Origin of the sequence: Serratia sp. S4 (assembly GCF_000347995.1) — a bacterium.
Lineage (GTDB): Bacteria > Pseudomonadota > Gammaproteobacteria > Enterobacterales > Enterobacteriaceae > Serratia > Serratia quinivorans.
The window spans coordinates 4,426,051-4,541,393 of sequence record NZ_KB661120.1 but is presented as its reverse complement, the minus strand read 5'-3'; the positions used below and the strand labels follow the sequence as shown (position 1 = coordinate 4,541,393).

Annotated in this window: 107 protein-coding genes and 1 tRNA gene (2 of these 108 only partly in view); 64 read left to right on the top strand and 44 right to left on the bottom strand. The window is 55.3% G+C overall.

The window, feature by feature from the left end; genetic code table 11:
- On the top strand, positions 1–1,350 hold the 3' portion of the coding sequence (gene parE, locus SERS4_RS0121835; protein WP_012146962.1) for a DNA topoisomerase IV subunit B. It extends 546 nt beyond the left edge of the window; 1,350 of the gene's 1,896 nt are visible here — the last part of the coding sequence; its start codon lies beyond the left edge, outside the window; its stop codon occupies positions 1,348–1,350.
- Positions 1,351–1,446: 96 nt separating this feature from the next.
- Entirely contained in the window at positions 1,447–2,343 is an 897-nt protein-coding gene (locus SERS4_RS0121830) for a LysR substrate-binding domain-containing protein (protein ID WP_017894043.1), read from the top strand.
- Between the two features lie 26 nt (positions 2,344–2,369).
- Here SERS4_RS0121830 and SERS4_RS0121825 read toward each other — a convergent pair whose 3' ends face one another.
- Both SERS4_RS0121825 and SERS4_RS0121820 read right to left on the bottom strand, forming a co-directional pair.
- Positions 2,370–2,678, bottom strand: coding sequence for a putative quinol monooxygenase (locus SERS4_RS0121825; protein WP_017894042.1), 309 nt, complete (start codon positions 2,676–2,678; stop codon positions 2,370–2,372).
- 33 nt (positions 2,679–2,711) lie between these two features.
- Positions 2,712–3,293, bottom strand: coding sequence for an NAD(P)H-dependent oxidoreductase (locus SERS4_RS0121820; RefSeq protein ID WP_012146959.1), 582 nt, complete (start codon positions 3,291–3,293; stop codon positions 2,712–2,714).
- A 316-nt stretch (positions 3,294–3,609) separates the two neighbouring features.
- Here SERS4_RS0121820 and parC point away from each other — a divergent pair, with 316 nt between their 5' ends.
- The 3 genes from parC to ftsP all read left to right on the top strand — a co-directional run bounded on the left by parC (position 3,610) and on the right by ftsP (position 8,409).
- Complete coding sequence (gene parC / locus SERS4_RS0121815; RefSeq protein WP_012146958.1) at positions 3,610–5,883, top strand: DNA topoisomerase IV subunit A; 2,274 nt, start codon at positions 3,610–3,612, stop codon at positions 5,881–5,883.
- 240 nt (positions 5,884–6,123) lie between these two features.
- Positions 6,124–6,861 (top strand): 1-acylglycerol-3-phosphate O-acyltransferase, encoded by a 738-nt coding sequence (locus SERS4_RS0121810; RefSeq protein WP_017894041.1) that lies wholly within the window; start codon positions 6,124–6,126, stop codon positions 6,859–6,861.
- A gap of 132 nt (positions 6,862–6,993) precedes the next feature.
- The gene (ftsP, locus tag SERS4_RS0121805) at positions 6,994–8,409 is read left to right on the top strand and encodes a cell division protein FtsP (protein ID WP_026142541.1); all 1,416 of its coding nucleotides are present in this window, start codon (positions 6,994–6,996) and stop codon (positions 8,407–8,409) included.
- Here the strand turns inward: ftsP and SERS4_RS0121800 are convergent.
- Positions 8,406–9,344, bottom strand: a complete 939-nt coding sequence (locus SERS4_RS0121800; protein WP_156816664.1) for a LysR family transcriptional regulator — start codon at positions 9,342–9,344, stop codon at positions 8,406–8,408. The two genes, ftsP and SERS4_RS0121800, sit on opposite strands and share 4 nt — an antisense overlap.
- 132 nt (positions 9,345–9,476) lie before the next feature.
- On the opposite strand from SERS4_RS0121800, the gene xapA reads away from it, so the two are divergent.
- The 15 genes from xapA (at position 9,477) to SERS4_RS0121725 (ending at position 23,045) form a co-directional block, all read left to right on the top strand.
- Complete coding sequence (xapA, locus tag SERS4_RS0121795) at positions 9,477–10,298, top strand: xanthosine phosphorylase (protein ID WP_017894038.1); 822 nt, start codon at positions 9,477–9,479, stop codon at positions 10,296–10,298.
- Positions 10,299–10,379: 81 nt separating this feature from the next.
- Entirely contained in the window at positions 10,380–11,639 is a 1,260-nt protein-coding gene (locus SERS4_RS0121790) for a nucleoside permease (RefSeq protein ID WP_026142539.1), read from the top strand.
- A 338-nt stretch (positions 11,640–11,977) separates the two neighbouring features.
- Entirely contained in the window at positions 11,978–12,454 is a 477-nt protein-coding gene (locus SERS4_RS0121785; RefSeq protein ID WP_017894036.1) for a helix-turn-helix domain-containing protein, read from the top strand.
- Positions 12,455–12,502: 48 nt separating this feature from the next.
- Complete coding sequence (locus SERS4_RS0121780; RefSeq protein ID WP_017894035.1) at positions 12,503–13,036, top strand: type II secretion system protein N; 534 nt, start codon at positions 12,503–12,505, stop codon at positions 13,034–13,036.
- A gap of 108 nt (positions 13,037–13,144) precedes the next feature.
- Positions 13,145–15,067, top strand: a complete 1,923-nt coding sequence (gene gspD, locus SERS4_RS0121775) for a type II secretion system secretin GspD (RefSeq protein WP_037410793.1) — start codon at positions 13,145–13,147, stop codon at positions 15,065–15,067.
- On the top strand, positions 15,043–16,548 hold the full coding sequence (gene gspE, locus SERS4_RS0121770; protein WP_026142538.1) for a type II secretion system ATPase GspE: 1,506 nt from the start codon (positions 15,043–15,045) through the stop codon (positions 16,546–16,548). The genes gspD and gspE overlap by 25 nt, the downstream gene beginning before the upstream one ends.
- Entirely contained in the window at positions 16,538–17,749 is a 1,212-nt protein-coding gene (gene gspF, locus SERS4_RS0121765; RefSeq protein ID WP_026142537.1) for a type II secretion system inner membrane protein GspF, read from the top strand. Before gspE ends, gspF begins: the two co-directional genes overlap by 11 nt.
- A 16-nt stretch (positions 17,750–17,765) precedes the next feature.
- Positions 17,766–18,200 carry a type II secretion system major pseudopilin GspG gene (gene gspG, locus SERS4_RS0121760; RefSeq protein ID WP_026142536.1) on the top strand — a complete coding sequence of 145 codons (435 nt, stop codon included), beginning with the start codon at positions 17,766–17,768 and terminating at the stop codon, positions 18,198–18,200.
- Positions 18,157–18,723, top strand: a complete 567-nt coding sequence (gene gspH / locus SERS4_RS0121755; RefSeq protein ID WP_369523059.1) for a type II secretion system minor pseudopilin GspH — start codon at positions 18,157–18,159, stop codon at positions 18,721–18,723. Before gspG ends, gspH begins: the two co-directional genes overlap by 44 nt.
- On the top strand, positions 18,704–19,084 hold the full coding sequence (gene gspI / locus SERS4_RS0121750; RefSeq protein WP_017894029.1) for a type II secretion system minor pseudopilin GspI: 381 nt from the start codon (positions 18,704–18,706) through the stop codon (positions 19,082–19,084). Before gspH ends, gspI begins: the two co-directional genes overlap by 20 nt.
- Positions 19,071–19,664: a type II secretion system minor pseudopilin GspJ gene (gene gspJ, locus SERS4_RS0121745; protein ID WP_017894028.1), complete on the top strand. Its 594-nt coding sequence runs from the start codon at positions 19,071–19,073 to the stop codon at positions 19,662–19,664. Before gspI ends, gspJ begins: the two co-directional genes overlap by 14 nt.
- Positions 19,661–20,617, top strand: a complete 957-nt coding sequence (gspK, locus tag SERS4_RS0121740; RefSeq protein ID WP_017894027.1) for a type II secretion system minor pseudopilin GspK — start codon at positions 19,661–19,663, stop codon at positions 20,615–20,617. The genes gspJ and gspK overlap by 4 nt, the downstream gene beginning before the upstream one ends.
- Positions 20,614–21,717 (top strand): type II secretion system protein GspL, encoded by a 1,104-nt coding sequence (gene gspL, locus SERS4_RS0121735; RefSeq protein WP_017894026.1) that lies wholly within the window; start codon positions 20,614–20,616, stop codon positions 21,715–21,717. The genes gspK and gspL overlap by 4 nt, the downstream gene beginning before the upstream one ends.
- Positions 21,714–22,166 carry a type II secretion system protein GspM gene (gene gspM, locus SERS4_RS0121730; RefSeq protein WP_037410527.1) on the top strand — a complete coding sequence of 151 codons (453 nt, stop codon included), beginning with the start codon at positions 21,714–21,716 and terminating at the stop codon, positions 22,164–22,166. The genes gspL and gspM overlap by 4 nt, the downstream gene beginning before the upstream one ends.
- A gap of 15 nt (positions 22,167–22,181) precedes the next feature.
- Positions 22,182–23,045, top strand: coding sequence for an A24 family peptidase (locus SERS4_RS0121725; RefSeq protein WP_017894024.1), 864 nt, complete (start codon positions 22,182–22,184; stop codon positions 23,043–23,045).
- A gap of 2 nt (positions 23,046–23,047) precedes the next feature.
- On the opposite strand, the gene gspS is transcribed toward SERS4_RS0121725, so the two are convergent.
- On the bottom strand, positions 23,048–23,431 hold the full coding sequence (gspS, locus tag SERS4_RS0121720) for a type II secretion system pilot lipoprotein GspS (protein WP_017894023.1): 384 nt from the start codon (positions 23,429–23,431) through the stop codon (positions 23,048–23,050).
- 254 nt (positions 23,432–23,685) lie between these two features.
- On the opposite strand from gspS, the gene gbpA reads away from it, so the two are divergent.
- The 3 genes from gbpA to SERS4_RS0121705 all read left to right on the top strand — a co-directional run bounded on the left by gbpA (position 23,686) and on the right by SERS4_RS0121705 (position 27,202).
- Complete coding sequence (gbpA, locus tag SERS4_RS0121715) at positions 23,686–25,101, top strand: N-acetylglucosamine-binding protein GbpA (protein WP_017894022.1); 1,416 nt, start codon at positions 23,686–23,688, stop codon at positions 25,099–25,101.
- Between the two features lie 71 nt (positions 25,102–25,172).
- Positions 25,173–25,697 carry a cytochrome b gene (locus tag SERS4_RS0121710; RefSeq protein ID WP_253275399.1) on the top strand — a complete coding sequence of 175 codons (525 nt, stop codon included), beginning with the start codon at positions 25,173–25,175 and terminating at the stop codon, positions 25,695–25,697.
- 74 nt (positions 25,698–25,771) lie between these two features.
- Entirely contained in the window at positions 25,772–27,202 is a 1,431-nt protein-coding gene (locus SERS4_RS0121705) for a DUF1996 domain-containing protein (RefSeq protein WP_017894020.1), read from the top strand.
- Positions 27,203–27,215: 13 nt separating this feature from the next.
- On the opposite strand, the gene SERS4_RS0121700 is transcribed toward SERS4_RS0121705, so the two are convergent.
- Together SERS4_RS0121700 and SERS4_RS0121695 are read right to left on the bottom strand one after the other, a co-directional pair.
- Entirely contained in the window at positions 27,216–28,073 is an 858-nt protein-coding gene (locus SERS4_RS0121700; protein ID WP_017894019.1) for an AraC family transcriptional regulator, read from the bottom strand.
- 222 nt (positions 28,074–28,295) lie between these two features.
- The gene (locus SERS4_RS0121695) at positions 28,296–28,853 is read right to left on the bottom strand and encodes a tyrosine-type DNA invertase (RefSeq protein WP_017894018.1); all 558 of its coding nucleotides are present in this window, start codon (positions 28,851–28,853) and stop codon (positions 28,296–28,298) included.
- A gap of 578 nt (positions 28,854–29,431) precedes the next feature.
- Between SERS4_RS0121695 and SERS4_RS0121690 the strand changes: the two genes are divergently transcribed.
- Positions 29,432–31,597: a YgiQ family radical SAM protein gene (locus tag SERS4_RS0121690; RefSeq protein WP_017894017.1), complete on the top strand. Its 2,166-nt coding sequence runs from the start codon at positions 29,432–29,434 to the stop codon at positions 31,595–31,597.
- Positions 31,598–31,658: 61 nt separating this feature from the next.
- On the opposite strand, the gene SERS4_RS0121685 is transcribed toward SERS4_RS0121690, so the two are convergent.
- Positions 31,659–32,264, bottom strand: coding sequence for a transglycosylase SLT domain-containing protein (locus SERS4_RS0121685; protein WP_026142535.1), 606 nt, complete (start codon positions 32,262–32,264; stop codon positions 31,659–31,661).
- A gap of 38 nt (positions 32,265–32,302) precedes the next feature.
- Positions 32,303–33,505, bottom strand: a complete 1,203-nt coding sequence (locus tag SERS4_RS0121680) for an ROK family protein (RefSeq protein ID WP_017894015.1) — start codon at positions 33,503–33,505, stop codon at positions 32,303–32,305.
- Positions 33,506–33,612: 107 nt separating this feature from the next.
- Here SERS4_RS0121680 and SERS4_RS0121675 point away from each other — a divergent pair, with 107 nt between their 5' ends.
- From SERS4_RS0121675 to SERS4_RS0121625, 11 genes are all read left to right on the top strand, one after another.
- Positions 33,613–36,903, top strand: a complete 3,291-nt coding sequence (locus SERS4_RS0121675) for a DUF5107 domain-containing protein (protein ID WP_017894014.1) — start codon at positions 33,613–33,615, stop codon at positions 36,901–36,903.
- Between the two features lie 18 nt (positions 36,904–36,921).
- Entirely contained in the window at positions 36,922–38,343 is a 1,422-nt protein-coding gene (locus SERS4_RS0121670) for a sugar porter family MFS transporter (RefSeq protein ID WP_017894013.1), read from the top strand.
- A 157-nt stretch (positions 38,344–38,500) separates the two neighbouring features.
- Entirely contained in the window at positions 38,501–39,490 is a 990-nt protein-coding gene (locus tag SERS4_RS0121665) for a substrate-binding domain-containing protein (RefSeq protein WP_253275417.1), read from the top strand.
- Positions 39,490–41,028: a sugar ABC transporter ATP-binding protein gene (locus SERS4_RS0121660; RefSeq protein ID WP_017894011.1), complete on the top strand. Its 1,539-nt coding sequence runs from the start codon at positions 39,490–39,492 to the stop codon at positions 41,026–41,028. Before SERS4_RS0121665 ends, SERS4_RS0121660 begins: the two co-directional genes overlap by 1 nt.
- A 30-nt stretch (positions 41,029–41,058) precedes the next feature.
- Positions 41,059–42,045: an ABC transporter permease gene (locus SERS4_RS0121655; protein WP_026142532.1), complete on the top strand. Its 987-nt coding sequence runs from the start codon at positions 41,059–41,061 to the stop codon at positions 42,043–42,045.
- A gap of 47 nt (positions 42,046–42,092) precedes the next feature.
- Positions 42,093–43,151 carry a zinc-binding dehydrogenase gene (locus tag SERS4_RS0121650; RefSeq protein ID WP_017894009.1) on the top strand — a complete coding sequence of 353 codons (1,059 nt, stop codon included), beginning with the start codon at positions 42,093–42,095 and terminating at the stop codon, positions 43,149–43,151.
- 14 nt (positions 43,152–43,165) lie between these two features.
- On the top strand, positions 43,166–44,053 hold the full coding sequence (locus SERS4_RS0121645; RefSeq protein WP_017894008.1) for an aldose 1-epimerase: 888 nt from the start codon (positions 43,166–43,168) through the stop codon (positions 44,051–44,053).
- A gap of 144 nt (positions 44,054–44,197) precedes the next feature.
- Entirely contained in the window at positions 44,198–44,509 is a 312-nt protein-coding gene (locus SERS4_RS0121640; protein WP_017894007.1) for a PTS sugar transporter subunit IIB, read from the top strand.
- 85 nt (positions 44,510–44,594) lie between these two features.
- The gene (locus tag SERS4_RS0121635; protein WP_017894006.1) at positions 44,595–45,914 is read left to right on the top strand and encodes a PTS cellobiose transporter subunit IIC; all 1,320 of its coding nucleotides are present in this window, start codon (positions 44,595–44,597) and stop codon (positions 45,912–45,914) included.
- Complete coding sequence (locus SERS4_RS0121630; protein ID WP_012146921.1) at positions 45,911–46,240, top strand: PTS lactose/cellobiose transporter subunit IIA; 330 nt, start codon at positions 45,911–45,913, stop codon at positions 46,238–46,240. The genes SERS4_RS0121635 and SERS4_RS0121630 overlap by 4 nt, the downstream gene beginning before the upstream one ends.
- Positions 46,237–47,640 (top strand): GH1 family beta-glucosidase, encoded by a 1,404-nt coding sequence (locus SERS4_RS0121625; RefSeq protein ID WP_017894005.1) that lies wholly within the window; start codon positions 46,237–46,239, stop codon positions 47,638–47,640. Before SERS4_RS0121630 ends, SERS4_RS0121625 begins: the two co-directional genes overlap by 4 nt.
- A 150-nt stretch (positions 47,641–47,790) precedes the next feature.
- On the opposite strand, the gene dkgA is transcribed toward SERS4_RS0121625, so the two are convergent.
- Together dkgA and yqhD are read right to left on the bottom strand one after the other, a co-directional pair.
- Entirely contained in the window at positions 47,791–48,615 is an 825-nt protein-coding gene (gene dkgA, locus SERS4_RS0121620; protein ID WP_017894004.1) for a 2,5-didehydrogluconate reductase DkgA, read from the bottom strand.
- A gap of 202 nt (positions 48,616–48,817) precedes the next feature.
- Positions 48,818–49,981, bottom strand: a complete 1,164-nt coding sequence (gene yqhD, locus SERS4_RS0121615) for an alcohol dehydrogenase (RefSeq protein ID WP_012146914.1) — start codon at positions 49,979–49,981, stop codon at positions 48,818–48,820.
- A 223-nt stretch (positions 49,982–50,204) separates the two neighbouring features.
- Here yqhD and SERS4_RS0121610 point away from each other — a divergent pair, with 223 nt between their 5' ends.
- A complete protein-coding gene (locus SERS4_RS0121610; RefSeq protein ID WP_256137947.1) occupies positions 50,205–51,092 on the top strand; it encodes an AraC family transcriptional regulator in 888 nt (295 codons plus the stop codon).
- Between the two features lie 21 nt (positions 51,093–51,113).
- Here SERS4_RS0121610 and SERS4_RS0121605 read toward each other — a convergent pair whose 3' ends face one another.
- Positions 51,114–52,142, bottom strand: a complete 1,029-nt coding sequence (locus SERS4_RS0121605; RefSeq protein WP_017894003.1) for an NAD(P)-dependent alcohol dehydrogenase — start codon at positions 52,140–52,142, stop codon at positions 51,114–51,116.
- Positions 52,143–52,250: 108 nt separating this feature from the next.
- Between SERS4_RS0121605 and SERS4_RS0121600 the strand changes: the two genes are divergently transcribed.
- Positions 52,251–53,171: a LysR family transcriptional regulator gene (locus SERS4_RS0121600; RefSeq protein ID WP_017894002.1), complete on the top strand. Its 921-nt coding sequence runs from the start codon at positions 52,251–52,253 to the stop codon at positions 53,169–53,171.
- A 27-nt stretch (positions 53,172–53,198) separates the two neighbouring features.
- Here SERS4_RS0121600 and SERS4_RS0121595 read toward each other — a convergent pair whose 3' ends face one another.
- A complete protein-coding gene (locus tag SERS4_RS0121595; RefSeq protein WP_012146912.1) occupies positions 53,199–53,861 on the bottom strand; it encodes a DedA family protein in 663 nt (220 codons plus the stop codon).
- 153 nt (positions 53,862–54,014) lie between these two features.
- Positions 54,015–55,211: a cystathionine beta-lyase gene (metC, locus tag SERS4_RS0121590; protein WP_017894001.1), complete on the bottom strand. Its 1,197-nt coding sequence runs from the start codon at positions 55,209–55,211 to the stop codon at positions 54,015–54,017.
- Positions 55,212–55,466: 255 nt separating this feature from the next.
- Here metC and exbB point away from each other — a divergent pair, with 255 nt between their 5' ends.
- Positions 55,467–56,438: a tol-pal system-associated acyl-CoA thioesterase gene (exbB, locus tag SERS4_RS0121585; RefSeq protein WP_017894000.1), complete on the top strand. Its 972-nt coding sequence runs from the start codon at positions 55,467–55,469 to the stop codon at positions 56,436–56,438.
- A gap of 3 nt (positions 56,439–56,441) precedes the next feature.
- Entirely contained in the window at positions 56,442–56,870 is a 429-nt protein-coding gene (exbD, locus tag SERS4_RS0121580) for a TonB system transport protein ExbD (RefSeq protein WP_012146909.1), read from the top strand.
- Positions 56,871–56,937: 67 nt separating this feature from the next.
- On the opposite strand, the gene SERS4_RS0121575 is transcribed toward exbD, so the two are convergent.
- From SERS4_RS0121575 to SERS4_RS0121540, 8 genes are all read right to left on the bottom strand, one after another.
- A complete protein-coding gene (locus SERS4_RS0121575; protein WP_012146906.1) occupies positions 56,938–57,981 on the bottom strand; it encodes a substrate-binding domain-containing protein in 1,044 nt (347 codons plus the stop codon).
- A 21-nt stretch (positions 57,982–58,002) separates the two neighbouring features.
- Positions 58,003–59,412: a sucrose-6-phosphate hydrolase gene (locus SERS4_RS0121570; protein ID WP_017893999.1), complete on the bottom strand. Its 1,410-nt coding sequence runs from the start codon at positions 59,410–59,412 to the stop codon at positions 58,003–58,005.
- Entirely contained in the window at positions 59,412–60,782 is a 1,371-nt protein-coding gene (locus tag SERS4_RS0121565; protein ID WP_017893998.1) for a sucrose-specific PTS transporter subunit IIBC, read from the bottom strand. Before SERS4_RS0121565 ends, SERS4_RS0121570 begins: the two co-directional genes overlap by 1 nt.
- Positions 60,783–60,847: 65 nt before the next feature.
- Positions 60,848–62,257, bottom strand: a complete 1,410-nt coding sequence (locus SERS4_RS0121560; RefSeq protein WP_017893997.1) for a carbohydrate porin — start codon at positions 62,255–62,257, stop codon at positions 60,848–60,850.
- A gap of 214 nt (positions 62,258–62,471) precedes the next feature.
- Positions 62,472–63,401, bottom strand: coding sequence for an aminoimidazole riboside kinase (locus SERS4_RS0121555; RefSeq protein ID WP_017893996.1), 930 nt, complete (start codon positions 63,399–63,401; stop codon positions 62,472–62,474).
- Between the two features lie 176 nt (positions 63,402–63,577).
- Positions 63,578–65,104 (bottom strand): p-aminobenzoyl-glutamate transporter, encoded by a 1,527-nt coding sequence (abgT, locus tag SERS4_RS0121550; protein ID WP_017893995.1) that lies wholly within the window; start codon positions 65,102–65,104, stop codon positions 63,578–63,580.
- Positions 65,105–65,208: 104 nt separating this feature from the next.
- Positions 65,209–66,660 (bottom strand): M20 family metallopeptidase, encoded by a 1,452-nt coding sequence (locus SERS4_RS0121545; protein ID WP_017893994.1) that lies wholly within the window; start codon positions 66,658–66,660, stop codon positions 65,209–65,211.
- The gene (locus tag SERS4_RS0121540; RefSeq protein ID WP_017893993.1) at positions 66,657–67,973 is read right to left on the bottom strand and encodes a M20 family metallo-hydrolase; all 1,317 of its coding nucleotides are present in this window, start codon (positions 67,971–67,973) and stop codon (positions 66,657–66,659) included. The genes SERS4_RS0121545 and SERS4_RS0121540 overlap by 4 nt, the downstream gene beginning before the upstream one ends.
- 271 nt (positions 67,974–68,244) lie before the next feature.
- Between SERS4_RS0121540 and SERS4_RS0121535 the strand changes: the two genes are divergently transcribed.
- The gene (locus SERS4_RS0121535) at positions 68,245–69,141 is read left to right on the top strand and encodes a LysR family transcriptional regulator (RefSeq protein ID WP_012146898.1); all 897 of its coding nucleotides are present in this window, start codon (positions 68,245–68,247) and stop codon (positions 69,139–69,141) included.
- A gap of 36 nt (positions 69,142–69,177) precedes the next feature.
- Here the strand turns inward: SERS4_RS0121535 and SERS4_RS0121530 are convergent, their stop codons facing one another.
- From SERS4_RS0121530 to SERS4_RS0121500, 7 genes are all read right to left on the bottom strand, one after another.
- On the bottom strand, positions 69,178–71,325 hold the full coding sequence (locus tag SERS4_RS0121530; RefSeq protein WP_017893991.1) for a phosphocholine-specific phospholipase C: 2,148 nt from the start codon (positions 71,323–71,325) through the stop codon (positions 69,178–69,180).
- A gap of 124 nt (positions 71,326–71,449) precedes the next feature.
- Complete coding sequence (gene queF, locus SERS4_RS0121525; protein WP_012146896.1) at positions 71,450–72,292, bottom strand: NADPH-dependent 7-cyano-7-deazaguanine reductase QueF; 843 nt, start codon at positions 72,290–72,292, stop codon at positions 71,450–71,452.
- Entirely contained in the window at positions 72,270–73,166 is an 897-nt protein-coding gene (locus SERS4_RS0121520) for a queuosine precursor transporter (protein WP_012146895.1), read from the bottom strand. The genes queF and SERS4_RS0121520 overlap by 23 nt, the downstream gene beginning before the upstream one ends.
- Complete coding sequence (locus SERS4_RS0121515) at positions 73,167–73,781, bottom strand: helix-turn-helix transcriptional regulator (RefSeq protein ID WP_017893990.1); 615 nt, start codon at positions 73,779–73,781, stop codon at positions 73,167–73,169. It lies immediately after the preceding gene.
- A gap of 547 nt (positions 73,782–74,328) precedes the next feature.
- Entirely contained in the window at positions 74,329–75,624 is a 1,296-nt protein-coding gene (locus tag SERS4_RS0121510; protein ID WP_012146893.1) for a cytosine permease, read from the bottom strand.
- A 19-nt stretch (positions 75,625–75,643) separates the two neighbouring features.
- Positions 75,644–76,333, bottom strand: coding sequence for a PAS and helix-turn-helix domain-containing protein (locus SERS4_RS0121505; protein ID WP_012146892.1), 690 nt, complete (start codon positions 76,331–76,333; stop codon positions 75,644–75,646).
- Positions 76,334–76,358: 25 nt separating this feature from the next.
- The gene (locus SERS4_RS0121500) at positions 76,359–76,769 is read right to left on the bottom strand and encodes a GNAT family N-acetyltransferase (protein ID WP_012146891.1); all 411 of its coding nucleotides are present in this window, start codon (positions 76,767–76,769) and stop codon (positions 76,359–76,361) included.
- A gap of 947 nt (positions 76,770–77,716) precedes the next feature.
- On the opposite strand from SERS4_RS0121500, the gene SERS4_RS0121495 reads away from it, so the two are divergent.
- Genes SERS4_RS0121495 through SERS4_RS0121470 form a run of 6 tightly spaced genes read left to right on the top strand, consistent with a single transcriptional unit; the run spans position 77,717 to position 85,027 of the window.
- Positions 77,717–80,251, top strand: a complete 2,535-nt coding sequence (locus SERS4_RS0121495) for a DUF2169 domain-containing protein (RefSeq protein WP_017893989.1) — start codon at positions 77,717–77,719, stop codon at positions 80,249–80,251.
- The gene (locus tag SERS4_RS0121490; RefSeq protein WP_017893988.1) at positions 80,248–81,318 is read left to right on the top strand and encodes a pentapeptide repeat-containing protein; all 1,071 of its coding nucleotides are present in this window, start codon (positions 80,248–80,250) and stop codon (positions 81,316–81,318) included. Before SERS4_RS0121495 ends, SERS4_RS0121490 begins: the two co-directional genes overlap by 4 nt.
- 9 nt (positions 81,319–81,327) lie before the next feature.
- On the top strand, positions 81,328–81,933 hold the full coding sequence (locus SERS4_RS0121485; RefSeq protein ID WP_017893987.1) for a DUF3540 domain-containing protein: 606 nt from the start codon (positions 81,328–81,330) through the stop codon (positions 81,931–81,933).
- A 10-nt stretch (positions 81,934–81,943) separates the two neighbouring features.
- A complete protein-coding gene (locus SERS4_RS0121480) occupies positions 81,944–82,336 on the top strand; it encodes a DUF4150 domain-containing protein (protein WP_012146887.1) in 393 nt (130 codons plus the stop codon).
- 46 nt (positions 82,337–82,382) lie between these two features.
- Complete coding sequence (locus SERS4_RS0121475; protein ID WP_017893986.1) at positions 82,383–84,692, top strand: type VI secretion system Vgr family protein; 2,310 nt, start codon at positions 82,383–82,385, stop codon at positions 84,690–84,692.
- Positions 84,693–84,703: 11 nt separating this feature from the next.
- Positions 84,704–85,027 (top strand): hypothetical protein, encoded by a 324-nt coding sequence (locus SERS4_RS0121470; RefSeq protein ID WP_017893985.1) that lies wholly within the window; start codon positions 84,704–84,706, stop codon positions 85,025–85,027.
- A gap of 63 nt (positions 85,028–85,090) precedes the next feature.
- On the opposite strand, the gene SERS4_RS0121465 is transcribed toward SERS4_RS0121470, so the two are convergent.
- The 4 genes from SERS4_RS0121465 to SERS4_RS0121450 all read right to left on the bottom strand — a co-directional run bounded on the left by SERS4_RS0121465 (position 85,091) and on the right by SERS4_RS0121450 (position 88,031).
- Positions 85,091–85,972: an alpha/beta hydrolase gene (locus SERS4_RS0121465; protein ID WP_017893984.1), complete on the bottom strand. Its 882-nt coding sequence runs from the start codon at positions 85,970–85,972 to the stop codon at positions 85,091–85,093.
- A 151-nt stretch (positions 85,973–86,123) separates the two neighbouring features.
- A complete protein-coding gene (locus tag SERS4_RS0121460; RefSeq protein ID WP_017893983.1) occupies positions 86,124–86,624 on the bottom strand; it encodes a fimbrial protein in 501 nt (166 codons plus the stop codon).
- A gap of 13 nt (positions 86,625–86,637) precedes the next feature.
- The gene (locus tag SERS4_RS0121455; protein WP_253275398.1) at positions 86,638–87,609 is read right to left on the bottom strand and encodes a fimbrial protein; all 972 of its coding nucleotides are present in this window, start codon (positions 87,607–87,609) and stop codon (positions 86,638–86,640) included.
- Positions 87,610–87,737: 128 nt separating this feature from the next.
- Complete coding sequence (locus SERS4_RS0121450) at positions 87,738–88,031, bottom strand: hypothetical protein (RefSeq protein WP_017893981.1); 294 nt, start codon at positions 88,029–88,031, stop codon at positions 87,738–87,740.
- Positions 88,032–88,692: 661 nt separating this feature from the next.
- Here SERS4_RS0121450 and SERS4_RS0121445 point away from each other — a divergent pair.
- The 10 genes from SERS4_RS0121445 to SERS4_RS0121400 all read left to right on the top strand — a co-directional run bounded on the left by SERS4_RS0121445 (position 88,693) and on the right by SERS4_RS0121400 (position 98,853).
- Positions 88,693–89,214 carry a fimbrial protein gene (locus tag SERS4_RS0121445; protein ID WP_017893980.1) on the top strand — a complete coding sequence of 174 codons (522 nt, stop codon included), beginning with the start codon at positions 88,693–88,695 and terminating at the stop codon, positions 89,212–89,214.
- A gap of 78 nt (positions 89,215–89,292) precedes the next feature.
- Entirely contained in the window at positions 89,293–89,838 is a 546-nt protein-coding gene (locus SERS4_RS0121440; protein ID WP_017893979.1) for a fimbrial protein, read from the top strand.
- Between the two features lie 46 nt (positions 89,839–89,884).
- Positions 89,885–92,461, top strand: coding sequence for an outer membrane usher protein (locus SERS4_RS0121435; RefSeq protein ID WP_017893978.1), 2,577 nt, complete (start codon positions 89,885–89,887; stop codon positions 92,459–92,461).
- A gap of 82 nt (positions 92,462–92,543) precedes the next feature.
- Complete coding sequence (locus SERS4_RS0121430; RefSeq protein WP_026142528.1) at positions 92,544–93,314, top strand: fimbria/pilus periplasmic chaperone; 771 nt, start codon at positions 92,544–92,546, stop codon at positions 93,312–93,314.
- A gap of 87 nt (positions 93,315–93,401) precedes the next feature.
- Positions 93,402–94,040, top strand: coding sequence for a fimbrial protein (locus tag SERS4_RS0121425; protein WP_017893976.1), 639 nt, complete (start codon positions 93,402–93,404; stop codon positions 94,038–94,040).
- A 59-nt stretch (positions 94,041–94,099) separates the two neighbouring features.
- On the top strand, positions 94,100–94,654 hold the full coding sequence (locus tag SERS4_RS0121420) for a fimbrial protein (protein ID WP_017893975.1): 555 nt from the start codon (positions 94,100–94,102) through the stop codon (positions 94,652–94,654).
- A gap of 42 nt (positions 94,655–94,696) precedes the next feature.
- A complete protein-coding gene (locus tag SERS4_RS0121415) occupies positions 94,697–96,424 on the top strand; it encodes a PglL family O-oligosaccharyltransferase (protein WP_253275396.1) in 1,728 nt (575 codons plus the stop codon).
- Between the two features lie 58 nt (positions 96,425–96,482).
- On the top strand, positions 96,483–96,905 hold the full coding sequence (locus SERS4_RS0121410; RefSeq protein WP_017893973.1) for a hypothetical protein: 423 nt from the start codon (positions 96,483–96,485) through the stop codon (positions 96,903–96,905).
- Positions 96,905–98,197, top strand: a complete 1,293-nt coding sequence (locus SERS4_RS0121405) for an FKBP-type peptidyl-prolyl cis-trans isomerase N-terminal domain-containing protein (protein ID WP_017893972.1) — start codon at positions 96,905–96,907, stop codon at positions 98,195–98,197. Before SERS4_RS0121410 ends, SERS4_RS0121405 begins: the two co-directional genes overlap by 1 nt.
- Before the next feature lie 47 nt (positions 98,198–98,244).
- Positions 98,245–98,853, top strand: a complete 609-nt coding sequence (locus tag SERS4_RS0121400; RefSeq protein ID WP_017893971.1) for a helix-turn-helix transcriptional regulator — start codon at positions 98,245–98,247, stop codon at positions 98,851–98,853.
- Positions 98,854–99,130: 277 nt separating this feature from the next.
- Here SERS4_RS0121400 and SERS4_RS0121395 read toward each other — a convergent pair.
- Positions 99,131–99,206 (bottom strand) — tRNA-Phe (locus SERS4_RS0121395).
- 703 nt (positions 99,207–99,909) lie between these two features.
- Here SERS4_RS0121395 and speF point away from each other — a divergent pair.
- Positions 99,910–102,072, top strand: coding sequence for an ornithine decarboxylase SpeF (gene speF, locus SERS4_RS0121390; RefSeq protein WP_012146749.1), 2,163 nt, complete (start codon positions 99,910–99,912; stop codon positions 102,070–102,072).
- 104 nt (positions 102,073–102,176) lie between these two features.
- Entirely contained in the window at positions 102,177–103,289 is a 1,113-nt protein-coding gene (locus SERS4_RS0121385) for a GGDEF domain-containing protein (RefSeq protein ID WP_026142525.1), read from the top strand.
- 47 nt (positions 103,290–103,336) lie between these two features.
- Here the strand turns inward: SERS4_RS0121385 and mltC are convergent, their stop codons facing one another.
- The 3 genes from mltC to mutY are packed head-to-tail and all read right to left on the bottom strand — an operon-like array spanning position 103,337 to position 105,838.
- Complete coding sequence (gene mltC, locus SERS4_RS0121380; RefSeq protein ID WP_017893969.1) at positions 103,337–104,413, bottom strand: membrane-bound lytic murein transglycosylase MltC; 1,077 nt, start codon at positions 104,411–104,413, stop codon at positions 103,337–103,339.
- Between the two features lie 55 nt (positions 104,414–104,468).
- Entirely contained in the window at positions 104,469–104,741 is a 273-nt protein-coding gene (locus tag SERS4_RS0121375) for an oxidative damage protection protein (RefSeq protein ID WP_012146746.1), read from the bottom strand.
- A complete protein-coding gene (mutY, locus tag SERS4_RS0121370; RefSeq protein WP_371257915.1) occupies positions 104,738–105,838 on the bottom strand; it encodes an A/G-specific adenine glycosylase in 1,101 nt (366 codons plus the stop codon). Before mutY ends, SERS4_RS0121375 begins: the two co-directional genes overlap by 4 nt.
- A 177-nt stretch (positions 105,839–106,015) precedes the next feature.
- Between mutY and trmB the strand changes: the two genes are divergently transcribed.
- From trmB to SERS4_RS0121345, 5 genes are all read left to right on the top strand, one after another.
- A complete protein-coding gene (gene trmB, locus SERS4_RS0121365; RefSeq protein ID WP_012146744.1) occupies positions 106,016–106,735 on the top strand; it encodes a tRNA (guanosine(46)-N7)-methyltransferase TrmB in 720 nt (239 codons plus the stop codon).
- Positions 106,735–107,061, top strand: coding sequence for a YggL family protein (locus SERS4_RS0121360; RefSeq protein WP_017893967.1), 327 nt, complete (start codon positions 106,735–106,737; stop codon positions 107,059–107,061). Before trmB ends, SERS4_RS0121360 begins: the two co-directional genes overlap by 1 nt.
- Positions 107,062–107,144: 83 nt before the next feature.
- Positions 107,145–108,068 (top strand): glutaminase B, encoded by a 924-nt coding sequence (gene glsB, locus SERS4_RS0121355; RefSeq protein ID WP_026142524.1) that lies wholly within the window; start codon positions 107,145–107,147, stop codon positions 108,066–108,068.
- Between the two features lie 30 nt (positions 108,069–108,098).
- Complete coding sequence (locus tag SERS4_RS0121350) at positions 108,099–108,815, top strand: DUF2884 domain-containing protein (protein ID WP_012146741.1); 717 nt, start codon at positions 108,099–108,101, stop codon at positions 108,813–108,815.
- A 100-nt stretch (positions 108,816–108,915) separates the two neighbouring features.
- Positions 108,916–109,350 carry a DUF29 domain-containing protein gene (locus SERS4_RS0121345; RefSeq protein WP_012146738.1) on the top strand — a complete coding sequence of 145 codons (435 nt, stop codon included), beginning with the start codon at positions 108,916–108,918 and terminating at the stop codon, positions 109,348–109,350.
- A gap of 35 nt (positions 109,351–109,385) precedes the next feature.
- On the opposite strand, the gene hemW is transcribed toward SERS4_RS0121345, so the two are convergent.
- Genes hemW through SERS4_RS0121315 form a run of 6 tightly spaced genes read right to left on the bottom strand, consistent with a single transcriptional unit; the run spans position 109,386 to position 113,551 of the window.
- Positions 109,386–110,525, bottom strand: a complete 1,140-nt coding sequence (hemW, locus tag SERS4_RS0121340) for a radical SAM family heme chaperone HemW (RefSeq protein ID WP_012146737.1) — start codon at positions 110,523–110,525, stop codon at positions 109,386–109,388.
- Complete coding sequence (locus SERS4_RS0121335; RefSeq protein ID WP_017893965.1) at positions 110,518–111,111, bottom strand: XTP/dITP diphosphatase; 594 nt, start codon at positions 111,109–111,111, stop codon at positions 110,518–110,520. Before SERS4_RS0121335 ends, hemW begins: the two co-directional genes overlap by 8 nt.
- Positions 111,112–111,128: 17 nt before the next feature.
- On the bottom strand, positions 111,129–111,419 hold the full coding sequence (yggU, locus tag SERS4_RS0121330) for a DUF167 family protein YggU (protein ID WP_012146735.1): 291 nt from the start codon (positions 111,417–111,419) through the stop codon (positions 111,129–111,131).
- Positions 111,416–111,970 (bottom strand): YggT family protein, encoded by a 555-nt coding sequence (locus SERS4_RS0121325; RefSeq protein ID WP_012146734.1) that lies wholly within the window; start codon positions 111,968–111,970, stop codon positions 111,416–111,418. The genes yggU and SERS4_RS0121325 overlap by 4 nt, the downstream gene beginning before the upstream one ends.
- A 31-nt stretch (positions 111,971–112,001) precedes the next feature.
- Positions 112,002–112,823, bottom strand: a complete 822-nt coding sequence (gene proC / locus SERS4_RS0121320) for a pyrroline-5-carboxylate reductase (protein WP_017893964.1) — start codon at positions 112,821–112,823, stop codon at positions 112,002–112,004.
- Positions 112,824–112,843: 20 nt separating this feature from the next.
- A complete protein-coding gene (locus SERS4_RS0121315; RefSeq protein ID WP_017893963.1) occupies positions 112,844–113,551 on the bottom strand; it encodes a YggS family pyridoxal phosphate-dependent enzyme in 708 nt (235 codons plus the stop codon).
- A gap of 20 nt (positions 113,552–113,571) precedes the next feature.
- Here SERS4_RS0121315 and SERS4_RS0121310 point away from each other — a divergent pair, with 20 nt between their 5' ends.
- On the top strand, positions 113,572–114,594 hold the full coding sequence (locus SERS4_RS0121310; protein WP_017893962.1) for a type IV pilus twitching motility protein PilT: 1,023 nt from the start codon (positions 113,572–113,574) through the stop codon (positions 114,592–114,594).
- Here the strand turns inward: SERS4_RS0121310 and ruvX are convergent.
- Both ruvX and SERS4_RS0121300 read right to left on the bottom strand, forming a co-directional pair.
- Positions 114,591–115,013, bottom strand: a complete 423-nt coding sequence (gene ruvX / locus SERS4_RS0121305; RefSeq protein WP_017893961.1) for a Holliday junction resolvase RuvX — start codon at positions 115,011–115,013, stop codon at positions 114,591–114,593. The two genes, SERS4_RS0121310 and ruvX, sit on opposite strands and share 4 nt — an antisense overlap.
- Positions 115,013–115,343, bottom strand: the 3' portion of a protein-coding gene (locus SERS4_RS0121300; RefSeq protein WP_026142523.1) for a YqgE/AlgH family protein. Its footprint extends 233 nt past the window's final position; 331 of the gene's 564 nt are visible here — the last part of the coding sequence; its start codon lies off the right edge, out of view — the gene reads right to left on this strand; its stop codon occupies positions 115,013–115,015. The genes ruvX and SERS4_RS0121300 overlap by 1 nt, the downstream gene beginning before the upstream one ends.

Genomic DNA, 115,343 nt, shown 5'->3' with positions numbered 1-115,343 from the left:
TCGCGTCTCAGCCACCTGCTGAAAGCCAAAGCGGTGCTGTGTCCTGGAGTAGAAATCTACTTCATCGACAAGCTGAACAATACCGAGCAACGCTGGTGCTATCAGGACGGCCTGACCGATTACCTGATGGAAGCGGTTAACGGCCTGATTACCCTGCCGGAAGCGGCGTTTGTCGGCAACTTTGCCGGTGATACCGAAGCGGTAGACTGGGCACTGCTGTGGTTGCCGGAAGGCGGTGAACTGCTGACCGAAAGCTACGTGAACCTGATCCCGACCATGCAGGGCGGCACCCATGTTAACGGCCTGCGTCAGGGGTTGCTGGATGCGATGCGCGAGTTCTGCGAATTCCGCAATATTCTGCCGCGCGGCGTGAAGCTTTCCGCTGAGGATATCTGGGACCGTTGCGCCTACGTGCTGTCAGTGAAGATGCAGGATCCGCAGTTCGCCGGACAGACCAAAGAGCGTCTGTCGTCGCGTCAGTGTGCGGCCTTCGTCTCCGGCGTGGTGAAAGACGCCTTCAGCCTGTGGCTGAACCAGAACATACAGGCGGCGGAACAGCTGGCCGAGCTGGCTATTTCCAGCGCCCAGCGCCGTCTGCGTGCCGCCAAAAAAGTGGTGCGCAAGAAGCTGACCAGCGGTCCGGCGCTGCCGGGTAAACTGGCCGACTGCACCTCGCAGGACCTGAACATGACCGAGTTGTTCCTGGTGGAAGGGGACTCGGCAGGCGGTTCAGCCAAGCAGGCGCGCGATCGTGAATATCAGGCGATCATGCCGCTGAAAGGTAAAATCCTCAATACCTGGGAAGTGTCTTCGGACGAAGTGTTGGCTTCGCAGGAAGTGCACGACATCTCGGTGGCGATCGGTATTGATCCGGACAGCGAAGATCTCAGCCAATTGCGCTACGGAAAAATTTGTATCCTGGCGGATGCGGACTCAGACGGCCTGCACATTGCCACGCTGCTGTGCGCGCTGTTTGTGCGCCACTTCCGTTCGCTGGTGAAGGGTGGCCACGTGTATGTGGCGATGCCGCCTCTGTACCGTATCGACCTCGGCAAAGAGGTGTTCTATGCGCTGGATGAAGAAGAAAAGGCCGGCGTACTGGAACAGTTGAAGCGCAAAAAGGGCAAGCCTAACGTTCAGCGCTTTAAAGGGCTGGGTGAGATGAACCCGCCACAGCTGCGTGAAACCACGCTCGACCCCAATACCCGTCGTCTGGTGCAGTTGACGGTGAGCGATGAAGACGTGGATCAGACGCTGGCGATGATGGACATGTTGCTGGCCAAGAAGCGTTCGGAAGATCGCCGCAACTGGCTGCAGGACAAAGGCGATATGGCCGAGCTGTCTGCCTGACAGACCAGGCGAAAGACTGACAGACCCGGCTTCCCCGCCGGGTCTTCTTCCCGCAGGGGGACCGCGTGCGGCACCCGACCACACTGGGCGGAATCCATGAAAATCACCCTCGAAGAGTTACTGGCGTTTACCACCGTTGTTGATAGCGGCTCCATTACTGCCGCCGCCGAACAGCTTGGCCAGACCACCTCCGGCATTAGCCGCGCCCTCAGTCGGTTGGAAAAAAAGCTCGATACGACCCTGATGCGCCGCACCACGCGCCGGTTGGAGCTGACCGAAGAAGGCCAAAGTTTTCTCGGCCATGCGCGTGAAATTATCAACTCGGTGGAGAATGCTGAAGAGCAGATGGCGCTACGCAGGCTGATCCCGGCCGGCAGGTTGCGGGTCAATGCCGCCGCCCCCTTTATGGAACACGTGATCGTGCCGCTGGTGGCGGGCTTTCGCCAAAGCTACCCGCAAATTGAGCTGGAACTGAATACCGACAACCTGATCATCGATCTACTGGAGAAACGCACCGATATTGCCATTCGCATCGGCGCGCTGCGGGATTCGACCATTCATGCACGCCTACTGGGTGCCAGCCGTTTACGTATTCTCGCCAGCCCGGATTACCTCGCACGTTACGGTACACCGGCCAGCGTCGAAGCGCTGCGAGATCACAGCCTGCTGGGCTTCACCCAACCGGAGTCACTCAATCTGTGGCCGCTGCGTTATCAGCAGGCACAGCATTTTGCTATCACGCCGACTATTTCGGCATCCAGCGGCGAAACGTTGCGGCAGTTGGCGTTGCGGGGTGAAGGGATTGTGCAACTGGCTGATTTTATGACCCGTGACGATCAGCGTAGCGGGCGGCTGGTACCGTTGCTGGAGCAGGAGACGTTGGATGTGCGCCAGCCGATTAATGCGGTCTATTACCGCAATACCCAGCTGGCGGCGCGTATTACCTGTTTTCTGGACTACGTCAGCGCGCATATTGATGAGCAGACGCTTTAGGGACCATAGGGCGGCCCCTCGGGGGATTACAGTGCGTTACCCAGTACGTGAATGGTCACGCCCAGTACGCTGTCCTTGATGGTGTCACGATGCCGATGCATGTGAGCGATATCCAGATGTTTTTCCAGGTGCTCCTGGCTGGCCCATTTTTCCAGCATAAACACCGAGTCCGGCGACAGTTTTTGCCAGGGTGCCTGGGTGTGGCTGTCGATCATCGGCGTATATTCACTACAGCCGTCTTCTGCCAGCACCAGCGGGATCAGTTTCTCAATCGCCTTCAGGACCGTTTCACGGTGACCCGGTTTGGTTTTGATTTCTGCAATTACGGTGATCATCACTACCTCATTGATTGACGTGCATAGTGCCAGTTAAGCAAAAATTTCGGCCAGATGCTCGCGATAACGTGCGATGTCGCTGTCGATATCCGGTTGTTTAATCACGTCATTACAGATAAAGGTCGGCAGCGCTTCCATGCCCAGGAACTCATTGGCCTTGTGGAAGTGCAGATACACGCCGTCAACGCCGACGCCGTGGAAGAACTGTTCCGGGTCGGTAAAGGCTTCCAGCGGGGCGTTCCAGGTCAGGCTCAGCATGTACTTTTTACCCTGGATCAGGCCACCGGAACCGTATTTCTTGCCTGCGTCCGAGCGGGTGCGGCCATCGCTGGCATACAGGCTGCCGTGCCCGGCGGTGAACACTTCATCGATGTATTTTTTCAGGATCCACGGCTCGCCCATCCACCAGCCTGGCATCTGATAAACCACCACGTCGGCCCACAGATATTTTTGCACTTCGGCTTCGATGTCGTAACCGTCATCGACCACGGTAACCTGTACCTGGTGTTGCACATCGCGCAGATAGGTTTCCGCCACGTCGCTCATGGTTTGGTTGAGTTCGCCGTTGGAATGGCCGAACTGCTTTTTAGCATTGATAATCAGGATATTGCTCATCTTTCGCGGCTCCTGTCAGAGTTAAAGTCTATGATGTCTTCTGCACCAGAGGGTGGAAAACATTTCGCTGACAGGGAGTGTAATGCTTGGCAATGTAAGTAAAAATGGGATCCAGCGCACAACAGTGTTGACTGTGAGTCAATAAATGCGCCGTGGGATAGCGAAATTTTGCATAAAATCGGCCGATGAACCCGCGACTCCGGACGATTGCTGCGCCATCTGTGACAGCCACCCCGCTGATGAGTTACTATCGCGGACAGAATCAACCCTTTGTCGTCCAGGGATTGCCAAGCCACGGTCTGAGGATAATTGAGTAATGAGTGATCTGACTCATGACGGTGTAGAGCGTTTACCGCTGCACACATTCACTGAAAACGCCTATCTGAACTATTCCATGTACGTCATCATGGATCGGGCGTTGCCGTACATTGGTGACGGTTTGAAGCCGGTACAACGCCGCATCATCTACGCCATGTCTGAGCTGGGGCTGAATAACAGCGCCAAATTCAAAAAATCTGCCCGTACCGTGGGTGACGTGCTGGGTAAATATCATCCGCACGGCGACAGTGCCTGCTATGAAGCCATGGTGTTGATGGCGCAGCCATTCTCTTATCGCTATCCGCTGGTAGACGGCCAGGGGAACTGGGGGGCGCCGGATGACCCGAAATCCTTCGCCGCGATGCGTTATACCGAATCCCGCCTGTCCAAATATGCGGAAGTGCTGCTGGCCGAATTGGGCCAGGGCACGGTTGACTGGGTGCCGAACTTTGACGGCACCATGCAGGAGCCGAAGATGTTGCCGGCCCGCCTGCCCAACATCCTGCTGAACGGTACCACCGGTATTGCCGTGGGTATGGCGACCGATATTCCACCCCACAACGTGCGTGAAGTGGCCGCTGCTGCGGTGGCGTTGATCGACAAGCCTGGCGCTTCGCTGGAAGAGTTACTCGAGTTCGTACAGGGCCCGGATTACCCGACTGAAGCCGAGATCATTACCCCGCGTGAAGAGATCCGCAAAATTTATCAGAACGGTCGTGGCTCGGTCCGCATGCGCGCCGTCTGGAGTAAAGAAGACGGCAGCGCGGTGATCACCGCCTTGCCGCACCAGGTTTCCGGTGCCAAGGTGCTGGAGCAGATTGCCAGCCAGATGCGTGCCAAAAAGCTGCCGATGGTCGAAGATCTGCGCGATGAATCCGATCACGAGAACCCAACGCGGCTGGTGATTGTGCCACGCTCCAATCGAATCGATCTCGATCAGGTGATGAATCACCTGTTTGCCACGACCGATCTGGAACGCAGCTACCGTATCAACATGAACATGATTGGTCTGGACAACCGCCCGCAGGTGAAAGGGCTGGTGGAAATCCTCACCGAGTGGCTGGCATTCCGTCGCGATACGGTGCGTCGCCGCCTGAACTACCGTCTGGAAAAAGTACTGAAACGCCTGCACATCCTGGAAGGTTTGCTGGTGGCGTTCCTCAATATCGATGAAGTGATCCACATCATCCGTAGCGAGGACGAACCCAAGCCGGTGCTGATGCAGCGCTTTGGTATTTCCGATACCCAGGCCGAAGCGATCCTCGAACTGAAACTGCGCCATTTGGCGAAGCTGGAAGAGTTCAAGATCCGCGGTGAGCAGGATGAGTTAGCCAAAGAGCGCGATCAACTGCAGGCGCTGTTGGCCTCCGAGCGCAAGCTGAACACCCTGATCAAAAAAGAGATCCAGGCCGATGCGCAGGCCTACGGCGACGATCGCCGCTCGCCAATTACCGAGCGTGCAGAAGCCAAGGCGATGAGCGAGCATGACTTTGTGCCGTCGGAGCCGGTGACTATCGTGCTGTCTGAAATGGGCTGGGTGCGCAGCGCCAAGGGCCACGATATCGATCCAAGTGGCCTGAGCTACAAGGCCGGTGACAGCTTCCGCAGTGCGGCACGTGGCAAGACCAACCAGCCGGTGGTGTTTATCGACTCCACCGGGCGCAGCTACGCACTGGATCCGCTGACGCTGCCTTCGGCGCGTGGGCAGGGCGAGCCGTTGACCGGCAAGCTGACGCCACCGCCGGGCGCGACCATTGAACAGGTGCTGATGGCTGCGGACGACCAGAAGTTGCTGATGGCTTCCGATGCCGGTTATGGCTTTGTCTGTACCTTCAACGATCTGGTGGCGCGTAACCGTGCCGGTAAGGTGATGATTACTCTGCCGGATAACGCCAAAGCGCTGGCGCCGATGGAAATCCACGGTGAAGATGACATGCTGCTGTCGATCACTGCTGCCGGGCGCATGTTGTTCTTCCCGGTTGCCGACCTGCCGCAACTGTCGAAAGGCAAGGGCAACAAGATTGTCTCCATCCCGTCGGCACAGGCCGCATCCGGTGAAGACAAGCTGGCATGGCTGTTCGTGCTGCCGCCGCAAACCTCGGTGACCCTGCACGTGGGTAAACGCAAGCTGACGCTGCGTCCGGAAGATTTGCAGAAGTTCCGTGCGGAACGTGGCCGTAAAGGTACCTCACTGCCACGTGGCCTGCAGCGAATCGATCGCGTAGAGGTTGATGCCCCGGCACGTGCGCCTGGCGGTGACAGCGAAGAATAAGCCTGTGAAGGCTGGATAACCCCACGGGCGCAGCATACTGCGCCCGCTTTATTTCCCACCACCGGCAATTATTTTCAAATAGTTAACATTTCCCGGCATAAAATTATTGTGCGTTTCGTCGGCTGGCGGGAAAATAGCAAAAAAAGGCAGGGCAGGTTTTCGAACCCTGCAAGCAAAGAATGAGTAAAGGGATCTGCGCAGCGTTTCAGGCTGCGCCGGCAGTGTGCTAATGAGGTTGTTATGTTATTAATTTTACGTGCCGTGCTCGCCACTCTGTATTGTCTTCTGGTGTGCATTTTCGGTTCTATTTACTGTTTGGTATTCCGCCCCCGCGATCCCCGCCATGTGGCGACGTTCGGTCATTTGTTTGGTCGCCTGTCCGGGTTATTTGGTCTGAAAGTGGAAGTCCGGGTACCGGCCGATGCGGCCAAAAACGGCAACTGCATTTATATTGCCAACCACCAGAATAACTACGATATGGTGACGGCCGCCAAAGCGGTGCAGCCGCGCACCGTGACCGTGGGTAAAAAAAGCCTGCTGTGGGTTCCGTTCTTCGGCCCACTGTATTGGGTGACCGGTAACTTGCTGATTGACCGGGATAATCGGGCCAAGGCGCACGGCACCATTGCCCAGGTGGCTGAACAGTTTAAAAAACGTGATATTTCGGTCTGGATGTTTCCAGAAGGTACGCGCAGCCGCGGGCGTGGGTTGATGCCGTTTAAAACCGGTGCATTTCACGCGGCAATCGCTGCCGGGGTGCCGATTGTGCCGATCTGCGTTTCCACCACCAGCGGTAAAATTAATCTTAACCGTTGGGATAACGGTCATGCGATCGTAGAAGTGATGGAACCGATCGATATCAGTAATTACGGTAGAGAAAATGTGCGTGAGCTGGCAGCCCATTGCCATGAGCTGATGCTGGCGAAAATTGCCGAGCTGGACGCAGAAGTTGCCCAGCGCAATACAGCCGGAAAATAATATTCCTACCGGCTTCAAAGAATGAACTTTTAAACGGCGTAAAACGCCGTTAACGCCTGGGCTCCTGCTAATCTGATTAACAGGAGCCTGGTCTTTGCACACGGTTTAGTCATTGCTTTTCATGGAGAAAATATGTCACTCAGTCGACGTCAGTTTATTCAGGCATCGGGCTTGGCGCTGTGCGCAGGAGCCGTGCCGCTGAGGGCTGAGGCGAGCGGAATGCAGACCCCATTACCTATTCCCCCGCTGCTGGAGTCCCGCCGCGGCCAGCCGCTGTTTTTAACCTTGCAGCGCGCCCATTGGGCATTTATGGATAACCGCAAGACGTCGGTGTGGGGCATTAACGGCATGTACCTTGGGCCGACGGTGCGGGTTTACAACGGTGATGACGTCAAGCTGATCTACAGCAACCGCCTGCCGGAGCCAGTGGCGATGACCATCAGCGGTCTGCAGGTGCCGGGAACCTTGATGGGTGGCGCACCGCGCATGATGTCTCCTAACGTTGACTGGTCGCCGGTGCTGCCAATCCGTCAGAGTGCCGCCACCTGCTGGTATCACGCCAACACGCCCAACCGCATGGCACCGCATGTTTACAACGGCCTGGCCGGGCTGTGGCTGGTCGAAGACGAAGTCAGCAAGGCATTGCCGCTGCCCAACCACTATGGCGTCGATGATTTCCCGTTGATCATTCAGGACAAGCGACTGGATAACTTCGGTACACCGGAATACGCTCCCCCGTCGCAGGGCGGCTTTATCGGCGATACGCTGTTGGTTAACGGCGTGCAAAATCCTTATGTCGAAGTGTCACGCGGTTGGGTGCGCCTGCGCCTGCTCAATGCCTCCAACTCACGCCGCTACATGCTGCAACTGAGTGACGGTCGGCCGTTAAATGTGATCGCCAGCGATCAGGGTTTCCTGCCGGCTCCGGTAGCGGTACAACAGCTGTCACTGGCTCCGGGTGAGCGCCGTGAAGTACTGATCGATATGTCAAAAGGCGATGAAGTGACGATCAGCGCCGGTGAGGCTGCGGGCATTATGGATCGCCTGCGTGGCCTGATTGAGCCTTCGAGCATCCTGGTTTCTACCCAGGTTCTGACGCTGAAACCGACCGGGTTGTTGCCGTTGGTGACCGATAACCTGCCGATGCGCCTGCTGGCGGATGAACTGCTGGACGGCAGCGTCAGCCGCACCCGTGAGTTCCGTCTGGGCGATAGCCAGGCCGGGATCAACGGTGCTCTCTGGGACATGAACCGTATCGATGTGCAAACCCAGCAGGGCAGTTGGGAGCGCTGGAATATCCATGCGGATACGCCGCAGGCGTTCCATATTCAGGGCGTACGTTTCCTGGTGAAACGGGTCAACGGTGCGCAGCCGATGGCGGAAGATCGCGGCTGGAAGGACACGGTATGGGTCGACGGCGACGTCGAACTGCTGGTTTACTTCAATCAGTCCACTTCGGAACATTTCCCGTTCCTGTTCTACAGCCAGACGCTGGAGATGGCGGATCGCGGCAGCGCCGGCCAGTTTATGGTGCAGTCTGCGCTTTAAATCGGTTGTATGGGTTTCCCCAGGGAGGCCGAACGCAGCATCTCCAGAAATGCCAGTACCACCGGCGTTGCGCTGTCGGCATGATAAATGGCGTAAAGATCCGCTGACGGCGCCTGCTGCAGCGGGCAAAAACGCACGCCGGGCCAGGGAATACGGCCGTAACTGTCCGGCAGTAGCGTGATGCCATAGCCTTCGGCCACCAGTGCCATCAGCGTTTGCGGCTCGTTGACCTGATAGGCGATATCCGGCTTGAAACCCTGCTGCAGACACAAATTGTGCAGATAGAGACCCAAACTGGCTTCGTGCGACGGCAGTACAATGAATTTTTCATGTCGCAGCGCGGCGAGCGGCAGGCTTTCCGCCTGAGCCAGTGGGTGGTCCTGCGGTAGCACCAGCGCAATATTCTCCCGTGCCAACAGCTGACTCGCCAGCCCCGGCAATATCTGCTCCTTTGCCTCGCGCCAGACACCAATATCGATATGACGCTTTTGCAGCGCAGTTATCTGCTGGCTGGGTGTCAGTTCGTTTAACGCCCAGGTGACGTTGGCCGTTTGCCCGGCAAAGCGTTTCAATGCCGGGATTAGCCCACCCCAAACCGAAGTGCCGACCATGCCGATCACCATATGCCCGGCCTCGCCGCGGCCCAACTGCTGCACCTGATTGAGCGCATGCCCGGCCTGATCGAGCAGCATTTCTACATTGTGAAACAGCGTGCGACCGGCCAGCGTCAATGCCATCGATCGGGTGGTACGCTTGAAAAGCTCCACGCCCAGTTGGCTCTCCAGCTCTTTAATATGTTTGCTCAGCGGCGGCTGTGAAATATTCAGTCGCAATGCCGCCTGAGTGAAGTTCATCTCCTCCGCCACCACGCGGAAGTAGTGAAGCAGGCGGAAGTTTATCCGGCTGGGATCGGGCAGTTGTTGGGGCTGTTTGATGCTGATGATGGCCTCCTGGGGCTACCGATTTATAGGTAAATGGAATAAATCGGCCGCCAATAATGTATTGGTCGCCGCTGCACCTCGCTCTCTACTATGGGGATAACCTCCCCCCTCATAGAAGAGAATACAATGTTTAATCAAGAAGATGCTTTTTCCTGTGCTGAAGTGATCCGCACCAGACTGCCGGACTTCCAGCCGCGCGCTGCTTTGATACTGGGCTCCGGGCTGGGTGCGCTGGCGGAGGTGATGACCGACACCTTGACTATCGACTACGCAGAGCTGCCGGGCTTCCCGGTCAGTGGCGTGGCTGGCCATGCCGGGCAACTGGTTGCCGGCTGGCTGGAGGGCGTGCCGGTACTGTGCATGAAAGGGCGTGGCCACTACTACGAAGGGCGCGGCATGCAGGTGATGACCACCGCCGTGCGCACCTTCAAACTGTTGGGCTGCGAGTTCCTGCTGGCCACCAATGCTGCCGGCTCGCTGCGTCAGTCGGTGGCACCGGGTAGCCTGGTGGCACTCACCGATCACATCAATTTTATGCCCGAGTCGCCGCTGGTTGGCGATAACGACGAGCGTTTTGGCCCGCGTTTCTTCAGCCTGGCCAACGCCTACGATCGCGAGCTGCGCGGCCAGTTGGCACAGGTGGCGCAAAACGTGGGCATTCCGCTGGCCGAAGGGGTATTTGCCGCTTACACCGGGCCAAACTTCGAAACGCCGGCGGAAATTCGCATGATGCAAACCTTGGGCTGTGACGTAGTCGGTATGTCGATCGTACCGGAAGTGCTCTCGGCGCGTCATTGTGGACTGAAGGTGTTGGTGGTGTCTGCGATGACCAACTACGCCGAAGGGTTGTCCGATACGCCGCTCTCTCATGAACAAACGCTGAGCTGTGCGGCACTGGCGGCAGAGGACTTTATGCGCCTGATCCGTGAGTTCTTCAAAACGCTGTAATGCTGTAAAACCCCTCGCGGCAGGAGGCAGGGACCCTGTCGCGCGAATCATCGTTTTAATCAGAATAATAAGGTGATGGTGATGGCAATAAAAACACGACTTAAGGTGATGCTCTTTCTGCAGTTCTTTATTTGGGGGGCCTGGCTGGTCACGCTGGGATCTTACATGATTAACACCCTGCATTTTACCGGCCTGCAGGTGGGTATGGTGTACAGCGCCAAAGGTATCGCCGCGCTGATTATGCCGGGGCTGGCGGGCATTCTTGCCGATCGCTGGATCAAGGCCAATTACCTCTATGCGCTGTGTCACCTGTTCGGCGCAGGAGCGCTGTACTGTGCCGCCCAGGTTGAGCAACCTATGGTGATGTTCTGGGTGATGCTGTTCAATGCCATGGTGTATATGCCGACCATTTCGCTCTCCAACGCCATATCCTATTTTTGTCTGGAAAAGCACGGTTACGATACGGTGAAAGATTTCCCGCCGGTACGGGTGTACGGCACCGTCGGCTTTATCGTAGCGATGTGGTTGATCGGTTTTAGCAGAATTGAACTCAGCAATTTGCAACTCTATCTGGCCTCCGGGGTGTCGTTGTTGTTGGCGGGTTATTCGCTGACGCTGCCGAATTGCCCGACCAGCAAAGTGGAACAATCGAAAAGCTGGTTCAGCGTGCTGGGGCTGGACGCGCTGGTGCTATTCCGCCAGCGGCGTATGGCGCTGTTTTTCCTGTTTGCCATGTTGTTGGGTGCCGCATTGCAGATAACCAACACCTTCGGCAATCCCTTCCTGCACGATTTCGCCAATAACCCTTTGTATCAGGACAGCATAAGCGTCAGGTATCCTGCGGTGCTGTTGTCGCTGTCACAAATCTCCGAGGTGTTCTTTATCCTCACCATTCCGTTCTTCCTGCGTCGATATGGCATCAAACAGGTGATGTTGATCAGCATGGCGGCCTGGACCCTGCGTTTCCTGTTCCTGGCCTACGGCACCCCGGCGGGTTTCGGCTTTGTGCTGCTGTTGCTTTCGATGATCGTCTACGGTTGCGCCTTTGATTTCTTTAATATCTCCGGGGCTATTTTCGTTGAGAAAGAGGCCGATCACCGCATTCGTGCCAGTGCACAAGGGTTGTTTATGACCATGGTGAACGGTATCGGCGCTTATCTGGGGGCGATTGCCAGCGGTGAAGTGGTGGACTTCTTCACCCACAACGGCGTCAAGGACTGGCAAAGTATCTGGCTGATCTTCGCGTTATATACGCTGGTATTGGGCGTGATTTTCGCACTGACCTTCAACTACCAGCATCGGCCGGAGGAGCTGCCTGGCGCAGCGCAACGGGCACATTAAAACCCTATGGGCGCAACTCGGTTTGCGCCCATTTTACTTCAGGACCTCCCGCCTTGCCGCTGCGCTATTTCCAGTTTCACCCCAGCGGGTGATATTTCTATAAATTGCTCTGGTTTATTATTATTGCTTTTAATGACGTAGATATTAAATAATGCACAACAAGATAAAACATCGATACAACAAAGTTGGTGAGGATTGTTTTATATAATGAACTTTAAGCGTCGACAGCTTATTGCTCACTGCGTTTTTAGTCGCTAACCCTTGACTGCTACCGGGCTATGTGGTCTCTTATTCATAACGAGGAATAATGGATTATTGCTGAAGGGTATATTTTAGTTATGACACTCGCAGAGAAAAAATTGTCTTTGGTTGAAAACGATTTTCTCGTTCTGAACAGTAAGAGTAGCACCCTAATTATCAAGCCGAAAAATATAACCATTCATCTTACTGAACTGCAGAGACGACTTTTTTGTATTTTGCTCAGTGGCGTAACCAAGAAGCAAGAAGTGATAGAGTCAGTATGGGAAAATAACCACGTTACTATCACTGATAACAACTATCATCAATTAATATATCAATGCAGAACGCTGCTTTCCCGCCATGGTATACCTCCTGAAGTCATCAAAACCATCCCCCGATATGGCGTGAGATTCAACTACTCGCCACTGGAAGAAGCCCTGAGCCAGCGCACCGTCAAGTTGCCTAAATGGCATAAAAAATTTGTCGGAATGCTCAGTGAACGGCAAAGGTTGTTTCGCAATATTCTACTTTTAGTCGTTATTAATTATATAGTTATTGCCAGTGTCGTGGTTTGAATTCGATAGGCATGTCTACATTCCATTACGACGTGTGAGAGACGTTGCATGAGGTTTGGTATTGTTCACGGCGACCTGCCAATCATCGGCCGTATTGACAAAGAAGCGTGGCCGAGAGTGCTGGGGTATTTATTTTTGCTGTTCGGGGTGCTGTCGGTATTTTGGGTAGGTTACGAAATTCCGAGTGCAAAGAAAATTCCTGAAGCCAATATTAAAGAATTATCCCAGATTATAGTCAAAAAACCCATGGAATTGGAGGCTAACCCATTACTGACTCTGTTATATTCAAATGCTCACGCCAACATGCCGATAGAGCAAACTCGTTTCCGTATTACCGAAAAAAAACTGAGTAATACCCTATTAATGACGGTACCCATAGCAAAGTTAGCGGTAAAAGTGGTGGGGTTGCTGTGCGATAAGGATGACCATGTCGGCATGGTGATTATAGAACGCTCAGGTCGGCAGCAGAGTTATGTATCAGGCGAAAAAATAAATGACACTTATCCGATAGTGAAAATATTGGTAGACCGGATCATTATCAATGAAAACGGATTTTATGCCGCATTAATGCTCGAAAATTGAGTGCAATCACAGCGGTTACATTACAGCAAGCCGCAATCGGATACAGATATGTGCAACCTCGACTTATTTCCAGGCAGGCATTGGTACATGCGCGCAAAAATGACAAATATGCTCTTCTCGAAAATGATCGCATTAATGGCAGTGCTCGTCATGCTGCTGTGGGGGACCGTGCCCGTTCAGGCCGAGGCGTTATCCGCCAATTTTAAAGGAACGGACATACACGAATTTATCAGTACAGCCAGTAAGGCGCTGGGGAAAACCATCATTATTGACGATGCGGTAAAAGGCAAAGTTACCGTGCGCAGCTATGAGCCGCTGGATGCCGGGCAATATTACCAATTTTTCCTCAACGTGCTTGATGTCTATGGTTATGCGGTGATCGGCATGCCCAACAACGTTCTGAAGGTGATCCCGGCGAAAGACGGCAAAAGGGCGGCGCTCAGCGCCCTTAATACCCCAGCCGAAGGCGATGAGCTGATCATGCGGATTGTGCCCCTGAACAATATCGCGGCGAAAGAGGTGGCGCCGTTGATGCGCCAGTTTAACGACAGCATTGGTATCGGGAACGTGGTGTTCCTGGAAAGTGGCAACGCGTTGTTGATCACCGGCCGTGCCGATGTGGTCAATAGTCTGGTTGAACTGGCCCATGAAATGGATCGTACCGAACAGGCCGGCGTGGTCTCTGTCGCCTTGCAACATGCCTCCGCCACCGATGTGGTCAGCATTGTCACGACGTTATTTCGGGATGAAAACCGCACGAAAAAGGGAGCGCTTCCCGGCATGAAAGTGGTTGCCGATGAGCGGACCAACACCGTGCTGATTGCCGGTGAACCGAGCCTGCAGGCGCGCATCGAAGGGATTATCCAACAGTTGGATCAAGAAAAAGCCAGCCAGGGGAATACCAAGGTGATCCGGCTGAAATATGCCAAAGCGCAAGGCCTGCTTGAAGTGTTGTCCGGCGTCAGCGCCAATCTGCAAGACGAGAAAAAAACGGTCGGCAACAACGTTTCCGTCATGAAGAACATGGTGATCAAGGCTGATGAACAGACCAATGCGCTGATCATCAACGCCACCCCGGACGTGATGAGCAACCTGGAAAAAGTCATTGAGCAGCTTGATATTCGCCGGGCCCAGGTACTGGTTGAAGCGGTGATTGTTGAAATGCAAAACGCAGACGGTCTGAACCTGGGGATCCAATGGGCCAACCGTTATGCCGGCGGTACACAGTTCGGCAATGCTCAGGCGCAGATAGCACCCGGATTTAAAGGAGGGATGAGCGAAGTCTTTAAAAACGCCAACGGTCTGGTCACGGGATTTTACAGTGGCAATTGGGCCGGCTTGCTCACCGCCATCAGTAACCAGAGCCAGAACAATATTCTCGCCACTCCGAGCATCATGACGCTGGACAACGAAGATGCCGAGTTTAGCGTGGGTCAGGATGTACCTATTCTGACCGGCTCGCAAACCACCAACAGTGACAACGTGTTTAATACGGTTTCGCGTAAAACCGTCGGCATCAAGCTCAAGGTCAAGCCGCAAATCAACAAGGGGCAGTCGGTACTGCTGCAGATCGAACAGGAAGTATCCAGCGTAGCGGAAAACAGCTCGGTGGATAAGGATAACCTGGGCGCGACTTTTAATATCCGGACGGTGAATAACACGGTGCTGGTTGAAAGTGGTGAGACCGTGGTAGTCGGCGGTTTGCTGGACAAGTCGCAATCTGACAGCAAAAGTGCGGTGCCGTTTTTGGAACGCATACCGTTGCTTGGAGCCTTGTTCCGCTCTACCTCTCATAAAGAGAGCAAACGGAACCTAATCTTGTTTATTCGGCCGACGGTCATACGCTCTACCGAGGAATACGCGCAAGAGAGTATGCGCAAAGCGGCCCGTTTCCGCTCACTCGACGCTCAGCCCCTCCCGTTAAAAACCCATGCGGAGGCGCAGCTTGATAGGGTCGGTTCCACCGCGAACGGCACCTTCCAGCGAGTCCAACGGCAAATTGATGCATTTTACCCGCGGGGGGAGCCGTGAATACACCCTGCTTGTCTTATGCCTGGGCCCGTCAGCATCACGCAGTACTCACCAGCGAAGAAAACCAATACACCCTATGGTGTCGACAGGACGTGGGCCTGGCTACGTTGGCCGAGCTTGCGCGTCTGCTGGAGGCCGACATTCCGCTGTGTCTACTGGACGAAAATGCCTTTGAGCAGAAATTGCTGGAACATTACCAACAGGGCAACAGCAATACGCAAAAGACCATGGACGACCTGGGCAAGGAGCTGGATTTCTACAGCCTGGCGCAGGCGCTGCCGGCTACACAGGATCTGCTTGATGAACAAGACGATGCGCCGATTATCCGTTTGCTTAATGCGATGCTCAGTGAAGCCATTAAAGAGCGGGCCTCAGATATTCATATTGAGACCTATGACAGCGAACTGGTGATCCGTTTTCGTATTGATGGGGTGCTGAAAACCATTCTGACTCCTCAGCATCAACTGGCGGCCTTGCTGACCTCTCGCATTAAGGTGATGTCCAAACTGGACATTGCCGAGAAGCGCATCCCGCAGGATGGCCGTATCACGTTGAAGATTGGCGGCCGGGCCGTCGATGTGCGGGTGTCCGTGCTTCCGACCAATCACGGCGAGCGGGTGGTGATGCGTTTGCTGGATAAAAGCAGCGTCAGTCTGGATCTCGCCAGGATGGGCATACGCTCGGTGGAGTTCGCGGCGCTGACGCGACTGGTTCATCAGCCCCATGGGGTGATCCTGGTGACCGGCCCGACCGGCTCGGGCAAAAGCACCACGCTTTATGCGTTACTGATGCAGATTAATGACGGCAATCGCAACATCATGACCATAGAAGACCCGGTGGAGTTTGAATTAAAGGGCATTTCGCAAACCCAGGTCAACACGCGGGTTGATATGACGTTTGCCCGTGGATTACGCGCCCTGCTGCGGCAAGATCCGGATGTAGTGTTGCTGGGCGAAATACGCGATACCGAAACCGCACATATCGCCGTACAGGCTTCACTGACCGGGCACCTGGTGTTGTCCACGCTGCATACCAATACCGCCATCGGCGCCATCACCCGTCTGCGTGACATGGGGATCGAACCCTTCCTGCTGGCCAGTTCGCTGACGGGCATTCTCGCTCAGCGGCTGGTACGAAAATTGTGCCCGCATTGCCGCCAGGCCTATGTGCTTTCTGCAGAGCAAGCGCTCTCGCTACAGCTCTCTGTCGAGATTGAGCAGGTCGCGTGGCGTCCGATCGGCTGTGAAAAATGCAATGGCCTGGGCTACCGCGGACGGATGGGGATCCACGAACTGCTACTGATTGATGACGCCATCCGCAAAGCCATTCATTTGGGCAGCAGTGAGCAGGAGATAGAGCAACTCTGCGGCCATGCGCGACGCACCCTGCGGCAAGACGGCGTAAGCAAACTGCTGACCGGTGAAACCAGTATTGAAGAGGTGCTGCGGGTCACCGGTGGGGACCATTGCGGTGAAGTTTAACTATCAGGCATACGATGCCTCCGGCAAAGCGGTCAAAGGGGTGCTGGAGACGGATTCTTTGCGTAGTGCCCGGCAGCGGCTCCGTGAGCAAAACCTGACGCCCTCGCATATTATCCCGCAGAAGAAAAGCGTGGTGGCATCGCTGCTGGCGGCACGGCAGCGTCCTCGTTTAAGCAGCAGCGAACTGGCTCTGGTGACCCGGCAGCTCGCGACCCTGATTGCAGCCTCCTTACCACTGGAAGAGGCACTGTTAACCGTCGCATGTCAGTCAGAAAAAAAAACCGTTATCCAGTTAATCACCCGCATACGCAGCCATGTGCTGGAAGGCTTGTCGTTGTCGCAGGCATTGATGCAATTCCCCTCGGTTTTTGACCGTCTGTTTTGCGCCATGGTGGCCGCCGGAGAGAGCAGCGGCCAGTTGCCGTTGATCTTCACCGAGTTGGCGGACTATGTCGAACAGCGGCAGAAAATAAAAAATAAAATGACTCAGGCCATGACTTACCCCGTGATATTGACGCTGGTCGCCATTGCGGTGATCGGCGTGCTGTTGGTGGCGGTGGTACCGAAGGTGATTGAACAGTTTGTGCATATGAAACAAACGCTGCCGTTAACCACGCAGATCCTCCTGCTGTGCAGTGAAGGCGTCGGTCGGTGGGGACCTTCTGGCCTGGCGCTGGTCGTGCTGAGCTTGCTGGGTTTTCGCTGGCAGTTGAAAAAACGGCGGTTTCGCCTGGCGTGGCACCGTTATCTGTTGCGCATGCCGTACCTGGGAAGCCTGTTCCTGAATCTGGATACGGCCCGTTATGCACACACCCTCAGCATCCTGACGCTCAGCGCGGTGCCTTTACTGGACAGCATGAATATCAGTGCTGCGGTGTTGAATAACGAGGAGGCCCGGCGTCGGTTGCTCGAGGCGATGACGCAGGTACAGGAGGGGGGATCTTTGCATCAGGCGCTGGCAGACAGCGATCTTTTTTCCCCGATGATGCGCCACATGATCGCGGCGGGTGAACGTAGCAGTGAACTTGGCGGCATGTTGAAACGGGCCGCCGCTATGCAACAGGACGCCCTTAATCAGCGCATCGCGTTGGTCCTGAGCCTGTTTGAACCGGCGCTGGTGATCAGTATGGCCGGCATTGTCCTGTTCATTATCCTGGCGATCCTGCAGCCGATTTTACAGCTCAACAACATGATGGGTTAACTCAATGGAGAACCGTATGCGAACCCCAACAATGGCAAGGAACACCCGGCAGTCGGGATTTACACTGATGGAAATCATGGTGGTGATTGTGATCCTGGGTCTGCTGGCCAGCTTTATCATCCCCAATCTGATGGGCAATAAGGACAAGGCGGATCGGCAAAAAGCCGTCAGCGACATTGTCGCGCTGGAGAATGGGCTGGACATGTACCGTCTCGACAATGGCCGCTACCCCAACACCGAACAGGGGCTGGCGGCGTTGATTGCCAAACCGGTGACGCCACCGCTGCCTCGTAATTATCCGGAAGATGGCTACCTGCGCCGCCTGCCGCAGGATCCCTGGGGGAGCGATTACCGTTTGCTTAATCCGGGGAAGCACAATCGGATAGACATTTCGTCAGCCGGGCCTGATGGCCAATGGGATAGCGAAGACGATATCACCAATGGCACCTAACGGCAGGCCGTATCAGCGTGGGTTTACCCTACTGGAAATTATGTTGGTTCTGGTGCTGATTGGCCTCACCGGTGCGGTGTTAGTTCCCCATGGGCGTTCAGATAGGTCGCTTTTTTCCACGACCATGAGCACGTTGATTCTGGCGCTGGATGCCGCTCAGCAGCGCGCCGAGCAAACGGGTTTGCCCGTGGGAATTGCCGTTTCCGAGCAAGGATGGCAACGGATGATCTACCGTCTGAGGGACCGGCCAGAAGCAACCGAAGGTTGGCGAGCCGATGGCGTTCATACCGTCATTTTGCCTGAAACCCTCAGCCTTTCATTACGCCTTGAGTTGCAGGAGATCGCCTTACCGTCTTCCCTGGCCGCCGACATGACACCGCAGCTTTGGTTCTATCCCGGTGGTGAAATGTCGGTTTTTACCCTGAGGCTACGACAAGGGTTATGCGAGCGGGTCCTGGAGACGAGCGGTTATATGAGCTTTAGCTCGGGAGATGAAAGTTGTGATGATGCGCAAGCACCATAGCGGCATGACTTTGCTGGAAGTTCTGCTGGCGATGGTGATTTTATCCGTCGGTTGCATGGCGGTGATCCGCACTACCGGGCTACAGGTGCGCAATCTTGGCACGCTGGAGGAAAAAATGGTGGCCGGCTGGGTGGCGGATAACCAACTGACGCAGTTCTATCTGGGGGATATGACCTTGTCTCCGTTATGGCAGCAGGGGAATAGCATGATGGCTAATCGACAATGGTTCTGGCGTTGTCGCAGTCGGCAGACCACCGACAGCCATCTGCAGGTTGTTGATATTGAAGTGGATAGTGAACCTGAGTTCAGGTCCCCGATCTTGCGCCTGCGAACCTGGAGGATAAGCGATGCCAAACCCTGAGCAAAAGGGGTTCACCTTAATCGAAATGATGCTGGCGATCGCGATTTTTTCCTTGATGTCGCTGATGGCGTCACAGTTGCTGAGCAGCATCGTTAAGAACAATGCCATAGTGCAAACTCAGGCCAACGCGTTGACCCAGATACAACAGGCACTGGCTCTGATGGAGCGGGATGTCCGCCAGACCCTGATGTTCCTGCCTGATCATCCGCTCAGGACCAATCTGGGGACTGCCCAAGTGGGGGAAGCCTCGCCGACGCTGGCGTTACTGCGTAGCAACTGGCTCAACCCTGGGGGCTTATTGCCTCGTTCCTCCCTGGAGCGCGTCACTTACCGTCTGCATGACGGGCAGTTGCAGCGCCTGAGCTATCCGACCCCCGATGCCCCGGAAGACAAAGCCAGAGTCGTCACTTTGTTACAGGGCGTAGAACGTTTCCAACTGCGTCACCGGCTTACCGGACGTTGGCAAGAGGGGGCGTTTAACGGTGCCGGTTTGCCTCAGGCGATAGAGGTGTCCGTGACCTTGTTCGACCGGGGGGAACTACAGCGTATTTTCTTGACGGCCGATGGAGAGGCGGCATGAACAAATCACGGGGAATGGCGCTGCTGATCGTCCTGTTATTGTTGGCGCTGATGGCCACTTTGTCGATGGGCATTCATCAGTTTTGGCAGCTTGCCTTCACCCGAACATTGCACGCGCAAACGGCCTTTCAGGCTAAATGGGATCTGTTGGCGGGGGAGCAATTTGTTCGGCAGTTATTGGTGGAAAGTTTGCATGAACAGACGTCCGTCAATCTGGGGCAGCGATGGGCGACGCCTGGGATGATACACATGGAAGACAGGGGGATTTCTTATGTGATCAAGGATGCCCAGGCCTGTTTTAACATCAATACGTTACGCTACCATTACTTGCCGGATAAGCAAAAATCGCCCCCGCAAGACCCGCCGCCGGCCCCAGCGGCCGAGGTTAAAATCGACAGAGATATTGCCCGTCAGGTGTTCGGCGCTCTGTTATCGAATCTGGCGTTCACCGATGATGAAATCAAAGGCATCGGCAGTGCGATAGAACAGCGGCTGATGCCGGAGAATTCGCTTTTTACTGACGTTTCCGAATTGCGCACATTTCCCTTCATTGGCCGCCAGCAGTATCTGCGTTTACTGCCCTGGCTATGTGCATTGCCGGAACGTAAGCCGGCAATCAATATCAACACGCTGGATGAGGCTCACTTACCTCTGCTGCGCGCCTTGTTTTTGAACCAGGCCAGCGACACTCAATTGAAGAAATGGCTCAATGCCCGTCCCGAGGCCGGTTGGCGCGCGCTGGACGATCAGAATTGGCAAAAAGCACTGGCCGGGTTGCGCCTGTCCTCGCCGGCGGGGGAGAAACTGTTGGTGACGGAGAGCCGTTATTTTAACGTCCTGCTGCTGGCTCAGGGTGCAGACGCCGGTTATTACCTGCGCAGCAAATTGCATTATGAAAAAGGAAGGGTGACGGTGAAAGGTCGTCAAACCGGGCAGGGAGAGAAGGTTCAATGACGTGTTCAAAATCCTTGTTGGTGCTGGCATTGGGGGAGGCCGGAGCGCCAATCCTATGGTGTCAGGGGGATCCGAGTGAATCGCAATGGCGGCATGCGGGGGCAGGGGATCCAGATACCTTGCCGGCGGCGCTGCCGATAAAGGCATCGCAATGCAGAGTCGTGGTCTGCGTGCCGGGCCAGTCGGTGACATTGCAGAGGGTGACATTCTCTGGCCCCAGCCGCGCGGCAACCCCCCTGGCCCTGGCTTATCAGTGTGAGGATAGCCTGCTGGAGGAGGTTGAGCAGTTGTATTGGGTAATCCTGGGTCGGCAGGACGACCAATATGCTCTCGCCGGTTATCGTCATGCGGATATGCAACGCTGGCTGTCGCAATTGAAACTCTGGGGCGTTGTTCCCGACAGCTTATTGCCAGACACGCTTTGCGGACCGGTCAACGACCGTCATTTCTACCGTTGGCGGGGAAGGTTGTTGCGCAGGACGTCGCGATGGTCAGGCTATTCGCTGCCGTCACAGTGGCTTTTGGCTCCGTCCGACGTCGTCGACGCCGTTCCCCTGTCTCCTTGCGATGTGTTGTGGGACCGGGTTCGGGGAGAGGCCGAAACGGCAGTTTCACTCCTGCAGGGCAAATATAAGGCGCCGCCACGCTGGCAACGAAACCCGTTCTGGCGCCACTGGCCCAGCATCGTCGGGGCGGCGTTAACGCTATGCGCTCTGGCGATCGGCGGGGCGCATTATCATCATCAGGCTAAGCAGGCCAACCAGCAACGTGACGCTTTATATCAGCGGCTTTTCGTTGGCCAGCCGATACCGGCGGAACCTGTGAGTGAGAGCGCGCGTTATATCCGAGCGCTACAAGAAGCAAAATCTCCGCGTCAATTTTTCGAGCTTGCCGCGCAGGCGCAACGGGCCCTGCAGGGGATCCCGAAACACCGGGTCATTGGCCTAACTTTCGACGCCGATAGGTCAATGCTGGCCATCAGATTACAGGCGCCTGAATTGCAGCCCTCCACGCAAATAAATGATGAAGGTAACACCCTGGAGCTGCAGGTTAACCCGGCCAAACAGCAGGGGACGCTTACCCTGAAGGAAACTCAATGATGTCTCCAACAATGCGGCAGCGTGCGGGCAAAAAGAGCACGGCGCTTATCTTTTGCGGCATTCTCGTCGCGGTCAGCATTTTAGCATTTTATCTTCAGCAAAAAGGCCAGGCTCAGCAGGCGAACGCTGAACTGGCTCAAATGCAACGCAATGCGCAGCGTATTGCCATGCTGCGGCACCCTTTACCCCCGCCGCCGCCTGAAGGCACATCGCTCCAGACCCTGCTTAAGACCCGCGCTGAAAAACTCGGGGTGCGATTGGGGACCGTCCGCTCAGACAAAAATAACCTGGATGTTGCATTGCCCCCGCAACCCGTCAAACCACTGCTGTTGTGGCTGGAGAACCTGCAACAGGCATATGGCATGGGGGTCAATTCGATTGATCTCAGCCTGCATGGGGATGAGGTCAGGGTGCAGGCATTGAGTCTTCAAGTCATCTCAGTTCATTAATCAATAGGAATGACCATGGCGTTTTACACTGATACCTTTCTTTGGCTGGCGTTCTCGGGGCTGGTGGGATTGTGCATCGGCAGTTTGCTTAATGTGGTGATCTATCGCTTGCCGCTGATGATGCAGCGGGAAGAAACAACCTTCGTGATGGATTATTTAACCCGACATCCCAGCGCCGCGCCAACGCCCGTCAGAAAGAGCATTTTCCCCGATAAAAACCGTGCAGTCCTGAACCTGTTTCTGCCGCGTTCTCATTGCCCCAATTGCAAGCATACCGTTGCCTGTTACGATAATATTCCGCTGCTCGGTTGGTTGTTTTTGGCCGGGCGCTGTCGCTATTGCCGGCAGGCTATCGGTTGGGCGTACCCGGCAGTCGAGCTGGCGATGGCGGTTATCGCCACCCTGTTGGCCTGCTATCTGTCCCCGGGAGCGGACTGGGTGATGATGATGGTTTTTAGCGCCTTGCTGCTCTCGCTGGCCATCATCGATTTTCGCCATCAAATATTGCCGGATATCCTGACTTTGACGTTGTTGTGGTGCGGCCTGTTTTGGCACTGGCTGGAGCAGCGTGATTTTCTGGGTGATGCGGTACTCGGTGCTATCGCCGGTTACCTGGTGTTGTGGTTGCTCTATTGGAGTCTGCGGCTGATGACCAGGAAGGAAGGGCTGGGGTATGGCGATTTCAAGCTGCTGGCGGCGCTCGGTGCCTGGCTTGGCTGGCAGAAGTTGCCGGAAATCCTGCTGATAGCCTCGACGGCAACGCTGTTTGTTATCCTGTTGTTCGCGAAAAAGCGAGCAGATAGCTGGAGCCAGCCCCAACCTTTCGGTCCGGGGCTGTGTGTTGCAGGGGCGATTTGCCTGATCTTACAGCTGAAATAGCGTTATTGTCGGCGAGAGGCTTCAATAAAAGCGGCCAAGGATGAGTTAAAATAGGCACACTTCTGGGCAACCGGCGTGGGGTCTTGGTTCAGCTTGTTAATAATTTCGCGGGCATTCAGCGGTAATGCGTCAGACAGGCTTTCATTGACCGGCCATTTTTTATTTTTCGCTTCTAATATCGCCGTTTTTGTTAATGCCGAAATAGCAGGAATGTCATTGCGTTGGCAATTTTCTTTTAGATACTGACTTCCGGCAATTAATGCCGCCAACTGTTGTTGATGTTCTACATCCAGCTTGGTGGTGGGGTTATTGTCAGAGGTTGTCGAACAACCCGTTAATAATGTGTTGCACAAAATAAAAGATAATAAAAACTGTTTTTTTACCACTGATAGGCTCCATGAAATTTCAGAATTTCTGCGTCTCTTATGTCGAAAGATACGGGGGTAACAGGTGTTTTTTTCTGGGGGTATTATGGGCCGTCAAAGGCGTCATGTCACTTATACTCCCTTATATTCAGCCTTTTTAAGGTGCCCGTGGCAGAAGAATAACTATGATGTCGGCAGAGTAAATGAGCGGTTATCGGTGTATGGGATATACACCGTTTAACCAGTTAAATTTAAATGATAACTCTGGTGATAAAATGGAATTGAAAAAAATCGCGTTGGCAATAGCCACACTAACACTCTCCAGTGGTGTTTTGGCGCATGGTTATGTTGAATCGCCGCAAAGCCGGGCCTATAAATGTAATTTGCAGCAAAATACCGATTGCGGCCCCGTGCAATACGAGCCGCAAAGCGTTGAGAAAATTTCCGGCTTCCCGACCGGGCCTTTACCGCGCGATGGCGAACTGGCCAGTGCCAGCATTCCTAATTATTCTCCGCTTGATAAGCAAAGTATGAATATGTGGGCAAAAAATCCCATCAAGGCGGGAGTCAACACGTTTACCTGGTTCCATACTGCCATGCACAAAACCAATAACTGGCGGTATTACATGACCAAACAGAATTGGGATGCCAATCAGCCGTTGACTCGTGCGGCATTCGAAGCGACGCCTTTCTGCCAATCTGAGGGCCATGGGCAGATGCCGGCCCAGCGGGCCGTTCATGAATGTAACGTGCCGCAGCGCAGTGGTTATCAGGTGATTTACGGCGTCTGGGAAATTGCCGATACCGAAAACAGTTTCTATCAGGTCATTGACGTCGATTTTGGCGAAGGTGAAGGCGTAACGTCACCGTGGAGTAAGCAGATTTCAGGTCAGGTATCTGGTAAGGACCTAAAAAAGGGCGATAAAGTTATTACTCGATTTTTTGACGATCAGGGAGAGGTGACGTCTCTGCGCACTGAAATGGCCATTGATAATCAGGAGCAGACCGATAAAAACCGCTGGTCGCACGATCTGGCGGTATTGATTAATGCGAAACATGATGATGTACGTATTGGCGTAAAGGACACACAAGGAAGTGTGAATCCGGTTTACGGCAACAACAGTGCTTTCGTCAAGGATGACAGCCGCTTGAGCAAGGTGGTTGTCTCCTATGAAGAGCTGGCGCCAGGCATTGAGGAAGAAGTGGAAATCTCCGGCGTTCAGGTGGATAAAATCCAGGATGGCCGCGCCAATGTGAGTTTCAATGTTAACGTCAAGGGTGAGGTCACCTTTGAAGCCAGGGTGTTCGATCACCACGGCAGCGAAAAAGGCTACCTGAAGCAAAGCGTAACCGATGACCGCCTATTGATGACTCTGCCGCTGAGCAACGTTACTGCCGGGCACCATATGCTGAAATACTTCGCAACCAATAAAGAAGGCCAACTGGTTAAACAGGATGTGATTAACCTGCAAGTAGAGGATGCTTCTTCCGGCAACTATCAATACATCTTCCCCGAAGGTCTCGATAGCTACACGGCAGGGACGGTGGTGTTACAACCTAAAGATGGCAAAACCTATCAGTGCAAACCTTTCCCTTACAGCGGCTATTGCACGCAATGGACTAGCAGTAAGGCGCAATTTGAACCTGGTATCGGTGAACACTGGCAACAAGCCTGGATAATTAAAAACTAACAGCAACATTATTTTTTGTCGGCCTGCCCCGGGCCGACTTTTTTTCATCAATAATAAGGATGTTAATGAACATGAAAAGTAATGCACCACGTTCTCGCTACGATCGTTTTTCTCGCATATTGCATTGGGTCCTGGCCGTCGGGATTATTTATGCCTCGATGGTGGGTTATGGGTTGCATTTCATTTCTGACCCCAAAATTTTCTCCTTCTTCTCAGAGCTTAATATGTCATTGGCAACGGTGATGACACTGCTGATGATTGTGCGTTTTACCTGGCGTTTTTTCAGACCCTCGGTTCCCTACGGCGAGCATATTCAGGGAAATAAAAAAGGTTTGGTTATTTTACTTCATGAAATTTTCTACCTGATCATCTTTGTTGTTTTGATCAGTGGCTTCTTGATGCTGAAAGATGGCTATCTCTTCTTTGGCCTGCTACCTGTCCCTCAGCCGCTCAATAACCTTGAAGTGAACCTCTTCTTTTTCAACGTTCATCGTTACAGTTGCATCGCTTTGGGGCTGATGTTGCTAATGCATGTCGCTGCGGTGATAAAACATCAGTTATTTGATAAGAAAAATATTCTCTCAAGAATGGTCTGACTGACCTCTGGTTATTATTTATTCAAACTGTTTACAGCAGGCAATATTGCTTTTTCATTTCAAAAGGAAAAAACATGTTTAGCAATAAACTCACCTGTATTATTCCTCTGACTTTATTTCTCCCCTGCTTGTCTCTGGCTTCACCTCTGGCCCCCGAATACACCCCTACCGAAGTGATTGAAGGTGGCGATGTTGGCATCTTTAACGTGGTGTGCGGTTACTCCCACACCTTGGCCGATGATGCCATTGTTATGCCGGGCTTACCGGGGTTCTCGATGATTCATGATTTTTTTGGCAATACTGAGGCGGATGCGATGAGCACGGCCGAGTCGTTGCAAAAATCCCCGACGACGACCTGTACCTCGCCCTATGACAACTCCTCGTATTGGGCGCCACAGTTAAAACGAGCCGATGGCAGCGTTGTTGCTCCCAGCTATATCAAGGTGTATTACCGCAACGAGATCCCGGAACAGGCCGCTGCACCTCTCCCTCTGGGGCTGCAGCTTCTGGCCGGCAATCACCATCGTCCGGCAGGCCAGTATGACCCTAGTATCTGGTTTTACTGCCGTACAACGCTCGAAGGTGGGGAACATTCAAACGTTCCACCAGAAAGCTGTCCGCAGATAGCCGGGTTTGATGAGGGGGCCGAATTCAATATTTCACTGAGTTTCCCAGACTGTTGGGATGGTAAAAGCCTGACCACCAACCCGAAAAAACGTAATGCGAGTTACAGTGATCTGGCAAGCGGCCTGTGTCCTGCGGCATATCCGGTGAAAATCCCACGGTTGAATATGCGTATTCATTATGCGCTGGGGGATAATGGCAACCTGAAAGGGGCCATGTTGTCCATGAACCCCGTTCTGCAGGCCGATGGCAGTCTGCTTCCGACCTGGGGCAACCTTTACAGCGCGCATGCGGATTTCTTTGCCGCCTGGAACCCACGCGCTACGCGCTACAGCGTGGAAGAGTGCCTCAATCGCAAGGTTGTCTGTGATAAGGATATCCCGGGCGATTTCGAGCGTAGCAGCGATGATGCCTGGGTTTCAGTGAGCGATGGGCGTCTTCATGGTGAGGAGGCGGTGATTAAGGTCGGGGGCGAGCAAAAAATTGGCTTAATCAAGTTTGAGCTGCCGGAACGTCTCGACAACCTGAATATAACCCAAGCCGACCTGCGCCTCTATGGTCGCCAGGTCAGCGGCGAGACCGGGCAGGTGAGGTTATATGCAATGCCGGAGCTGAATTGGGATGAAAATCAGGGGCAACACGCCATCAAGGAGTGTCCATCGACCCCATTGGATCACGCGCAGATGTGGACCGATTCGGTGCAGAAAACCTTTGATGTCACTGCCGCCGTCACGCAAGCCTTACAGGCCGGCCAGCGTGAGGTGAGTTTTTGTCTGAGCGGCAGTCAAGACGCGGATGCCGAATTCAGCAGCAAAGAGGGGCCTTGCGGGCCGGTGTTGCGTTTCTATTTTACCCCCGAAAATAGCCATCAAAACCCTTAACCTTCTGCCGTCGCTAGGGACGCAGGGACGAAGGAGACCGGCCGAACTGGCGACGGAAGTGGGTACTGAATTGCGCCGGGGCGCTGAAACCGCATTGGGCGGAGATCTCGGTCAGAGACAACCGGCTGGTGATGACCAGTTGATAGGCTCGTTCCAGCCGTCGATGCAGAACATATTGATAGGGCGGCAGACCAAAAACCTGTTTAAAAACGCGGGAAAAATGGAACAGGCTCAACTCGGTGAGTTGAGCCAGGGCCTGAAGAGTGATGGTATCACCCAGATTATCTTCGATGTAGCAAGTCAGTTGCTCCATCTGCGTTTTGGTGAGCGCCTGGTGCGCGAGCGACGGCGAGGACAACACCCGCAGGTGATGTGACGTTTCAGTCAGCATTGCCAACATCAAGGACGTAGCATGCAATTCATCCGTACTGGTTTTCAGGCTGGCACACAGTTGCCTGATTAGCGGGCTGCGAATATTGGCGTTAGGCTCAATATTCAGCCCGGTGGAGCCACCCGGAAGTGACGCGATGAGCTCGGGGGAAACGGAAATAGCGGTGTATTTGAGCGTGCCGTCGATATAAGTCACCGCCTCAAAACCACAGCCGCAGGGGATGATGTCCGCGACCTGGCTGATCGTGCGTCTGCAGGGAACCCGTTTTTCGTCAAACCAAATGTCGCCATGGATGGTGCTACCGCCGTCAGCAGCGTGAAAACTGTCATAGATAATCAGCGTGTGGCTGGGGCGGAAAAGTTGAGCTTGATGAGCCCCGCTGACCGCAACGTTATCCACCTGGCCGTATTCCCAGTGGGTAGAGCTAACGGTTAATTCTGTCTGGTGACGGTAAATAAGCCCATCATTATCTTTAGTCATTGTATTTGAGGCCTTGAAGATTTTATAAATTCTGGGGTTAATGGTAAATGATCTTGCATGGGGTAAACCAGTCGGTTTGTTTATTTGTCGGATTTGTTACTCCTGGTTTTGGTGTTCAGGATAGTAATGTTATCGTGATTATTTGAATTATATATAATTTAAATTATAAATATATTTTATTTTTATTTGTGAAGCGTTGTTATTATTTCCAAGGGAAATGAATCAGAATTCAATAGCCTGAAATCGCATGGCATTACTGGCGGTATAGAGTACGGTATGTTGAATGTTTCGATGCCCAAGGTAGTCCTGAATCAAGCGGGTGTCCATCCCCAGATTTGCCAGAAAGTAGCCACAGGCATGGCGTAACATATGAGGATGTGTCGAAACCTGGATGTTGGCATTTTTACCGTAATCACGGATCAGACGGTAAATTTGCTGGCGGGATATTGGCCCGCCTTTTCGTGAAAGAAACAGCCAGGGCTGATCGGCATAGTGCCAGCTTTTCCTTATTTCCAACCAATGATTCAGCATGACTATCTCATTTTCATGTAAAGGGTGTTGTACGGAAAGACCATTCTTCAAACGAGGGATGTAGATCCTCTTCGCATCCAGCTCGATATTATCCAATGTCAACCCCCGCAACTCACTGGCGCGTAAGCCGTGAATAAAGCACATGCTGATCATGCATCTGTCGCGCCAGGCATTCAGGCCTTTTTTAATATTCTCGATCATGCTGTTTATTTCTGACTCATCCAGATATTTTCTGATGTTCGGTTTCACACTGACCTCCGTTGTACTTATGTGTGGTGAGATTAAATGATCGAGTAATCATAAAATGTTTCTTAATGACCATAACAACTTAAGATAAATCTTACATGGTTATGTTTGCATAAATAGTCTTCCGTCTTCTACTTGATTGTTGCTGTGACATTTTGATTATTGCCGCGCCACATCGAGATCTATATATGTACTTATAAAACAATTAGTTATGATTGTTTTATTTTTATATAATTTGTTTTTACATTATTAATATTGCTTATGTTGAGTTTTTGTTTGATAAAAACATTTTTTGTTAAGTGCAGTTACTTATTTAAATGTCAGTATTGTTCAGTGTTTTTTATTAAAATTGAGTAATGCGTTACGAGAATGAAGCACGGTGTGAGGTCCATTGCGCTCATCAGCAGCCTTAAAGGCCACGCTGCCAAACTAGAACCGTCGTCCCTGTTTGCCCCGGTGTGCCCTCCACCGGCGTAGCCCGCCCCGTGATGTGACCGATGTGTGAAATAACCATGCTCTTTTTGCCACTAGTGCGTATAATCGCCGCCCGGCGATTAATTAACCTGTGAAAGAGCACCAGAATGAGCACGACCAGCCTGATCCAACCCGACCGTGAATTGTTTTCCTATAAGCCTTATTGGGCCGAATGTTATGGCACCGCGCCGTTTTTACCGATGTCGCGCGAAGAGATGGATCAACTGGGCTGGGACAGCTGCGATGTGATCATTATCAGTGGTGACGCCTATGTCGATCACCCAAGTTTTGGTATGGCGATCATCGGCCGCATGTTGGAAGCGCAGGGCTTCCGCGTCGGTATCATTGCGCAGCCGGACTGGAGCAATAAAGAAGATTTCATGCGTTTGGGCAAACCGAACCTGTTTTTCGGCATCACCGCCGGCAACATGGATTCGATGATCAACCGCTATACCGCCGACCGCAAGCTGCGCCACGATGATGCCTATACCGCCGGTAACGTGGGCGGCAAACGCCCGGATCGCGCGACACTGGTTTACAGCCAACGCTGTAAAGAAGCCTATAAAGACGTGCCGATCGTACTGGGCGGCATTGAAGCCAGCCTGCGCCGTATTGCTCACTATGATTACTGGTCGGATACCGTGCGTCGTTCGGTGCTGGTGGACTCCAAAGCCGATATGCTGATCTACGGCAACGGCGAACGTCCGTTGGTGGAAGTGGCGCACCGTCTGGCCGCCGGGGAAAAAATCAGTGAGATCCATGATATCCGCAATACGGCGGTGATGCGCAAGGGCGCGTTACCAGGCTGGACTGGCGTAGATTCAACCCGTCTGGATAAGCCGGGCCGCATTGAACCCATTCCAAACCCTTACGGCGACGATCTGCCCTGCGCCGACGGCGGCAAGCCGGAACCGGAAGCCAAGCCGGTGACCGTACGCGCTGCCAAGCCGAAGCCGTGGGAAAAAACCTACGTGCTGCTGCCGTCCTTTGAGAAGGTGAAGGCCGACAAGGTCTTGTATGCGCATACCTCGCGTATTCTGCACCATGAAACCAACCCGGGCTGTGCCCGTGCGCTGATGCAGTCACATGGCGATCGCTATGTGTGGATCAACCCGCCGGCCATCCCGTTGACTACGCCGGAAATGGACAGCGTGTTTGCCCTGCCGTACCAGCGTATTCCGCACCCGTCCTACGGCAAGGAAACCATTCCGGCCTATGACATGATCCGCTTCTCGGTCAACATCATGCGTGGCTGCTACGGCGGTTGTTCATTCTGTTCGATCACCGAGCATGAAGGGCGCATCATCCAGAGCCGTTCGGAAGACTCCATCATTCGTGAAATCGAAGAGATCCGTGACAAGGTGCCGGGCTTTACCGGTGTGATCTCCGATTTGGGTGGCCCGACGGCCAACATGTACATGCTGCGCTGCACCAACCCGCGCGCAGAGCAGACCTGCCGCCGCGCCTCGTGCGTGTATCCGGAAATCTGCACCTACATGGACACCAACCACGAGCCGACCATCAAGCTGTATCGCCGTGCGCGTTCACTGGAGGGCATCAAGAAGATCCTGATCGCCTCAGGCGTACGTTACGATCTGGCGGTGGAAGATCCGCGCTATATCAAAGAGCTGGCTACCCATCACGTTGGCGGCTACCTGAAAATTGCCCCGGAACACACCGAGGAAGGCCCGCTGTCGAAAATGATGAAGCCGGGTATGGGCAGCTACGATCGGTTTAAACAACTGTTCGACCATTACTCCAAACTGGCGGGCAAAGAGCAGTATCTGATCCCGTATTTCATTTCCTCGCATCCGGGCACCCGCGATGAAGATATGGTGAACCTGGCGCTGTGGTTGAAGAAAAACCGTTTCCGCCTCGACCAGGTGCAGAACTTCTACCCGTCACCGATGGCTAACTCCACCACCATGTACTACAGCGGTAAAAACCCACTGAGCCGGGTCGGTTATAAGAGTGAAGATGTGGTGATACCGAAGGGCGATCGTCAGCGTCGTCTGCACAAGGCGCTGCTGCGTTATCACGATCCGGCCAACTGGGCGATGATCCGCACCGCGCTGGAAGAGATGGGCATGAAGCACCTGATCGGCAGCCGTCGCGAGTGTCTGGTTCCGGCGCCAAGCATTGACGAGCAACGTGAGGCCAAGCGTTTGCAGCGCCATACCCGCCCGGCGTTGACCAAGCATACTGACATCACCCGTCAGCGTACGCCGTCCAATAAGCCGCCGCGTAAGCCTATCCGCAACAGCAAGCCCTAACGGTTAAGTCAGCGTTAAACGAAAAGGAGAACCCCCGGGTTCTCCTTTTTGCTGTTGAAAATCAAAGTTGCTCGTAGGCCGCTTCTACTTTCATCAAGTGGCGTGGTGCCTGCGGGGCGGGATGATATTTACGGATATGCCAGTTAAAGGCTTCCGGTGACAGATTGTTAATCATCGAGATAGCTTGCTGGCGGTTGCTGGAGAAGGTCCGCAGCAGCGCACCCGTGCCGTTGACGTAGGCGATAATGGTGGCGTAACGCAGCGTGACGGGATCGTCGATCCCCTTAAGCTGCTGTTTTTGCAATACGGCAATATAGGCGGCGCCGAGATCGATATTGGTATCAGGATCCAGCAGATCGTCTTCGTCCGGGCAGCCGCGTTTGCCTTTGTAGCGATAGGCGTCGCAACCTGCGGTATCAGCTTTCAGCTGCATTAACCCTATGGCATTTGACCGGCTGATTGCTGCCGGGTTAAAGCCGGACTCCACCTTAATCATCGCGGCGATCAGCTTTTGATCGACATCGTATTTATCCGCAGCATCTTCAATTGCATCATCAAAAGCGTGAGCATCATAGCTGGTACGCGGTTTTTTGCTGGAACAACCGGCCAGGATCAGCATCAGGCAGACAATGCCTGCGCGTGACCAGAGTCGTAGAGTGGGGTTCATGGTGCTCCGTATTGTTTTTGCTGGGATAAAGTCGGGCATCATAGCATCTCAGCCAGTGCCTGTTCGACATACAGATAACCTATCCCCGTCACCTGTTGCGCGCGCGTCAGTTGGCCAAAGCCGATATGCGTGGCCTGGGCCTGGATCTGGTCGTGCCGGTCGAAAGGGTTAAAACCGGTCTGACTGATGATGCTGTCCAGCCAGGCCTGACCAAATCCACAGCTGCGCCCGTACAGATAGATACGGTTGATATTGAGGATATTAAGGAAGTTATACAGGCTCAGGCCAATCGCCTGGGCGGCGCGTTGCACCAGCACCTGCAACGCAGCATCGCCCTGATGATAACGAGCGATCAGTTCGGCGGTGGTGGGGGTTTTAATCCGTTCACCTTCCTGTTGCGCCCAGGGAGCGACCTTGAGCTGAATGCGGGCCTTTTTCTTCAGCGCCGACAGCGAAGCGATGGTTTCCAGACAGCCGTAACGGCCACAGGAGCAAAGGCCACCATCGGGATCGACAATGGTATGGCCGATTTGACCGCTGCCAAACAGGCTGCCCCGGTAAATCTGCTGGTTAATCACAAATGATGAACCTATGCCGTAATCGACGTTAATCACGCAAAAGTCCTGCAGATTGGCGTTATTTTGCCACTTTTCCGCCAGCCCCAGCATCACGCAGTCGTTATCGATCAAAACCTCGGTCTTCAGACGCTCTTCCAGCAGGTATTTTATCTCTATCGGGCCTTCCCACGGGGCCTGCGGCATACGTTGAGACACCCCGGTCAGCGGATTGACCTGGCCGTGGATCGACAGCGCAATCTTCAGTGGCATGCCCTGCTGGCGGCTGTGCAGATGATAGATTTGCACCATTTCCTGCAGCATCGCCTGCGGCGTAGTGGCGACGATCGGCTGCGGGGTGAAGGCGCTGCAAGGCGTCATCAGGCCATCTACCACGATGCTTTCAATCAGATAAGGGGAGACATTCAGGCACAGGATGCGTTGCCCGGCGGCGGCGATGCGGTAACTGCCGCCACCCAAACCGCGGCTGTGCAGGTTGTGCGGGTCGTGTTCTACCCGCTGCTCTTCCTGCAGTTCTTCGAGAATTTTGCCGACCGCAGGAATAGACAGCTGTGAAAGCCGTGCCAACGTCGACTTACTGGCGACCTTTTCCCGGTACAGCAGTGCACATAACACCCGTTTATTAAAATTACGCACCCGCTGGTTATTCAAACCTTGCAATGCCATTTATTAAACCCCGTTTAGTGTATTGCGTGATGGTAGCGCATAAAGTCATCAATTCCGTCATCTAGACTGCCTGAAACGTAATGTTCAGTATTTTTAGAGAGGAAAGCATGCACGGGACAGTCAAGGTTTGGCAAGAACAGGTTGAATTACCCACCTACGGTACCGGTGAGCAGGACTCGCACCCGATGTTCCTGGAAAACCGCGTCTATCAGGGATCTTCCGGCGCGGTTTACCCTTATGGCGTGATTGATACCCTAAGCGGTGAGAAAACCTTGCGCCTTTATCAGGTTGTCTATCTGGAAAACGACTACCTGCGCGTGATGCTGTTACCGGAGCTGGGTGGGCGCATTCATCGGGCCTACGACAAAGTGCAGCAGCGTGATTTTGTCTACCACAACGAGGTGGTCAAGCCGGCGTTGGTGGGGCTGCTGGGGCCGTGGATCTCCGGGGGCATTGAGTTTAACTGGCCACAGCACCACCGGCCGACCACTTATATGCCGGTGGACTGCCAGATTCAACAGCATGCTAACGGAGCACAGACCGTCTGGCTGGGGGAAGTGGAACCGATGCGCGGCCTGCAGGTGATGGCCGGTTTCACTCTGTATCCCGACCGCGCGCTGATTGAAATCAGCGCCAGGATCTTTAACGCCAACCCGACGCCGCGCCATTTCCTCTGGTGGGCCAACCCGGCAGTGAAGGGCGGGGACGATCACCAGAGCGTGTTCCCACCGGATGTGACCGCCGTTTTTGACCACGGCAAGCGCGATGTCTCCTCGTTCCCCATTGCTACCGGCACCTACTACAAGGTGGATTACTCGGCCAGGGTGGATATTTCACGCTACAAGAATATCCCGGTGCCGACGTCTTATATGGCGCATAAGTCGGACTATGACTTCGTCGGGGCCTACAGCCACGATGAACAGGGCGGTTTGCTGCATATCGCCGATCATCATGTATCACCCGGCAAGAAACAATGGAGCTGGGGCCACGGCGAATTTGGACAGGCCTGGGATCGCAATCTGACCGACAACAATGGCCCGTACATTGAGCTGATGACCGGGGTCTACACCGATAACCAGCCGGATTTCACCTGGCTCGATGCTTATGAAGAAAAATGCTTCGTGCAGAATTTCCTGCCTTACAACACCTTGGGCATGGTGCAGAACGCCAACACCCGGGCGGCGCTAAAGTTGGAAAGCGACGGACGACAGCTGGTGTGGGGGCTGTATGCGGTCGCGCCGCTGGCGCAGCATCGGCTGGTGGTCCGCAGCGATAGCGACCAACAGCTATTGCTCGATCGTCGTATCGATCTCGGCCCCGGAGCGGCCTTGATGGAGACCATGACCGGTGATTTCTCTGGTCGTCTGACGATTGAATTGTTGGACTCGCAGGGGCGCTGCGTACTCAGCTATCGTCAGCATCAGGCCGATCCGGCGGCAGAGCTGCCGCAGCCGGCCAAAGCACCGCCGCTGGCCGGGCAAATTGACAGTGCCGATGAGGCCTGGTTTATCGGCCAGCATCTGGAGCAATACCATCACGCCAGCCGTTCGGCGTTCGATTACTACCAGAGGGGTTTGGCGCTGGATCCGCTCGATTACCGCTGCAATTTGGCCCTGGCGACGCTGGAATATAACCGCGCCAATTTTGCACGCGCCATTGCCTATGCTGACGATGCGCTGGCACGAGCTCACCACCTTAACCGTAACCCACAGTGTGGCTTGGCCAGTCTGATCCGCGGCTGTGCGCATGAACAATTGGGTGACGACAGCGCGGCCTATGAAGATTTCTACCGCGCCATCTGGAGCGGCAATGGCAAACCGGGCGGCTTCTACGGGCTGGCTCGGGTCGCGGCGCGGCGCGGGGATCATTCGCAGGCGCTGGAATTTTGCGAAAGCAGCCTGAGCGTTAATGCCAGCCATTATCCGTTGATCGCTCTCAAGGCATGGTTGTTGCAATGCCTGGGGCAAGGGGAACAGAGCCTGGCCTATATTGCGCAGCAACTGGCTGCCCTCCCGTTGCATTACAGCCTGTATTACCTGCGTTATGCGCAAACCCGTGAGGCTGCCGATTTACAACGCTTGCGTGCGGTGACCGGTTGCCGTGGCATTAATGCGCTGACCATGGCCAACCAACTCTGTGAATGGGGTGCCAAATCGCAGGCGATTGAACTGCTGACGCTGCTGGATAGCCAGGAAAGCCTGCCGCTTTATCTGTTGGCCAGCTTGCGCAAGGGCGAGGCGGGCGATAGCGAATACCAGCAGTTGCTGGCGCAGGCGCGTGAAAGCTTTAGCCGACAGGTACGCTTCCCCAATACCCTGAACGAAGTACAGATGCTGAGCCAATTGCCGGAGTGCGATTTTGCGCAGTACCTGCTGGGGTGTTTTCATTACAGCAAACGCAACTACTCGCAGGCGGTGGCACTGTGGCAGCGCTGCGTCGAGCGGCAACCGGGGTTTGCCGATGCCTGGCGCAACCTGGGGATCTACAGCTTCAACAAGCTCCAGCAGCATGACGTTGCGCTGGAATATCTGCAACGAGCGTTCAGGCTACAGCCCGACGATGCCCGGTTATTGTTCGAGCTGGATCAACTGAATAAGCATCTGCGAGCGGCTCCTGAACAACGGCTGGCCTTGTTGGAACAACATTTGGCGGTGGTGGCCAGGCGTGATGACCTCACCGCCGAACTGCTGAGCCTGTACAACCAGTGTGGCCGCTTGAGTGAGGCGCAACAGACTCTGCAACAGCGGCAGTTCCACCCGTGGGAAGGCGGTGAAGGCAAGGTCACCGGCCAGTACCTGATCAACCTGCAGCGCTTGGCGTTTCAGGCGCTACAGCAGGGCGAGCCGCAGCAGGCGCATGCCTGGCTACAGTCAGCCTTACACTACCCGCACAATCTGGGAGAAGGCCGGCTGGCCGGGCAAAGTGACAACGATCTCTACTATTGGCTCGGCATCAGTGCCGCCCGGCAAGGTGATCTTGACGCTGCCGCCGGCTACTGGCAGCAGGCCTGTGCCGGGCAGGGTGACCTGACGCAAAGCCGCTACTACAACGACCAACCGGTGGACTATCTGTTCTATCGCGGTATGGCACTCAAACAACTGGGGCAGTCGGCACAGGCCGAACAACAGTTCATGCAAATGCAGCAATGGGTGCGGCAACAGTCAGAGCTGGCGCCGGGTGCCGATTTCTTTGCCGTTTCGCTGCCGGATTTGATGGCGTTGGACAACGACCTGAACCAGGCGCATCAACAGCACTGCCTGCTGGTGACTGCTTTGGCGCTGCTGGGGTTAGGGCAGTTAACGGCGGCGCAGCAGACGTTGAGCGAGTTGCTGGCGATAAATCCTGCGCATGACAAAGCGCGTTTATTCAGCCTGTTGGCCGAAGCTTTGGCCAACTGATGCCGCAAGGGGACGAATGTGACGAATAAACTGAACATGCCCTATGTCTGGACTATCTGCCTGGTCGCCGCTTGCGGTGGCCTGTTATTCGGCTATGACTGGGTAGTGATCGGCGGGGCCAAGCCGTTTTACGAGGCTTACTTCGGCATTACCGACCCTGCGCAGTCCGGCTGGGCGATGAGCTCAGCGCTGGTAGGCTGTATTTTTGGCGCCCTGATCTCGGGCCTGTTGTCGGACCGTTTTGGCCGCAAGTTGCCGTTGGCGATCGCCGCGCTAACCTTCGTGATCTCCGCCTGGGGCACCGCCATGGCCACCAGTTTCGATGCCTTTATTGTGTATCGCATTGTTGGTGGTGTCGGTATTGGCCTGGCCTCGGCGCTGTCGCCGATGTATATCGCCGAAGTCAGCCCGGCAGCCCAGCGTGGCCGCTTCGTGGCGGTGAACCAATTGACCATTGTGATTGGGGTGCTGGCGGCGCAGTTGATCAACCTGTTGATCGCCGATCCGGTGGTGGCCAATGCCAGCCAGGCCGATCTGTTAGCCAGCTGGAATGGACAAATTGGCTGGCGTTATATGTTCGGCGCCGAACTGGTTCCGGCACTGGCTTTCCTGCTGTTGATGCTGGTGGTGCCGGAATCCCCGCGCTGGCTGGCAAAAGCCGGGCGTCATGAAAAGGCGCAGCGGGTATTGCGGCGTATTGGCAACGAGCAATACGCACAGCAAACGCTGGCGGAGATCCGTCAGACTCTGGGCAAGGACAGTGGCAAGGTGCCGTTCCGTGCGCTATTGCGCAGCGACGTACGACCGGTGCTGGTGATTGGCATTGTGCTGGCAGTCTTCCAGCAGTGGTGTGGTATCAACGTGATCTTCAACTATGCGCAGGAGATCTTCGCGTCGGCAGGGTTTGATATTAACGACACCCTGAAATCGATCGTCGCCACCGGGTTGATCAACCTGATCTTCACCTTGCTGGCCCTGCCACTGGTGGATCGTATTGGTCGTCGCCGCTTGATGCTGATCGGTGCCTGTGGATTAACGGCGATCTACCTGCTGATGGCGGCGGCTTACGCCTATGGGCTGCTGGGTTTGCCGGTCCTGCTGCTGGTGTTGGTCGCCATCGCTATCTATGCCGTCACTCTCGCACCGGTCACTTGGGTACTGCTGTCTGAAATCTTCCCCAACCGCATTCGCGGCGCGGCAATGGCCGCGGGCACCTTTGCCCTGTGGGTGGCCTGCTTTGTGCTGACCTACAGCTTCCCACTGCTGAATGCGGCACTGGGTGCGGCGGGCAGTTTCCTGCTGTATGGCGGCATTTGTCTGGCCGGTGCGGTGTTTATCTACGCCCGGGTCCCGGAAACCAAAGGCATTACCCTGGAGGCGTTGGAAGAGCGGCTCAGCGCAGCAGGCGCTAGCGTCGCCAAGGCGAAAGAGTTTACTTAACGCCGTTTAGTTTAATGCGTGATCCTGTGGCGGTAAGTAATCAGCTTGATCATTTAGTGTAATGAGTCTGTGCCCCGTTGGATGGCAAACTGCGGTAAAGCCCTCCGACGGGATAATAAAAATAGGCAGCAAGAGGTTAATGAACATTAACTGGAGAATAACGATGTTGCTAAAAAATATAAAACACATGCTGTTAGCCATTACCGGGGGCCTGATTATTTTCAGTGCAGGCGCACAGGCTAAAAACGATAAAACCACCATCGGCGCGATTTATCTCGATACCCAGGGGTATTACGCCGGGGTCCGCTGGGGTGTGCAGGATGGTGCCGCCAAGGGCGGAGGGAAAATCGAAATCATAGAAACCAATGCGCAGGGGGATGTTTCTAAAGAGAGTTCGTTTATCGATACCATGATCGCACGCGACGTAAATGCCGTGGTGCTTTCCGCCGTTTCGGTCAATGGCAGCGTGCGGGCCATCAAGCGTGCCAACGAAGCGAATATTCCGGTGATTTGTTACAACACCTGTATTAACGAGAAGGGCGTAGATAACTATGTTTATGCCTATCTGGTCGGTGATCCCTATGAGTTTGGCAAAAAACTGGGCAATACCGCCGCCGATTACTTTATAGAAAAGAAAATAACCGAACCCGCGATTGCGGTAATTAACTGCGAAGCCTTCGAGGTTTGCGTGCAGCGGCGTAAAGGTTTTGAAGATGCGCTAAAAGCGAAAGTGCCGGGCATGAAAATCGTCGCCAATCAGGAGGGTACCGTGCTGGATAAGGCGATCTCGGTCGGCGAAAAACTGTTGATCTCCTCCGGGAATGTCGATGCCATTTTCGGCGAGTCCGGCGGTGCCACGCTCGGCGCGGTTAAAGCCGTGCGCAATCAGAACAAGGTCGGGAAAACGGTGGTTTTCGGCTCGGATATGACCACTGAAATCGCGCAGGAGCTGGTTAACCGCCAGGTATTGCAAGCGGTGGTGGATATCTCGGGCAAGAAAATGGGGACTTTGGTCTTCACGCAGGCAATGAATGCAATTAACCGCCAGCCGGTCGGCCAAAAGGTGGTGCAGGTACCGATAGATCTCTATGCCTCATCGCAGAGTGCCACTGATTGGCTGGCAACTCACAAAGACGGTTTACCTTAATGTCGGCGGCGACCCTGAGCGAAAGGGCCTTAAACGAATTGGCGCAGCAACCGGTGGTGGCCCGCATTGAATCCGGGCATAAGCGTTACCCGGGGGTAGTGGCGCTGCAAGATGTGAATTTCACCCTGCGGCGAGGTGAGGTACGTGCCCTGCTGGGGAAAAACGGCGCGGGCAAGTCTACCCTGATCCGCATGCTGACCGGCAGTGAGCGACCGGACGCCGGGCAAGTCTTTATCGGCGACCGCTTGTTGGATGGGCCAGAGGCGTTGTTGACGCGTCGTGCCGGTGAGCTTGGCGTGCGGGCGGTCTATCAGGAACTCAGCCTGGTGCAGGATATGAGCGTGGCGGAAAACCTGTGCCTGGGCGCCTGGCCACAGCGTGCCGGAGTGATTGACGTGCAATGCATGATGGCGCAGGCACGTGCTGCGCTGGCACTGCTTGGGGTAGATATCGATCCTCAGCAATGGGTTCGCGATCTCAGCCCGGCGCAGCAGCAACTGGTGGAGATAGCCCGGGCCTGTCAGGGAGATCCCAAAGTGGTGATCCTCGACGAGCCGACCAGTTCGCTGGCCAACGCCGAGGCGGATCTGGTGGCTGCGGCGGTGATGCGCCTTTCTGCGGCGGGGATTGCGGTGGTGTATGTCAGCCACCGGATGAATGAAATCCGCCGGTTGGCGTCGTCCTGCACCATTATGCGCGACGGCCGCGTGGCGGGTGACGTGACGCTGGACAATACGACCACCCAGCAGATTGTCGATCTGATGCTGGGCCATCAGGAGCACCATACGCAAACCGTGACTGTTCCGGCAGGGGGCGAAACGGTATTTGAGGTAAGGCAGTTATCGCTGCCGCCCAAATTGCGGCAGGTCAGTTTTGAGCTGCGGCGCGGTGAGGTGCTGGGCATTGCCGGGTTGCTGGGGGCGGGCCGCAGCGAATTGCTGAAGGCCATTGTTGGCCTGACGCCGTTTACCGATGGCGAACTGGTGCTGGACGGGGAGACGCTGATCTGCCCGAATTATGCCGACATGCTCAAACGGGGTATGGCCTACACACCGGAGAACCGCAAGGCCGAGGGCATCATGCCGCTGCTGGGGGTGGATGAGAATACCGTGATGACCGACAGCCGCTCGGTAAGCCGCTTTGGCGTACTGAACTGGTCGAAGATCAAACAGGCAACCTCGGCCATCGTCAGCCGCATGCGGGTGAAAACCGCTGAAACCGACACGCCGATCATGACGCTCTCCGGCGGTAACCAGCAGAAGGTGGTGATTGGCCGTTGGGTTTACGCCAGGAGCCGCATCTTGTTGCTGGATGAGCCGACGCGCGGCGTCGATGTCGAAGCGAAAAATCAAATCTATCGTATTGCGCGCGAACTGGCGGCCGAAGGGAAAAGCATTATTTTCGTGTCGAGCGAAGTGGAGGAATTGCCTCAGGTCTGCGATCGGATCTTATTGTTACAGCAGGGAACGATAGTGAAGGAGTTTATCTCGCCCGTGGATGTTGAACAGCTGATGTCCGAAGTGCTGATGATCCAATAATTCTGCCCGCATGTGAAGGCATCGGAGGTAATGACAATGTCCACCTTGGTACCGGATGTAAAAATAGCAAAAGCCCGTAAATTATCGAAGCACGCTAATGAACTTGGCCTGTTGGCAATTATTATCGTGCTGTACCTGGTGTTTTCCATTTACGCCACCGGGTTTATTTCTCTGAATAACCAAATGAATATTTTACGCGACGCCGCCACTATCGGTATTGCCGCCTGGGCAATGACGCTGATTATTATTTCCGGCGAAATCGACGTCAGCGTCGGCCCGATGGTGGCGTTTATTTCGGTGATCCTGGCTTATTTAATGCAATACCAAATCCCGCTGGCGTTCGCGCTGATACTGGCTCTGTGTCTGGGGGCGGCGTTGGGCTCGGTCGCCGGAGCGCTGCGCGGTTGGTTTAACGTGCCGAGCTTTGTCGCCACGCTGGGGCTTTGGAGCGCCTTGCGCGGCATGGGGCTGTTTATGACCAACGCCTTGCCGGTACCGATTGACGAAAACGCGGTGCTGGACTGGCTGGGCGGGCAGGTGTTGGGCCTGCCGGTTTCGGCGGTGATTATGCTGATCCTGTTTGTGGTCTTTCAGTTTATCAGCAAGAAAACTGCCTTTGGTCGCTCGGTGTATGCCATTGGCGGCAACGCCGGTGCCGCCCAGCTGTGCGGCATTAACGTCAAACGCATTCGCGTGCTGCTATTTACCCTGGCCGGCTTGCTGGCCGCCGTCACCGGTATTCTGCTGGCGGCGCGTCTTGGCTCCGGTAATGCCGGGGCGGCCAGCGGCCTGGAGTTTGACGTGATTGCCGCCGTGGTGGTGGGCGGTACCGCCTTGTCCGGCGGACGCGGTTCGATGCTCGGCACCCTGCTCGGCGTGCTAGTGATCACCCTGATTGGCAACGGCCTGGTCTTGCTGGGGATTAACTCCTTTTTCCAACAGGTGGTCAGAGGGGTAATTATCGTACTGGCGGTGCTGGCCAATATTATCGTGATGCAAAAGAACTCTAAGCAATAGCCTCACATGCCACACAAATAACTGATTAAAGCTGGAGGGGAAATAGTATGGGAAAAATGTTGGCGGCTTATTTACCCGGAAACGCCACGGCAGAACTGCGCGAGGTGGATATTCCGCAACCGGGCATTGGCCAGGTATTAATTAAAATGAAATCGTCCGGTATTTGCGGCAGCGATATTCATTATATTTATCATCAGCACCGTGGTACGGCGGCCGCACCGGATCAACCCTTGTACCGGGGGTTTATTAACGGTCACGAGCCTTGTGGCCAGATCGTGGCGCTGGGGGCCGGCTGCCGCCACTTCCGCGAGAGCGATCGCGTGCTGGTGTACCATATTTCCGGCTGCGGCTTTTGCAGCAACTGCCGGCGAGGCTATCCGATTTCCTGCACCGGCGCTGGCAAGGCCGCCTATGGCTGGCAGCGGGATGGCGGCCATGCCGACTACCTGTTGGCGGAGGAAAAGGATTTGATTCATCTGCCGGATTCGCTCAGCTATGAAGACGGCGCTTTTATCTCCTGTGGGGTCGGCACGGCTTATGAAGGCATCGTGCGTGGCGAGGTCTCCGGCAGCGACCACGTACTGGTCGTGGGGCTGGGCCCGGTCGGTATGATGGCGATGATGCTGGCGAAGGGACGCGGGGCAAAAACGGTGATTGGCGTTGATGTTATCCCGGAGCGTCTGGCGACCGCGAAACGCCTGGGGCTGATGGATCACGGCTTCCTGAGCGGTGACGACGTGACAGAACGCATTCGCCAATTGACCGCTGGCGGGGCCAACGTCACGCTCGACTGTTCCGGCAACGCCAAAGGGCGCCTGCTGGCGCTGCAGGCCTCTTCGGACTGGGGAAGAGTGATCTACATTGGCGAAACCGGCAAGGTGGAGTTCGAGGTCAGCGCAGACCTGATGCATCACCAGCGGCGGATCATCGGCTCTTGGGTCACCAGCCTGCACCACATGGAAAAATGCTGCACCGACCTGCACGACTGGAAAATGCACCCGCATCAGGCGATTACCCACCGTTTTAAACTCGGGCAGGCTGCCGAGGCTTATGCTCTGATGGCTTCTGGCCAGTGCGGCAAAGTGGTGATCAATTTCGCCGATTAATATCCGGGGGCACTATGGCATTGTTTGATATGGATAACGGCTGTCTCTCGTTGATGGTTTCGTCGTTGGGTGGCAGCGTGTTGAAATTGGCCGCGCACGGGCCAGAGGGAGAGATCCCTCTGCTGCGGCCTGCGGTGTTGAGTGATACCACGTCGGCGCTGCAATCGGGGTGTTTTCCTCTGGTTCCTTTTGGTAATCGGGTGAATCAAAACCGCTTCAATTTCGAGGATCATGAATATCAGCTCAGCGCGAATACCGACTGGGATCGGCACTATCTGCATGGCGACGGCTGGCTGCAGGAGTGGCAATGTGTTGAACAGAGTAGCAATCACCTTCACTTGCGTTATCAGCATGAGGATGGCCCTTACCGTTATCAGGTAGAGCAATATTTCACCCTGCAGCAACATCAACTCAGTATTGAATTGGCGGTAGAACACCGTGGTGAAAGGCCGATGCCCTATGGGTTGGGTTGGCATCCGTATTTCCCGTTAACGGCGGATACCCGAGTACAGGCATCCGCCGGGGCCTACTGGTTGGAGGCCGAAGACTGGCTGGCGGGCGAGCAGGCGGCACTGACCGAGGCGCTGGATTTCTCCCAGCCAGGCCCGTTGCCGCGTCACTGGGTGAATAACGGTTTCAGCGGCTGGAACGGCGAGGCGCGGATCCAGTGGCCGGAACAAGGCGCTCGGTTACGGATGAACACTCAGCCGGCTTGCCCGGTTTACTTCCTGTTCGTCTCGGATCCGGCGTTTGATCCGGGTTATCAGTTCGACTTCTTCTGCCTGGAACCGATGTCGCATGCCGCTAACGGCCATAACATGGCTGACCTGGGTGGGCTACGCCGCTTGGCTAAAGGGCAGCGGTTTAGCCAGACGATGCTGCTCAGTTATTCCTCGTTTTAAGTCCGGAAATTAAAATTCGGATCTCCTTCACAGAACCCGTTTAAACCCTGCAACCGGTTACTGAAACCGGTTGCTGTTTTTTCGTTTTTGAAACCATACTCATTCATCGACTGTATGATTTGCACCTATATCTCAGGAGAGCGGATGAAAAAAATATTCTTATGCTGTGCCGCCGGAATGTCTACCAGCATGGTGGTAAATAAAATGAAAAAGTCAGCAGAACAACAGGGGATTGAGGTTGATATTATTGCCGTCGGTATGGATGAATTTGAATCTACGCTGGAAAATTATCAATGCTGCCTGCTTGGGCCGCAGGTTAAATATAAACTGGCCGATTTTAAAAAAATCGCCGACAGGGAAAATAAGCCCATTGCGGTTATCAACAGCATGGATTACGGCATGATGCGCGGTGATAAAATCCTCGCCGAAGCCTTACGGATGATCGCACAACACTAATTCCGCCGGGGCCACCAGCCGCCGCGCGTGGCGTCGGTTTGTTCGCCCCGTGACCATTGACTCAGAACGTCCCGAGGGTTGAACCATGAGTATCAGCCAGGCCGCATTCAATTTTATTGAAAACCGTATCAGCCCCATTGCCGGTAAATTATCGACCCAGCGACATATTATGGCGATCCGCGACGGTTTTATTTCCGCGATGCCCTTTATGATCGTCGGCTCATTTTTATTGGTATTTGCCTACCCGCCTTTTTCAGCCGACAGCAGTTGGGGAATAGCTCAATGGTGGCTAGGGGCTGCGGAGAAACATCAGGTCGCTATTCTTACCCCGTTTAATATGACCATGGGGATTATGTCGATTTATATTACTGCCGCCATCGCTTATAACCTGGCGCAGAGTTATAAGCTCGATCCCTTTATGGCGGCCATGCTGGCGCTGATGTCATTTTTGCTGGTCGCCGCGCCGCAGACCGAAAAGATGCTGCCGACCGCCGCGTTGGGCGGCGTGGGGATCTTCACCGCCATTCTGGTGGCGGTCTACACCACCGAACTGATCCGCTTTCTCAAGCTGCACAATATCGGTATCTCACTGCCGGAACAGGTGCCGGCCAAGATCAAGCAGTCGTTTGATCTGCTGATCCCGATCCTGGCGGTGGTGATCACCCTGTATCCGCTCAGCCTGCTGGTGCAGCATCAGTTTAATTTACTGTTGCCACAGGCGATCATGGCGCTGTTCCAGCCGCTGATTTCCGCTGCGGATTCGCTGCCGGCGATCCTGCTCGCGGTGCTGATCGGCCATTTATTGTGGTTCGCCGGTATTCACGGCGCGGTGATCGTCTCCGGCATGCTGCAGGCATTCTGGCTGACCAATCTGGGCATCAATCAGGATGCGTTGGCCGCCGGCCACCCGATGCCGCACATCTTTATGGAAGCTTTCTGGACCTTCTTTATCGTCATTGGCGGATCCGGCGCCACTTTTGGGCTGGTGCTGCTTTATCTGCGCAGCCGTTCGGCGCACCTGCGCTCGATCGGCAAGCTGAGCCTGGTGCCGAGCTGCTTCAACATCAATGAACCGGTGATCTTCGGCACACCGATCGTCATGAACCCGACCTTCTTTATCCCGTTTATTACCGCGCCGATCGTCAATTCGATCATTGCCTATGCGGCCGTGAAGCTGGATCTGATTGGCCGCGTGATCTCGGTAGTGCCCTGGACGGCACCGGCACCGATTGGCGCTGCCTGGGCCACCGGTTGGGATCTCCGTGCCGCACTGCTGGTGCTGCTGCTGGCGGCGGTATCGGCACTGATTTACTACCCGTTCTTCAAGGTCTATGAGCAGCAGTTGCTGGATCAGGAAGTGAGTGAGGCGGAGCAGATCGAACAGACACAAGGAGTCACCGAATGATCGACATGGAAACGGCGGTAATGGAATTGATCATCAACGCCGGTGAGGCTCGCAGTTGTGCCATGCAGGCGTTGTACGCAGCGCGCAAATACCAGTGGGATCAGGTAGATATTCTGCTGGCGGAGTCGCAGTTGGCGGCGAAGCGAGCGCATGCCACTCAAACCGAGCTGATTGGTTTTGACGAGGGGGAAGGCAAGCTGCCGGTCAATCTGATTATGGTGCACGCGCAGGACCACATCATGAACGCCATGCTGGCGCGCGATCTGGTGGAGGAACTGGTGAGAATTTACCGATTACTGGAGCAGAACGGGGTGAAAAACCAATGAGCGTATTTCCGAAGGATTTCCTGTGGGGTGCGGCGACAGCGTCTTACCAGGTTGAGGGCGGCTTTGATGCCGACGGCAAAGGCCTGTCCAACTGGGATTTGTTCTCCCACCTGCCCGGCACCACTTATCAGGGTACCAACGGCGACGTCGCGGTCGATCACTACCATCGCTTCCGTGAAGATGTGGCGCTGATGGCGGAGCTGGGGATGCAGACCTACAGATTTTCGATCTCCTGGCCACGGTTGCTGCCGCAGGGGCGGGGCGAGGTGAATGAGGCCGGGATCCAATTCTACAGCGATCTGATCGACGAACTGCTCAGGCACAACATCAAACCGATGATCACCCTGTACCACTGGGATCTGCCGCAGGCGCTGCAAGAAGAATTTGGCGGTTGGGAATCGCGTGAGATCGTCGATGCTTTCGATGAATATGCCCGTCTGTGTTATCAGCGTTTCGGCGACCGCGTCGAGCTGTGGTCCACCTTTAACGAAACCATCGTGTTTATCGGCATGGGCTATATCACCGGAGCGCATCCGCCCAAGTTGACCGATCCGAAGAAGGGCATTCAGGCCTGTCACCATGTGTTCCTGGCCAATGCCCGCGCGGTAAAAAGCTTCCGCGAAATGAAGATCAACGGTCAGATCGGCTTCGTCAACGTGCTGCAACCTAACGATCCGATCAGCGACTCGCCAGAAGATCGCCGCGCCTGCGAGTTAGCCGAGGGGATCTTCACACACTGGCTGTACGATCCGGTGTTGAAGGGCGAATACCCGGCAGAGCTGTTGGCGATGGCGCAGCAGGCCTTTGGCGTACCCTATTTTGCACCGGGCGATGAGGCGTTGCTGAAGGGCAACATCGTCGATTTTATCGGTCTTAATTACTACAAGCGCGAAATGGTGGCGCATAACGACGACGTCGAGGGCTACGCGATCAACACCAGTGGCCAGAAGGGCAGCGGGCGTGAACTGGGCTTTAAGGGGCTGTTCAAACTGGTGCGCAACCCGAACGGGGTTTATACCGACTGGGACTGGGAGGTTTATCCGCAGGGACTGACCGATGCCATTGGCCGCATCGTCAAACGCTACGGCAACATTCCGATCTACATTACCGAGAACGGGTTGGGTGCCAAGGATCCGATCGTCGAGGGGGAAGTGCGCGATCAACCGCGCATAGACTATCTGCGCGATCATATTCAGGCGATCGGTGCGGCGATCGAGCAGGGTGCCGATGTGCGCGGTTACTATCCCTGGTCGTTTATCGATCTGCTTTCCTGGCTCAACGGCTATCAAAAGCAGTACGGTTTTGTGTATGTCGATCACGACAACAATCTGGCGCGCAAGAAGAAGCAGAGTTTTGGCTGGTATCAGCGGGTGATCGCCAGCCACGGTGAGCAGCTGTAACGGGGAAAAAGCAGCCCTCTCTTGAAAGAGAGGGCTGGTAAGAGCTAAACCTGTAGGGGTCGAACATGTTCGACCCGATTTAACCCATTGATTATGCTATCGGGCGCGGCATGCAGCGCCCCTACCATTAAACAACAGGGCTGGCTAACATTACAGTGAGTCGGGATCCGGCCCCAGACGGTTGCCGATATCCAGTTGGGCGATATCGCTCAGTTCGTCTTTATCCAGTTTGAAATCAAACACCTCGAAGTTCTCGCGAATGCGTGATGGCGTGACCGATTTCGGGATCACGATAAGACCGCTGTCCAGGTGCCAGCGCACTACGATTTGCGCCGGGGTCTTCTCGTATTTTTCCGCCAGATGTTTGATCAGCGGTTGGTCGAACACCCCTTCGCCGCCCTGCGCCAGTGGGCTCCATGATTCGGTAGCGATGTGGTGCGTTGCGTTCCAGGCACGCAACTGACGTTGTTGCAGCAATGGATGCAGCTCAATCTGATTAATCACCGGTGCGATATTGGTTTCGTCCAGCAGGCGCTGCAGATGTGGGGTATGGAAATTGCAGACCCCGATACTCTTCACCAGCCCCTGTTCGCGCAGTTTAATCAGCCCGCGCCAGGCTTCCACGTATTGATCCTGCTGCGGTTTTGGCCAGTGGATCAGATACAGATCGACGTAGTCCAGCTTGAGTTTTTCCAGGCTGGTTTCCAGGGCGGCCTGTGGGTCGCCCTGATCGTCGTTCCACAGTTTGGTGGTAATAAACAGTTCATCGCGCGGCACCGAGGCGGATTGCAGTGCAGCACCGACCCCTTCCTCGTTCTTGTAAATCGCAGCGGTATCGATCGAACGATATCCCACCTCCAGCGCCTTGAGCACCGCCTGGGTGGTGTCTGGAATACTCGCCTGCCAAACGCCGAGACCCAACTGCGGCATCAGATTACCATCGTGGAGTTTGATGATGGGTTGTTGCGTTGTCATGCGTATCTCCTTGTTAACGGATTGCCCGGTGCTGCATGCACCAGGAACGGCTATCAATAAATTCTAGTTGGCAAACTGGGGTGGTGCTGAGTTTGCTAAGCAAATTTCAGCGATATCAGAATAGTGCTTGGCACTGCGCCCGAGGACAACTCGGGCGCAAGAGACTGAAATTAAAGCCTGACAGGTAACCGCGAGTTTGCGATTAACGTGCCGCCTCATAAATACGTTGGCTGACTTCCAGGGTGATGTCCTGATGTTCGCCCAGCGCGGTCATGCCATGCTGATGCAGCTTATCAAGCAGTGCCGGGATCGAGCTGCCGTCGAGCTGGTAATCGGCCATGCGGGTTGGCACGCCCATTTGTTCGAAGAAGGCACGGGTGGCGGCGATGGCCCCGTCGATACGGCTGTCTTCGCTGCCCTCACGCAGACCCCAGACGCGGTCGGCGTACTGCAGCAGTTTTTCGCGTTTCTGCGCTTTTTTCTCGTTCAGCAGTGCCGGCAGGACGATGGCCAGCGTCTGGGCATGATCCAGACCGTGCATGGCGGTTAACTCGTGGCCCAGCATATGGGTTGCCCAGTCTTGCGGCACACCGGCACCGATCAGACCGTTCAATGCCATAGTGGCGCTCCACATCACATTGGCGCGTACGGCATAGTTTTCCGGTTCTGCCAGCGCACGCGGGCCATCTTCCAGCAGCGTCAGCAGCAGGCCTTCGGCAAAGCGATCCTGCACTTTCGCATCGACCGGGTAGGTCAGGTACTGCTCAATGGTGTGGATAAAGGCATCGACCACGCCGTTGGCGATCTGGCGCGGTGGCAGCGAATAGGTCACTACCGGATCCAGTACCGCAAACAGTGGCTGAACGTATGGCGAGAAGAAATGCTGTTTGTCGCCGCTGCTTTTACGGGTGATCACCGCGCCGCTGTTGGATTCAGAACCGGTAGCCGGCAGTGTCAGCACGCAACCCATCGGCACAGCGCCTTTGATTTCGCTGCCGACGGTTTTCAGGATATGCCATGGGTCGCTATCCGCCTGATAGTGGGCCGCTGCGGCGATGAACTTGGTGCCATCGACCACCGAACCGCCACCGACGGCCAGCAGGAAATCGATGTTCTCTGCACGCACGACCTCGACCGCTTTCATCAGCGTTTCGTAGGTTGGGTTAGGTTCAATACCGGAGAACTCCTGCACGTTGCGACCCGCCAGTGCGGAATAAACCTGATCCAGCACGCCGTTCTTCTTCACGCTGCCGCCACCGTAGGTGATCAGGATGCGTGCATCGGCAGGGATCTGCTGCGCCAGGCCGGCGATTTGGTCTTGACCGAACAGGATTTTGGTTGGGGTATGGAGAATAAAGTTTTGCATGGCTGATTTCTCTTCTGCATGAGGCAAGCGCCGGATGGCGCAAAATATCTGGGGTGTATTGTCAGTAACCTGGCCCCGCAGCACAATGCTCATTCCTGCCCGAGTCTTGCCTATTCCTACAAAGCGTTGTAGAAAAGCAGAGTTTTAAACTATTATTTATGCCGAATTGTTCTTAGTGTAAGAGGGTGTTTCCGTGAGTGAAATCGATGAACTGCGCGGTCGGATGGCGCGCCAGGCGGCCGGCTTTGCCGAGAGTAACGGTTATACCCCTTCGCCGGTGCCACTGGTGAAAATCCTCTATGTGGATCGCCATTGTCCGCGTCAGCCGGTGATGTACGAACCTGGGGTGGTGATCATTTTCCAGGGCCACAAAGTGGGTTACTGCGGCAATCGGGTGTTTCAGTACGATCCGCGTAACTATCTGTTGATGACGGTACCGCTACCGTTCGAATGTGAAACCTTTGCCAGCCCGGAACTGCCGCTGGTGGGGCTGTCAGTGAATATCGATAGCCAAATGCTGCAGGACTTGTTGATCGACATCGGCGATGACGACTACCTGATGAAACCGCGCAGAGAAAGCAGCGGGGTTAATCTGGCCGAGCTGTCGGAAGAGTTGTTGTGCGCCACCGAACGCCTGCTGGACGTGATGGCCAAACCGCTCGATGCACGGGTATTGGGGCCGCAGATTGTGCGCGAAATTCTGTACCACGTGCTGCGTGGCAGCTGCGGAACGTCGTTGCAGGAACTGGTCAATCGCCATACCCACTTTAGCCAAATCGCCAAGGCGCTGCGACGCATCGAGAACCAATATGCCGACAGCCTCAACGTTGAGCAGTTGGCGGGGGAGGTGAATATGAGTATTTCGGCGTTTCACCATAACTTTAAGGCGGTGACCAATACCTCGCCGTTGCAGTATGTGAAGTCCTATCGGCTGCACAAGGCGCGTCTGCTGATGGTCCACGACGGCCTGAAGGCCAGCACCGCCGCGCTGCGCGTCGGCTATGAGAGCGCTTCGCAGTTCAGTCGTGAATTCAAACGCTTCTTTGGCGTGACGCCAAGCGACGAAGTGGCCCGACTGCGTGATAACCCTCCTTTAATGATGGAGGGCTAAGCACGCAGCCGGGGCGGTAATTCAGCGCGTCAGTACAATTTTGCCAAACGCCCCGCGATCGAGATGGTCGAGTGCTTGCTGCAGTTGGTCAAAGCGATAGCGTTGATCAATCACCGGTTGTAAGCCATTGGCATCCACCGCCCGCACCAGATCTTCTAGTGCACGGCGGTGGCCGACGCCAATTCCTTGGATCACCGGTGATTTTAGCAGCAGCGGTCCGGCAGGGGCCGAGACCTCAAAGCCCTCCAGCGCACCGATCACCGAGATGCGTCCCTGCACGGCGACGGCACGAACCGAATTACCGAGGTTAGGGCCGCCAACGGTGTCGACCACGTGGTCTATGCCGTGATCCTGTGTTAACCGATACACCGCCTCCACCCAATCGTCATCCAGGCGATTAATGCCGTGATCGGCCCCCAACGCCTTGGCTCGCGCCAGTTTTTCGTTGCTGCTGGAAGTGACGTACACCTCGGCACCCTGCAGTTTGGCGATCTGCAGCGCGAACAGCGCCACGCCGCCGGTGCCCTGTACCAGCACAGATTGGCCAGAGAACAGGTGGCCCTGTTCCACCAAAGCGAACCAGGCGGTCAGCCCGGCGCAGGGTAGGGTGCTGGCTTGCGCGTCGTCCAGCGAGGTGGGGGCCGCTACCAGCCAGTCCTCATGCAGCACCACATATTCCGCCAACATGCCCTGATAAAAACCGCCCAGCGTACGGTAAGGCGGGGTGCGCGCATTGCCATACGGCTTCTGTTTGCCATCTATCCAACCGGGGCTAAAGGTGGAAATAACCCGCTCGCCCGGTTGGAAACGGCTGACATCGGCGCCAATTGCGTCGACTTCACCGGCCATGTCGGAGGCGGGAGTAAACGATTGTGGCAGTTCCAGCCCCATACCGGTTTCGATCACCAACTTGTCGCGGTAATTAAGCGATACCGCATTCACTTTCACCCTAATCTCATGTGGTCCCGGTTGCGGAATGGCGCTTTCGCTCAGTTTCAGGTGCTGACGCCCGAGAGCATCCATTGTCCAGCGTTGCATTGTTTCGGCCATGATTGACTCCAAAGTCAGTGATAAACAGACCTGTGGATATTATCGTTGATTGAGGTTCGCCAGTGGCGATAAGATTTCCATTGATTGTTTCTCTAAAGGCTACAAATCATGACCGACCGATTGAACGGCATTTCGGTGTTTGTCACCGCCGTGGAGGCGGGCAGCTTCGCGCTGGCGGCCAGTCGGCTGCACCTTTCACGTTCGGCGGTGGGGAAAACCATTGCCCGTCTCGAGCAGCGCTTGGCTGTGCGCCTGTTCCACCGAACCACCCGCAGTTTGAGTCTGACTGACGACGGCGCTCTGTTTTATGAACGTTGCTTACGGGCGCTGGAGGAGATCCGCACCGCAGAAACTCTGCTGGAGTCGGGTAAACAGCAGGTCAGCGGCAGGCTGAGGGTGTCGATGCCGGTGCTGTTTGGCCGCATGTGCATTGCGCCGCTGTTAACCGGCCTGGCGCGTGATCACCCGGGGTTGGAGCTGGAGCTGTCATTTAACGATCGCATCGTGGACTTGATTGAGGACGGTTTTGATCTGGCGATCCGCAATGGGACGTTGACCAGCAGCAGTGGGTTGGTGGCGCGGAGCATTGGCGATCACCGTATGACGTTGTGTGCGGCGCCGGCATACCTGCAGCAGCATGGCGAGCCGAAAAACCTTGAACAGCTGACTCAACATGATGCGGTGACCTACATGCGCGCCGGTGTGGTGCGTAACTGGCTAATCCCGGATAACGGTGGCAAAGTGCAGGAAGTGATGCCGAACAAGCGGTTGCAGATGGATGACCTGCAGGCGATGGCGGATGCCACGGTGGCCGGGTTTGGCATTTCCTGGTTACCATGCTGGCTGGTGCGGGAATCGTTGTTGAAAGGGGAATTGGTCAGGCTGATGCGCGATCGGCCAGGCATGTCATTTGAGGCTCACGCTGTATGGCCGCAAACGCCACATCTGCCGTTGAAGGTACGGCTGGCGGTGGATACGCTGGTGAGCAAGTTGCCCCCCAGTCTGGCACAGGTTGAAAAAGCTTTGTAGGGGCGGCTACTGCCGCCCGCAAGCCAATCAGGAAGAGGCGGCGCGCTTTTTACGCCAGATAACCAGCATGGCGCCCAGCAGACCCACCAGCAGCAGTAGCAGCGGCAGGATCATCAGCCCGGTCATTACCTGGCTTTCGTAGCGTTTCACCAGTGGGATCTGGCTGAAAGCGTAGCCAAGACCGACCACCGCGCCAACCCAAATCACGGCGCTCAGCCAGTTAAATATCTGAAAACGCGTGCTGTTCAGGCCTGAGATACCGGCCATGGTCGGCAGCAGGGTACGAACAAAACCAAGAAAACGGCCGATCACTAATGCCATCAAGCCATGACGATTAAACAGATTATGCGCACGTTGATGATATTGGGCAGGCAGTTGCAGCAGCCAGCCTTTGACCAGACTGGTGTGACCCAGCCAGCGCCCCTGCACGTAGCTCAGCCAACAGCCGAGGCTGGCGGCAACGGTTAAAATGATCAGCGTTGGCACAAAGGCCATCACGCCTTTGGCGATCAGGGCACCGGATAACAGCAGCAGGCTGTCGCCGGGCAAGAAGGAGGCTGGCAGTAGTCCGTTTTCTAAAAATAGAGTGGTGAAAAGTACTGCATAAACCACCCAAATTACGCTGGGATCAGCAAGGGCAATAAAGTCCTGCTGCCAAAGCGCATGAACAATCTCTCGTAATACATCCATTATATATCCTGTTGCATGCCGGTTGCGCCTGGGGTTGGCTTCCCCAGGATGCGGTGTTGACCGTATCTGACAGTTACCCGGCTAGTGTAACGCTAATAGCTTAAGCACACATTAAACAAGGCGAATAAAGTTGCCATTGCAACAGGTGGCGCGTCAGTGCGCGTTGGCGATACGCTCAAATCCGGCGGCGAGGTCGTCAATCAGATCCTGCACGTTCTCCAATCCGATATGCAGGCGCACCAGGGTGCCGGAGAAGTCGACGCCGCCGGCCGGACGAATGGCTTCCAGCTCTTCCGGTTGGTTGGCCAGGATCAGCGATTCATAACCGCCCCAGGAATAGGCCATGCTGAAATGGTTGAAGTTGTCCAGATACTCGGCCAACTGTGCGTCGCTCAGACGTTGTTTCAGCACGAAAGAGAACAGGCCGTTGCAGCCGCTGAAATCACGGCGGTAAAATTCGTGACCCTTGCAGCTGGGCAGCTCCGGGTGATTGACCACCGCCACCTCCGGCCGTTCGGCCAGCCAGTTGGCGACTTCGATGCTGCCTTGCTGATGTTGCTTCAGGCGTACGCCCAGCGTGCGCAGGCCACGGCTGGCCATATAGGCGGTATCGGCGTCCACCATCTGGCCCATCAGATAAGAGTATTCGCGCAGTTGATCCCAACAGCGCTGGTTTGCCACGGCGGTGCCGAGCATGTAATCGGAGTGGCCGATAATGTATTTGGTCCCGGCCTGAATCGAAATATCAATGTCGAAGTCCAGCGCCTTGAACAGCACACCGGCCGCCCAGGTATTGTCGATCATGATCACCACTTCCGGTGCCACCGCGCGAATTGCCTGCACCATGGCCGGGATATCCTGAACTTCCATGGTGATCGAGCCGGGTGACTCCAGAAACACCACGCGGGTATTGGGCTGAATAAGCCCGGCGATATTGGCACCGATCAGCGGGTCGAAATAGGTGGTTGCCACGTTCATGCGGCTCAGGATATGGCTGCAAAAATCCTGTGTGGGCTCATACACCGAGCCGGTCATCAGCAGGTGGTCGCCGGCGCTGACAAAGGACAAAATGGCGTTGGAGACCGCAGCCGCGCCGCAAGGGTAAAGGACACAACCTGCGCCGCCTTCCAGCTCTACCATCGCATCCTGTAACGCAAAGTGGGTCAGGGTGCCGCGCCGCCCATAAAACAGTTCTCCATGGGCCCGCCTGGCGGTGGCGTGCTTTTTGGCCGCCACCGAATCAAAGACCAGTGAAGAAGCGCGTTGGGTGACGGGATTGACGGAGCCCTGGGTATAGCGCTTGCTGCGTCCGGCGCCGATCAGGGTGGTTTCGATGTTTTTTGACGTCATAGGAGCGGGCTCACCTTTGGCTGGGTCTTCACGGGATGTTTGCGATAGCCCTTACGTTAGCATGACATATGATAGCCATCCAGACGTTTTAACCGCCAAATGTAAAAGCGTTGCCGATTTACCCGTTCTTGGGACGTCGTTTTGCCGATTATTTGGTAAATAATAATGAGAACTACTATCAATCCCTGATTGGTTTGATATGATCGCACGCTGAATTATTCCTCAATTTTGATCGGTAACGGGTGGAGGCACAGCGTGAAAACGGCTGGCAAGAATTTAAATCAAGGATCGTTCGGTCAGGGCCGGGCGCAATGGGGCCAGGCATTTGGCCGCGGTCTGTTAGCTTCAATGGTATTGGTAGTGGGTCTGGCCGGTAGCGTTCAGGCTGCTCCGGCGACTAATCCGGCCGTTACCCAGAGCGTTGCTCCGGCCTCTGCGCCTGCCGCAGCCGCGCCTGAAAGTATCACTCCGCTGAATCCGCAACCGACCATCCTGCCGCCGGAAACTCGCGGTATGGACCTGTCCGTCTGGGGCATGTACCAGCATGCGGACATCGTGGTGAAAATCGTGATGATCGGCCTGGTGCTGGCGTCTATCGTCACCTGGACCATCCTGTTCTCCAAGGGCAGCGAACTGTTCCGCGCCAAGCGCCGTCTGCGCCGCGAACAGCTGGCGCTGGCCAATGTGCGCTCGCTGGATGAAGCCTCCGAGCTGGCACAGAACTTCTCGGACGAGAGCATCAGTTCCGTATTACTGAATGATGCGCAAAACGAGCTGGAGCTGTCGGCAGAGTCTAACGACAACAACGGCATCAAGGAACGTACCGGTTTCCGTCTGGAGCGTCGCGTTGCGGGCTACAGCCGTAACATGGGCCGTGGTAACGGTTTCCTGGCAACCATCGGTGCCATTTCGCCGTTTGTCGGCCTGTTCGGCACCGTCTGGGGCATCATGAACAGCTTCATCGGCATCGCCCATTCGCAGACCACCAACCTGGCCGTGGTTGCACCCGGTATCGCAGAAGCGCTGTTGGCAACCGCATTGGGCCTGGTGGCCGCGATCCCGGCAGTGGTGATTTATAACATCTTTGCCCGTGTAATCAGCGGTCATCGCGCTCAGGTTGGTGACGTGGCTGCTCAGGTGCTGCTGCTGCTGGGGCGCGATTTGGATCTGGCCGCCACGGCACAAGCCAAACGTTCACAGCATTCACAGCAACTGCGGGTGGGGTGAGTTATGGCGATGCGCTTAAATGAAGATCTGGACGACAGCGGCGAACTGCATGAAATCAACGTGACGCCGTTTATCGACGTCATGCTGGTGCTGTTGATCATCTTTATGGTGGCCGCGCCGCTGGCAACGGTAGATATTCGTGTCGATCTCCCGGCTTCCTCAGCCAAACCGCAGCCGCGCCCGGAAAAACCGGTGTTCCTGTCGGTAAAAGCGGATAAGCAGCTGTACGTTGGCGAACAGGCGGTCAGTGCAGATCAACTGACGTCGGTGCTGGATCAGCAAACTCAGGCCAACAAAGAGACCACCATCTTCTTCCAGGCGGACAAGACAGTGGACTACGAGACGCTGATGAGCGTGATGGATACGCTGCGTAAAGCCGGCTACCTGAAGGTGGGGCTGGTGGGGATGGAAGGCACCGCCAAAGCGGGCTGACATCACCAACGATAAAAAAGGCGCTCAGGCGCCTTTTTTATTGGCTGAGTTTTTTACGAAGAAAAGCCTAAGGCTGGCCGAGCAATGCCTTCGAACCGGCGTGGCGCCAGTGGATGCTGCCCGGCAGGTACAGCGCGTTCTGCTCTAATGGCCGCTCGTCAATCAGCGCGCTAACCATGTCGAAACTGTGTTGGGCCAGGGCGCGGCAGTCTTGCGCCACGGTGTCGATTTTCAGCGTCAGGCCATCGAACAGGTAGTGGTCGTCAAAGCTGCACAGATGCAGATCGCTCTCCATCAACTGGTGCTGATTCAGGTAGCGCAGCACCCCTTCCAGCAGGCCGCAGGCGGCGGTAAACAGCGCCTTGGGCGGTCGGCCCAGTTGCGCGCAGAGTTGGGCGAACATCTCGTAGCCGGAGCTGGGGTGATAATTACCGTTGATGATCCATTCCGGTTTACACACCACCCCGGCACGTTCCAGACCGAGTTGGAAACCGGCCAGCCGATCGCGCGTGGGCGAAATGCGGGGTTGGCCGCCAAGGAAATAGAATTCGTCCGGATGCTGACGCGCGACGTTTTCCACCAGCGTGGCGGTCGAGGTCAGCGAGTCGGTGATCACCAGCGGCAGGTCGGAGCCGACGATCAGCCGGTCCATCTGCACCACCGGCAGGCCGGCGTTAATCTTTTGGTATTCCGCATCGTTAAGCTGGCTGGAGGCGACGATCAGGCCGTCGACCTGGCGTTGTACCAGACTGTTCACCGCCATCATTTCCTGCGCCGGGTTTTCATCGGTACAGGCGATCAGCAACTGCAAACCGGCCTCGCGGCACAGGGTTTCCAGCTCGCGTGAAATCACCGCAAAACCGTAGTTGGTCATTTCCGGCACCACCAGCCCCAGGGTATGGCTGCGGGAAGAACGCAGTGAACGGGCGTGGAAGCTGGGCTGGTAGTGGTGCTCACCGGCCAGTGCCAGGATACGATCGCGGGTGTCGTCGGACACCCGATATTCCTTGCTGCGACCGTTAAGCACCAGGCTGGCGGTCGATTTCGACACGCCGGCCAGTGCGGCAATATCACTGATGGTAATGCGTTTATTTTTTTTCACTGACGGCATCTGAATTCATCGAAGGATGCGTCATTCTAGCATGCATGGCGTCAGCGACCAGTGCTCGAGCGTCAGCTGGGTTTTACCGCTCAGGTGCAGTTGTGGTTGTGGGCCGGGGAAGTAGCGTGCGCTCATCACTGCCTCGCCGTGGTTGATAAAAATCTCCACGCTGGAGCGGTCAAACAGGATCTGCAGTTGGCTCAGGTTGCCGCGCCAGTAGCGATGTTCCGGCTGCCCGTTACGCAGATTATTACGCGTCAGTCGTAGCAAGGCACCGTCCCAGAGCAGCGTCATCGCCCCGCCAAAGTCGGCGCTGAATGCCCCTTCTGGCGTTAGCAGCAGTTCCGCGCTGCCGACGGGCCAACATGGCGCTTCGTCGGCGATCCCCTGCCATTGCCGGTTTTCACCACGCAATTGTTGCAGTTCGCGCGCCGGTTGTTGGTAAAACTTGCCCTGATGCAGCGACAGTTCGCGCGGGCAGGTCAGGATGTGGATCCAGCCGTACTGCAGCGTCGGGTGATAATCCTCGTCCTGCTCCGGCACGCCCATCCAGCCGACCAGCAACCGGCGGCCGTCTTCGGCCTGGGTGGTTTGTGGCGCATAGAATTCGAACCCGAGATCCAGCTCGTGGAAGGCGCCATGTTCGAACCTGGCCTGCCGATAATCCAGTTTGCCAGTGAAATAGCCCGCCTGATAAACGTTGAGATACTGCTCGGCCTGCGCCGCCAACCCCTGTGGGCAACAGATCAGTATCTCGACCCCGTCCAGTGTGAACAGGTCCGGGCATTCCCACATATAGCCGAAATCACCGATGCCGTTCAGCTGTGAACCGGCAATCTCTCCCAGCAACTGCCAGTTACGCAGATCGGCGGAGCGCAACAGCAGCACTTTGCCACGGTCTTGCAGGTCGCGAGCGCCGAGCACCATGTACCAGTCGTCCTGATGACGCCAAACCTTCGGATCGCGCACATGGCCGCTATAGCCCGGCGGTAGCGGTAATACCGGGCCGAGTTTGTCATAGCCGCCCTGGGCATTTTCTTGCGCCAGGCACTGGTAGGCGGTGCGGGAGCCGTCGGGGTATTTGACGTTGCCGGTATACGCCAGCATGATTTTGCCGTCCGCCACCACTGCCGATCCGGAATAACAACCGTGGCTGTCGTAGCAGGCTCCCGGCACCAGTGCCACCGGCTGATGCTGCCAGTTGACCAGATCCGTCGACTGCCAGTGGCCCCAACACTTGTTGCGGTGATCGCAACCCAGCGGGTTCCACTGATAAAACAGGTGGAAGGCGCCGTTATGCTGAATGAATCCGTTGGGATCGTTGAGTAACCCGACGCTGGGCGCCAGATGCCACGCCGGGCGGTGCGGCGCACGCAGTACCTTTGGTATGTCGCGCATCAACGCCTGAACGGCCTGTTTCATCAAATTCAACTCTTCCATTATTCGCTGTCCGTTTTGTATTTCAGCAGCAACGAGATAATAAAGGCGCTGCCGAAGGCGATCACCAGGCCAATGATATAGCTGACCAGCGAACTGGCCTGCACAATGGCCATCCCCGGGATTGCCGTCAGCCCGACCGCGTTCATGCCGACGTGATTGGCCACCACCCAGGCACCGCCGAGCGCACCGCCGGCCAGCGCCGCGAGGAAGGGTTTCACAAAGCGCAGGTTAATGCCGAACAGTGCCGCTTCGGTAATGCCGAGCATGGCGGAAAAGGCCGAAGGCACCGCGATGGCTTTGATCTTGGCGTCGCGGGTTTTGAAATAGACCGCCAGACAGGCACCGCCCTGAGCGATATTGGCCATCGACCAGATCGGCAACAGGAAGTTAACGCCGATATTCGGGTTGCCGAGCAGTCCGGCTTCGACGGCATGGAAACTGTGGTGGATACCGGTGATGACGATGGCGGAATACAGGCCACCGAACAGCAAGCCGGCAAACCAACCGGCGTGGGCGATCAGCGTGCTGAGCACCAGGGAGATGCCATCACCCAGCGCGCGACCGGCCGGGCCGATAAACAGCATGGCGACGAAGCCGGAGATCACCACCGTCAGGAACGGTGTCAGGATCAGATCCAGCGAATTGGGGATCACTCTGCGCAGCTGTTTTTCCAGCATGCTCATAAACCACACCGTCAGCAGCACCGGGAACACCGTGCCCTGATAGCCGATCATGGCAATCTGCAACCCGAAGAAATCCATGGTGTGAAAACCGCTGGCGACGCCCCAGGCGTTGGTCAGAGCCGGATGGGTCAGAATGCCGCCGAGCGTAGCGCCCAGATAGGGGTTACCACCAAATTCACGCGCGGCGGTGAAGCCGATCAGGATTGGTAAAATAATAAATGCCGCCGAACTGAACATATCCAGCATCACAAATACGGCGCTGTTGGCATCGGCCCAGCCGTAGGTTTTCACCATGCCGAGCAGGCCCATCAGCAGGCCGGAGGCGACGATAGCCGGGATGATGGGCACAAAGATATTCGACAGCAGGCGAGCCATACGCTGCAGTGGGTTGAGTTTTTTCGCCGCGATATCGGCGGCCTCAGACTTGCTGGACTCGCTGACGCCAGCCGCCTTGATAAACTCCGCGTGCACCTTGTTGACCAGCCCGGTACCGAAAATCACCTGGATTTGCCCGGCGTTGCTAAAGCAGCCTTTCACCCCTTCCAGCTTGCCGATCGCCACTTTGTCCACCTTGCTGTCATCGAGCAGCACCAGGCGCAAGCGCGTGGCGCAGTGGGCGGCACTGGCTATGTTTTCTTTGCCGCCGAGCAACGGCAATAGCGCGTTAGCGGTTGCGGTAATGTCCATGTTCACTCCCTTAATCAATAAAAATGCCGCCGCGGAATTTCGCGGCGGAAATCAGTTCATCAGCGTCAGAAGAAGTACTTGAACCGGGCACGTACGCCGTAGCGCTGATCGTTGCTGGAGTTGGCAATTTTGTTATCTGCATTGGCCTCCAGCATCGAGACGTAGGCCCCGAGATATAGGTTAAAGTTCTTCATATTCATGATGTTTGGTATTTGGTACGAGGTATGAATGGTATGAATATCATATTTGCCCGGCTCGCTGAGCGGGTTACTGATGTCGGCGCTCATACCGGCGGTATTGAACTCTTTGATGTTGTTGTGGGCATAGATGTAACCCACTTCAAAGCGACGCCACAGTACGTTGACGCCTGCGGTCAGGTCCTGCTCGCCGGAGGCGTCCAGGTAGGCGGTGCTCAGGTTGGCAACCACGCCGTTGTCCGGGTTGGCGGCGGTGTTGTTCCAACTGAGAGTCATGCCGTAGCCGTTACGTTTGGACTGGTCGACGAATTGCCCCTGGCTGTCGTGATAGCCATAGGCATTGTTGACTACGTTGCTTTCCATCGCCACCGCCGCGCTGAGCTGGTCTTTTTTCCAGGCGATCACCGGCCGCAGGTAGGCGACATTCTTCTTATTATCCAGGTTGTTGCCGTGGTAGGCGTCGTCCTGGAACAGTGAGGTACCGTCCTCCACCAGCGTATTGAGCTCAAAGTAGAAGTTACCGGCATACTTGCTCAGCATCAGGTTGCCGCCGCTGCTACTACGCCCACGACCTTCTTTCATCATGTAGATATAGCCAAAACCATCGGCATACAGATCGTTGGCGGTATTGCCGGAATACTGGATGAAGGTGTCCTGATTGAGCGGGAACATGTCGTAGGCCTCAAAACGGCCAATCTTGGTCTGCCAGTTCTTTTCGTTACCGAAGAAGAAGGCGGCATCGTCGAGGTTCATTTTGCCGGTCATGTCGGCCAGCGGCTGTACGCTGAAACCGGAGAAGTTGCCGTCCGGGTTGCGTCGGTAGCCGTCTACACCGACCAGAATGCGGCCGTTGATATCCCAACGTTCTTTGTTGCCCGGCTTCCAGTCTTTGTTGTCGCTGCTTTTCAGCGAGGTGAGCTGGCCGCTGCGGCTGGCGCCGTCCAGGTTGAACTCGACGTCGCCGTACAGTTTCAGGTCGGTTAATCCGGTGAGTTGCAGCTTGCCTGCCGGTGCGGCGTGGGTTTCCAGCGTCGCGGTGCGCTGAACAACCTGTTGGGTTTGCTGCTCGGTGTTGGCGGTGCGTAACTCCAACTGTTGTGCCTTGCGTTCCGCCGCCGTGGCACGAGTTTCCGCCTGGACCGCTCGCTGCTCGGCCTGTTGCAGCCGTTGTTCCAGCGCATTCAGACGGGCTTCGATACTGGTAGTGGTACCAGTCGCGGCCGCAGAGGTAGAGATGAGAAGCCCTGTAGTGACTGCCAGATAGCCAAGTTTTTTCATGATTTTCTATCATCCGGGGTGGTTGTTATTATTTTTTGCTAAATTGCTAAACCGGTTTTTCACGAAGAAAGATAGAGAGTTGAACGACGACTGGCAATCAAGTTTGCTAACCCGATTCAGCTATTGTGATCAAGTCCGCAAATTATGTTCCGGAGATGAAGGAGGGGTGGCACCCAATGCCCTGTGGCATTGGGCCTGACTTATAGCTATCGGGTTAGCGTCGCAGGAAGTCCTGCAACTCGTCGGCATGCGGCAGGGCGGTCATAGCGCCTTTGGCGGTGGTGGCCAGCGCCCCGCAGGCCTGGGCCTGGGCGATCACTGCCGGCCATTGGGCTTCCTGCGGTAAAGCGCCCAGGTGTGCCAATGCGGCCAGCAGACCGGCGACAAAGGCGTCACCCGCACCGGTGGTATCGACCGGGGTGATTGAAGGGGCTCGGAAATGGCGGATCTGTTTGCCGTCATGCACGCAGACACCGTCGCCGCCCAGCGTCACCAGCAACAAACGCAGTGGGTAGCGCTGCATCATCCAGTCGATACCGCTCTCTAACTCACCGATATTGCTGATAAAACTCAGTTCTTCCAGTGAAATTTTCACCACGTCCGCCAGCAGTAACGCCTTTTGCAGGCAGGGGCGCAGCGCTTCCGGCTGGCGCCAAACGTCTTCACGAATGTTTGGGTCAAAGCTGACCCAGCCACCGGCCGCCCTGATGTTCTCCATTGCGGTGAAGGTGGTGCTGCGGCTGGGTTCCTGTGACAGAGCGATAGAGCAGACGTGCAGCCATTCATCCGCTTTGAAATCAGGCAGATCCTCGGGTTGCAGGAACAGATCGGCGCTTGGGCTGACCATGAAGGTGAAGGAGCGTTCACCCATCAGATCAAGATCCACCACCACGGTAGAGGTGTGGTGGTCTGGATCCTGTGACATATGGCCGATGTCGACCTGCTCTTCGCTCAGTACCTGCTGCAGGAAATCGCCGAAACTATCCCGGCCTACCCGGCCGATAAAGGCGCTGTTGCCGCCCAGGCGGGCGATGCCAACCGCCACATTGGCCGGAGCGCCACCGGGGCATTTCAGGTAACTGTTTGAATTCTCAGGTACCAGGTCGACAACTGCATCACCCAGCACCCATACGCGATTAACCATGTTCGATCCCCGTTTTCATCGGTGTCTGATGGCGAGCTAAAATAGAAGAACCGGTTTAGCAAAGCAATAAAATAATGTGTCGAGTGGCGAAAGGTGGGGGTAAAGAGTAGCGACAGCGAGCAAAAGCGCAGGAGGAAATGCCCGCCCTGGTGTGGTTCAGGGCGGGGTCAGCAGGGTTATCCCATCTTTGGATAAACCCCCGGGCCAATCGGCAGGCCGAGCGCGTACCAGGCCAGCAGCAGCAAAATCCACACGGCAAAGAACACCAGCGGATAGGGCAGGATCAGCACGTAATAGGTGCCGAGCTGGGCGTCTTTGCGGTAACGCTGCAGGAAACCGAGGAACAGCGGCAGGAAGGGGGACATCGGTGCCAGCGGCAGCACCGAGGAGTCGGCGATGCGGAAAATCATCTGGGCGAACGCCGGATGAAAGCCCAGCAGCATAAACATCGGTACAAAGATCGGGGCCAGAATCGACCAGATGGCAGAGCCACTGGCGATAAACATGCACAGGAAGGCCGAGAGGAACATCAGCCCGAGAAACGCCGGGGCACCGCTCATACCGGCGGCCTCCAGCATATCGGTCAGGCCGATGGCCATAAACTTGCCCATGTTGCTCCAGTTAAAGAACGCCACGAACTGCGACAGTGGGAACACCATCACGATAAAGCCGGCCATGCTTTTCATCGGCTCTATCAGGTGGTTGGGAATATCGTCCGGCCGTTTGATCTGTTTGGTGACCACGCCATAGGTAATGCCAACGGTGAAGAAGAACAGGATGATGATCGGCACAATGCCTTTAATAAACGGCGATGGGATCACCGAGCCGGTTTTCGGATCGCGCAGCGGGGCCGCTTCGGGTACCACCAGGGCGGCGATAATCGCGATAAACACCAGCGCGGCAATGCCGCTCATCATCAACCCACGGTTTTGTAGTGGGGTTAGCGTCTCAATTTTGTCCTCGGCGCTGCCCTGCCATTTGGGCAGGCGCGGTTCGATAAACTTATCGGTCAACAGCGCCCCGGCGAAGGTCAGCACCACGACCGAGGTGGCCATAAAGTACCAGTTGTCGATCACGCTGACGTGAACGGCGGCGTCCACCGCCTTGGTGGCCTCGGTACTGATGCCGGAGAGCAGTACGTCGGTGGTGACGATCAACAGGTTGGCGGTAAAGCCGGAGGCAACCCCGGCAATCGCGGCCAGCAGTCCGGCCACCGGGTGGCGGCCCACGGCCAGAAACATCAGCGCGCCGAGCGGCGGCATCACCACCAGTGCGGCGTCAGAAGAGATATGGCTGAAAAAGGCGATAAACAGCACCAGATAGCTGGCATAGCGGGCGCTAACGCGTGAGGCCATCTTGTACATCAATGCCTGTAGCAGCCCGACCTTTTCGGCCAGCCCGGCACCGATCACCAGCGCCAAAATTGCACCCAGCGGGGCAAAACTGCTGAAGTTATGAATGATATTCGGGAAGATCCACTGCATGCCCGCCACGCTCATCAGGTTATTTACCTTGATCAACTCGCCGGTGGCCGGGTTTTTTACCGCCATGTCGAGCCAGGAGAACAGCGCGGTAGCCAGCATTAAAACAACGATTAAATAGACGAACAGTAAAAATGGATTGGGGATTTTATTCCCGATGCGCTCTACCCAGTAAAAAACGCGACCGGGGCTTTTATTGGCTGAAGTTGTGACCTCACTCATTGTCTTACCCTCTGTGTTTGTCCTGTTGTGTTTATTTTTTATTATTTGATTTAATTATAATTATTATTACTGGCCCGCTATTGCGGGCCTTGGCTGCATGGTGGTTACTTTAACGGTGAAGGCTTGATGTCCTTGGGGATCGGGCAGCTATAAGGCTGTTCGGCGCGCTGGCCTTCGAACTCGCGGCGGCAGTCCGCCAGCAGAGCGCTGTCGCTCAGCAGTTCGACGGCGGTGGCCGCCATCACCTTGCCGGCCAGGCACATGCCTTTGTGGGCGATCGAAGTGCGACCCTGTGCTACCAGTTGCCAGGTGTGCAGCGGAGTGCCGAACGCAAAGCAGGGGCTGAAGCACTGGGCGGTCGGCGCGACCCAACTGACATCGCCGACGTCGGTAGAGCCGTACAGTAGATCTTCCGATGCCACATAAGGGGCTACCTGATCCATCAACACCTTGTCGCCCAGATTCTGAACCCACTCGCGGCCCGCCGCGCCGCCGGTACGGGCGATATTTAACCTGGCATTACGCAGGTCGTCTTTGTTGAGCGTTTGGCGGATTTCCGTGGCGAATTTGCGTTCCGCCTCACTGTATTCCGGCAGGCCGAAGTCGCAGACATAGCGATACATCACCTGCTCCATGCTGCGGTTTGGCACGTAGTTGGAGCAAGCCTTGTCGAAACGTACCGTCATCTGGGTATCGGTCATCAGCGCTGCGCCTTTGGCGATGTTGATCACCCGTTGGTAAATATCCTGCGCCTGATCGAGCTGTGGCGCGCGGATCAGGTACAGCACCTCGGCATCGGCTTGCACCACATTGGGTGAACTGCCACCGGTATTGGTGACGGCATAGTGCAGCCGCGCTTCCTGTACGATGTGCTCACGCAGGAAGTTGGCACCGGTGTTCATCAGCGTAACCGCATCCAGCGCGCTGCGGCCAAGATGCGGTGAGTTGGCGGCGTGAGCAGCGATGCCCTTGAACTGAAACGCCGCCTGAATGTTGGCCAAAGTGCTGGTATTGAACATGCTGCTGAAGCCTTCCGGATGCCAGGTGAGGGCGGCATCCACGTCATCGAACAGGCCTTCACGCACCATAAAGGTTTTGCCGGAGCCGCCTTCTTCACCCGGGCAGCCGTAGAAACGCACGGTGCCGGTCAGGTGCTGCTGTTGCATCCAGGCCTTCACCGCGAATGCCCCCGCCAGCGCAGCGGTGCCCAGCAGATTGTGGCCGCAGCCGTGGCCGTTGCCGTTTTCCACCAGCGGCTGTGGCGTGGCGCAGCCGGCCTGTTGGCTCAGTCCGGCGAGTGCGTCGTACTCGCCCAGCAGCGCGATCACCGGCTGGCCGCTGCCGTAGCTGGCGATAAACGCGGTTTCAATGCCGCCAACGCCGCGCTCAAGCCGAAAACCTTCCTGCTCCAGCGCGTCGGCCAGCAGATTGGCAGAATAGGTTTCGGTAAAGCGCGTCTCCGGGTGATCCCAGATGCTGTCGCTCAGTGCGCTGAACTGCGGCTGGTGTTGGTCAATGTACTGATTGATAAACGTAAGCAGTTGCGGGTTACTCATGCTTTGCTCCCAAAGGTCGGCAGGTTCAGTGCCAGCGACGCCAGCGTTTTCACCGCCACCGCCATCACCTGTTCGTTAAAATCGAACTTTTCGTTGTGGTGCCCGGCGCTCAGTTCGGTACCGAAAATCACGTAAGAGGCCTGCCCGCCGTGGGATTTCACCCGTTCCATCATATAAGTGGCGTCTTCGGAACCGGCGGCCTGCTCGCGGCGATCGACGACCGAAGTCAGTTCGGCTATCTCCTGCGCCTGGCGGTGAATGTAGTCCACCCAGGGCTGGGTCGGTTTACTGCTCTGCGCTGCACCCATCAGGGCGATGTCGTATTCCACGCCGTGCATTTTGGCCGCGCCTTCGATCACGTTCAGCGCCTGCTGGTAAACAAATTCGTTGATGGCGTTGGTGGCCCCGCGGGTTTCCACCTTCATAAACGCCCGATCGGCAATCACGTTGCGGCCGGTTCCGCCCTGCAGCACGCCGACGTTAATGCGTGAGCTGCCCTCGCTGTGGCGTGGGATGGCGTACAGCCCCACGGTGGCCTGCGCCGCCGCCAGCAGGGCATTACGGCCGTCCTCCGGTTTGGCACCGGCGTGAGAGGCAACGCCACGGTAGGTGACGTCCAGCTTGCTGGTGGCCATAAAGCTGTCGCTACCGCACACCAGTTCCCCGGCCGGTACGCCGGTGCCGATGTGTACGGCGGTGAAGAAATCCACGTCGTCCACCACGCCGGCTTCCACCATGGATTTTGCGCCACGGGTGCCTTCTTCTGCCGGCTGGAAAATCAGTTTGATCGTGCCGCTCAGCTGCGCCTCCAGGCTCTTGAACACCCGTGCCAGTCCCAGCCCAATGGTGGTGTGGCCGTCATGACCGCATGCATGCATCATGCCGCTGTTGCAGGAGGCGAAGCCTTCACGGAACGGCAGGTGATCCGGCTGCAGTTTTTCGTTGAGATCGAGCGCATCCATGTCAACGCGATAGGCGATCACCGGGCCGGGGCGGCCGGTGTCCAGCGTGGCGACAATACCGGCGAAGCCGCCGGAAAAGTGCGGTAACCACTTATCCAGTGCCCCCTGTTCGCGGGCGCGCTGCTCCTGTTGCTGCAGAGCTTCGGCGGAAGGCAACCCCATGCGGGCATCGGCATTAATGACTTCGCGGCCCAGTTGCAGGCGGTAGCCCAGCCGATCCAGTTCTTCCGCCACCAGCGTAGCGGTGCGGAACTCAAACCAGCCGGATTCGGCATAGCGGTGAAAGTCGCGGCGCCAGGCCTGCAGTTGCGGGGATAAATCTGACACCAACATCGAAAGCGGATTATTCATTGGGAGATCTCATTGGTTATCGCGCCCAGGCAAACGCCGGGCAGCAGTGGTGCGCTGAACTGAGGTCAGACGGTGGAACTGTTTAATGAAAAAGACGTATTTAGTGACTAACTGCCGTGAAATGCGCTTATTGGCGCAGAAAATGCGTTTAATTAAGCGAAATAAGAATTTGGTTATTTATTATGTTTTTTTCGAATGTACACAATGGAATCGGGCTAAATAAGATGCCAATATCTTGCTATTGATAAACAACGGTTATCACCATTCGCCTATGCCAGCCTCAATAAAATTGCACCAATTACGTGCGTTTGTAGAAGTCAGCCGCCAGGGTAGTATCCGTGCCGCCAGCCGGACTTCACAACTTTCCCAGCCGGCGCTGACCAAATCGATTCAGGAGCTGGAGACGGTGCTGGGGGCCAAGCTGTTTATCCGCCGTAGCCAGGGCGTGGTGCTGACCGACTGCGGCGATAACTTTTTCCAGCATGCCAGCCTGATCCTCGAAGAGCTGCGGGTGGCTCAGGAGGATATCCAGCAACGACTGGGGCTGGCGGGCGGCTCAGTGAATATCGGCGTCGGTGGCAGCATTGCGCGCACCGTGATGCCGCAGGTGATCAATCAGTTCCACCGCGAATACCCAAAGGTCAAAGTGCGGATTGTCGAAGGGCAACTGGTGTCGATGATCCCGGAACTTCGCCAGGGGGAACTGGATTTCACGGTCAATACCTATTACCCCAGCAGCCTGGACAATGAGTTGCAGTACGAACGGCTGATGGAGAAAGAATACAAGGTGGTGGTGCGCAAGGGGCATCCGATGGAGGGGGCGACGTCACTCAGGCAACTGCAGCACTGCGACTGGACGATGCCGACGCCAAAGGGCAGCTACTACCGGCTACTGCACGACTTGTTCGGGGATTTGGGAATGGCGCCGTCTATCAGCGTCACCTGCGAGACTTTTATGGCCTGCACCAGCCTGGTGGCGCAGAGCGACTTTGTCAGCATTCTGTCGGTGGACGTGATTTCCGACCCGATATTGGGTAAACATCTGGTGCCGCTGGCGCTGGAGGAGAGCCTGCCAAAAGCGACGTTTTATCTGATCCAGCGTAAAGACACCACGCTGACCCCGATGGGCGCACACCTGGCACGCCTGTTCCGCTTGTACTGCCGCTAAAGGGCATTCTCCTTTTGAACACCCTGCACGGATATCTCAGACCTTACCCATCAACGGATCGCTGACGCTGTGGTCGCCGTTCTCCAGCCGGCCTGCCAGTCGGCGTTGCCAGCCCTGTGGCCCCTGCAGTGAAAGATCGTACCAGCCACCGCTGGATTTGGTAGCAAAGGCCTGCTGATGGCGGCCACCCACTGGCAGTTCAATCTGCCAAGGGCCTTTTTGCGTATAAGGGCAGCGGGCGATGGTCACCGTTGTTGCCTGGCTACCTGAGTTGGTTAGCGTTAGCGATAAACGATCGCCCTGCGGGGTGAGTTGTACTTCCGGCTGCGGCTGCAGAACGCTGCCACCCAACTCACGATGGAAACCGTTGGGGCCTAGCAACCACAGGTGGTAGCGATCCGCAGTTAGCCAGTTATCACTGACTGCCTTACCGGCCTCGACGGTATAGCGCCGTGGGATCTGCTCCAGACTCAACAGGTCGTACACATGAAAGACCACGCCCTGTTCGCCAGTGTTGTACAGGTTGAGCGTCAGCATTTTTTGCCCGGGGTTGCTGTTGGCCTCAACGTGCAACTGGTAAGGCAGCGCACGCGATGGGCGTGCCAGTCGCGACTGATGCGGTAACTGTTGCCTGTCCACCGGCGGCAAGGGCACCTGCGGTAACTGTTCCTGTCGCTGGCGCAGGTTATCGGCGGCGTGACGGCTGGTGGTGGGCAGACGAGGCAAGGTTTCCTCATTTGGGTCGACAAAGTTGAAGGCCGAAGTGAGGTCACCACAGACTGCTCGTCGCCAGGCGCTGATGTTCGGTTCATGTACCTGGAAGCGTTTTTCCAAAAATTGCAGTACCGAGGTGTGGTCGAATACCTGTGAATTGACCCAGCCGCCACGGCTCCAGGGAGACAGCACCAACATCGGTACCCGCGGGCCGGGGCCATAGATACGGCCGTCCGGTGGCGGTTGCTCTTGTGAACCGGGTGGGGCGACATGCTGGAAGATTTCACTGTCGAACGGCACCGTCGATTTACCGGCGAAGCTGCCGTCTTCGCGCAGTGACGGGGCCGATGGCGAAGGCATATGATCGAAGAAGCCGTCGTTTTCGTCGTAATTGACCAGCAGCACGGTTTTGCTCCACACCTCCGGGTTATCCGTCAGCGCGTTGAGGATCTCCTGGGTAAACCAGCCGCCCTGCACCGGACTGGAAGGCCCGGGGTGTTCCGAGTAGGCCGCCGGGGCGATAATCCAGCTCACCTGCGGCAACTTGCCCTGCTGTACGTCGTTACGAAAGCCGGTCAGCATCGCATCCAGATCGTTGCCGTCGGCTGCCGGCAGCGTATTGCCATTGCCCTTGTACAGCGGGGCTTCAACGTTCAATTCATCGCGATAGGGAACAAAGGCGGTGAAGTCTTTTGGCGGCTGTGCCGGGTTGCCGACCTTAACGCTGGCGGCACGGTACTGGCGGAATCCCGCCAGTGGGTTGTCGGTGAAGTTATCAGGCAAAAACTGATAGACCTTCCAACTGACGCCGCCGGCCTCCAGCCGCTCCGGATAGGTCTGCCACTGGTAGCCGACTTCCGCCGGGCCGGGGCTGTCCCACTCGTTGACCACCACCGCGACCTCGGCCGCCGTCGGGCCATTGGTGCCGGTCCAGTGGAACAGACGGTTGGTGTTGGTCCCGGCGTGGATCGAGCAATGATAGGCGTCGCACAGGGTGAAGGTTTCGGCCAGCGCAAACTGGAACGGCAATTCGTGCCGACGGTAATAGCCCATCGAGGTGGGCGTTTTATAGGTCGGCCAGGCGCTCATGCGGCCGTTATCCCAGGCGGATTGTTCATCGACCCACGAATGCGGCGTGCCGCTGACCCGTTGGGCATTGCCGCGCTTGCTGTCGAGATGATAGGGCAGCACCAACCGACTTTCCCCCTGCTGCTGCCAGACGTGACGGCCGCCGGGCAAAGGAATGGTGATGCGATCGCTAAAGCCGCGTACGCCGGGCAAGGTGCCGAAGTAATGGTCGAAAGAGCGGTTTTCCTGCATCAGGATCACCACGTGTTCGACATCGTTAAGGGTGCCGGTGCGGTTATTGGCGGGGATGGCCAGCGCTTTGCGGATCGAGGCGGGTAACAGTGAAAAAGCCGATCCGATGGCGGCAGCCCGCAGTATTTCTCTGCGCGAAAAATCAGGCATGCGTCGTTAATCTCCCTGAGGGTTGTTTTGAAGATAGTTGTTAACGACGATAATGGCGAAAAATAACAAACAGATGAATCGGGGGAAATAATGCCCCCGGGCGGGGGCATGACAAGTGGAACGGTTATTGCCTGATCAAACGGCCCAGGGTGGGTGCCGTTTCAAAATCGCTGCGGAACGGGTTGATGTCCAGACCGCCGCGGCGGGTATAGCGGGCGAACACGCTGAGTTTCTCCGGCTGGCAGCTTTGTTTGATGTCGTTAAAAATACGCTCGACACACTGCTCGTGGAACTCATTATGCTGGCGGAAGGAGATCAGATAGCGCAGCAGGCGCTCGCGATCGATTTTACGGCCCTGATAGTGGATCACCACGCTGCCCCAGTCCGGCTGATTGGTCACCAGACAGTTGGATTTCAGCAGGTTGGACGACAGCGTCTCCGTCACTATTTCCGCCTGTTCGCTGGTGGCGCCAATCAGATATTCCGGTTTGAAATCAAAGTCATCCACGGCGATATCCAGGTCGTCGATATTGATGCCCGGCAGGGCGTCTATCTGCGCTGAATAACCGTCCAGCCCCGGATACAGCTTCACCCCAACCTGACCATTGGCGGCCTGCGACAGATCTTTTTGCATCGCGGCGCTGACCTGTTCCACGCTGTCGAAGCGCGTCTGGTTAAAGCTGTTGAGATACAGTTTGAATGATTTGGACTCGATCAGGTTGGTGGACGAATGGGGCAGGGTAAATTCACCAATCCCCACCACCGGTTTGCCTTTGGCGTTGAGCCAGGAAAGTTCGAAGGCGGTCCACAGGTCGAAGCCGCTGAATGGCAGTTTGCGTTCATCCACGCCGATCAGATCGCGACCGCGTGCGCGCGGCAGGGCTTCGAGCAATTCGGGAGCATACTGGTCCGGATAATCGGAGTTGGCGCCAAGATGGGTGATTTTATCTTGTTTTTTGATATGCATATTCATTGCTCCTTGCAAGATCGGTATTGATATAACGGTTAAACAGGCTACGGGCGGCGTATATCGGCCCGACGCCCACCAGGGCGTAGACCACCTTAATCAGGAACTGCGACAGGATCATGGTTTTGATGATGTCCCAGCTCAAAACGTTGTAGAACGCCAGGGTGCAGAACACCAGGCTGTCGATGGCCGAGGCCACAACGGTGCTGGTGATCACCCGTACAAACAGATAGCGAGAGTTGGTCAGCTCTTTGATTTTGCACAGCAGCCAGGAGTTGACGTTCTCGGAGATTAAATAGGCGGCAGATGAGGCCACCAGCACCGCCATGATGCTGTGGACGATACCGTCATAAGTCTGGCTGAACTCCCACTGCGGAATGCTCGGTACCAGCGTGGTTGCCCAAACGCCCAGCACAAAAATCAGGTTGGCCATAAACGAGATGATAATGGTGCGCCTGGCCAGCCGCAGCCCATAAAATTCGTTAAGAATATCCACCAGGATAAAGGTCAGGGGGTAAATAAATATCGCCGGGGGCGTGATGATATTCAATGCAGCAATTTCAATCGGTTTGACGCCGCACAGCGTTGAGAAGATATAAATCACGCTGAGCGCCACGGTAATAATCAGATAGGCATACCAGGATCTTTCATGGCGATCGCTGAGCTCATAGGCAGTTTGCTGCTGGTTGTTGCCGTAGATTTTGCGATACAGCGCCTGTAGTTCATGGCGGCTCAGATCTTCCGAGATGTCGCTGTCGGCCAGCTCATTAAGCCCCATGGTAATGGTTTTGCCGGTGGCTAATACCATGACATTGGCAGCCAGAGTGCCATGCCGGGTAAAGCCCAATAGCTTGAACTTTTGATTCGGTTCCATTTATAGCCTTTCTCCAATGATATAACCCAGGAATTGCACGGTATCCTGATGATTTTTCTCCATGCTGCTTTCTTCTTTGTCGTTAACCACAAAGAAGCCGTATTTTCCCGAGTGATACAATAAAGGCGAATCGCAAACTAATACCGGCGGGCGTTTTATAATAATGACCTCGCCTGGGATAAATGAACCTTTTATTTCGGTCTCTATGCGCATTGCTACCATATTTGACTCATCGCCGAAGAAATAAGTCAAAGGGAACTCTGTGACCAGTTGGCCGATCTTCTTGCCGGCAACCGCTAAATAACGCGACTGCGGAATAACAGGAATTGCGGAAGGATTTTTATTGCCTTCGGTGGACAGGGTTTCATTGAGCAGCTCCAGTTTTTCCAGATCATAGTCTTCGATCTCTTCGCAGGAAACGCCGAAGAAATCTGAAATCCGGTTAACCGTGGCTTGCTGCACGTTGTTGACCCGCCCATCGAGGATCTTGTAGATAGTGGTACGTGTCAGGCCAGTACGGTTAGAGAAGGATGCCTTGGTTTCGCCACGGGTGCGCATCAGATATTCAATATTCTTAATGATGTTGCTTTTGCGCTGGGCGTTAGTGGTCTTCATAAGCATTCCTTACAATATTCTGGCCGGCATTACTATATCGCACGCGCTGACATTGTCCAGAATTGCCATTGGAAGAGGGTGGGTAACCGGCTGATTAATCTTTGAAAACGTATGTTAAACGGCTACGTATCACCCCTAATGATACTTTCACCCTGTTGAGTGAAAAGTGGAATGAAAGTAATTAAATACAAATCAATCGCTTAGATGATGAATCCATAAAAGTGAACACAAAAGTGGGTTTTGTGTCTACTTTTGTGTTGACCATGGTGCTTTTTGTGAGCTACTGTTCATCCATACTGAAGTGTTTCTTGACGGTCAAAACAGTTAATAACCGATTGTCTGACAACTTCTATAATAAAAAACTCAGGGAGGGAGGCGTTTCCATTCTCTGGGTAATAAAGGATGTTTTAGCTACCGACACCAGGGAATTCCAATCAGGTTTCAGTTTTAAAACCGCAGTTTTTAGTCCACCAAATCCTCATTCTATAGTATTACCACTCACCCGTTGCAGGAGAGTGGTAATAGCATTTCGTCGCTGGCAACCGAGTCAGCTTTGCGCCGGGGCCGGTTTCTGCGAACGATTCAGCGCCAACTTGAATACCCAATACAACAGGCTGGCGGCCAGCAATGAGTTGATGGTCGGCACACCCCATTCGGTCACTAACCCGACGATGCTGCCGGCAATGCTGGCGACGATCGCTGCCCAGCCAATGGTCGGCGTCTGGTCGGGCAGTTTGCCTTCCCGGCGGCTGTCATCCAGAATTTTACGGTGAGTCCGCAGCAAGTAATAATCCACCAGCATCACGCCGATAATCGGCGGGAACACCACGCCCAGTACCGTCAGGAAGTCGACGAACCGATCCAGGATCCCCAGCACCGAAAGCGTTGTACCCAACACGCCAATCACCAGCGTGGTGGCGGTGTATTTCAGCCTTTTACCGGTCATGCCTTCAACCGCGTTGACGATGCCCAGTGAAGATGAGTACAGGTTGAGGTCATTGACCCTTAAGGTGGAGAACACTACCACCAGCAGGCCAGCTCCCCCGGCGACCTGTGACATGATGGTCACGACATCCGCCGTGCCGAGCGTTTTGGCGATCAGCAGCGCCAGACCGTTAACCACGAACTCCCCGGCGACAATGGTGAGCAGGGTCACGCCAAACACGTGCTTGCCGTTTTTGGAATAACGCGTCAGATCGGGGGTCATCAGGCTGGCAACGATGGCGCCACCGACCACGATGGTGATGCCGGCACTGATCGACAGTGGCTCACCTGGCGGCATTAATTGAATAATTTCCGGCAGATTATGGCCGGTGAGGGTGATGTAAGAGATATAGGCTACCAGCATAATAAACATCGGTACCGCAATTCGGGCGGCGATACGCAATGCCTTGAAGCCAAAGGCCACCAGTATGGTCAGCAGGGTACCGGACAGGCCGGCCGCCAGACCAAAGCCCAGCTTATTGCCCAGCGCGAAATCCAGCGACTTGGCGAAAATGGCGTTCTGTATGCCAAACCAGCCCAGCAGGCTGACGGCCACCACCACGCCGATCAGTACCGAACCCAGTCGACCAAAGCCGCACCAGCGGGCCAGCAGGCTGCCGGAGATCCCTTCGCGCATCCCCGCCAGCCCGAGGCCGTAGGTGACAACGCCAAAGATCAGGCTGCCGACGAAAATGGCGGTAAAGGCATCGAACAGCGTCATCGAGTGGCCCAATACGGCGCCCAGCATAAACTGATCCAGCGCGGTCAGCATGCCCATATGCACAATGGCCACGCTTAAAAACGAGACTCTTTTATCCTGAGGTACCCGGGTTAACGGATAGTCTTCAATTTTGATCACGGTGAGGTATTCCTTGCTATTAAATAAACTGAATGCCTTTAGCTATCAGGCGATCGGGAATGTAATTGTCCAGATGCGCATATTTGCAAAATTCTTCAAACTGCTGCTGTGTATGGACGTCAGATTTTTGATAGATGTTATATATTCTGTTTTCTATGGTTTTATTGCTGATATTGTATATTTTGGCGATCTCTTTCACCGACAGCCGTTGCAACATTAAAAATATCACGTCAAGTTCGGCTCGGGTGAAAATGGTGCTATTGGTTTCTGTGGTCAGAACGCTGGGTTTTTGTTGATTGATAAATTTCAACGGAGATAAGGTGTTGAGCGGTTTGGCGTTCCACATCACCCCAACCACTTCTTTTTTATCGTTGTAGATCGGCAGTTTTTCGCTGATAAACGGGGTCAGACTGTCTTTCCCGTACCAATAATGCGTTTCTATCACCGCAACCCGCTCCCGCGAGACCTCTGTCATTTTGTCGTGTTCGACAAAATCGGCCGCGCATTCGGCCCAGTCGGCGGGAAACTCGTCGTCCAGCTTACCGGCTACATCAAAATCAAGCGGCGTATTGGTATAGAGGTAGGCGGCATGGTTCATATAAATATGACGGGATGCCAGATCCTTAATGCCCCATGGCTCACTTAAGTGCTCCATCATGGCAATCAGACCTTTCAAATAAAATTCATTATTTTTATCGGACGAATCCATTCTGACCTCTCCGATGACAACCGGATTAAATCTCTTTTGCCAGGTAGTGGCGCGTATGCTTCTTGGCATAGCCACCCAGGTTGCCGTACAGCTGATAGCCCAATTTTTCGTAAAAGCCGCGGGCCTGGAAGTCGAAGGTATCGACATAGGCCATGTGGCAGCCGCGCTTCCTGGCCTCTTCTTCTGCCTGGAGCATCAGTTGACGGCCATAGCCGCTTTTACGATGCTGGTCGCTGACCCAAAGATATTGCACTTCAAGCCCGCCCCACCAGGTTCTGGCCACCAGCCCGGCAACGATTTTACCTTGCTCATCGGTCACGGTCAGGAACAAGGGGTGGATATCAACGTGTTCGGTTTTTTCATTATGAGCCCAAAGGCTGTCGATAACGAACTCTTCATCTTGCGGATTTGGCTGGTCGGTAATATTGATTTTCATGGATATGATATGATTCCCTGTGATAATAATGTCTTATGGCAACTAATTTGGGGCTTGCCAACGGCTTTAACTATCACTTTTCGTAATGTATTTCAAGGGTGTTTTTCACCCGTTCCCGTCAGGGGGCCAAACGTTTATATTAACTGTGACGAGGCTAGAAAATAGCGTAATACGTGGTAATAAATAGCCGTTAGCCTTGCTCAGTCAATCTATTCCTATTGTGCCTCACCAGGGCCTCATCCAGGAAATACATTAGCCTTTCAGGCTCCACCGGTAGAGCAAGTCAACTTGCCAAAGGGGAGCCGCTATCTTCAGCCTTCCGATGAATCTGCGTTGAAATTTGCTGCTGTGCGTCGTCGACCGTCGGTCGAGAAAGTGCAGGGTCTGGCGGCGGCTTGTCAGAGGGGGAAGCACAGGAGGTTGCGGCTATTGTATTGTTTTAATACGGGGATAACACCGACGGCTCAATTCAGCTCGCCGTTTTTCAAAATAACCTGTATGGCTTTATCAATCAGGGCTGAACGATGTGTGATTCAATCCTTTGCTTTTCCTCCACGCCTTCCAGTTTAAAATCTATATCAATATCCATGGAACACCACCTTATATTGATAATATAAGGGAATGACGCTTATTAGTAATAGAAGCCACTTTGGGTTAATGCAAAAAAATATCAGTTTAACACCGTTAATTAGGAATAATCTTAATTCTGGATTTGCCAGTCCCCGCCTATTTGCGACAAGGGCCGAGCGCCAGAAGGCGTTAGCCCCGCTGGCGCTTGGCCTGAGGGCGCCTGGCGCAGTGGCTGTCTTTTATTCTCTGACATTGGGGAATAATTGTTTCTAACATCCATCTTGCACTGATTAGGTTAATGCGATAGAAAACCTAGACAGATGTATTATCCCCCTTTTTAAGCGCGTTCATTAACTGGCTGCCTAAAGGCGCATTATATGAAGATTATTAAGCCGCTGCGTCTGAGCGTATTAAATCGACCTTTCCGCCAGCAGGGTAAAAATTATCTCGGCGTTTCTGTGATGGCACTGCTGGATATGGGCACGACGCCCCAGTTGCGTCCGGAAGTGGAATTATGGCAACTGGCGGCGGAAGAACTGCAAACCAGTGGCGGCGTTATTGATGTGGCGATTCCGAAAGCCCGGGCTGAATTTTTGGCGACGGGTAATGCTTATACCCGTCATCAGAAGGAAAAAAACAGCTGCGCAGTGCGCATTGACGTGGGCAGCCTCAGCAAGACCCTGGTGGCTTTTGGCGATCGTTTCTGGTCTGGTTCGCAGCCGACCCCGCCACGCAATTTTGAGTCGATGCGCCTTGACTGGAGCCGTGCTTTTGGCGGCGCAGGATACGAAGAGAACCCTCATGGTATTGGCGCCGTGGAAGAGCAGCACAACGGCGCGGCTTTTCGTCGCCTGCCGAATATCGAACCGCTACATCAACGTATGACCTCACCGCGGCAGCAGCCCGAGCCGGTAAGTTTTGGGCCGCTGGACATGACCTGGCCGCGTCGTTTTAAGCGCATGGGCAAAGCCTATGATGCCAACTGGCTGAAGAATGACTTTCCAGGCCTGGCCCGCGACGCCGACTGGCGTGTATTCAATGCCGCCAGCCCGGATCAATGGTGGCCGGAACAAGATGAGCTGCCGCCTGAAGCCGAGTGGCGCATTTGGAATATGCATCCGGAAAAACCGCTACAGTCGGGCAAACTGCCGCCATGGCGGGCGCGCTGTTTTATCAATCGTCAGCGTGGGGATGAAACGCTGTTTGAAGAGATTAGGTTGCGTACCACCACGGTCTGGTTCTTCCCGCATCGGCAACAGATGATGCTGATCTGGCAGGGCAGTTGCCGCATTAACGAGGATGATGCGGCGGATGTGCTGCAACTGATGCCGGCGCTGGAGAAAAACGGCGCCGCTCGTTCGGCCAATCACTATCGCAAGGTGTTGGCCCAGCGGCTGGATAAAGGGAAGGGTGCGCTGTTTGCCTTCCGTGAAAAAGATTTGTTGCCGGAAGAGCTTATCGGTCCCTGGATTGACAGCGAAATGCAGCAAACAGAAAGCCCGATGCAAAATAATATGCAAAACCGGGTAAGTAAAATACGCGAACTGCACCGCGCCAGGCTTGAGGCTGAAGGGCGGGATGTTAACGAGCTACTGGCGGATATGTCGCAGCCAGAGATGCCGAGGCTGGATGAACTGCCGGAGTTTGTCGAACGACTGGAGCGCCAGGCTGAGGAGATGAAAGCGCAGGCCGAGGTGCGCCAGGCTGAAGTGGAAGCCCGCCAGGGTGCCAAACAGGACTCACGGCCGCGTGGCCCGGAATCAATGCACCGTATGCAGGAGATGCTGCATCAACATGCGGACAGCATGACGGCGAAGAAATTGGCGCAGAGCCGCGAATCGCTGCACCAGATGTATCTGATGGCGGTCCAGCATCAACCGCCGGCGCAACGCATGACGGGGGATATCGCCCGGATTATTCGCCAGCGCGCTTCGAACACCATGGCGTGCGGAGGAGACTTTAGCGAGTTGGATTTCACCGGCGCGGACCTCTCCGGTATGGATTTTCGCGGCGCTAATTTCCGTAAGGCGTTGCTGGAAAGCGCCGATCTCAGCGGTTGTCAGTTGGACGGCGCTGATTTTAGCGAGGCGATGCTGGCGCGAACCGATTTGCGCAACAGTTCGCTGCGTGAATGCAATCTGACCAAAGCCAGCCTGGCGTTGGCCCAGTGCCGACAGACCGATTTTAGCGGCGCCAACCTGACGGAAACCCAACTGGAAGACGCGCTGTTTGAAGACTGTGACTTCAGCCGTGCCACGCTAAAAACGCTGTTGCTGCGCCAGGTCGGTATTAGCCATTGCCGTTTCCACCGTGCCGAGCTGGAGGAGTGTATCGTTATGAATTTAACGCTGCCGCAGCTCGATTTCAGCGAGGCCAGGCTGCGTAAGACCGTCTTCCAACAGTGCGAGTTGCAGGCTGCGGTCTTCAACGGTGCGTGGCTTGAGAGCTGTAACTGGGTGGAGAGCAAACTGCCGCACGCCCAGTTTAAAGCGGCCAGCCTGCTGACCTGCGCGGCCGTAATGGAGAGTGACTTAAGCGGCGCGGACTTTAGCGAAGCAACGCTGAAAGAAAGTAATCTGCGCCAGGCTTTGCTTACTCAGGCGAACTTTACGTTGGCGAAGGTGGAGAACAGCGATCTCAGCGAGGCGGACTGTCAGAGGGCGAATTTCACCCGCGCCAACCTGGTCGGGAGCCTGTTGATCCGCACTGATTTCCGCCAGGTCAATTTCACTGGGGCCAACCTGATGGGCGCACTGATGCAGAAAACCCAACTGGGTGGCGCGGACTTTACCGCTGCCAATCTGTTCCGTGCCGATCTGTCACAATCCTTTATTAATATGGAGACGCGGCTGGACAACGCCTATACCAGCCGGGTGAAAACGTTGCCGAAGCGGGATGAGGAACTGTCATGACGACGCTGAGCGCGGCAGAGCTACAGCAGAAAATAAAAAATGGCGAGATGATTAACGCCTGCAACCTAGATGATCTTGAGCTACAAGGATGCGACCTGTCCGGCGGCATTTTTCAGGATGTCTCACTGTTGGGGGCGAACCTGCAGGCGGCCAATTTACATGAAACGGTATTTAATGAGTGTCTGTTGAATGGGGTGACGCTGAGCGGCGCCCGCATGCAGCAGAGCGTGTTTAACGACTGTGAAATGACGGCAATCAGCGCCTGCGACACGCTAATGGCGCAGTGCATCTTTAATCATTGCGAGCTTGGCAACGGCGATTTCTCCCGCAGCAGGTTCGACGCTTGCCAATTCATGCGCAGCCCGCTATCCGGCAGCACCTTCAACCAGTCCACGCTGGAACGTACTACCTTCTTTGAAAGCTCGCTGGATGAGGCGCAACTGGAGCAGTGCCAGTGCCTGCTGACGACCTTTTTCAATATCGACCTGCGCACTACCCGTTTGGGCCACAGTCAATTCGACCGTACGGTCTTTTTCAACTGCGATCAGCGTGGAAAAAACTATGCCCAGCAGCGCTTTAGCGGCTGTCAGTTTACCGATAATCAGCTCGACGCGGTCGATTTTAACGGGGCGCAGCTGACGCAGTGCAATTTCAAAGGCGCTTCTCTGAGAAAAGCTCAACTCCGTAAGGTGAACGCCAGCCAGGCGCTGTTTATGAGTGCGGACCTTACCGGAGCCAACTGTCAGGGCAGTTTGTTTGATCAGGCGTTGTTTATCGGTGCCAGGTTACAACAGGCCGATTTTAGCCACAGCCGCCTGTTCCAGAGCATTTTGCAGCAGGTGGAGGCCGAAGGCAGCAACTTTGCCCTGTGCGACCTGACCTACAGCGATTTCACCCATGCTGATTTGCGCCGGGCCGATTTCCGCAGTGCCACATTTTCCCGCACCCGGTTCCATCGGGCGCAGCAGGAGGGAGCCCATTTTTCCGATCGCCGGGGCATCCTTGAGTATGACGAAGAGTTACTGGCTGCGGAGGCCTGGAGCCTTCAGCATCAGAGCCGCCGTTAAGGAGAGAAGATGAACAATATCAATCACAAACTGGTACAAGCGGCAGCACCGCCGCTGCAGAGTGCGGGGATGGTGACCCACTGCTTTTCCAACGGCAGCCTGAGCGTGGAGAGTGAAGGGCGCGGCTGGCACTGCCGGCGTGCTACCAGCTGCGTTATTGCTCCTCAGACCGGGGATCTGGTGCTTATCACCAGCGTGGATAATCAGGTGTGGCTGCTGGCGGTGCTGGAACGCGCCAACCCGGAAATGGCCGAACTGAGCGTACCGGGCGATCTGCATATCCGCAGCAGCGGCGAAATCAGCCTCAGCAGCGAAGCGTTGCGCGTCAGCGCCAGCCAGGGCGACTGCCATATCAGCGAAATGCAGTACAGCGGCGATAAGCTTTCCGCCTGGGTAAGCCTTTCGCGCATGGTGGGCAAGCACAGTGAGTCAATCTGGCAAACCATCACCCAGGTGAGCCATAACCTGTTGCGCACTACGCGCCAGACGGAGCAGGTACGTGCCGGCCAACTGGATATGCAGGCTGAAGATTATGCGCGTCTGCATGCGCAAAATACCGTTATTACTTCAAAGGCAATCACCAAAGTGGATGCCGAACAGATCCATATGGGCTGAGGAGGCCGCGATGTTTGCCAACTGTCAACTGATGGGCACCGATTTGGCCTTTCCCGATGTCTGCATGACGCCGATGCCGACCCCAACGCCGATACCTTATCCGGATATCGCGCTTGGGCCAACGGCCGTCCCCAACGCGCTGAATATTCTGTTTATGGGCATGCCTGCCCACAACATGGCCACGGTGACGCCGCTGACCAACGGGGATAATCCCGGTGTTGCCACCGGCGTGGCGTCAGGCACCGTGATGGGGCCGTCGCGGCATCTCACCGGTTCCTTCACCGTGCTGCTCAAAGGCACTCCGGCGACGCGCCTGACCAGCGTCAGCCTGCAGAATTCAACCAATGCCGTGGGGATACGTGCGGTACCCAGCCAGTTCAAAGTACTGATGCTGGCACCATGAGTGGCAGAGCGGCATAACGCAGTCTTAGTTACAGGGGTAAGAAGCTATGTTTGACCGTATCACGGCAACAACGCCTGCGGGTGAGGGAACGCTGAAGTTCTGGAAACTTAGCGGAGAGGAAGTGGTTTCACGCTCATTTGAATTGAGCGTGACGATGCTCAGCACCAACGCCCGCCTGGACCGCAGGGCCATGCTTGGCCAGCCGATTACCCTGACTATCCCTACTCAGGGGCTGCTCGCTGCGCCACGCTATCTCAACGGAAAAATCACCAGGGTCAACGTTCATAGTGCGGATATTAATGGTGAGCGCTACGTGGTTTACACGCTGACCATGGAGTCGGACCTGTGGCCGCTGAAGCGGGACCGCAACCAACGGATATTCCAGAACCAGCGGGTGCCGGACATCATCAAAACGGTGCTCGACGAATATGGCGTGCAGATGGAGAACCAGCTCACCGGTAACTACCGCAATTGGGAATATTGCGTGCAGTACCAGGAAAGTAGCTACGACTTTATTTCGCGCCTGATGGAGCTGGAGGGCATTTATTTCTTTTTCCGCCACGAGTCGGGTAAACACACCATGGTGCTGTACGACGCCTCTCAGCAGCACCAGCCGTTTAGCGGTTATGAGGCCATTCCTTACCACGCTACGCCTTCCGGTGGCAGCACCAGCGAAGAGGGGATCGGCCAGTGGGCGATATCCGAGCGGGTGACGCCGGGGATCTACAGCATCGACGACTACGATTTCCGCAAGCCCAACGCATGGCTGTTCCAGGCGCGACAGAACCCAACCTCACCCTCACCGGGCCAGATTGACTACTACGACTGGCCGGGGCACTTCGTGGAACACAGCCACGGCGAAACCTACGCCCGGGTGCGCCAGGAGGAGTGGCAGGCGGAGCATCAGCGCATCGACGCAACGGCTACCGCGCTGGGCATCGTACCGGGGTGTACCTTTGCCCTGCTCAACCCGCCGTTTGCCAGTGACGGCGGAGAGTATCTGGTGCTGAGTGCGCGTTACGATTTTGAAGAGAACAGCTACGCCAGCGGGGGAGAAGGGGCGGTGCATCGCACCGATTTTGTGGTGATCCCGGCGAGCACGTCGTTCCGCTCAGCGCAGCGTACCCCGTGGCCGCGGACCCATGGCCCGCAAACGGCCCGGGTGGTGGGGCCGCAGGGGGAGTCTATCTGGACCGATAAATACGGTCGGGTGAAGGTGAAATTCCACTGGGATCGTCTGGCGAAAGGGGATGAAAGCAGTTCCTGCTGGGTGCGAGTGTCCAGCGCCTGGGCAGGCCAGGGCTTCGGCGGCGTACAGATCCCGCGAGTGGGGGATGAAGTGGTGATTGATTTTATCAATGGCGATCCGGACCGCCCGATGGTTACCGGCCGGGTGTATAACGAAGCCTGTATGCCGCCGTGGACGCTGCCCGCCGGTGCGACCATGATGGGCTTTATGACGCGATCCAAAGACGGCCACAGTGATAATTCCAGCCACCTGTTCTTCGAAGATAAGGCGGGCTCGGAAATGGTGCAGCTGCATGCCGAAAAAGACATGAATATTTCGGTGGAGAACGATAAAACGGTGACCGTGGACGGCAATCGCACCACCACCATCCAAAAAGATCAGAAGGATGAGGTGTTCGGCAACGCTATCTTCCAATTCCACGGTATGCGCACCACGACGGTCGACAAACCGGAAACCAAAACCTTTAAGGACGGGGAAAAGGTCACTATCACCAATGGCCGGACATCGGATATTACCAGCGGCGGAGAAGCGCTAACCATTAAGGGAAAGCGGAGCATCGATACGGACGGCACAGAAAATCAACATGTTACCGGCAAGGTAACCCGCACCTATGACGCAGGCATGGACTCCTTCCTCACCGGGGATCGCTATGACAAGGTCACGGGGAAACGCCATAATATCGTCACCCAGGACGTTACTGACGAAATCTTGGGGGGACGGGTACAAACCATCACCAAGGATGCCAAGACGGACATCCTGGGCAGTTGGAAGCAGACGGTGCAAGGCGGGGTATCCATCACCTCACCGAAAATGATCACCATCGACAGTGCGGAAAAAGTGAGCATCAAGACGCCGCATGCTTTTGAATACAAAGATCATAAAGAGTCCGCTTCCATGTTTTCCTTTGATTTCACGGCGGCGAAAATTGTTACGGAAGGCTATTCTATGAGCGTGACTGCGAGCGGCAAGCTCGGGTTGACTAATATGAAATTTGATAAGACAGCCTTTGATCTTACCACCACCGAGGGGCGTGTGGCTTTTATCGATGCGATGGCTCATGTCGGGAAGATAATGTCATCATTTAACGGTCTGACCATGTTCGGCTAAGGGACGAATCGATGAAGTTTGCGATTATTATTTCAGTGATTCTTACTGTAGGCGTCATTGCCTATATTGTTTATCTGTTTAACCGTGACCATAAAATCCAGACGCTGGGGCGGGATATTCAGGCTCGGGTGGAGGAGGTCCATTACATCAGTTCAAATGATAACGGGACCACCAACATAAAATACCGCCTTTCATGGCATGAAAAGGGGATGACCAAGCAGGTAGAAGGCAAGGAAACCATTCCCGCCTTTTACTCTTCAAAGGTCCAGAAAGGCTGTGAGGTTGAGATCAAGTATCTGGACGATGACCATATTTCGTTTGTTTTCGATAAGTAGATAATAAAACTTCTTCGTAAACAGAAAGTTGAGATCATCGCCAGATTAGCGGCATGGTGTTATTCAGTCGCCTGCTGCTACCTCATCCAATGCCGGTACGATGGCCGCATTGAACATGGCACCGTGATCCAGGCCTGGCCATTCCCGGAAATCTACCTTAAGCCCGTTCAGCGTCGCCAGCCGTTCGGCCAGACGCTGAGCGGCGTCGGCGGGGAGCGGTTGCTGTTTGATATTGGGCGGCGCACTACGCATTTTTTCACCGCCGCCGGTCCACAGCCACAGATGGGCGGAGATGGCGGGATGCCTTTCAATAACCCGCTGTGCTTCCTGCAGAATAAAGCCCTTTCCCCACCACAGTGAAGGTTCGACGGCGACGTAATTTTGGAATGCGGTTGGCTGGGTCAACAGAGTATGCAGAACGAACAGACCGCCGTAAGAGTGCCCCCACAGCGTTTGCCGTTGAGAGTTAATGGCCACCCTCGCCGCCACTGTCGGTTTAACCTGGTTTTCGATCAGTTTCAAAAAGTCATCCGCCCCGCCATTGGCCGGCGTGTAATCTTGGCTGCGGCCTTTGGCATCGATACGTAAATCATTGTCATAACTGAGCAGCACCAATACCGGCGGCTGTTTTTGCGCTGCAAGCCGGGCCAATAAGCTGGTATTCAACTCCATCAGCACCGCATTACCGTCCAGAAAGTAGATCGCAGGATAGCCGGCCGTCGGCGGGGCAATACGCGGCTGCGCTATGCGAATGCGATAACGGCGTTGGCCGTCCGCCGAAGTGATCGGCAGGTCGCTGAACTGATAATCAGGTGAAGGACTATCGGCGACGGTCACGCCAATCTTACGTTCCAGATCGGGCCTGGCCTGCGCCAGCAGAGGGGAGCCCACGCCGATAACCAGCATGATAACAAGGGTGAGAAAGCGACGATAAGAGGATGGCATGCGGAGCCTGTTTACCTGAAAAACGTCGATATTAACATCTCATCAGCCATTAGGTGACATGGCTATCGGGCTCAGGAGTGAGTTTTCGTTGCTGGGGGCAGGGTGCACTCGTTGAATGCCGCCCTGTATCTATTCCCCCGTTGCTAAAAGCTTAAAAATAGTCGACCAGCATCGTGGCACCACTGGTAAAGTCGCCGTCCTTCAAGGCAAGCGCGGAACTTTTAACCGGTACGGCGTCCAGGGTTGGCGGCTTGGTGTAATCAATACTTAACGGTGTATTGATATTGAATGCCTTACCGTCCGCCAGCAACTTTATGCCCAATCCACTAATGTTGCTGTTTAAGACATTGGCATCAAAAGCCGCTCCACTGCCCATAATTTTCATCTTTAGTTGTCTGGTATTGTCCAGAAACTCGCATTTGATGCTGTAGTCCACTCGTTGCATATAACGAGTGCCGTCAATTCTGTTCACGCCCACCTTACCGAAGTCGACGTCGATAGTCCGCCCATCATTAATCACACAGGGGGGAGGGGCTACCACGGTCGCCGTGATGTTTACCCTGGTACCCTGATCTACGGCCGATGAAGCGAAGCTGACCATCGACAAGACAAAAATAAGGCGGTGAGAGTGCCTTTTTTTCATGGTGATCATATCTGCCTCTGTCTCAAGGTGCGCTGAAAATAAGCGTGGCTGAACCTGATAATGGCCCGGTGGCAATACTGGTATAAGGGACATTGTTTTTTACCGGAACAAAGGTGATGGTGTCGCTCCCCATGCCATTAACGATGCGTGTTCTAAAGCTGTTGTTGGGTTTAACAACCGCATTTTTATAAACCATGGCAACACCGACGTTTGGGTTGCTGGTTTTAATAAAATCGCTCGAAAATCCGGTGGCGTCACTGACCATGCGAATCAGAATATCCTGGGTGGCACTTTGGTCATCACATTGATAACTCAGAGCCTTGTCTTGTTTTATTTGTGCGTCGCTGACGTTTTGCGTCAGGTAATCCTGCCTGATTTGATCAAAAGCGACGTTAATTTGTTGCCCATTGTTGATGGTGCAACTGGTCGTCACAAAATAGGCGTCGTTGTCGGCAATCAGGCGCCAGCGATAAGGGCCGCATTGTGGACAGCCTGATTGGTCGTTTGTCTGACGAAAATTGATTTGACCGATAACGTCACCTTTATTGACTTTGATATCTGGCGTAGGGAACCGGTTCAATACGATAAACATCCTGATAGCGACACTGCTGGTCTGCAGATTAGTCAAATTCAATACGCTGATATTAGAAGGAACTGGGGAGTTATAATCTACCCCATTAATAGTCATACCGCTGCCAATCGCCCCAAAAATGGCGGTATTCATTGTCATTGCCGGAGCATCGGTTTTTAAGTAATCCCACCAATTGGCAACGTCGTTTTTACAGGTTACCTGACTCACGTTAACAATTTCATTTTTCCCATAGGACAGCTGCGGGCCGATTCGCACCCTGACATCAACCGGTGTGTTGGAGCCGCCCGGAGGGATTATTCCGCCATCTGAGGTTCTGCAGGTAAATGCGTTGGCATTGCCAACCAGTAAAAAGAAGGTGGCGGCCAAACAGCAACGTAATAATAAAACGGATGTCTTTCTCACTATAATATTCCAATAATCGGTGGCTAACGATTTTGCTGAACTCTCGATTTTTTCTAGATGAAAATAAGCCGCCCGGCATGAATAGGTGGTGTTTTTTTCATTCTAATAAACAAAAGCTTATCGGCAATTTAAATCGTGACGCCATGGCTGGAGAAAATGGCTGCCGGGTACCATCTAAGGGAGTTTTTTATTGAGCCAGAGGAGACCACAACATCACCTTTTGCGACCATTTCCAGCAGCAGGTTTCTGGCCCGATAAACCCCTACATCGATGATGTCTGCCAGTTGCCTGGTTGACAGCCATTCATGCTGAGGTGGCACCCCTATGAAAGGGCTGGGTTGAGGGGACTGCGTTAATAAAGCTTGTAGCAGAGCTTGCTGCAACTGCCGGACTTCCTTTTGTTTCGGGGATAACGCTTCCATAGCACTTCCTCTGTATTCCTATTGCTGTTTTTTCTGGAGAAATAAACTCTTTCTTTTCGTAGAACCTGCTTTAATTCCTATAGAAAGCAAACGCCTATCTGTTTTTTGAGGCTGAAAAATAGATTGCTTGCTACCCATTTATCGCCAGTAGGCATAACGGGTTGATGTCATACTTAAGCCCCATAATTTGGTTTATTATATTCATAAAATGCCAGTTTGCGATCTCATTGGTTGGCAGATTATAAAAAACAGGATTTTATTCCAAGAAAGAATATTTTACGATCTATGAGGCTAAAAATAACAATAAATTAACCTGATACAGGGAATAAATGGCGAATATTAAACATGCTCAATAAAATCCTTTTTTTAATGGGAGGCTTTTGCAAGAATATTAATCGCCAACCAAGAGAGGGAGTTTAGGGTTTTGCGGTTTTAATATTCAATGTGTTCACCTATTTGTTATATGTTAATTCATTGGTTTTTTTAAACCTCATCGCCTGGCTAGAATCGGTGATTATATTGCTGTTCGCCCCTGAGTACGGTGGCTTAATTACTCTCAAGATGCTAAGGAATTAGAGCGTTAAATCTACGCGTGTTCGGCACGCTGATGCTCTGTTCTTTATTGGGATATGCATTTTTTCTTATAAGGAATATAGGTTCTATGAAACTTAACAAAATCATGATGGCTGCAGTGATTGCATTTGGCGCAACTTCTTTTGCACACGCAGCCGATCAGGGACACGGTAAAGTTACTTTCACGGGTTCAATCATTGATGCGCCATGCTCGATTGCCCCTGAGTCCATTGACCAGACTGTAGACCTGGGTCAGGTTTCCAACGTGGCACTGAATGGCGGCGGTAAATCCAATCCTCGTCCATTCGAAATTAAGCTGGAGCAGTGCGACATCACTACTCTGAAAACGGTCAAGACCACTTTCAGCGGCGTAGCTTCTGCAACCAACAAAGATCTGTTGGGTATTGCAGGGACGGCCAGCGGCGCGGGTGTAGCCATCTCTTACAATGGCCAGCCAATCAAGTTGGGTGAAGCGACAACGGCTCAGACTCTGAACACCGGCAACAACACCCTGCATTTTGCTGCTTATCTCCAGGGTGAAGGGGCTTCTGCCGCTGTCGTCCCAGGTGATTTTACTTCTGTAGCCGATTTCACCCTGGCTTATCAGTAAGTAACCCCGCAGGTTTAATAGACCAGGCATGTGAATTATCGCATGCCTGGTTGATCCCCCTGTCAAAGGAATGTCGCGATGTTTTCACAAGGGAATCAGGCCGGTGTAATACTTTTGATATTACTCTCGGTATTGGCCGCCGGATCCAGTTATGCATCCCAAACCTTACAGGGATGGGGCAGGGTCAATATGCACGGCGCTATTATTGATACCGCCTGCGCCATTGCGGCTGGCAGTCGGGACCAAACCATAGATATGGAAACTATTCCTTTAGGACAAATCATCCGTGACGGTCAGGGGATGACTAAACCTTTCAGTATCGAATTGGTGAACTGCATCCTGGAACGACCGGGGAATAAATCCGACTGGAAATTTTTTCAGGTTACTTTTGACGGTTTTGCAGAAGGAACACTGTTTGGTATTCAAGGCGATGCCCGCGGTGTTGCACTGAAAATTAATGATAGTAACGGGAATGTGGTTATTCCTGGTGAGCCATTGCCGATGGAAAAAATAGTTCCTGGAAATAGAACGCTAAATTACTCCATGACGCTGATGGCCAATCATCAGCCGTTGAAAGCGGGAGCGTATTTTTCCACAGTGCGTTTTAAGCTGGATTATTTTTGAATTATCTCGTGCTGACGGTTAATTCGTTTTTGAAAGGACTTTTATTATGCTTTCACCGGCAGGGAAGTTATTTCGTCTTCAGGTACTGGGACTCTGTGTAGCACTTTCGCTGGGCAACCCAGTAGCGTTGGTTTACGCCGCTGCCGAAATCCAGTTCAACACGGATGTATTAGATATTAACGATCGTAAGAATATCGACCTGAGCCAGTTTACGCGCAGCGGCTACATTATGCCGGGCGTCTATACCATGGTGGTACACGTCAATAAAAACGATTTGCCGGAGCAGACGGTAACCTTTTTAGCCCCACCCAAGGATCCTAAAGGCAGTGAAGCCTGCCTGTCGCCGGCATTGGTCAAGCAATTAGGGTTCAAGGAAAAACTGCAAAACTCCCTGAGCTGGACACATGACGGCCAGTGCCTTGATTTGCAGCGTCTGGCCGGAATGGAAGCGCGTGGCGATCTAAGCACTTCATCTCTGTATCTCAATATTCCTCAGGCCTACCTCGAATACAGCTCAGAAAGCTGGGACCCCCCATCACGTTGGGATGAAGGTATTCCGGGGTTGCTGTTCGATTACAACGTCAACGCCCAAACGCAAAAGAATCTGAAAGGGGGCGGCAGCAGCTACAACCTGAGCGGTAATGGCACCAGTGGCGCCAATCTGGGGGCCTGGCGTCTGCGTGCTGACTGGCAAGCCAATCTTAACCACCAGACGGGTTCTAATCAGCCGACCGATAAACAGTTCGATTGGAGCCGCTATTACGCCTACCGGGCTATCCCGGCCCTGCGCTCCCGGTTGACGATGGGCGAAGATTATTTGAATTCCGATATCTTCGACAGCCTGCGTTTCTCCGGTGCCAGTTTGCGCTCGGATGACAGCATGCTGCCGCCTAACCTGCGCGGCTATGCGCCTGAAGTGAGCGGCGTGGCAAAAACCAACGCCAAGGTGGTGGTGAGTCAGCAGGGACGGGTGCTTTATGAGACCCAGGTTGCTGCTGGGCCATTCCGCATTCAGGACATCAACGATGCGGTGTCTGGCGAACTGGATGTGCGTGTTGAAGAGCAGGATGGCAGCGTGCAGGAGTTCAAGATGAACACCGCCAGCATTCCTTACCTGACGCGTCCAGGCACCGTTCGCTACAAGCTGGCCGCAGGCAAACCGTCCGAATGGGGCCATCACCTGCGCGGGCCATTGTTTGGCACCGGGGAGTTTTCATGGGGCATCAGCAATGGTTGGTCACTGTATGGCGGGGCCATCAGCGGTGGGGACTACAACGCACTGTCGGTGGGGTTGGGGCGTGATCTGTTGGCGCTTGGCGCATTGTCATTCGATGCCACGCAGTCACGCGCAAAACTGCCGGAAGACGGCGTACTGACCGGCGGTTCCTACCGTTTGAGCTATTCGAAAAACTTTGACGACTATGACAGCCAGGTCACCTTCGCGGGTTATCGCTTCTCCCAGGAAGATTTTATGAGCATGGGGGAATACCTCGATTCGCGATATGAAGGCGGACGCAGCGGCAAGAGCAAGGAGATGTACACCATCACCTTCAACAAACAGTTCCGTGAACTGGGGTTGAGCACCTATCTCAACTACAGCCACCAAACCTACTGGGACCGTGCGGCCAACGATCGCTACAACCTGATGGTATCGCGTTATTTCGACATCGGCACTTTCAAGAATGTCAGTGCGTCACTGTCTGCTTATCGCAACCGTTACAACGAGCGTAACGACGACGGGATGTATCTGTCCTTGTCGATCCCCTGGGGCAATACGGGGACGCTTAGCTACAACATGACGGTCAATCGTGATGATAACGCGCACCGCGTGGGTTACTACGACCGCATTGATGAACACAACAACTATCAGATCAGTGCGGGTGCCGCTCGCAGCGGAGCGACAACCAGTGGCTATTACAGCCATGAGGGCGATATGGCCCAGATTAACGCTAACGCCAGCTACCAGTCGGGCCGTTACAGCGCTATTGGGTTGGGGGCACAAGGTGGGGTGACGCTGGCACAGGAAGGCGTGGTGCTGCACCGGATAAATACGCCGGGCGGAACCCGATTAATGCTGGATACCGACGGCGTTGCCGATGTGCCGGTTCGGGGTTACGGCAGTACGGTGCTGACTAACCGTTATGGCAAGGCAGTGGTGACTGATGTGAACAGCTACTACCGCAACAAGGCCAGCATCGATCTCAACCGCCTTGGGGATAACGTTGAAGCGACCCGATCGGTGGTGCAAGCGACCTTGACTGAAGGGGCCATTGGTTATCGCAAGTTTGATGTGATTTCCGGTGAGAAAGCGATGGCCATCATCAAACTGGCCGATGGCAGTGAACCGCCATTTGGCGCGACGGTGATGAACCGACGCAAGCAGGACACGGGGATCGTCAATGATGGCGGCAGTGTCTACCTGTCGGGCATTAATCCGGGGGAAGTGATGACGGTGCATTGGAACAGCGGCCCGCAGTGCGAGATCCAGCTACCGGCATTGCTGCCTGATGAGGTGCTGATGAACACGCTGTTGTTGCCTTGCCATCCTTTGGGAACCAGTAAACCGGCTTTGCCTTCACCACCTGAAGGCATTAAGACTGCGCAGGTTACGCCTGTTACCTGACCACATTCAGGGTGAGGCCTGCCTCACCGTTTAACCGCCGGTCAGCCAGCTGCACTGAGGCTGGCTGATAACCGCAAAGAAAATGATGAATCAGACTATGAGCAAACAAAAAATCTCACTTTTGGGCACGTTCGCCACCGTTGCCGTTCTATCCGCCGGCACCATTGCCATGCCCGCTTATGCGGCTATTGCTCTGGATCGCACTCGTGTGATCTTTGACGGTGACCTGAAGACCATGAGTCTCAACATCAGTAACCAGAACAAGCAATTGCCTTATCTGGCGCAGGGCTGGATTGAGGATGAACAGGGAAACAAAATCCAAAGCCCGTTCACCGTGCTGCCACCGGTACAGCGGCTGGAGCCCGGCAAACCGAGTCAGGTGAAAATTCAGGCCTTGCCTGCCGCGCGCCAGCTGCCGCAGGACCGGGAAACGCTTTATTACTTCAACCTGCGTGAAATTCCGCCGCGTAGCGATAAGCCAAACACCTTACAGATAGCGTTACAGACACGCATCAAGATGTTTTATCGGCCGGGCTCAATAGCACCGCAAAAAAATGCGGCTCCCTGGCAGGAAAAACTGACATTGACCCGACAGGGTGACAAGTACGCGGTGAATAACCCGACGCCTTATTACGTCACGATTGTTGAAGCCAATGCTCGTAAGGAAGGAAAGGGGATCGCTGCTTTTGAGCCAATGATGGTGGCACCGAAAGCCAGTGCCTCTTTGAACCTGACTACCGCGGTGCTGGGGGAGAGTCCGGTGCTGACTTACATCAACGATTACGGCGGCCGACCGCAACTGACGTTCCGCTGCACCGGTAGCACCTGTCAGGTTGTGCCTGCCCAAAAATAACCGGAAAAACGCGGTGACTACGGCAAGCAAGGAAGAAACGGTATTAAAGACAGCGGAGTGAAATAAACCATGCAAGGAAAGAGCCCAGTGTTGTCAGAAAAGGCCTATGACCACTACCAACGCCGCACTATTGGCCTGACGGTACTCGCCGCGTTGATGCTCCCGCTGACCGCGGGGATGATTTTAATGCTGATGCCACAGGCGCGTGCGGTGGATAACTGGGACGTGGAAGGGGCCAATGGCACTTTGCATGTCTACGGATCGCTGACCGAGAGCGCCTGCAGTTTGGAGATGGCTACCGCTCGACAGGAGGTGTGGCTCGGTGAAACCGGAACGGCGCAGTTTCAGCATCCTGGCGATCGCGGCACGCCAGTGGCGTTTGAACTGAGATTGAAAGATTGCCTGCGAGCACCGGCGAGCAACCGGGATGCCTGGACCGGCGCTTTGGCCTGGAGCAGTAGTCAGCCTGCCGTGTCATTGGCCTTTATGGCGCCTGCCGACAGTAACGCGCCGGGCCTGCTCAAAGTGTCGGGCGTAACGGGATTGGGGTTGCAGTTGGCTGATGCTTCCGGCTTGCCGGTACGGCTCGGTGCCCGTAATAAGCCGGTTCTGCTGACGCCGGGGCAAAACACCCTGACATACACAGTGACGCCAGTGCGCACCCCGGCAACGCTGGGGGCGGGGGCCTATCGCGCGGTGATCGATTTTCGCCTGTATTACGACTAAACGTTTGAAAAATTTGTGGCTTAAGGGCAAGCGCAAGACCGACAAAAGGGAGTGTCATCATGGGCGTGAGAGAAATGTACTGGCGCAGGGCCATCAGGTTGGGCATTGCCGGGGTAATGCTGGCAGGGGCTATCGGCCAACCGGCGGCTGCGGAAGAAAATATGCGTTTTCACGGCACCCTGGTGGCGGAACCCTGCGTGATCCCACCGGGTGAAGAGGAAATACAGCTCGATTTCGGCACCATTGTCGACAAATACCTGTATCTGAATACCCGTACTCATAGTCAACCTTTTGCTTTGCATCTGGCTGAATGCGATCTCAGCCTGGGTAACACGGTTTCGATCACCTTTAGCGGCACGGAAAACACCAAGCTGCCCGGCCTGTTGGCGCTGGACGGCGGCAGTAGTGCATCGGGGGTGGGGATCGGGCTGGAAACCCAGGAGGGTAAAGCGTTGCCGCTCAACAGCGCCAGCGAAAAGTTCCGACTGTCTGCGGGGAGCAACATGATCAACCTGCAGGCCTATGTAAAGGGAGAGCCTGAGGCGATCCAAAACAAATCAATCGGGCGCGGGACATTCAGTGCGGTAACTACGTTTACCCTGGAATACGAGTAGCGATACCTGCGGGTTTTTATTTGCTTTTAGGGTGCAGTTGACGTGTTGCGAAAAAATAAAGGGTTAGTCGCTTGTTTCATCGGCTTGCCAATAGTGTCGTGCTGTTACTTCCCCAATATGGGCGGCGTTGGGTTGAGCCTGCCTTTTAATCCTCTGGTTTATGCCGTCATGGCCGTGATGGTGCTGTTGATTTGGTGCGGCAAGCCACAGCGTCGCGGCATCGTCTTCACACCGACCGCCGGGTATTTAACCCTCGGCGTGTTTTTGTTATCTGTGCCGCTGGCCTATGGCCCCGAAGCGGGGTTTTCCTCCGCAGCATGGCGTGTTGCAGGTTTGCTGGCCGGCTGGGCTTTTTACTGCCGTGGGTTGCAGGTGCGCCTGCCTTTTCGTCTGCGCCAACTGGTGCTGATGCTGTTGTTGGTCACCATTGCCGGTCAGGCTGTTATCGCGGTCTTACAGCTGTTTTTGCCGGCCTGGAGCTGGGTGCCGCTGCGAGGGGCCAGGGTGTATGGCATCTTTCAGCAACCCAACGTGTTAGGCAGTTTTATCGCCACCGGGCTGGCTTTGACGCTGATGCAGTGGGTATTGCCGGGCTATGTACGGGCTTCGTCACGCTGGGAACGGGTACGCCGTGCTGCTCTTTCCCTGCTGTTGGTGGTGTTCTCTGCAGTGTTGATCTGGATACAGTCCCGCGCTGCCTGGCTGGGGACTTTGTTGGCCGTACTGGGATTTTGGATGTGTTTCCGCCATCACTTTGCCCGCGGATTACTGACAGCCACTTTGTTGATAGTGCTGGGCGCGGCGTTGGGCGGCGTTGTCATACTGTGGCCGGATAGCGCAGGCGGTGTGCGTTATATCTCCCACGAAATGTCGAACCAGGCGCGCCTGGCGATGCTGCAGGACACGCTGAAGATGATCGCTGCGCATCCGTTCTCCGGCTGGGGATACGGCAGTTTTGAATACGCTTTTCAGCACTTCCGCATCGAACAGGTGCCACCCACGCAGGTGCTGGAAATTGCGCGCCATCCACACAATGAGATCCTGTACTGGTGGGTGGAAGGTGGGCTGGTTGCGCTGATGGGCATTGGTTTGCTGATCCTGGGCGGTGGGCGGCTGCTCTTACAGGCGATTGGGCATGATCGCCGTGCTTTTGCGGCCGGAGCCGGTAACGCCGGTGAACCCACCGCGCTATGCCTGGCTCTGCTGCCAATGTTGGTACATACCCAGCTGGAATACCCTTTCTATCTGTCGGCCATGCACTGGATGGTCTTTTTGGTGCTGTTGGCGATGGCCGACCGTCTTTCTTGCCGGAAAGTGGGCGTCGTTATTCTTCCGGTAAGGGGAAGGTTACCGCTGCATTGTGGCATTGGTGGGCTGTGCGTGGCGGCAGTTGTGATGATGGTGGCGATTTTCCGCGGAGGCCTTTCACTGACGCAGGCCGAGCGCAATGGGCTGCGCGATATACAGATCCTGAACTCGATGTCGCCGCTTGCGCGATGGGGGTTGCAGGACAGAGTCGATTTTGATTTACAGACGCATCGCCTACTGGCTTACAACACCCGGCGAGACGACAGAGAACTTTCGCGCTATGCCGTTTGGGCTCGCCATTACCTGACGAGCCGAGTTGACGCCAATGTGTACGCCAGTTTGATTGCCATATTGCGTTATCAGCAGCAAACGGCAGAGGCCGAAAAATATGGTTTTGACGCTGCGTTGTTGTTTCCCGCCGACCCGCGCTTTCGCCGGTCAACGGCAACCACGGGCGAGTAGTCACGGCTGGCTATGGCCGTGCTGGACAGGAATACATCTAAAAAAGGAAGCCGGAAAGATGATGGTGAAGCATATAAATCTTAGTGCCCGAGTGGGGATCTTGTGTCTGCTGGTGATGGGGGCCACGGCGTGCCAAAACCCGAAGTCGACTAAAACCTTAGCCGCCGGAAAGGCCAGCGCCACCAGGGAGATATCGGAGGAAACCTTACGCAAACAGCGTGAGGCTGAGCGGCTACAGCAGTGCCAGGAACAACTGGGCGCACTGCGTAATATCAATGCCAAGCAGTTTCAACAGTATAAGCAGGCTTTCGACAGTTTGATGAGCGGGGCTTCGCAGTACGCCGGGGTGCGAACCAAAGTTAATGGCGATACCCAGGAGACCGTAGATGCGCTGTATCGCTATAAAGTTAATTTACTGTGCGCCGGAGTGAATCAGGCGGTACTGACGGGCCTGGCGGAACGCGGGGAGCTGGTTAAATGATGCGGCTGTCCCGGCTGGCTTTTTTGGGGTTTACGGCACTGATGGTCGTGGGTAAGGCACAGGCAGATGAGGGCGTACCTGCTCTGCTGCAATTTGCCGAACAATACCAGCGTCAGAATGTTAAGCCGGAGACGCCAGCGAGCGATAAAGCGGCTGCGCCAAAAAAGAAAGATAACAGTCCCCGCCAGACAGCAAAGCAGGCAGAACCCCCGAAAGCCGGTGCTTCGACGACCTTTACGCTTCGCCGGTCGCTGGTGGAAAGTGAGCAACAGCTGACCCGCCAACGGGCAGAGCTGGATGCGTTGCGCCAGGAAATTACCGCGTTGCGTGCCGAGAAACCGCCCGTTAGTGCTTCACCGGTGCCACCCGACCTGTCGCTGTTGCAGCAGTCCTTGGCGGGGCTGAGTCAGGCCTGGCGTGGTTCGCCTGATGCGCAAAGAACGGCTTCTTTACTACAGCAAGCCCAACAGGATACGCAGCAGGCCAAAGAGGCGCAGGCTCTGGCCGAGAGCCAATTAGCCAGCCTGACGGCGAAATTGTCCGCGACAGAACAAGCGAATCAGGACTATGAGCAGAAGCTGGCGGGGCAGCAGAAGCAACTGGTGCAAGTGCAGAGCGAGGCAACGGAATTACGCAAACGCCGGCAGTGGGAAGTCACAGCTGAACAGTTAAAGGATGAAAAGACTCGGTTGTCCTATGCGGCAGGCAGTGCGCTTGGGCGGGATATTGATGGGTTAATGGCTGAACGCCAGAGCTGGGGCGTGCCGGTAGACCGTAATAGTCTGCTGGCTGGCGTATTGGATGCGGTTGCCGGTCATTTATTGTTGCCCCCGGCAGAGCTGGCCAGACTGATGGAAAAGGCAGATAGCGCCGCTGGCGCCGCGCGAGAAAAGCGGGTCAAGGCGCAGGTGCAACAAGATCAGGATTATCTGGCTCGTTTCAGTAAACAAAAGGGCGTTAAACAATCAGCGATGGGCTTTTGGTACCGGGTGGATTACGCCGGCGATCACGAGTTGGCCAAGGATGCGGTGATTGATGTGGTGGTCAAGGAAAGGCTGACCGATGGCACCGTCATCCAGGATATGGAGCTCAGCGGTAAAGTCCTTTCGCAACCGCTCCAGGCATATCCGCCTTTATTCCGGGAAGCGATTGGTCATCTTCGCAATCACGGTTCATTGACCATGGTGGTGCCACCGGAGTTTGCCTATGGCGAAGCGGGCTATCCGCCAAAAGTGCCGCCGAATGCCACCATGGTTTACGAATTGCGTATCGACAATAGCCAGACCCCCTAAGGGCGAATACAGCAGTGGTTAGGCTTAATAAAGGCAGGAGAGCCAGCATGAGTTCCATAATGACAATAGCCTTATCTGATAAGAACACTTTTTTCATCAAGGGATTACAGGATGTCTTAGCGCAGCACTTCAATTCGCGCGGTGTGTTGGTGCGTATCGTGGATATTGATCAGGTCAGTGAGGCAGATTTGGTTTTTCGCTATTTCTCCCCCGGCAATTTGAGCTGTTTTTGTCAATATGAGTTACCGCCAATGGGGCGGAAACCTCTGTATTTCACACTGCGTCAACCGGATAAGCGGCACTCTGTAACCGCCAGCGCCAGGTGCGTGCTTGAGTCTGGGGTGATCCGTCACGATATGCCGGTTTCATCAGCATTACAGGTGGTTATCGCCGGGCTGGAGCGTCAGCGATTATGGCCATTGGACAGCCCTAGCCATAAACGCTCTTGTGGATGTCAAAGGATCCTGACGCTGCGAGAACAAGAAATCATGAGATGCATGAAGTGGGAATTGGGCGTCACGCAAATTGCCCATATGTTGGACATCAGCGTGAAAACGGTCAGTAACCACAAGATGAGCGTGATGCGGAAAATGGGGTTTCGGCGCAATGCCGAACTCTATGGCTGGTTGCGCCGCAGCACGCGAGCTCAGCTCTAATCATTGAGCGTCAATCCAGTGTTTTTCGAAGGCCTTTGGCCGAATAATCGAACTTGTTCGATGGAGAGTCCCTACGCCAGAAAGCAAAAAACCCGCCATAGGCGGGTTCTTCTAAATATGGTGCCCGGACTCGGACAACCGGCGCTTGCGCCGGGTTGAACAACGCTTCAGCGTTGGCCCGCAGGGTGAGGCCTTTGGCCGAATAATCGAACTTGTTCGATGAAGAGTCCCTACGCCAGAAAGCAAAAAACCCGCCATAGGCGGGTTCTTCTAAATATGGTGCCCGGACTCGGAATCGAACCAAGGACACGGGGATTTTCAATCCCCTGCTCTACCGACTGAGCTATCCGGGCAACGGGGCGCATTTAACCCTATTGGCCGGAAATCGTCAATCGCTTTCTGTCACAAAGCCGATCGGTTGCTCTATTTTCATGCAATGGCAGGTGGGGCGGGTGAGAGTCAGTGGTGTTGTTTGGTAATAGATATGCAAAAAAATCGTCTATTTATACCGTTTTGATTTTTCTGTGTTTTATTTTAATTGTTTAATTAACAATATGTTACTCGTTAAGTTTTCGTAATCAAAGCAGCATAATTGTCACTTGAACCTCATAAAAAAACATGCAATCATTGCGCAAATTTTGGCACTCTACGTCCCCTAACGGCGTTCCCGCTCATTTAAGTCAGAGGGTTGCAGGCATGACTGGTTTTGTTACTCAAGCGTCACTGCGCACCAGACATCAAATGATGCCGTTACTCAACCGTTACCCTTCCCGAACGCAATCCGTCAAAAACGTCCAGCCTGCCATGCGGTAAGGCTATCTGATGCTCGCTGTTAGGCATTATTAAAAATAGAGCTGCGGCTCTGCTTTTACTGATGTCTATCGGACGCTGCCGATACCAGTCCCCGATAGTTACCTGATAATCTTAAGAGAGTCAGCCGGTCACGCTTGCGCTTTATGCGCTACGCCGGACATCAATTTGCCGGGATAATTTTTGTTATCCCATCACCGTGCCCCGTGGCACCACCTCATCCTTAACCGTTTGAGAGTTAGCACAATGAAAGAATTGAAAATAGCCACCAGCGCCAGTTTGGTTGCCACCATTGAAACACTGCGCCAGGTCGTCCGCATCGAGCAAACGGACTACACCGACGTGGCCGCGTTAGTGGTGTCGGTTGATGACGTCAACGCAGGTCACCTGGCGCAGCTCAAAGCGACCGGGTTCGAGATCCCGACCTTTGTGGCGGTGGCAGGGGATGAGCATCTCTCTCCGGACTACCTGCCGTTGATCAGCGGTGTTTTTGCGCTGGAAGGCGCCAGCAAGGCGTTTTATATGGCACAGCTCGAAGCCGCCGCCGATGCCTACGAGCAGGCGCTGCTGCCGCCATTTTTCAAGACGCTGAAAACCTATGTGGAAATGGAAAACTCAACCTTTGCCTGCCCGGGCCATCAGGGCGGCGAGTTTTTCCGCAAGCATCCGGCCGGCCGGAAGTTTTTTGAGTTCTACGGTGAAACGCTTTTTCGTTCCGACATGTGCAACGCGGACGTTAAGCTCGGCGATTTATTGATCCACGAAGGCTCGGCCAAGGATGCGCAAAAGCATGCGGCACGGGTATTCAACGCCGATAAGACCTATTTCGTGCTTAATGGCACCTCTGCCGCCAATAAGGTCGTGACCAATGCTTTGCTGACCAGGGGTGATTTGGTGTTGTTCGATCGCAACAACCACAAGTCCAACCACCACGGAGCACTGATCCAGGCCGGGGCAACGCCGGTCTATCTGGAAACCGCGCGTAACCCGTTTGGTTTCATCGGCGGCATTGATTCGCGCTGCTTTGATGAGCGTTACCTGCGCGAGCAAATCCGCGAAGTGGCGCCTGAAAAGGCCAATGCGGCACGTCCGTTCCGCCTGGCGATTATTCAGCTCGGTACCTACGACGGCACCATCTATAACGCCCGTCAGGTGATCGACACCATCGGCCACCTGTGTGACTACATTCTGTTTGACTCTGCCTGGGTGGGGTACGAAGGCTTTATCCCGATGCTGAAAGAGTGCTCGCCGCTGTTGCTGGAGCTGGATGAGCTGGATCCGGGCATCTTTGTTACTCAGTCGGTGCATAAACAACAGGCCGGTTTCTCGCAGACTTCGCAAATCCACAAGAAAGACGACCACATCAAGGGCCAGAAGCGCCACTGCAACCACAAGCACCTTAACAATGCTTTCATGCTGCACGCCTCTACCAGCCCGTTCTATCCACTGTTTGCCGCGCTGGACGTTAACGCCAAGATGCATGCCGGGGCTGCCGGTCGTCGCATGTGGCTGGACTGCGTGAAACTGGGTATCGAGACGCGCAAGCAACTGCTGGAACGCTGCTCGCAGCTCAGGCCGTTTATCCCGCCGCAGGTGGCGGGTAAAAATTGGCAGGATTACGACACCGATCTGATCGCCAACGACGCGCGTTTCTTCAACTTTGTCCCGGATGAAAAATGGCACGGTTTTGAAGGTTACGCGCAGGATCAGTATCTGGTCGACCCGTGCAAGCTGCTGCTGACGACGCCGGGTATCGACGCGGCTACCGGCCAGTACACCGAGTTTGGCGTACCGGCGACTATTCTGGCCAACTTCCTGCGTGAGAACGGCATAGTGCCGGAGAAATGCGATCTTAACTCGATCCTGTTCCTGCTGACCCCGGCGGAAAATCCGGCCAAGATGGAGCAGTTGGTGGATATGCTGGTGCAGTTCGAACGCTATGTGGAAGAAGACGCGCCGCTGAGCGTGGTGCTGCCAACGGTGTATCGCAAGAATGAACAGCGCTATCGCGGCTATACCCTTCGCCAATTGTGCCAGGAAATGCATGACCTGTACGTCAGCTTTGACGTCAAACAGTTGCAGAAAGAAATGTTCCGCCAGCGTCATTTCCCACAGGTGATGATGAACCCACAGGATGCCAACGTGGAGTTTATCCGCGACAACGTTGAACTGGTGCCGATTGGCCAGGCGGAAGGGCGCATTGCGGCGGAGGGCGCGCTGCCGTACCCACCGGGCGTATTGTGCGTGGTGCCGGGGGAAGTGTGGGGCGGGGCGGTGCAGCGTTACTTCCTGGCGCTGGAAGAGGGTATCAACCGGCTACCGGGCTTCTCGCCGGAGCTGCAGGGCGTGTATATCGAGAAAAAGGATCACGGCTGGAAACGTATCTTCGGTTATATGATCAAGCAATAGTCTTGAGCGGCCCGCAGGGGCCGTTTTTAAATCATCCCGGTCCGGGATGACAAAGCCGAGTGCTGGCGCTACCTTTAGGTAAAAGTGTCCAGTAGCGGAATAAGATGATGAAAGAAGAGGGTAATCTCGAGTGGGTCGGTAGAGAGAAGCGACGTTCGACGCTACGTAATTTTAACTGGTTCTTATTGGTTAATGTGCTGCTGGCGCTTTATCTGCTGTTTCAGCGTGCCGAAGCATTTGGCGAGCACTCTCTGATTTCTTTGTTGCGTGGCGCTCCGGCTATCTGCGGCGTGGTATTGGTGTCTGCTCTGTCTTTTGTTGCGTTGCGTCAGTTGGCCGCCCGAGGTGAACAGGCCGCCTGGCGTGGCGGGGTGGTTTGTATTTTGTTGTTGGCCCTGTGTTGGTGCGGCGTTTTTCACCATCTGATCGTCAACGACAGTATTAATCTGCTTTACCCGCTAACCCTCGGCCTGCTGTTTTCTTCTCTGATCGCTTTTTATCTGTCCCCGCGGCTATTTTTCCTGTTCAGCATTCCGGTGCTGCTGGTGGCGATTGCCGAAAATATCTTCATCAACAGCGCATTTTCACTGGTGAACCTGATCTCCTATGCGCTGATGCTGTTTTTGATTTATTCGGCGCGGAGCCGGCTGGAGCAGTGGTTCCAACTGGCGATCGAGCGCGAGCTGGAAAATAAGCAGCTGATTGAACGCCTGAGCAAGCTGGCCAACCGCGATCCGCTGACTGGCATTGCCAACCGCCGCTACTTCGACAACTACTTTGATGCGGTTCTGTTGCGGGAATCAACCCTGCAGGCGCCGTTTTCCCTGATCCTGCTGGACGTCGATTTTTTCAAAAAATATAACGACCACTATGGCCATCAGCAGGGGGATGAGTGCCTGACTCGCTTGGCTACCTGCCTGGAGAGTGCCACCCGGCGTTCGCAGGATCTGGTGGCCCGCTACGGTGGTGAGGAGTTTATTATTCTGCTGCCAAAATCCGACGCAGGCGAAGCGGTGCAGGTGGCGAAGAGGATTGAAGGTTTGCTTGCCGGTCTGGCGATGCCGCATGCGGCTTCTGAGGTAGCGCAATGGGTGACGGTCAGCCAGGGGGTAGCGCAATGGCAGCCGGGACAGAACCGTGAACAACTGCTGGCAGCAGCCGATCAGGCTCTGTACCGCGCCAAGGAGCTTGGCCGTAATGGCTACAGTATTGCTTAGGGATGCTGGTGGTCAGGGCGACGGGAAAGACCGCCCTGACCGGGTGATTAACGGCGTCGATAGCTCTTCTGCGCGTTGTTCACCTTCACCAGATAGCGGCGCGATTCACTGGCCGGATGCTTGGTGGTCAGCGTCTGGTAGACGTCGCCCGGTTGCATGCCGTTGATGATGCCGACCGCGCGGGTTCTGTCGCTGGAGAACACCCTCAGCACGCTGCCCGCCCCGCCGTTATAGGCGGTGATTACCGCGTAGCGACGCGAGGTTGGGTTCTGGATGCCGCCCAAATAGTTGTTCTGCAAAATGGCCAGATAGGCGGTACCGGTGTCGATGTTGTTCTCCGGATCGAACAGGTAACTGCGGCTTGGTTTGCCCCATTTGCCACGCATCTGGAACACGTCTTTACCGGCAGTGTGTTGTACCACCTGCATCAGACCCAACGCATCTGAACCGCTCACCGCATAGGGGTTAAAGCTCGATTCGGTCTGCATAATCGCCAGGATCAGTGATTCTTCCACCCCGTACTTCTCGGACGCCTTGCGGACCATCGGCAGGTATTTATGCGCACGCTTGTCCAGGTGGTTCGGTACCAGTTGAATGGTGACCGAGTAAATCACGTGCAGGCCGGAGGTGCGTTTTTGCAGTTTGGTCTGCACCAGATAGTCGGCGAAATGCGCCGCACGCCATTCCCAACGGATCGGTGCGCCTTTGTTATCCAGCACCTGGCCGTACAGGAACGGCTCTTTACTGATCTGGATATCGTTGACGTCGGAATACAGATCGATAGAACCCGGATCGTCCCCCATCAGCAAGGTGCTGATAATCGCCTGGCGCAGGTGGGCGGCAGGATCGGTGGTGGCGATGGTTTCAATGGTGATGGCACCAGAATCAAAGTTGATGTGGCTACGAGTCTGATACTGGTCAGTGTATTTAACGTAATCTTTTGGCCCGGCGATCAGAACTTCGTTCAGACCCCAGATATTCTCGATGTTGTGGGCGAATTGGCCCATCAGGATCTCAAAGCCGTTGGTGTCTTTGACCAGGGCTTCGTTGACTTCGGTATTTTTTTTGCCGGAACAGGAAATCAGCAAAGGCGCTATCACTAGCAGAGCTAAAATTTTCTTCATCTTAAAGCCGTATACGGGAAGTGTTGAAGAGGGCCAGCGCCTGGCCCCAACAGCGTTATTCGCTTGGTGGCGTATAGCCTTCGATGTGCACGTCGTGCCCTTCAAACAGGAACTTGATCATCTCTCCTTCCAGCAGTTTGCGGTCATCAACGTTCATCATGTTCAGTTTTTTCTCGTTGATCAGCATGGTTTGTTTTTTCATCCATTCTGCCCAGGCTTCCTTCGAGATCTCGTTATAGATGCGTTTGCCGACTTCCCCTGGATAAAGCTGGAAATCCTGCCCTTCGGCGTCGCGCTGCAGGAAGGTACAAAAAATGGTTCTGCTCATGCTAATTCCTCATCAATGGCTCTATCGCCAAATAAACCCTGTTGGCGCGGGGACTGTTTTGCCAACTGTTGTAACAGGCGGTCAACCGGCGCTGCCAGCCCGACCGATGGCGGCTGCGCCAAGTTATACCAGAGACCGGCGCCCTCATCCATGCTGGCCGCCGCGTCGTTCATTTCCAACCATATCGGCACGATATCGAGATGGAAATGACTGAAAGTATGACGAAATGCGGTCAACTGCTGTTGGCGATTGTTGTTCAGACCGCGTTGTTGCAGCCAGAGTTCCATCTCTTCGCGTTCGCCGAACTGCGGGAAGCAGAACAGGCCGCCCCATAAGCCGACGGCCGGGCGCTGTTCCAGCCAGGCTCGTTCGCCGTGTTGCAGCAATAAAAAGTAGGCGGTTTTTTCCGGCAGCGTCTGCTTGGGCTTTTTGCCGGGGTATTTCGCCCAACTGTGATGGGCATAGGCGATGCAGCCGAGGTTGAGTGGGCACAGCTCGCACTTGGGTTTGGAGCGGGTGCAAACCATCGCCCCCAGGTCCATCATCGCCTGATTGAACTGGCCGACGCCCTGCGCCGGGGTGACGTCTTCACTGATCTGCCACAGCCGGTTTTCGACCTCTTTTTTGCCCGGCCAGCCTTCGATTGCATAGCAGCGAGCCAACACGCGTTTCACGTTGCCGTCGAGGATCGGGTAATGCTGGCCGAGTGCCAATGACAGTACCGCACCGGCCGTTGAGCGGCCAATGCCGGGCAGGGCGTGGATTTCTTCAAAGGTTGTCGGGAACTCGCCGCCGTGCTGTGCGACAATAGTCTGCGCGGCCTTGTGCAGGTTGCGAGCACGGGCGTAGTAACCCAGGCCGGTCCACAGGTGCAGCACTTCGTCCAGCGGCGCTTCTGCCAGCGCACGCACGTTGGGAAAACGTGCCATAAAGCGTTCAAAGTAAGGGATCACGGTGGCAACCTGAGTTTGTTGCAACATGACCTCGGAGAGCCATACTTTATAGGCGGTTTTATCAAGCTGCCACGGCAGGGTTTTACGGCCGTAACGCTGGTACCAGTCAAGCACCACCTGTGCGAACTGTTGTGCTTGCATCATAAGCAGATTCGATATCCGGCAGAAAATGAAGCGCGATTGCAGCATAGAGTCATGATGCTGTAAACCGGAACTTTCCGACGTCGCACGGCAGGTACACAAGATGAACACTTGCTAAACCAATGTATCTTTGCATAATGCGCGTTTCCCTAATTGGCAGCCAAACAGACAGAAAGCACTATGATTAATGACGTCATCTCCCCAGAATTTGATGAGAACGGCCGTGCGATGCGCCGTATCCGCAGTTTTGTCCGCCGCCAGGGGCGGTTGACCAAAGGCCAGCAGCACGCGCTGGACAACTATTGGCCGGTGATGGGCGTGGAGTATCAGGCTGAACCTGTCGATATCACCGCACTGTTTGGGCGCGATGCGCCGACCGTGCTGGAGATCGGTTTTGGCATGGGCGCCTCGCTGGTGACCATGGCGGGCCATAACCCGCAGCAGAATTTCCTGGGGATTGAAGTACACTCGCCGGGCGTGGGTGCCTGCCTGGCCGACGCTACCGAAGCGGAGCTGAGCAACCTGCGCGTGATGTGTCACGATGCGGTTGAGGTGCTGGAGAATATGATCCCGGATGGTTCGCTGGACATGGTGCAGCTGTTCTTCCCCGATCCGTGGCATAAAGCGCGCCACAACAAACGTCGCATCGTACAGACGCCGTTTGTTGAACTGGTGCGGCGCAAATTGAAAGTCGGCGGCGTCTTCCATATGGCCACCGACTGGCAGCCTTACGCAGAACATATGTTAGAGGTTATGAACGGGATCTCAGGCTATCGTAATCTTTCCAGCGATAATGATTACGTGCCGCGTCCGGATTCACGACCACTGACAAAATTTGAATTACGCGGCCAGCGTCTGGGACATGGCGTTTGGGATTTGATGTTTGAGAGGAAAGAATAATGGCTAAGAACCGCAGTCGTCGTTTACGTAAAAAGTTACACATTGAAGAGTTTCAGGAGCTGGGTTTCTCCGTAGCATGGCGTTTTGCCGAAGGCACCGCGGTTGAAGATATCGACAGCACGCTGGACGCTTTCATCGACGAAGTGATCGAGCCGAACGGCATGGCGTTTGACGGCAGTGGCTACCTGCAGTGGGAAGGTTTGATCTGCCTGCAGACTATCGGTCACTGTACCGACGAACAGCGTGAACTGGTCAAAAAATGGCTGGAAACGCGCAAGCTGACCGATGTTAAGGTTAGCGATCTGTTCGATATCTGGTGGGACTGATTTTCCCCGCCTGATTTTGCGCTGTATTCATTGATTGTAAGGTGCCTTAACGGCACCTTTATTTTGTCCGGAGTGTGACCGCGGTGGTAACTACATTGGATAACGCGTTGCTGGAAGAGATCCTGCAACAGGTGCGCCCGCTGATTGGCCAGGGCAAGGTGGCGGACTATATTCCGGCGCTGGCGGAAGTGGCGTCCGATCGTCTGGCGATCGCCGTTTGCACCGTCGACGGTGAAATGTTCCAGGCCGGTAACGCCACCGAGCGCTTCTCTATTCAGTCCATCTCCAAGGTGCTTAGCCTGACGCTGGCGCTGACACGCTATCAGGAGCACGAGATCTGGCAGCGGGTCGGCAAAGAGCCTTCCGGTCTGCCGTTCAACTCGTTGCTGCAGTTGGAGATGGAGCAGGGCAAGCCGCGCAATCCGTTTATCAACCCCGGTGCGCTGGTGGTGTGCGACATGCTGCAAACCCGGCTCAGCGCCCCCAAACAGCGCATGCTTGAAGTGGTGCGCCAACTGGCCGGAGAAGAAGACCTGGCCTATGATTCGCGGGTCGCCCGTTCCGAGTTTGAACACTCCGATCGCAATGCGGCCATCGCCTATCTGATGAAGTCGTTCGGTAACTTTGAAAACGACGTGCTTACCGTGCTGCAAACCTATTTCCACTACTGTGCGTTGCGGATGAGCTGCCTGGAGCTGGCGCGCAGCTTTGTCTACCTGGCCAATCACGGTCGTGACCTTAGCGGGCGTGAAGTGATCAGCCCGCTGCAGGCGCGCCAGATTAATGCGTTGATGATGACCAGCGGCATGTACGACGGCGCGGGGGAATTTGCCTATCGCGTGGGCATGCCGGGCAAGTCCGGTGTCGGCGGCGGTATTGTCGCCATCGTCCCCGATGAGCTGTCGATCGCCGTCTGGTCGCCAGAGCTGGATGCCTCCGGTAACTCACTGGCGGGAACTGCGGCGCTGGAACTGTTGTCTCAACGGATTAGCCGTTCGATTTTTTAATCCCACCACGGAAGGGAGTCAGGAGAAAATATGTTAAAGAAAACCGGGTTAGCCTTACTGCTGTTGACTGCTTCACAGGCCCATGCCGAGTACCAGTGCAGCGTTAAACCCCAGGACGACGTGATTATCAGCCCGCAGAACGTGCAGGTGACAGGAGCCAGCGGCAACCTGCAGATTTCAGCGGATGGCGATGTAACCCGCAACGGGCAGGCGTTGACCCTGACTGACAGCCAGCGCCAGAAGGCCTTCAGCTACCAGAGCGCATTGCGTAAGGAACTGCCGTGGATCGACAACGGCGCGCAGCAACATCTGGAAAAAGCGCGCGTGGCGCTGGACAAGGTGATCGTCAAGGAGTTGGGCAGCGACAGCAACGTGCGCAACCGCCTGACTACGCTCAATGGTCAGCTCAAACAGCAGATGAACCGCATTATTGAACACCGCAGCGACGGCCTGACCTTCCACCACAAGGCGATTGATCAGGTTGAGCAGGATGGCCGTAATCTGGTGCAGCAGAGCATGGGTGGCGTGTTGCAGGACAGCCTGAACGAGATGGGCGTCAAGCAGGCGGCCAACAGCGGCGGCAATCCGTTGCAGGCGATCATGGGCAATCTGGGTGGCTTGCAAAAAGCGATTCAGAACGAATGGAACAACCAGGAGCAGGACTTCCAGAACTTCGGCCACGACGTGTGTAACCGCGTTACCGGCCTGGAAACTCAGCGTAAAGACCTGCTTAATGCTTTGAAGTAACACTAAATCACTGCGGGTAGCGTGTTTTTTGACCTCCTGACGGTTATCTGACAGACTGGTTAAACTATGTACAGATTCATGGGTGTTTACGGAGAACGCTATGAGCCATACTCGCTACGAAACTGATGTTGTCGCCTGGGCAAATGAACAGGCTGCTCTTTTGCGCTCCGGAAAATTGTCTGAGATCGATGTTGAAAAGATCGCCGAGGAGATTGAGGACGTGGGAAAGAGCGAGCAAAGGGAACTTGCAAGCCGAATGACGGTGCTGATAGCACACCTGCTGAAATGGAAGTATCAGCCGGCGCGTCGTGGCACCAGCTGGGAAAGAACCATTAAGGCGCAGCGCAAAGAGGTGCTTTATAGCCTGAAAGAGTCACCCAGTTTAAAAAGCAAACTCGGCGATGCAGACTGGCTGGATGTGGTTTGGTCCAAGGCGATAGCGCTGGCGACGACGGAAACCGGGTTGGACGTTTATCCGGAAAACGGGATTTGGGATATTCAGCAGGTGCTTTCCCACGAGTTCTATCCAGATTGAAACAAAAAAAAGCGCTGATAATTCAGCGCTTTTTGCTATTCATCCGCCAGGAACAGCTCCAGCAGCGAGTTCAGGAACAGTTTGCCCTTCTCGGTGATCTGCCAATATTCCGGCGTCTCTTCCAGATAGCCTTTCGCCAGCGCTTCATCCAGCGGGGCGCGGATAGTGCTTTCATCCAGCCCGGTGTAGTTGACGAACTCGGCGCGCGGCGCGGCCTCCAGCAGGCGGAAACGGTTCATAAAGAACTCGAACGGCCGATCCGCCGTCGTCACCTCATGCTGCTTGTCCATATACTTGCCCTGCATAAAACCGCGCGGATGCTTGGTTTTCGCGGTGCGCAGAATGCGGCCGTCGCTGAAGGTCAGTTTGCCGTGTGCGCCACAGCCAATCCCCAGATAGTCGCCAAAGCGCCAGTAGTTGAGGTTGTGCTGGCACTGATAGCCCGGCTTGGCATAGGCCGAGGTTTCATATTGCTGGTAGCCGGCAGCGCTCAGTAACTCATGACCGCGTTCGAAAATATCCCACAGCGCATCGTCGTCCGGCAGTACCGGCGGGCGTGAGCTGAACAGGGTATTGGGTTCGATGGTCAACTGATACCACGACAGGTGCGGCGGGTTCAGGGCAATCGCCTGGCGTAAATCGTCCAGCGCCTCTTCCAGCGACTGGTCCGGCAGACCGTGCATCAGATCGAGGTTAAAGCTGCGCAGGCCGAGACCGGTGGCCAGATGCGCTGCGCGTTTGGCCTCTTCCGGGCCGTGTATGCGCCCCAGACGGGTTAACTTCTCGGCGCTGAAGCTCTGCACCCCGATAGAAATGCGGTTCACTCCGGCCCGCTGATAGCCGCTGAAGCGGTCGGCTTCCACGGTGCCGGGGTTGGCCTCCATGGTGATCTCTGCGCCATCAACGACGTGAATGCGCGCCCGCACGCCGTCCAGCAGCGATTGCATCGCCTCGGCACTCAGCAGGCTGGGGGTGCCGCCGCCGATAAAAATGGTACTGACTTCCCGGCCGGCCACCAGCGGCAGATCGGCATCCAGATCCGCCAGCAGGTGATCAACATATTCCTGATGCGGGACTTCGCCCTTTAACGCATGCGAGTTGAAGTCGCAGTACGGGCATTTCTGCACGCACCACGGGATATGGATGTACAAACTCAGCGGAGGCAACTTAAGCATTACGCATGGCTTCCAGCATCAGTTTCAGCGCCTTGCCACGGTGCGATATCGCGCGTTTTTCGTCGCGGCTCAGTTCGGCGGCGGTGCGGCCCAGTTCCGGGACGTAGAAGATCGGATCGTAGCCAAAACCGCCTTCACCTGCCGCAGTGTCGGTGATTTCACCGGCCCAGCTGCCGTGGAACACCAGCGGCGTTGGATCTTCGGCGTGGCGCAGATACACCAGCACGCAGTGGAACTGAGCGCCACGGCTGCCTTGCGGTATGTCTTTCAGTGCCACCAGCAGTTTGTCGAGGTTTTGCCGGTCAGAGGCGTCAACGCCCGCGTAGCGTGCAGAATAGATGCCCGGCGCACCGCCCAGAGCGTCCACCGCCAGGCCCGAGTCGTCGGCGATCGCCGGCAGGCCGGTGATTTGCGCCGCATGACGGGCTTTCAGGATGGCGTTTTCGATAAACGTCAGGCCGGTTTCCTCGGCAGATTCAACGCCCAGCTCGGTTTGTGCGACCACATTCAGCCCGAAATCGGCCAGCAGGTCGGCGAGTTCGCGCACTTTGCCCGGGTTACCGGTGGCAAGAACGACTTTTTGCATGATGACTACCTTGAAATTTATTCGATTAGCGCCGCGACCACGTCGGGGATCTGTTGCGGATTAACGATGCGTAACTGTTTATGCCGCCCCAGTTCGCCTTTCTCGATGGTGACGTTGCCTTTCGCCACTTTGAACTGTTTGGCGAGAAACTTGATCAGATGAGCGTTAGCCTGGCCGTCTACCGGCGGGGCGGTAATGGCGACTTTAAGTTCGTCGCCATGCAAACCGACAATCTGGTCGCGGCTGGCTTTCGGCTGAATATATAGCCTGATCGCCAGCCCGTCCAGCACCGGGGTTACTGCACTCACAGCAGGAACCAGATCTCACCGAACAGATCCATGCCCAGGTAGTTGATCAGATACAGGATCAGGATCACCACCATCGCCGAAAAATCAATGCCGCCCATCGCCGGCAGAATACGGCGGATAGGGGACATCAAAGGTTCGGTCAGTTGGTACATCAACTGGTCGATTGGGCTTCGGCCCTGGCTTATCCAACTCATCAACGCGCGGATAATCATTACCCAGAAGATCAGGTAACCGGCCGACTTCACCAGCGAGATCAGGCCAAACAGCAGGTTATACGGGCTGAGTGACATTGCGCCGCCCTGGATCAGCAGCAGCAGCGGGTACTTGATGGTCATCAGCAGGAACGCCAGCAGCAGCGATGCGCTGTCGATCGGCCCCATCGATGGGATAATGCGGCGCAGCGGGCCGATTACCGGTTGGGTGATCTTCACGATAAACTGCGCGAATGGGTTGTAAAAGTCAGCGCGTGTCCACTGCATCCAGATACGCAGCAGCAGTACCATGACGTACAGATCAATAACGGTTTTGACCAAAAAAGTCAGCGTTAGCATGTAGTAGCCCTTCTCCTTAACTCTCGATTATTTAAAATGATTTTTCCATTTCCTGCGCGCGGGATACTGCCGCCTGCATGGCTTTGGCCACGGTTGCCGGCAGCTGTTGCTCGTTGAAAACGCGCAGTGCTTCGGCGGTGGTGCCGCCTTTGGAGGTGACCTGCTCACGCAAGGTCGACAATGGCGTATCCGGGTTGGCTTCCACCAGCGCAGCCGCGCCGGAGGCAGCCTGCTGCACCAGATTACGGGCGGTCTGGCTGTCGAAGCCCATACGTTCGGCTTCCTGTTGCATGGCTTCCATAAACAGGAAGAAATAAGCCGGTGCGCTGCCTGCTGTGGCGATCACGCTATTAATGCCGTTTTCATCTTCCACCCAACACACCTTGCCGACTGATGCCATCAAATCGCTGGTGTAGTCGCGGTCCTGTTGGCTGACCTGCTGCGGCGCATACAGGCCGCTCATGCCTTTGCCCACCAGCGATGGGGTATTGGGCATGATGCGCACGATGTTCAGCTTGTCACCCAGCAGTTGATAAAAACGGCTGACCTGGATACCGGCGGCGATCGACAGGACCAGCTTGGCGCTGAAATCCACTCCTTCGCGCAACGGCTGGCAGACGTCGGCCATCATTTGCGGTTTGACTGCCAGCACCACGACATCGGCGGCTTGTGTGCAGGCCAGATTGTCGCTGCTGCTGACGATGCCGTAGTCCGCCGCCAGCGCATCACGGTTTTTGGCCGAAGGTGCGCAGACGCTAATGGATTTGGCCGGATAACCGCCCGCCACCAGGCCGGCGATGATAGCGCGCGCCATGTTGCCGGCGCCAATAAAGGTGATCTTGCGATGCTGCATTAGAATCCCTCGTCAGTATATTAGGCCTGTGAATAATCACGGGCGCCAAAAATGGCGGTGCCAATACGCACCATGGTGCTGCCTGCGGCAATTGCCGCCGTCATGTCATCGGTCATGCCCATCGACAGGGTGTCTACCTGCGGATATTGCTGCTGCAGGGCCAGAAAGGCGTCGCGCATTTGGCCGAATACCGCCAACTGGCTCTGATAATCCTCCTGCGGGGCTGGAATAGCCATCAGCCCGCGCAGTCTGAGGTTAGGCAGGGCGGCAACCGCCTCCGCCAGCGCCGGCAATTCAGCCAGTACAATGCCAGACTTACTCTGCTCATCGCTGATATTTATTTGGATCAGAACGTTAAGCGGCGGCATGTCCGCCGGGCGCTGGTCATTCAGGCGCGAGGCGATACGCAGCCGATCGACGGTGTGACACCAGGCGAAGTTCTCTGCCACCAGTCGGCTCTTGTTGGATTGCAACGGGCCGATAAAGTGCCAATCCAGCGTTGCGCCTTCCGGCTGCGCGGCGAAATGCTGAACCTTATCCACCCCTTCCTGAACATAGTTCTCGCCGAAGGCGCGCTGGCCCGCCGCGATGGCTTCTGCGATCGCCGCCACAGGTTTGGTTTTGCTTACTGCAAGCAGCGTAACTTCTTCTGGAGCGCGTGCGCAGCCTTGAGCGGCCGCGGCAATGCGGTTTCTGACATCCTGCAGATTCTGTTGGATAGTGCTCATTATTGACCCAGGAGATTGATATGGATATCGATGAATTCGTGGCCCTTAGTGTAAAGCATAATGCTTCCGATCTGCACCTTTGTACCGGTCATCGGCCGATGTTGCGCATTGATGGTGAACTTCAGCCGCTGGAAGGGGCGGAAATACTGAGCGAAGCCAGAATGCAACTGCTGTGCAACGGCGTGCTGCAGCCGTTACAACGACAGCAGTTACAACAACAAGGGCAGTTGGATCTGGCGCTTTCGCTGCCGGGTGATATCCGGTTGCGTGCCAATTTTTTTCTGCAAAACCTGGGCGTCTCCGTTGCATTGCGGCTGATAGCGGGCCAATGTCCGACTCTGGCAGCATTGGCGGCGCCAGATATTATCCCTGCGTTGGTGCGACGTGAAGACGGCCTGATCCTGGTGACCGGCGCGACCGGCAGCGGTAAATCCACCACCTTGGCGGCGATGATTGACGACATCAATCAGCACCAGCGGCGGCATATCCTCACGTTGGAAGATCCGATTGAGTTTATCCACCGCAGCAGGCAGTGTTTGATTCAGCAGCGGGAGTTGGGGCGCGACAGCCACAGTTTTGACGACGCATTGCGTGCCGCACTGCGTGAAGATCCGGATGTGATCCTGTTGGGGGAGTTGCGCGATACCGCCACCATCCGCCTTGCTCTGACCGCTGCGGAAACCGGCCACCTGGTACTGGCCACGCTGCATACCCGCAGTGCGCCGCAGGCGGTGGATCGGCTGGTGGATGTTTTTCCGGCGGAAGAAAAGCCCTATGTACGCGCCCAACTGGCCGGGAGCCTGCAGGCGGTGATTGCACAAAAGCTGTTAAGTCGGCCCGGAGGCGGCAGGGTGGCGATTTTTGAGGTGCTGACGGCAACGGCGGCGGTCAGCAGCATGATCCGTGAAGGCAAAACCCATCAGTTGGCCAACGTGCTGCAAACCGGCGGGCAGTCCGGCATGCAGACCTTTGAACAGGGCCTGCAGCAGCGGATCAGCGCCGGCTTACTTGGTGGAGGGCAGGACACTCAGAATAGGGATTAACCCAGCTGCCGCTCAAACCAGCTTTCCAGAATAACCACCGCCGAGGCGGAGTCCACGCTGCCCTTGTCCAACGCGCGGAACCCGCCACGGTCGAACAAATGAGCGCGGGCTTCGACGGTACTCAGGCGCTCATCATGCAGCGCTATCTGTACGCCAAAACGGCCGTGCAGGCGGTTGGCGAACTTGCGTGCTTGTTCGGTCACCAACTGCTCGGTGCCATCCATGTTCAGCGGCAGGCCGACCACCACCAGATCCGGCTGCCACTCTTTGAGCAGTTTTTCGATCTTTTGCCAGTCCGGGGAACCGTCCTGTGCTTTGAAGGCCGCCAGCGCGCGGGCGCTGCCAGTCAGTTCCTGCCCAATGGCGGCGCCAATGCTCTTGGTGCCGAAGTCGAAGGCGATAATGGTGCGGTTGGTCATCAGGCGTGTCCTGCGTGGTTGGCAATGCTGCAGATGTCGATGCCCAGGCGGTTGGCGGCATCACGCCAGCGGCTGGCGATTGGCGTATGGAACAGAATGTCGGTGTCGGCTTCAATGGTCAGCCAGGCGTTTTCCAGCACTTCCTGTTCTAACTGGCCCTTTTCCCAACCGGCATAACCGAGCGCGACCAGCACGTCATCCGGCTGCTCCGGGGTGCCCAGCGTTTCCAGCACGTCTTTCGAGGTGGTGATCATGGTATCCGGCGAGATCTGAATGCTGGAGCCGAAACCCTTGCGCGGCGTATGCAGGATAAAACCGCGATCGTCTGCT

Excerpts from the sequence above, each read along its gene's own strand:
- SERS4_RS0121480 (WP_012146887.1), top strand. The coding sequence starts at position 81,944 with ATGTTTGCCAACTGTCAACTGATGGGCACCGATTTGGCCTTTCCCGAT.
- gspI (WP_017894029.1), top strand. The coding sequence starts at position 18,704 with ATGATGCGCAAGCACCATAGCGGCATGACTTTGCTGGAAGTTCTGCTG.
- SERS4_RS0121400 (WP_017893971.1), top strand. The coding sequence starts at position 98,245 with ATGAGTTCCATAATGACAATAGCCTTATCTGATAAGAACACTTTTTTC.
- SERS4_RS0121540 (WP_017893993.1), bottom strand. The coding sequence starts at position 67,973 with ATGAATAATCCGCTTTCGATGTTGGTGTCAGATTTATCCCCGCAACTG.
- SERS4_RS0121360 (WP_017893967.1), top strand. The coding sequence starts at position 106,735 with ATGGCTAAGAACCGCAGTCGTCGTTTACGTAAAAAGTTACACATTGAA.
- SERS4_RS0121520 (WP_012146895.1), bottom strand. The coding sequence starts at position 73,166 with ATGGAACCGAATCAAAAGTTCAAGCTATTGGGCTTTACCCGGCATGGC.
- ftsP (WP_026142541.1), top strand. The coding sequence starts at position 6,994 with ATGTCACTCAGTCGACGTCAGTTTATTCAGGCATCGGGCTTGGCGCTG.
- SERS4_RS0121505 (WP_012146892.1), bottom strand. The coding sequence starts at position 76,333 with ATGGATTCGTCCGATAAAAATAATGAATTTTATTTGAAAGGTCTGATT.
- SERS4_RS0121315 (WP_017893963.1), bottom strand. The coding sequence starts at position 113,551 with ATGAGCACTATCCAACAGAATCTGCAGGATGTCAGAAACCGCATTGCC.
- SERS4_RS0121565 (WP_017893998.1), bottom strand. The coding sequence starts at position 60,782 with ATGGACATTACCGCAACCGCTAACGCGCTATTGCCGTTGCTCGGCGGC.
- dkgA (WP_017894004.1), bottom strand. The coding sequence starts at position 48,615 with ATGACAACGCAACAACCCATCATCAAACTCCACGATGGTAATCTGATG.
- SERS4_RS0121555 (WP_017893996.1), bottom strand. The coding sequence starts at position 63,401 with ATGGTTAATCGCGTATGGGTGCTGGGTGATGCAGTTGTCGACCTGGTA.
- SERS4_RS0121450 (WP_017893981.1), bottom strand. The coding sequence starts at position 88,031 with ATGGAAGCGTTATCCCCGAAACAAAAGGAAGTCCGGCAGTTGCAGCAA.
- SERS4_RS0121410 (WP_017893973.1), top strand. The coding sequence starts at position 96,483 with ATGATGGTGAAGCATATAAATCTTAGTGCCCGAGTGGGGATCTTGTGT.
- SERS4_RS0121705 (WP_017894020.1), top strand. The coding sequence starts at position 25,772 with ATGTTTAGCAATAAACTCACCTGTATTATTCCTCTGACTTTATTTCTC.
- SERS4_RS0121820 (WP_012146959.1), bottom strand. The coding sequence starts at position 3,293 with ATGAGCAATATCCTGATTATCAATGCTAAAAAGCAGTTCGGCCATTCC.
- mutY (WP_371257915.1), bottom strand. The coding sequence starts at position 105,838 with ATGATGCAAGCACAACAGTTCGCACAGGTGGTGCTTGACTGGTACCAG.
- SERS4_RS0121375 (WP_012146746.1), bottom strand. The coding sequence starts at position 104,741 with ATGAGCAGAACCATTTTTTGTACCTTCCTGCAGCGCGACGCCGAAGGG.
- SERS4_RS0121655 (WP_026142532.1), top strand. The coding sequence starts at position 41,059 with ATGACAATGTCCACCTTGGTACCGGATGTAAAAATAGCAAAAGCCCGT.
- xapA (WP_017894038.1), top strand. The coding sequence starts at position 9,477 with ATGTTTAATCAAGAAGATGCTTTTTCCTGTGCTGAAGTGATCCGCACC.
- gspH (WP_369523059.1), top strand. The coding sequence starts at position 18,157 with ATGGCCAATGGGATAGCGAAGACGATATCACCAATGGCACCTAACGGC.
- SERS4_RS0121500 (WP_012146891.1), bottom strand. The coding sequence starts at position 76,769 with ATGAAAATCAATATTACCGACCAGCCAAATCCGCAAGATGAAGAGTTC.
- gspM (WP_037410527.1), top strand. The coding sequence starts at position 21,714 with ATGATGTCTCCAACAATGCGGCAGCGTGCGGGCAAAAAGAGCACGGCG.
- SERS4_RS0121710 (WP_253275399.1), top strand. The coding sequence starts at position 25,173 with ATGAAAAGTAATGCACCACGTTCTCGCTACGATCGTTTTTCTCGCATA.
- yqhD (WP_012146914.1), bottom strand. The coding sequence starts at position 49,981 with ATGCAAAACTTTATTCTCCATACCCCAACCAAAATCCTGTTCGGTCAA.
- ruvX (WP_017893961.1), bottom strand. The coding sequence starts at position 115,013 with ATGACCAACCGCACCATTATCGCCTTCGACTTCGGCACCAAGAGCATT.
- SERS4_RS0121570 (WP_017893999.1), bottom strand. The coding sequence starts at position 59,412 with ATGGAAGAGTTGAATTTGATGAAACAGGCCGTTCAGGCGTTGATGCGC.
- SERS4_RS0121725 (WP_017894024.1), top strand. The coding sequence starts at position 22,182 with ATGGCGTTTTACACTGATACCTTTCTTTGGCTGGCGTTCTCGGGGCTG.
- SERS4_RS0121470 (WP_017893985.1), top strand. The coding sequence starts at position 84,704 with ATGAAGTTTGCGATTATTATTTCAGTGATTCTTACTGTAGGCGTCATT.
- SERS4_RS0121515 (WP_017893990.1), bottom strand. The coding sequence starts at position 73,781 with ATGAAGACCACTAACGCCCAGCGCAAAAGCAACATCATTAAGAATATT.
- SERS4_RS0121605 (WP_017894003.1), bottom strand. The coding sequence starts at position 52,142 with ATGGCCGAAACAATGCAACGCTGGACAATGGATGCTCTCGGGCGTCAG.
- mltC (WP_017893969.1), bottom strand. The coding sequence starts at position 104,413 with ATGAAGAAAATTTTAGCTCTGCTAGTGATAGCGCCTTTGCTGATTTCC.
- SERS4_RS0121575 (WP_012146906.1), bottom strand. The coding sequence starts at position 57,981 with ATGCCGTCAGTGAAAAAAAATAAACGCATTACCATCAGTGATATTGCC.
- SERS4_RS0121460 (WP_017893983.1), bottom strand. The coding sequence starts at position 86,624 with ATGATCACCATGAAAAAAAGGCACTCTCACCGCCTTATTTTTGTCTTG.
- queF (WP_012146896.1), bottom strand. The coding sequence starts at position 72,292 with ATGCATATCAAAAAACAAGATAAAATCACCCATCTTGGCGCCAACTCC.
- gspL (WP_017894026.1), top strand. The coding sequence starts at position 20,614 with ATGACGTGTTCAAAATCCTTGTTGGTGCTGGCATTGGGGGAGGCCGGA.
- SERS4_RS0121490 (WP_017893988.1), top strand. The coding sequence starts at position 80,248 with ATGACGACGCTGAGCGCGGCAGAGCTACAGCAGAAAATAAAAAATGGC.
- SERS4_RS0121485 (WP_017893987.1), top strand. The coding sequence starts at position 81,328 with ATGAACAATATCAATCACAAACTGGTACAAGCGGCAGCACCGCCGCTG.
- SERS4_RS0121385 (WP_026142525.1), top strand. The coding sequence starts at position 102,177 with ATGATGAAAGAAGAGGGTAATCTCGAGTGGGTCGGTAGAGAGAAGCGA.
- SERS4_RS0121810 (WP_017894041.1), top strand. The coding sequence starts at position 6,124 with ATGTTATTAATTTTACGTGCCGTGCTCGCCACTCTGTATTGTCTTCTG.
- SERS4_RS0121325 (WP_012146734.1), bottom strand. The coding sequence starts at position 111,970 with ATGCTAACGCTGACTTTTTTGGTCAAAACCGTTATTGATCTGTACGTC.
- gspD (WP_037410793.1), top strand. The coding sequence starts at position 13,145 with ATGCTCTTCTCGAAAATGATCGCATTAATGGCAGTGCTCGTCATGCTG.
- SERS4_RS0121650 (WP_017894009.1), top strand. The coding sequence starts at position 42,093 with ATGGGAAAAATGTTGGCGGCTTATTTACCCGGAAACGCCACGGCAGAA.
- SERS4_RS0121420 (WP_017893975.1), top strand. The coding sequence starts at position 94,100 with ATGGGCGTGAGAGAAATGTACTGGCGCAGGGCCATCAGGTTGGGCATT.
- metC (WP_017894001.1), bottom strand. The coding sequence starts at position 55,211 with ATGACGTCAAAAAACATCGAAACCACCCTGATCGGCGCCGGACGCAGC.
- SERS4_RS0121680 (WP_017894015.1), bottom strand. The coding sequence starts at position 33,505 with ATGGCATTGCAAGGTTTGAATAACCAGCGGGTGCGTAATTTTAATAAA.
- hemW (WP_012146737.1), bottom strand. The coding sequence starts at position 110,525 with ATGCTTAAGTTGCCTCCGCTGAGTTTGTACATCCATATCCCGTGGTGC.
- gspJ (WP_017894028.1), top strand. The coding sequence starts at position 19,071 with ATGCCAAACCCTGAGCAAAAGGGGTTCACCTTAATCGAAATGATGCTG.
- abgT (WP_017893995.1), bottom strand. The coding sequence starts at position 65,104 with ATGAGTGAGGTCACAACTTCAGCCAATAAAAGCCCCGGTCGCGTTTTT.
- SERS4_RS0121435 (WP_017893978.1), top strand. The coding sequence starts at position 89,885 with ATGCTTTCACCGGCAGGGAAGTTATTTCGTCTTCAGGTACTGGGACTC.
- SERS4_RS0121350 (WP_012146741.1), top strand. The coding sequence starts at position 108,099 with ATGTTAAAGAAAACCGGGTTAGCCTTACTGCTGTTGACTGCTTCACAG.
- SERS4_RS0121465 (WP_017893984.1), bottom strand. The coding sequence starts at position 85,972 with ATGCCATCCTCTTATCGTCGCTTTCTCACCCTTGTTATCATGCTGGTT.
- SERS4_RS0121635 (WP_017894006.1), top strand. The coding sequence starts at position 44,595 with ATGAGTATCAGCCAGGCCGCATTCAATTTTATTGAAAACCGTATCAGC.
- SERS4_RS0121640 (WP_017894007.1), top strand. The coding sequence starts at position 44,198 with ATGAAAAAAATATTCTTATGCTGTGCCGCCGGAATGTCTACCAGCATG.
- SERS4_RS0121545 (WP_017893994.1), bottom strand. The coding sequence starts at position 66,660 with ATGAGTAACCCGCAACTGCTTACGTTTATCAATCAGTACATTGACCAA.
- SERS4_RS0121825 (WP_017894042.1), bottom strand. The coding sequence starts at position 2,678 with ATGATCACCGTAATTGCAGAAATCAAAACCAAACCGGGTCACCGTGAA.
- SERS4_RS0121600 (WP_017894002.1), top strand. The coding sequence starts at position 52,251 with ATGACCGACCGATTGAACGGCATTTCGGTGTTTGTCACCGCCGTGGAG.
- proC (WP_017893964.1), bottom strand. The coding sequence starts at position 112,823 with ATGCAGCATCGCAAGATCACCTTTATTGGCGCCGGCAACATGGCGCGC.
- SERS4_RS0121445 (WP_017893980.1), top strand. The coding sequence starts at position 88,693 with ATGAAACTTAACAAAATCATGATGGCTGCAGTGATTGCATTTGGCGCA.
- SERS4_RS0121335 (WP_017893965.1), bottom strand. The coding sequence starts at position 111,111 with ATGCAAAAAGTCGTTCTTGCCACCGGTAACCCGGGCAAAGTGCGCGAA.
- SERS4_RS0121785 (WP_017894036.1), top strand. The coding sequence starts at position 11,978 with ATGACACTCGCAGAGAAAAAATTGTCTTTGGTTGAAAACGATTTTCTC.
- SERS4_RS0121405 (WP_017893972.1), top strand. The coding sequence starts at position 96,905 with ATGCGGCTGTCCCGGCTGGCTTTTTTGGGGTTTACGGCACTGATGGTC.
- SERS4_RS0121780 (WP_017894035.1), top strand. The coding sequence starts at position 12,503 with ATGAGGTTTGGTATTGTTCACGGCGACCTGCCAATCATCGGCCGTATT.
- gspK (WP_017894027.1), top strand. The coding sequence starts at position 19,661 with ATGAACAAATCACGGGGAATGGCGCTGCTGATCGTCCTGTTATTGTTG.
- SERS4_RS0121610 (WP_256137947.1), top strand. The coding sequence starts at position 50,205 with ATGGCGCGCCAGGCGGCCGGCTTTGCCGAGAGTAACGGTTATACCCCT.
- trmB (WP_012146744.1), top strand. The coding sequence starts at position 106,016 with ATGATTAATGACGTCATCTCCCCAGAATTTGATGAGAACGGCCGTGCG.
- SERS4_RS0121630 (WP_012146921.1), top strand. The coding sequence starts at position 45,911 with ATGATCGACATGGAAACGGCGGTAATGGAATTGATCATCAACGCCGGT.
- SERS4_RS0121660 (WP_017894011.1), top strand. The coding sequence starts at position 39,490 with ATGTCGGCGGCGACCCTGAGCGAAAGGGCCTTAAACGAATTGGCGCAG.
- SERS4_RS0121675 (WP_017894014.1), top strand. The coding sequence starts at position 33,613 with ATGCACGGGACAGTCAAGGTTTGGCAAGAACAGGTTGAATTACCCACC.
- SERS4_RS0121645 (WP_017894008.1), top strand. The coding sequence starts at position 43,166 with ATGGCATTGTTTGATATGGATAACGGCTGTCTCTCGTTGATGGTTTCG.
- SERS4_RS0121790 (WP_026142539.1), top strand. The coding sequence starts at position 10,380 with ATGGCAATAAAAACACGACTTAAGGTGATGCTCTTTCTGCAGTTCTTT.
- SERS4_RS0121560 (WP_017893997.1), bottom strand. The coding sequence starts at position 62,257 with ATGAAAAAACTTGGCTATCTGGCAGTCACTACAGGGCTTCTCATCTCT.
- exbD (WP_012146909.1), top strand. The coding sequence starts at position 56,442 with ATGGCGATGCGCTTAAATGAAGATCTGGACGACAGCGGCGAACTGCAT.
- SERS4_RS0121530 (WP_017893991.1), bottom strand. The coding sequence starts at position 71,325 with ATGCCTGATTTTTCGCGCAGAGAAATACTGCGGGCTGCCGCCATCGGA.
- SERS4_RS0121535 (WP_012146898.1), top strand. The coding sequence starts at position 68,245 with ATGCCAGCCTCAATAAAATTGCACCAATTACGTGCGTTTGTAGAAGTC.
- SERS4_RS0121700 (WP_017894019.1), bottom strand. The coding sequence starts at position 28,073 with ATGACTAAAGATAATGATGGGCTTATTTACCGTCACCAGACAGAATTA.
- SERS4_RS0121440 (WP_017893979.1), top strand. The coding sequence starts at position 89,293 with ATGTTTTCACAAGGGAATCAGGCCGGTGTAATACTTTTGATATTACTC.
- SERS4_RS0121625 (WP_017894005.1), top strand. The coding sequence starts at position 46,237 with ATGAGCGTATTTCCGAAGGATTTCCTGTGGGGTGCGGCGACAGCGTCT.
- gspG (WP_026142536.1), top strand. The coding sequence starts at position 17,766 with ATGCGAACCCCAACAATGGCAAGGAACACCCGGCAGTCGGGATTTACA.
- gbpA (WP_017894022.1), top strand. The coding sequence starts at position 23,686 with ATGGAATTGAAAAAAATCGCGTTGGCAATAGCCACACTAACACTCTCC.
- SERS4_RS0121830 (WP_017894043.1), top strand. The coding sequence starts at position 1,447 with ATGAAAATCACCCTCGAAGAGTTACTGGCGTTTACCACCGTTGTTGAT.
- SERS4_RS0121310 (WP_017893962.1), top strand. The coding sequence starts at position 113,572 with ATGGATATCGATGAATTCGTGGCCCTTAGTGTAAAGCATAATGCTTCC.
- SERS4_RS0121685 (WP_026142535.1), bottom strand. The coding sequence starts at position 32,264 with ATGAACCCCACTCTACGACTCTGGTCACGCGCAGGCATTGTCTGCCTG.
- SERS4_RS0121595 (WP_012146912.1), bottom strand. The coding sequence starts at position 53,861 with ATGGATGTATTACGAGAGATTGTTCATGCGCTTTGGCAGCAGGACTTT.
- SERS4_RS0121690 (WP_017894017.1), top strand. The coding sequence starts at position 29,432 with ATGAGCACGACCAGCCTGATCCAACCCGACCGTGAATTGTTTTCCTAT.
- SERS4_RS0121495 (WP_017893989.1), top strand. The coding sequence starts at position 77,717 with ATGAAGATTATTAAGCCGCTGCGTCTGAGCGTATTAAATCGACCTTTC.
- SERS4_RS0121430 (WP_026142528.1), top strand. The coding sequence starts at position 92,544 with ATGATGAATCAGACTATGAGCAAACAAAAAATCTCACTTTTGGGCACG.
- speF (WP_012146749.1), top strand. The coding sequence starts at position 99,910 with ATGAAAGAATTGAAAATAGCCACCAGCGCCAGTTTGGTTGCCACCATT.
- SERS4_RS0121475 (WP_017893986.1), top strand. The coding sequence starts at position 82,383 with ATGTTTGACCGTATCACGGCAACAACGCCTGCGGGTGAGGGAACGCTG.
- parC (WP_012146958.1), top strand. The coding sequence starts at position 3,610 with ATGAGTGATCTGACTCATGACGGTGTAGAGCGTTTACCGCTGCACACA.
- SERS4_RS0121345 (WP_012146738.1), top strand. The coding sequence starts at position 108,916 with ATGAGCCATACTCGCTACGAAACTGATGTTGTCGCCTGGGCAAATGAA.